The sequence below is a fragment of the Thauera propionica genome, assembly GCF_002245655.1.
In the GTDB taxonomy this organism is placed as follows: domain Bacteria; phylum Pseudomonadota; class Gammaproteobacteria; order Burkholderiales; family Rhodocyclaceae; genus Thauera; species Thauera propionica.
In genome coordinates this window covers 111,488-226,830 of the sequence record NZ_NOIH01000007.1, presented here as the reverse complement: position 1 = coordinate 226,830, position 115,343 = coordinate 111,488, and the positions used below count along the sequence as shown (strand labels likewise).

The following is a 115,343-nucleotide window of genomic DNA, read 5'->3' as shown; positions in this document are numbered from 1 at the left end:
GAGGTCGAGAGCATCAAGACCTTCGATCCGGACACCCAGCGCACGGTGTATCCAACCAAGGAGATCCGCCTGCTGCCGGCGCGCGAATTCCCGCTCGACGACAAGGGGCGCACGCGCTTCCGCAGCCGCTTCCGCGAGACCTTCGAGGGCGATCCGACGCGTGCGGCGATCTACAAGGACGTCTCCAACGGCATCGCCCCGGCCGGCATCGAGTACTACCTTCCGCTGTTCTTCGACGACACCGCGACGCTGCTCGACTACCTGCCCGCCGACACGGTTGTGCTGCTACACCGCGACGTGCCGGCGGCGATCGCGGAGTTCTGGAAGGACACGCGATCCCGCTACGACCTGTTGAAGGGTGACCGGACCCGGCCGGTGCTGGCGCCAGAGCAGCTGTTCCTGACGGACGAGGCGTTCTTCATCGCGCTGAAGAACCTGCCCCGCCTGGCCATCGGCACGGAGGCCGCGCCCCACACCGCGGACGCACTTGCACTGCCGCCGCCCGACGTCGCGGTCGAGCGCAAGGCCACCGACCCGCTGCACAAGTTGAAAGCCTTCCTCGATGGCTTCGACGGCCGCGTGCTGCTGCTGTCGGATTCGCCCGGCCGGCGCGAGACGATGGCGGAGTTCTTTGCCGAGTATGGCGTCAAGCCCGAGGTCAGCGCCGACTTCGGCGCTTTCCTTGACTCGGACGCGCGCCTCGTACTCGGCGTCGCCCCGCTCGCACGCGGCTTCGTGCTGCCGGCAGCGAAGCTCGCGGTGCTCACCGAGACCGAGCTCTACGCCGCTACCGTCCGCACCCGCGCCCGCCGCGACGCGCGCAAGGCGGCAACCATGGAAGGCTGGCTGCGCGACCTGTCCGAGCTCAAGGTCGGCGACCCGGTGGTGCACGTGTCTCACGGCATCGGTCGCTACCTCGGCCTCATCCACATGAACCTCGGCGAGGGCGACACCGAGTTCCTGCACCTGGAATACAACGGCGGCGATAAGCTCTACGTGCCGGTGTCGCAGCTGCACGTCATCACCCGCTACGCCGGCGCCGACCCGGAAGCCGTGGACCTTCACCGTCTGGGTTCCGGGCAGTGGGAAAAGGCCAAGAAGAAGGCCGCGATGCAGGTGCGCGACACCGCTGCCGAACTGCTCGCCCTCTACGCTCAGCGTGCCGCACGACCCGGCCACCGCTTCGACTTCAAGCAGCACGACCTAGAAGCCTTTGCCGAGGCCTTCGGTTTCGAGACCACGCCCGACCAGCAGGCCGCGATCGATGCCGTGGTGGCCGACATGAAGTCCGGCCGCCCGATGGACCGCCTGGTGTGCGGCGATGTCGGCTTCGGCAAGACCGAGGTCGCGCTGCGTGCCGCCTTTATCGCAGTCGCCGATGGCAAGCAGGTCGTGGTGCTGTGCCCGACCACGCTGCTCGCAGAACAGCATTACCAGACCTTCGCCGACCGCTTCGCCGACTGGCCGATCAGGATCGCCGAGCTGTCGCGCTTCAAGTCGGCCAAGGAGCAGGCCGAGGCGCTGCAGCTGCTCGCAGAAGGCAAGGTCGACATCATCATTGGCACCCATCGTCTGCTGCAGAAGGACGTGGTGTTCAAGCGCCTGGGGCTGGTGATCATCGACGAAGAGCACCGATTCGGCGTGCGCCAGAAGGAGTCGCTCAAGCAACTGCGCTCCGAGGTCGACATCCTGACGCTCACCGCCACACCGATCCCGCGAACGCTCGGCCTGGCGATGGAAGGCCTGCGCGAATTCTCGGTGATCGCCACCGCGCCGCAGAAGCGCCTGGCGATCAAGACCTTCGTCCAGCCGTCCAGCCGAGGCGTGATCCGCGAGGCGGTGCTGCGCGAGTTCAAGCGTGGCGGCCAGGTGTACTTCCTGCACAACGAGGTCGACACCATCGACAACATGCGCAACGACCTCGAGGAGTTGCTGCCCGAGGCGCGCATCGTCGTCGGCCACGGACAGTTGCCCGAGCGCGAGCTCGAGCGCGTGATGCGCGACTTCACCCAGCAGCGCGCCAACCTGCTGCTGTGCACCACCATCATCGAGACTGGCATCAACATTCCCACCGCCAACACCATCATCATCAACCGTGCCGACCGCTTCGGCCTGGCGCAGCTGCACCAGTTGCGCGGTCGCGTCGGCCGCAGCCACCACCAGGCCTATGCGTACCTGCTGACCATGCCGGGCGCCAAGCCCACGGCGCAGGCGCAGAAGCGGCTAGAAGCCATTGCGATGATGGAGGACCTCGGCTCGGGTTTCTACCTGGCCATGCACGACCTCGAGATCCGCGGCGCCGGCGAGGTGCTGGGCGAGAACCAGTCGGGCGAGATCCAGCAGGTCGGCTTCAGCCTGTACACCGAGATGCTCAAGCGCGCGGTCAAGGACCTGCAGGCCGGTAAGGAGCCCGACCTGTCGCAGCCGCTGGAGGTCGTGTCCGAGATCAACCTGCATACGCCTGCGTTGCTGCCCACCGACTACTGCCCCGACGTGCAGGAGCGCCTGACGCTGTACAAGCGCCTGGCCAACTGCGAGATCGAGGATGACCTGCGTGCGCTGCAGGAGGAACTCATCGACCGCTTCGGCGAGCTGCCGCCACAGACCGCAGCGCTGATCGAGACCCACCGCCTGCGCATGCTGGTGAAGGACTACGGCGTGCAGAAGCTGGATGCGTCGGACGCGCAGATCAGCGTTCAGTTCGGCAAGGACGCGCCGATCGACCCGGTGAAGGTGATCTTCCTGATCCAGAAGGACCGCAGCACCAAGATGGCCGGCCCGGAAAAGCTGGTACGCCGCGCCAGCCTGCCCAACCTGAAGGACCGGGTGAAGGCGGTGAAGGACCTGCTCGACGCGGTCAAGGCGTAGGCGACGGCAAGCATGCTCATCAACTGCACCGCTTACCAGCACGGCCGCAAGCTGGCCGATCTGCCGGTTGAGGACATCAGCGACTACCTTCAGCAGCCCGACACCTTCGTGTGGGTGGCGCTGAAGGATGCGACGGCCGACGAGCTGGCGGTGATGAAAGAGGAGTTCGGCCTGCACGAGTTGGCCGTCGAGGACGCCAACCACGGCCATCAGCGCCCCAAGGTCGAGGAATATGACGATGAACTCTTCGCCGTGATGCATCTGGTCGAGGAGCGCGAAGGTACGCTCGACGTCGGCGAGGTGCACGTCTTCGTCGGGCCCAACTACATCCTGTCGGTGCGCAACAACAGCAGCCGCGACTTTCTCGGCGTCCGCGCCCGCTGTGAGCGCGAGCCGAAGATGCTCGCGAAAGGCGCGGGCTATGTCTTCTACGCACTGATGGACGCGGTTGTGGACCGCTACTTCCCCTTGATCGAGAAGCTCGAAACCGAGGTCGAGACGCTGGAGGAACGCATCTTCACCAAGGGCGCGGCGCGGTCCAACATCCGTCGCCTGTACCGCTTGAAGCGCAAGGTCACCGTGCTCAAGCACGCTGTCCTGCCCTTGATGGAGGCCGCCGGCAAGCTGCACAGCGGGCGGGTGCCCGAGGTCTGCGCCAAGAGCCGTCATTACTTCCGCGACGTCTACGACCACCTGACGCGCATCAATGCCTCGCTCGACAGCATCCGCGACACCATCGGTACCGCGATCCAGGTGAACCTGTCGATGGTCACCATCGACCAGACCGAGATCAGCAAGCGTCTCGCCGCCTGGGCGGGGATCTTTGCGGTGGCAACGGCCTTTGCCGGCATCTGGGGCATGAATTTCAACCACATGCCTGAGCTGGAGTGGGAGTACGGCTACCTGTTCGGGCTGGGAACGATTGCAGCGTCGAGCGCGCTGCTGTGGTGGCGCTTCAGGAAAGCACGCTGGCTGTAGTCCCGGCCGGCAGCGTTCGCGCGAGCAAGGCGTCGCGCAGATCGGGCACCGGCTTACCGAGCAGGAAGCCCTGGAACGCATCGCAGCCGTGACTGAGCAGGAAGGCGTGCTGTTCGGCGGTCTCGACCCCTTCCCCCACCACCTGCAGGCCAAGACTGCGCCCAAGGCCAATCACCGTGCGGGCGATCGCGGCGTCGTTCGAGTCCGTCAGGACATCGCGGACGAAACTGCGATCGATCTTCAGCTGCGACAGCGGTAGCCGCTTCAGATAGGCGAGCGACGAGTAGCCCGTACCGAAATCGTCGATGGCAAAACTGACACCGAGCTGGCGCAGGCACCGCATGCGCGCGATCACCTCATCGGCGTCTTCGAGCAACAGGCTCTCGGTGATCTCGAGCTTGAGCAGCGACGGGGGCGCGCCGGTCTCGTGCAGCACTGCCTCGACCTCGGCGACGAAGTCGCTGTGGCGGAATTGCCGCGCACTGACATTCACTGCCATCGTCAATCCGCGCGTGGCGTCGTGAAGTTGCCATGCCTTGAGTTCGCGACAGGCGGCCCGCATCACCCAGCGGCCCAGCGGCAGGATCAGGCCGGAGCTTTCGGCAAGCGGGATGAAGTCGGCCGGCGGCACCATGCCCTTGAACGGATGACGCCAGCGCACCAGAGCCTCGGCACCGACCGCCCTGCCCTCCCGGTCGAACTGCGCCTGGTAGCGCAGCGAGAACTGGCCATCACGCAGGCCGCGCCGCAGGTCCGCCTCCAGTTCCGACTGCTCCCGTACCCTTTGCTGAATGACCGGATCGAAGAAGCGCAAGGTGTTCCGCCCCGCCTCCTTGGCCTGGTACATGGCGAGATCGGCGCGCTTGAGCAATTCGTCGACCTGCTCGCCCTGGGCGTCAAACAGCGCAATCCCGATGCTGGGGGTGCTGTGCGTCTCATCGTCTGCGAGGAGATAGGTCTGGTTCAATGCGTCGAGGATCGCGCGGGCCACGGACTCTGCCTGTCTTGCGGCTGCTTCCGGCGTCGGGCCGATGTCTTCCAGCATCACGACGAACTCGTCGCCCCCCAGGCGCGCGATCGTGGCAGCGTCGGGTACGCAATCGACCAGCCGACGCGCCACCTCCCGCAAGAGCTGGTCGCCAAAGGCGTGGCCGCGCGTTTCGTTGAGGGTCTTGAAATGGTCGAGGTCGATGAACAGCAGCGCGCCATGCAGATGCTGGCGCGCATGCACCGCCAGCGCGTGGCGCAGGCGTTCGGTCAGCGTGCGCCGGTTCGCCAGGCCTGTCAGAGGATCGAAGAACGAGAGCTGCCGCACTTCCTTCTCTGCCGCCTCCTGGCGACGGATCACTCGCCGCTGCAGGTTCAGCAGCTGCAACAGGCTCAGGCCGAAGGCGCCGAGCAGGCCGATGACCACGGTGGTGCGGCTGTAGAGCCGGCTCAATGCATCGCCTTGTTCTGCCGCCTGAGCCATCGTCGCGTCGGATGCGGAGATGCTCAGCGCGCGGAGCGCACGCCGCTGCGCCACGACGTCGTCGAAATAGGCAGGGATGGCCCTCAGGATGGCGGGCGAGCTGCCACGAAGCGTCGAGTCCAGCGCTGCGAGCGTCGTGTGGATCCGCCCGTGCAGCGACTCAAGCTCGCGTCCCAGGTCCCCTCCGAACGCACCGGGGCGATCGGACAAGCGGATGCGAACCTCGCCGACCGCGAGCCGGAGATCACGGTTGTCTATCTCGGTGTCGCCGAGTCGAACGCGGTCGAGCAGCGCCTCCAGGCGCGACACTTCATACAGCAGGTCTGCAAGCTCGCGGTCGCGATGCAGTACCTCGATCGGCAGCGACGCCCGGATCTGGGTCACATTCGTGACCAGCAACCACACACCGGCAATGCTCATCGACAGCACCAGCCCCATCAGCAGGTAGGCGGGGCTGCGGAAATATCGCGTCAGGCGGGAAAGCACGTTCGTCACGTCGCCAGCTTGCCGACAGAACAATCCGCAGGGCTCGCGGGCCAACGATCTGGCATCGAAACAGTGGCGGAGGTCTTCAAATGCAGCAGGGGCTGACCGGTCATGGCGAAATCCGGTTACCGCTCGGGGTTGTAAAGTGGCGGAGTTTAACCCGATATCAGGCCCACATGGCATGAACGCCTCCGCTGGAGCCGGTGAGGCGTGGCCCGGCGGCGCAGGCGGAGTGAGCCGTGCTTCGGGTTACAATCCGCGACCTGCCCCCATTCTTCATGCCGCACCCGGAGTACCGAATGCCCCTCGCCCAGACCGAGAACCTCAACGTCGCTGCCTTCGACCACATGCCCTCGCCCGAGGAGGTCAAGGCTCGCGTCCCGATGACCGAGCGCGCAGCCGCGTCGGTGGTGGCTGGCCGCAAGGCCATCATGGAGATCCTCGATCGCAAGGACCCGCGCGTTTTCGTCGTCGTCGGTCCGTGCTCGATCCACGACCCGGTCGCCGGCCTGGACTACGCACGCCGCCTCAAGAAGCTGGCCGACGAGGTGTCGGACACCATGCTGCTGGTGATGCGCGTCTACTTCGAAAAGCCCCGAACTTCCACCGGCTGGAAGGGTTTCATCAACGATCCGTTCATGGACGATTCGTTCCGCATCGACGTCGGCATGGAGCGCGCGCGCAAGTTCCTGCTCGACGTGAGCGAGATCGGCCTGCCCACCGGCACCGAGGCGCTCGACCCGATCGCGCCGCAGTACTACGGCGACCTCATCTCGTGGACCGCCATCGGTGCGCGCACCTCCGAGTCCCAGACGCACCGCGAGATGTCTTCCGGCCTGTCGACCCCGGTCGGCTTCAAGAATGCGACCGATGGCGACCTCGAAGTTGCCATCAACGCCATCATCTCGGCCGCGCATCCGCACAGCTTCCTCGGCATCAACAACCAGGGCCAGTCCGCCATCACTCGCACTCGCGGCAACCCCTACGGCCATGTCGTGCTGCGCGGCGGCGGTGGCCGGCCCAACTACGACTCGGTGTCGATCTCGCTGGCCGAACAGGCCCTCGCCAAGGCGAAGCTGGCGCGCAACATCGTTGTCGACTGCTCACATGCCAACTCGTGGAAGAAGCCGGAGTATCAGCCGCTGGTGATGAAGGACGTGATCCACCAGATCCGCGAAGGCAACCAGTCCGTGGTCGGTCTGATGATCGAAAGCAACATCGTCGCCGGCAATCAGCCGATCCCGGCCGACCTGTCGCAGATGAAGTACGGCTGCTCGGTCACCGATGCCTGCGTGGGCTGGGAGACGACCGAAGAGATGATCCGCAATGCGGCGGCCGTACTGCGCGAAGCGAAGGGTTCGCAGGAGCGCGCTGCATGAACCTCGTGGTGCTTGCCGAGGATGTCGACAGCATCGCGCTGAAGAACGTCGCAAAGCTCACCGGGGCGAGCGAGATCCAGCAGATCACGCCCCGCTCCTTCCGCCTCGTCGGGGCACAGGCCCATGCCGGGCTTGCCGAGACCTGCGCGGCCAGCGGACTGGACCACGCCTGGGTGCCGGAAGGGCGACGCCTCGCGGATTTCGGCCTGTTCGTCACCGACATGGATTCGACGCTGATCAACATCGAGTGCATCGACGAGATCGCCGACATGCAGGGCCTGAAGGCCGAGGTCGCTGCGATCACCGAAGCGGCGATGCAGGGCGAGATCGACTTCCGCGAGTCGTTGACCCGGCGTGTGGCACTGCTGGGTGGGCTACCCGAGCGTGCGCTGGAGGATGTCTACACCCAACGGCTGCAGCTCAATCCGGGCGCGGAGCGCCTCATGCAGGGGCTCAAGCGCGCCGGCATCCACAGCGTGCTGGTGTCCGGCGGCTTCACCTACTTCACCGAGCGGCTGAAGATGCGCCTGGGTTTCGACCATGCCTTTGCCAACGAGCTGGAAGTCATCGACGGCCACCTCACCGGCCGCGTGATCGGCGCGATCGTCGACGGTGAAGCGAAGGCGGCGCACCTGACGCGCATCCGCGACTCGCTGGGCCTCGCCCCGCACCAGGTCATCGCCGCGGGTGACGGGGCCAACGACATCCCGATGATGAACGCCGCCGGCTTCGGCATTGCCTTCCACCCCAAGCCCGTGCTGCGCGCCGTGGCCAATTGCAGCCTTGACTACAGCGGCCTGGACGGCGTGCTCGACCTCTTCGGCTGAACCCTCAGGCCTGCGACGGAGTCGCCTCCGCGGTGACCTCCTCGCGCAGCCGGCCGGCGGTCATGCGCAGCATGCGGCCGCAACGCCGCGCCAGCGACTCGTCGTGCGTCACCAGGATCAGCGTCGTGCCGACCTCACGGTTGAGCTTGAACATCAGTTCGATGACGGCTTGACCGGTTTCCGCATCCAGGTTTCCGGTGGGCTCGTCGGCCAGCAGCACCCGTGGGTTGGGGGCGAAAGCGCGTGCCAGCGCAACGCGCTGCTGCTCGCCGCCGGACAGGTGCTTGGGGTAGTGCCGCAGGCGGCTGGCGAGGCCGACCCGCTCCAGCCATTGGGTCGCCACACCGCGCGCATCGGGCAAACCTGCCAGTTCGAGCGGCAACATGACGTTCTCCAGCGCAGTCAGCGCCGGCAGCAGCTGGAAGGACTGGAACACGAAACCGATCGCCTCGCCGCGCAGCGCGGCGCGAGCGTCCTCGTCGAGGCGGAACAGGTCGGTGCCCTGCAGGCGCACCGTGCCCGTCGCGGGAACATCCAGTCCGGCCAGCAATCCCAACAGCGTCGACTTGCCCGAGCCCGAGGCGCCAACGATGGCCACCGATTCGCCGGCACCAACGGCAAAGCTGACTTCCTGCAGAATGTGCAGGTCGTCCTGCGTATCGGCCACGCGGACACGCTTGGAGAGGCGTTCGACCTCGATGACCGGAATGGAGAGTTCAATGCCGCTGCGATCCATCGCTACCTTCTTGTTCATGCTGATGTTTGCCGGCGCCGCGCAGGCGTCGACGATTCTGGTATGGGGTGACAGCCTGTCCGCCGGCTACGGCCTGAAGCCCGGCGAAGCGTGGCCCACCCTGTTGCAGACGCGGCTGAAGGACGAAGGGTTCCGTCACACCGTCGTCAATGCCAGCGTCTCGGGCGAAACCTCGGCCGGTGGCCGGTCCCGCCTGCCTGCGGCGCTGGAGCAGCACAAACCGTCCATCGTCATCCTGGAACTTGGCGCCAACGATGGCCTGCGCGGGCTGCGTCCGCAGCTCATGGCCGAAAACCTCACCGCGATGATCGACGCTGCCCGCGCTGCGGGCTCGCAGGTACTGCTCGTCGGCATGCAGATGCCGCCCAACTACGGCGTGACCTACACGCGCCGCTTTGCCGAAACCTTCACCGAGGTCGCGCAGGCACACAAGGTGCCGCTCGTTCCCTTTCTGCTCGACGGCTTCGCCCACCAGCCCGAACTCTTCCTGGCCGACGGCATACACCCGACGGCCGAGGCCCAGCCTCGCGTACTCGACACCGTCTGGCAGGGCCTCAAGCCGCTGCTGGGCCGAAAATGAGGGCAGGACTCAGGCGACGTGCAGCAGCGGACGCCCGGCCTGCATGCGGCCGACGACGGTGCCCGGCGCACCTTGGGTGGCCACGATCGCAGTCTGAACCGATTCCAGTGCTTCGGGCGCGCACGCGATCAGCAGACCACCCGAGGTCTGGGGGTCGGTAATCAGCTTGCGCTGCCATTCGGCCGCGTCAGCCGGCAACACGACGTCGCTGCCGTAGCTTGCCCAGTTGCGCGTGGAAGCGCCGGTCGCGATGCCCTCGCGCACGAGGGCCGCCGCCTCCTCGATGACGGGCAGCGCATCGAGATGCACTTCGGCGCCCAGTTTGCTGCCGCGGCACATTTCGAGCAGGTGGCCCGCGAGCCCGAAGCCGGTCACGTCGGTGACCGCATGCACGCCGTCGATGTCCGCAAGCAGTGCGCCCGCCCGGTTCAGCGTCGTCGTCCAGCGGATCATCTGCGCGTAGCCGTCGGCCGAAAGCAGGCCCTTCTTGAGGCCGGCGGACAGGATGCCGATGCCGAGCGGCTTGCTGAGCACGAGCATGTCCCCGTCCCGTGCGCCCGCATTGGTCTTGACCTTGGCCGGATCGACCACGCCGAGACCGACCAGGCCGTAGATCGGCTCCAGTACGTCGATCGAATGACCGCCGGCAACCGGGATGCCCGCATCGCGACACACGTCGGCCCCGCCCTTGAGGATCTCGCCGATCACCTCTGGGGGCAGCTTGTCGAGCGGCATGCCGACAACGGCCAGGGCGAGGATGGGTGTGGCGCCCATCGCGTAGACATCTGACAGCGCATTGGTGGCGGCAATGCGGCCGAAGTCGTGAGGGTTGTCGACGATCGGCGTGAAGAAGTCAGTGGTGGCGACGATGGCCTGGCGATCGTTCAGTCGGTACACCGCGGCGTCGTCAGCCGTGTCGGTGCCAACCAGCAGGTCAGGCGGCACGACGCCGGCGGGCATGGTGGCGAGGAGTTTGGACAGCACGCCCGGGGCGATTTTGCAGCCGCATCCGCCGCCGTGGGAGAATTGCGTCAGTTTGATTTCGTTCATGTTCGGGAAAGGAGTGGCGATCGCGCGGCAGCGCGCCCGCAAACATCATGCAGAAAGGCGTCGCGACCGTAGCACAGCTGTCAGGGTTTGACGAGATCATCGACGCCCGCACCCCGGCCGAATTCGCCGAGGACCACATCCCCGGCGCGGTGAATCTCCCCGTGCTCGACAACGAGCAACGCATCGTGGTCGGCACCATGTACAAGCAGCAGTCGGCCTTCGAGGCCCGTCGACTGGGCGGGGCGCTGGTGGCAGAGAACATCGCGCACCACCTGCAGACTTACCTGAAGGACAAGCCCAAGAGCTGGCGTCCGCTGATCTACTGCTGGCGTGGCGGGCAGCGCAGCGGCTCGTTCGCAACCTGGCTGCGGATGGTTGGCTGGGATGCGCATCAACTGCAGGGCGGCTACAAGAGCTTCCGCCACCAGGTCATCGACAACATCGCCCGCATTGCACCAGCGCTGCAATGGCAGGTCGTGTGCGGACCGACGGGTAGCGCCAAGACGCGGGTGCTCGAGGCGCTGGCGCAGGCTGGCGCGCAGACGCTGGATCTCGAGGATCTGGCCGCGCACAAGGGCTCGGTGCTCGGCGCTCTCCCCGACCGGCCGCAGCCCACGCAGAAGGGCTTCGAAACGATGCTGTGCGCGCGGCTGCAGGTGTTCGACCCTGCCCGACCTGTGTATGTCGAGGCCGAAAGCCGAAAAATCGGTCTCGTCTTCGTCCCCGAGCCCCTGATTCTGTCGATGCGGCGCTCGCCCTGCATCGCCATCGACGCAACACGCGACGCGCGGCTGGACTTCCTCGTCCGGGACTATGGCTACCTCGGCGACGATGTCACCCTTCTGCAGGCCAACATTGCCCGCCTCGCCGACCTGCAGAGCCGCGAAACGATTGCGCGCTGGCACGAACTGGCCGCGCAGCGCGAGCTGGCCACCCTGTTCGGGGAACTGATCGACCTGCACTACGACCCGCTCTACCGGCGCTCGCAGAACGGCAACTATGCAGGCTTTGCCGCTGCGCCCCGCCTGTCCTGCGACGACCTGAGCGACGCGGGCATTCACGACCTGGCCCGGCGCATCCTCGCGGCCTAAGGCAGCACCAGCGTTCCCGGCTGTCCGCGCACGGCGCAGACGCGCTGAACGACAGCCGGGCGCGGCTGCTGCACCTCCCCCTGCTCGAAGGCGACGATGGTCCAGTTGCCGGCCAGGCGTTGCAGCAACTCGTTCGGACGCAGCAGGAAGTCGGGATTGCTCGGCTTGCCGAAGCGCTCGTTGCCCAGCATGAAAGTCTCGTAGATGAGCACGCCGCCCGGCCGAAGCAGGTCAAGCAACTGCTCGAAGCGCGGACGGAACAGATAGTTGGTCACCACCAGGCCGTCGAAGCTGCGCCCGCCGTACGGCCAGCCGCCGGCTTCAAGATCGGCCTCAAGCGTATGGACCTTGGGCAGTCCGTGCAGCAACTGCAGGGCGATGCCGTCGCGGTCGACCGCTTCCACCCGATAGCCCCGTTGCGCCAGCCAGCGCGCATGCCGCCCGCTGCCGCAGGCGAAGTCAAGCACCTCGCCCCCCCCGGCGATGAGGGGTGCGAAACGGGTCACCCAGGTTGAGGGCGTCACGGCGGAGGGATGAAGCTGTTCAAGCATGGATGGGTCCGTTGGTCCGCGCCCCAGAGCTGGAGGCGCGTGTATTGTGCAGGCTTCATTCTAACGAGCCCGCCGCCGGCACGCCGCTGCGTTGCGAACTGTGCTATAGATTGGCCAACAGCAACAAGCCAATGGACGCCCGTGTCGCATCCATTGCGAAAGGACTTCGAGCTGCGCGTGACAGCGAATCCAATGCCTGCTGCACTCGCGTACGGCTGGTGCCGAAGGGGTGCGGCAGCGTTCCTGCTTCTGATCCCGCAGGCCGCGACGGCGAGTACGGGTGCCGGCACACTCGCCTTGTGGTCGATCCCCCTCGCCCTGCTCGCCGGCCTCATCGGCGGTTTCCTTCTCGGGCGTCGCCGCAGGCCAACAAAGGCGATCACCCCCGCAGACGGGATGACGGTCGCTCCCGCGGTCACGACAGTCGCGGCCGACATGTGCGTCGCACGCAAGACCGCCCGCGCCGAGCGGCCCTCGGTGCGAGTCCTGACCCATGGCGAGAACCAGCCGGACATCGACATGGTGGAGTCGGTGCGGGAAGTCATTTTCCGTACCGACGACACGCTGCGCCTGATCTTCCTCAATCAGGCCTGGGGCAAGCTCAGCGGTTATGCCGTTCGACGCTGTCTCGGTAAACCCCTGATCGATTACCTTCACCCGGATGAACGCGAGCGCGCGGGACAGGTCCTGCACGATGTACTGCATGGACTCAGCAGCGAAGCGGAGTTCGAGTTCCGGTTGCGCACGCGCGGCGGCGAGATCCGCTGGGTCGAAGTGACCTGTCGCCCCGTCGGTGGTGCCGACGGCGTGGCGGACGGGCTGGCGGGAACGATCGACGACATCTCGGTACGCAAGGTCGCCGAATTGACCCTGCGCAACCTCAATCAGGAACTCGAAGCGCGCGTGCGCCTGCGTACCGCCGAACTCGAGGCGTCCAACCGTGAGCTCGAGGCCTTCTCCTACTCGGTGTCACACGACCTCCGGAGCCCGCTGCGGGCGATCGACGGTTTTGCGCGCATTGTCGAACAGGAACTCGAAGGGCACATCGAACCGAACGTGCGGGCGTACCTCGACCGCATTCGCAAGGCCACCGAGCGCATGGCCGAGCTCATCGATGCCCTGATCCAGCTGGCGACCCTGACCCGGCAACCGCTGAAGAAGGAGACTTTCGACCTGTCCGACGTGGCGCGCCAGATCATCGATCAGCTGACGGCGGAGGAGCCTGGCCGGCAGGTCGAGTTCGAGATCACGCAGGGCCTCATCGTCACCGCCGACCGCGGCCTGATGCATGTGGTGCTGGACAACCTGTTGCGTAACGCGTGGAAGTTCACCGCGAAGCAAGCGAAGGCGCGCATCGTGTTCCGGGCCGAACGCACCGGCGGGCGCCGCGTGTTCTGCGTCGAGGACAATGGCGCCGGCTTTGACATGGAACACGCGGGAAACCTTTTCCGCCCCTTCCATCGGCTCCACGCGCCCGAGGAGTTCCCGGGCACGGGGATCGGGCTGGCCACCGTGCAGCGCATCGTGCAGCGCCATGAGGGCTCGATCCGGGCCGAGTCGCGGCCCGGCGAAGGGGCCCGCTTCCTTTTCACGCTCGGCAATTGATCATGGGCGTGACATGGTTCGCGTTAGCTCCGCACACTAGGGAAAACACGCGTACACCGAGCCGCCTACGTCATTGTGCACTGCAGTATAATCTGCGGATAAGTTCTGGCCTCCGCAGGCGACTTCGTCGCAAGACCAGATCATCTACTCATTCGGGTTGCCGCCATGAAAGACAAGCACTACCTCACTCCGCTCCTTGAACCGCGCTCGGTCGGGATCATCGGTGCCAGCGAGCGCGAGGGCTCGCTGGGCGACGTGCTCGTGCGCAACATGCTCAATGCGGGCTTCAAGGGCAAGCTGTTTGCCATCAACCCCAAGCATGAATCGGTTCATGGCGTCGCCTGCTACAAGTCGGTCGAGGATGTCCCGCAGCGCCTCGATCTGGTGGTGATCGCCGTCCGTGCCGAGAAGGCGCCGGCGATCATGGACAGCTGCGGCCGTGCCGGTGTCAAGGCAGCCATCCTGCTGTCGGCGGGGTTCTCCGAGGCGGGCCCGCGCGGCGCCCTGCTCGAACGCCAGGTGATCGACGCTGCGCACCGTCACCGCATCCGCCTGCTCGGCCCCAACTGCCTGGGCATCATGCGTCCGCAGCTCGGCCTCAACGCCACCTTTGCCCACGCAACCGCGCTCAAGGGCAGCATCGGCCTCATCTCGCAGTCGGGTGCGCTGTGCGCGGCCATTCTCGACTGGGCCAAGCCCAACAACGTCGGCTTCTCGGCCGTGGTGTCGTTGGGTTCGTCGTCCGACATCGACTTCGGCGAAGTGCTCGAGTACATGATCTCGGATCCTCGTACCGAGAGCATCTTCCTCTACGTCGAAGGCATCCGCGACGCCCGTCGTTTCATGAGCGCGTTGCGCGGCGCCGCGCGGGTCAAGCCCGTGCTGCTGATCAAGGCCGGCCGCCACCCCGAGGCCTCGAAGGCCATCCTGTCGCATTCGGCGGCACCGATCGGCGACGATGCCGTGTTCGATGCCGCGCTGCGTCGCGCGGGCGTCATCCGGCTGTACAACATGGGCCAGCTCTTCGCGGCGGCCAACGCGCTGTTCTCGCACTTCCGCCCGCGCGGCAACCGCCTCGCCATCATCACCAATGGCGGTGGGCCGGGTGTCATGGCGGCCGACCGCGCCTCCGATATCGGCATTCCGCTGGCCGACTTCTCCGAAGGCACGATGGAGAAGCTCAACGCCGCGCTGCCGGTCAGCTGGTCGCGCGGCAACCCGGTAGACATCCTTGGCGATGCCGACCCCGAACGATACGGCAAGGCGCTTAAGGCCGTGCTGGAAGGGCCGAACGTGGACGGCGTGCTGGTCATGCTGACCCCACAGGGCATGACCAACCCGAGCGCGGTCGCCGATGCCGTCATCGAACTCGAGAAGACCGCCGACAAGCCGGTCGTGGCCTGCTGGATGGGTGAGGAACTCGTCACCGAGTCGCGTCACAAGTTCAGCGCCGCAGGCATTCCGCATTTTCGTACGCCCGAGCCGGCGGTCGAGCTCTTCAGCCACATCTCGGCCTACTACCAGAACCAGAAGCTGCTGATGCAGACGCCGTCCTCGCTGTCCCACCTGTCTCCGCCCTCGATCGAGAGTGCGCGGCTGGTGATCGAGATGGCCTTGTCCGAACGGCGCAAGAAGCTCAACGAAATGGAATCGAAGGCGCTGCTGGCGGCCTTCCGCATTCCGATCGCGCAGACCGTGGTCGCACGCTCGGCCGCCGAGGCCATGGTGCTGTCCGCAGAGATCGGTCTGCCCGTGGTGATGAAGATCGACTCGCCCAACATCGCGCACAAGTCCGATGTTGGTGGGGTGCGGCTCAACATCCGCAGCCTGGCCGCGGTGCGCTCGACCTACCAGGAGATCCTGGACGAAGTGAAGCGTGTGCAGCCGGACGCCGTCATCAACGGCATCGCGATCGAGCCCATGATCCAGAAGCGCAATGGCCGCGAACTGGTCGTCGGCGTCAAGCGCGACCCGGTGTTCGGTCCGGTCATCACCTTCGGTGAAGGTGGCAACCAGGTCGCGGACAATCGTGACATCGCCGTGGCGCTGCCGCCGCTCAACAGCTTCCTGGTCAAGGACATGATCCGCTCGACGCGGATCGCCACCCGCCTGGGCGAATTCCGCAACCTGCCCGCGGTGGACATGAACGCGCTCGAGCTGGTGCTGTTGCGCGTGTCCGAAATGGTGTGCGAGCTGCCCTGGATCAACGGACTCGAGATCAACCCGCTGATCGTCGACGAGAACGGCGTGGTGGCGGTCGATGCCAGCATCGTCGTCGACAACGTGTCGCCCACGGCCGATCGCTACGACCACATGGCGATCCACCCCTACCCCTCGCACCTGACCCAGACCTGGATCGTGCCCGACGGGACTGTGGTGACGATCCGCCCGATCAAGCCGGAAGATGCCGAGCTCGAGATCGAGTTCGTGCGCGGCCTGTCGCCGGAGACCAAGTACTACCGCTTCATGAACACGATGCGCGAACTGCCGCCGGCCATGGTCGCGCGCCTGACGCAGATCGACTACGACCGCGAGATGGCCTTCGTCGCCACGCTCGAAGTCGATGGCAAGGAAAAGGAAGTCGGGGTCTGCCGTTATGCGGTAAATCCGGACGGCGAGTCCTGCGAGTTCGCGGTGGTGGTGGCCGACGACTGGCAGCATCGCGGGCTGGCACGCAAGCTGATGGGCGTACTGATCGAGACCGCGCGCAGCCGCGGCATCGCCTACATGAACGGCGTGTTCCTGTCGAACAACGAGCGCATGCTCAAATTCGTGCAGAAGCTCGGCTTCGTGCTCAGCAACGATCCCGAGGACAACACCGTCAAGCTCGGCGTGTTGCCGCTGCAGGACTGAGCGCGATGACGGCAGGCATTGAACGCATCGACTTCCGCGGTACGCCCGCGCTGCGACTGGCCACCCGGAATGGCGCTTCTGCCCTTGTGAGCCTGTTCGGCGGCCAGGTGCTGTCATGGACGCCGCCGGGCGGGGCTGAACGGCTCTACCTCAGCCCGGACGCCGTGTTCGATGGCGAGACGCCGATCCGCGGTGGCATTCCGGTGTGCTTCCCGCAGTTCGCCGACCTCGGCACCCTGCCCGCTCACGGTTTCGCGCGCACGCGCAACTGGTCGGTGGTGACCGAGCGCGGCAGCAAGGATTACGCCCTCGTCACCCTCGGCCTCACCGATGACGAGGCCACGCGGGTCTTGTGGCCGCACGCCTTCTCGGCCGAGCTCAGCATCCTGCTCGAGGAGAGCCGGCTCGACCTCGAGTTCGAGGTCACCAATACCGGCGACGGCGATCTCGAATTCACCGCGGCGCTGCACACCTATCTCTCCGTGCGCGAGGTCGAGGAATCGCGCCTCGAAGGCCTGCACGGCTTCAGCTTCCGCGACAAGACCGACGCCAACCGCATCAAGCGCGACAGTGGCGACGTGTTGCTGATCGAAGGCGAGACCGACCGCGTCTATCACGACGTGCAGCGGCCGGTGTTGCTGCGCGAGTACGACCGCAGCCTCGGCATCAATGCCGACGGTTTCCCCGACGTGGTCGTGTGGAACCCCTGGATCGAGCGCAGCGCGGCCATCGCCGACCTGCCCGACGACGCCTTCCGCCACATGCTTTGCGTCGAGGCCGCGGCCGCACGGCAGCCGGTGCGGCTTGCACCGGGCGAAAGCTGGTGGGGACGGCAGACGCTCGTCGCGCTCTGACCTCTTGCGCCGGGCATGTCCCGGCGCTGCCATTTCGTACATTTCGTATCGACGCAGCGGGCGCCGCAGGACTTGTCGCACGGGGCTGCTTGCTGCACCATCCCGCCCTTCGTTTCACCCCCTACGCACCGCCACCATGCTCCCCCCGATCGAACACCGCATCGCCGAAGAACTCGGCGTATCGCCGCGCCAGGTCATCGCTGCCGTCCAGCTGCTGGACGATGGCGCCACCGTGCCCTTCATTGCCCGTTACCGCAAGGAGGTCACCGGCGGTCTGGACGACACCCAGTTGCGCACGCTCGAGGAGCGCCTCGGCTACCTGCGCGAACTGGAGGACCGCCGTGCCACGGTGCTGGCCTCGATCGACGAACAGGGCAAGCTCACCGCCGAGTTGCGCGTCGAGATCGAGAGCGCCGACACCAAGCAGCGGCTCGAAGACCTCTATCTGCCCTACAAGCCCAAGCGCCGCACCAAGGCGCAGATCGCGCGCGAGGCGGGAATCGGGCCGCTGGCCGACGCCCTGCTTGCCGATGCAACGCTCGATCCGGAGGTCGAGGCCGGAAAGTACCTGAATGCTGACGCCGGCTTCGCCGACGTCAAGGCCGTGCTCGACGGCGCGCGCCAGATCCTGATGGAAGTCTTTGCCGAAGATGCGACCCTGCTCGGCGAACTGCGTAACTACCTGCACGAACACGGCCAGGTCCGGTCGGCGGTGATCGAAGGCAAGGAAACCGAAGGCGCCAAGTTCCGCGACTGGTTCGACTTTGCCGAGGCAATCGCCACCATGCCCTCCCACCGCGCGCTCGCGCTGCTGCGCGGGCGCAACGAAGGCGTGCTGCGACTGACGCTGGACGTCGACCGCCCCGACGCCGAGGCGCCCCACCCCTGCGAAGGCCGCATCGCGGCACGCTTCGGCATCCGCAACCAGGGCCGACCGGCCGACCGCTGGCTCGCCGACACGGTGCGCTGGGCGTGGAGCGTGAAGATCTCGATCCATCTCGAACTCGAACTGATGGGCGAACTCCGCGAGCGGGCCGAGGAAGAGGCGATCCGCGTCTTCGCGCGCAACCTCAAGGACCTGCTGCTGGCCGCGCCGGCCGGCACGCGCGCGACCATCGGCCTCGATCCCGGCATCCGCACCGGGGTCAAGGTCGCGGTGGTCGATGCCACCGGCAAGCTGGTCGATACGGCCACCGTCTATCCGTTCGAGCCGCGCCGCGACCGCGAGTCGGCCATCGCCACCATCGCCGCGCTGGCGAAGAAGCACCATGTCGAGCTGATCGCGATCGGCAACGGCACCGCCTCGCGCGAGACCGATGCGCTTGCCGCGGAGTTGATGAAGCGTCACCCGGAACTGCCGCTGACCAAGGTCGTGGTGTCCGAAGCCGGGGCTTCGGTGTATTCCGCCTCCGAGCTCGCCGCGAAGGAATTCCCGGATGTCGACGTCAGCCTGCGCGGCGCCGTGTCCATCGCTCGCCGCCTGCAGGATCCTCTGGCCGAACTGGTCAAGATCGATCCCAAGTCGATCGGTGTCGGCCAGTACCAGCACGACGTCAATCAGGGCCGTCTGGCGAAGAGCCTCGATGCGGTGGTCGAGGACTGCGTGAACGCGGTGGGCGTCGATGTAAACACCGCTTCGGTACCGCTGCTCGCACGCATCTCGGGCCTGAACACCACGCTTGCCGGAAACATCGTCGAGTACCGCAACAGCAAGGGCCCCTTCCGCAGCCGCGACGCGCTGAAGGAAGTGCCACGCCTCGGCCCCAAGACCTTCGAACAGGCCGCGGGCTTCCTTCGCATCCCCAGCGGCGACAATCCGCTCGACGCGTCCTCCGTCCACCCCGAAGCCTATCCGGTGATCGAGCGCATCCTCGCCAGGGTGCAGAAGAGCGTGCGCGAGTTGATGGGCAACGGCAGCTTCCTCAAGTCGCTGAAGCCGGCCGAATTCACCGACGAGCGCTTTGGCCTGCCGACCGTGCAGGACATCCTGTCCGAACTTGAGAAGCCCGGCCGCGATCCGCGTCCCGAATTCCGCACCGCCACCTTCCGCGAGGGTGTCGAGACGCTGAAGGACCTGCAACCCGGCATGCTGCTGGAAGGCGTGGTCACCAACGTCACCAACTTCGGCGCGTTCGTCGACATTGGCGTGCATCAGGACGGCCTGGTGCATATCTCCGCGCTGTCGAACACCTTTGTCAAGGATCCGCACAGTGTCGTCAAGGCCGGCCAGGTGGTGAAGGTCAAGGTGCTCGAGGTCGATATTCCCCGTCACCGTATCGCGCTGACAATGCGCATGTCGGACGAGCCGGCCGCCCGACGCGCCGAACCGGGCGGGCGTCCTGCGCGCGCTGGCGACAGCCAGGGTCGCGGTGCCGGCGGCGCCCCTTCGCGCTCGACCACCCAGGCGCCGCGCCGGGAACAGAACGATCGCCAGGTTTCTGGCGGCAACGCGCTGGCCGATGCCTTCGCCCGTGCGCGCGGCAACAAGTGAGCATGGGGAGCGTGGCATGAAGCGCGTGATTTACGGCATCAAGAACTGCGACACCATGAAGAAAGCCTTCGCCTGGCTCGGCGACGCCGGCGTGGCCTACGATTTCCATGACTACAAGAAGGCGGGCATCGACGCCGAAACGCTCGCGCGCTGGTGTGCCCGCAGCGGCTGGGAAGCCCTGGTCAACAAGCGCGGCACCACCTGGCGCAAGCTCGCGCCCGAGCAGCAGGCGATCGCCGACGAGGCCGGTGCCATCGCGCTGATGCAGGCCCAGCCCAGCCTCATTCGCCGTCCCGTCGTCGATTGCGGCGATGGCAACCTGCTCGTCGGCTTCGACCCCGACGCCTTTACCGCCGCGCTCAAGGGCACGGCCTCGACGGAACAGAATCCATGAGCACCTCTCCCTCCAGCTACGTCCAGCGCTTCCTGCTGGAAGACCTCGACATCCGCGGCGCAGTCGTCCGCCTGACCGACGTGTGGCAGGCCATGCAGCACGGCCGCGCCTACCCCGAAGCCGTCGCCCGCCTGCTCGGCGAGATGAGCGCCGTGTCCGCCGTCATCGCCGGAAACCTCAAGCAGCCCGGACGGCTCACCTTCCAGGTCTCCGGCCACGGCCCTGTCAGCCTGCTGGTGATCGACTGCAGCGAGGCGCTCAACCTGCGCGGCTACGCCAAGGCCGAAGGGGTGCTCGCGGGCGACACGCTCGCCGACCTCGTCGGCGACGGGCGACTGCAGCTTTCGCTCGACATCGAGGGCATGGATCAGCCCTATCAGAGTCTGGTGCCGCTCGAGGGCGACAGCATTGCCGCGTGCTTCGAGCACTACCTCGAGCAATCCGAACAGCAACCGGCCGGCCTCTGGCTTGCAGCCAACGAACACGCAGCAGCGGCACTCTTCGTGCAGAAGCTGCCGGGCGCCGACGTGAAGGATCTCGACGGCTGGTCGCGCGTGCAGCAGCTTGCGCACACGGTGCGCAAGGACGAACTGCTCGGCCTCGAGCCGCAGGAGATCCTGCGCCGCCTGTTTGCCGAGGAGAACGTTCGCCTGTTCGAACCCCGCGCCGTCACGCACGACTGGCCGGCCGATCCCGAGAAGGTCGCCACCATGCTGCGCAGTCTGGGCGAGGACGAGGTCCGCGCCATCCTTGCCGAGCACGGCGAGATCGTCGTGCACGACGACATGTCGAACCACACCTACCGCTTCGACGCCGCTGATGTCGATGCACTATTCCAACCGCGCACCCTGCACTGAGTCCGCTCGCTTGCCCCATCGCTCGCGCGTTAGTACACTCCTTCGATTTTGAAGAAGCTTCCGTCCATGTCCGCTTCCGCGCCCGTCCGTCCGATCGAGTTCCGCAACACCACGCTCGGCGCGACCGTCGCCATGCTGCAAGCCACCGAACCGCCCGCCCTGGCGGACGCGCTGCACAAGATGCTCGGCGGCATGCCCGACTTCTTCAACGGCGAAGCCGTCATCCTCGACTTTTCCGGTCTGCGCGCAGTGCCCGCGACGATCGACTGGGCCGGCCTGAATTCGCTGCTGCGCCGCTACCGCCTGCAGCCGATCGGCGTCTTCAGCCTGCCCGCCGAGCATGCCGAATCGGCACGCCGTGCCGGCCTCGCCGAACTCGACGCAGCCGCGCTGCGTGACCGGCCAGCGGCGCAGGCCCCGGCACCTCAGCCCGCAGCCCAGACGCCCGCACCGACCCCAGCCCCCGCCCCTGCACCCACGGCGCCCCTCCAGTCCGGCCAGCCGACGATGTTCGTCGATCGTCCGCTACGCTCGGGCCAGCAGGTCTACGCGCGCGGCGCCGACCTCGTGCTGATCGGTGGCGTCAGCCCCGGCGCCGAAGTCATCGCCGACGGCAGCATCCACTGCTACGGCCCCCTGCGCGGCCGGGCCATTGCCGGGGCGCAAGGCGGCGAGCGCGCGCGCATCATCGCCAGCAACTTCGGGCCGGAGCTCGTTTCCATCGCCGGTGTCTTCCGCACCTTCGAACGCGGCATTCCCGAAACCCTCGCCGGCCGGGCCGCCCAGGTGCGCCTGACCGGCGCCGAACATACACTCAACATCGAACCGCTGCCGCTCGTCTGAGCGCAGCCACACAGCACGAACAAGGGGAAACCGTGAAAGTCATCGTCGTAACGTCCGGCAAGGGCGGTGTGGGCAAGACCACCACCAGCGCGGCATTCGCCTCGGGCATCGCCCTGCGCGGCTTCAAGACCGCGGTGATCGACTTCGACGTCGGCCTGCGCAATCTCGACCTCATCATGGGCTGCGAGCGCCGCGTGGTGTATGACCTGGTCAACGTGGTTAATGGCGAAGCGCGCCTGAACCAGGCCCTCATCAAGGACAAGCACTGCGAGAATCTCTTCATCCTTCCCGCTTCGCAGACCCGCGACAAGGACGCGCTGACCGAGGAAGGCGTCGAGAAGGTGCTCGAGGAGCTGCAGCACATGGGCTTCGAGTACGTGGTGTGCGACTCGCCCGCGGGCATCGAGCGCGGCGCGGTCATGGCGCTGACCTTCGCCGACGAGGCCATCGTCACCACCAACCCCGAAGTGTCCTCGGTGCGCGACTCCGACCGCATCCTCGGCATCCTGCAGAGCAAGTCCAAGCGCGCACGTGAAGGCGGCGAGCCGGTCAAGGAACACTTGCTGATCACCCGCTATTCGCCCAAGCGCGTCGAGGACGGCGAGATGCTGTCGTACAAGGACGTGCAGGAACTGCTGCGCGTGCCGCTGATCGGCGTGATCCCCGAGTCCGAATCCGTGCTGCACGCCTCCAACCAGGGCACGCCGGCGATCCACCTCAAGGGCACGGACGTGGCCGAAGCCTACGGCGACGTCGTGTCGCGCTTCCTGGGGGAGGAACGTCCGCTGCGTTTCGTGTCGTACGAGAAGCCCGGTCTGATCAAGCGCCTGTTCGGAGGGAAGTGACATGTCCTTCCTGTCCAAACTCTTCGGCGAAAAGAAGAAGACCGCGGAGATCGCCAAGAACCGCCTGTCGCTGCTGATCGCCCATGAACGCGCCGGCGGCACGCCGACGGCAGATTTCCTGCCCGCGCTGCAGCGCGAGCTGATCGAGGTGATCTCGAAGTACGTTGCGGTCAATCCGGACGACATCAAGGTCCAGCTCGAGAAGCAGGACAACTACGAGGTGCTCGAGGTCAACATCGTGCTGCCGGAACAGCCGCGCTGAACCTCCGCTTCCCGGTCGCTGCGCCGGCGACCGGTCTTCCCTCGCGCCCCGGCGCGCACCCAGCCCGGGTGATGAAATTGGTAACCATAGCGGACTTAAAATCCGCCGGCGCAAGCCTTACGGGTTCGAGTCCCGTCCCGGGCACCATTTCCGGTCGTTCAGGTCGGAAACCCTGACCCCGCATCCCGCCGGGGCACCTGAGTCCCTTCACCCATCATCGTGATCGTCCTCGATCTCTGCTGCGACAAGGATCATCGTTTCGAAGGCTGGTTCGCCTCGGCGCAGGCCTTTGAGGATCAGTGCACCCGCGAGCTTGTGAGCTGCCCGGTGTGCGAGAGCGTGCAGATTCGCCGCCTGCCGAGCGCGCCCTATGTGCAGACGCGCCACAGCGCCCCGGACAAGCAGCCAGCCGAGCGTACGGCGCCCGCTTCAACGCCCGTAGCGCCCGCCACGCCGGGCGCCGCTGCACCGGTAACACCGGAAACCGTGGTCGCCGTGCTGCAGGTGCTGCGGCACATGGCGCGCGACGCCGAGAACGTCGGCGAGCGCTTGCCCGAGGAAGCACGTCGAATCCACTATGGCGAGGCCGAGGCGCGCAACATTCGCGGCCAGGCCTCGGCGGACGACGTCGAGGAACTGCTCGAAGAAGGCATCATGCTCGTCCCCCTGCCGCCGGGCGAGGACGAGGTCCACTGAGCGGGACGCGCCCGGCTCAGGGCGTCGCAAGCACCAGCGGGACGTGCATTTCGTCAGCCGTCAGTCCGCCGTGCACGCCGACGAGCGTAAAGGGCTCCTCGCCCTCGACCTGATCGACGATGGTCCACCCCGGCTCCATCAGCAACACGTGCGTACCGACCCGCTCCGCGAGGCGCGCGTTGTGGCGCCCCGGACCAAACACGCCCGAGGCGATGCAGTCGGCCCCTCGCATGAGGACGGCACGCCCTGCAAGCTCATGCCTGGCCCAGGCTTCAAATTCGTCCTGGGCGCCGTCATGGACTGCGCAGAAGGCCAGGCGCCGCTCACCGAACAAGGGTGCTGCCAACATGCGCGAGACGTCGGACGCGGGCGGCACATTCACCGTGCGCTCAGGTGCGCTGTCGATGAAGCCGTGGTCCGCCGTCACCAGGATACGAACCCCTCTTCCACGCAGGCGCTCGCACAGGCGTGCATACATCGCGTCGATCTTGCGGAAGCACGCAATCGCGCGCGGCGAGCGGCAGCCGTAGGCATGGCTGATCGCGTCGAAACGGGGGTAGTACGCATGGACGAAGCCACCGTGCCGCCCCATCGCATCGACCGCACTGACGATCTCGTCCTCGAGATCCTCGAGCGTGTCGTAGCCGCGGACGCAGGCACCGCGCGTGTGGTGACGGGAGAATGGCGAAAAGGCGATCTGCCGCGGCGACAGCATGAAGGCGGGTCGGCGCGCGTCGCGGAACATCGAGCGCTGCGGAAACAGGCGCGACGTCAGGCGCAGCGCGTGCAGCGGACCATTGCCGCGCGCTTCCAGTGGCAGCGGAGCAATGACACCGCCGAAGCGCCGGTCGTGGATGAACCAGCCGTTCAGCCCATGCTCCGCAGGCGAGGCGCCCGTCATCAAGGTCGTCACCGCGCTCGCAGTGGTGCTCGGGAACACCGAGGTCAGTGTCGCGCGTCGATCGGCGGCGAGTGCGGACCCGCGGCCGAAGGAATCGAGCGTATGTGCGCCTAGGCCATCGATGACGAGCAGCACGACGGTCGCCGCCTCACCCGGCGCCACGCCAGCGGCGTCGAGCCCCGCATCGGTGTCATGCAGCCAGGTTCGCAGCGCACTGGCGAGACCGTAGATGCCGCCAGGCCCGTAGTCGGGCAGCACGCAACCGGCAGGCCAGGAATGGACGGTCGCATCCATGTCGACTCCCCGAAAGCAAAAAGCCGGACAAGACTCTGATCTTGTCCGGCTTTCGAATTCTGGAGCGGGAAACGGGTTTCCCCGTCGATCCCTATCCTATTGATTCAACAGAGGTTTTTGGTACACCGCTCTGCTTGACGGACTGGATTATGTACTACCCTTGCTGTCTTGGCAAGCGCTTTCTCACGACACCGCTTCAAGTGCTTGTTTTTTGGTCATATCGTCTCTTCATCTTACCCGATCATTGCCTGCATGCCCCTGGGCAGCAGCAACCATGCGGTGACTGATGCCGAACAAGAAGCACCGCCCCAGCCTGCATCTACCACTCCGCGTCCCTGCTCCAGCCAAGAAGAGCTTGTAGGTGCTGCCTCAGGTCATGGTGCCAGGCGAAGCAACCTTCATAGTGGCAATGTTGCCTGGTTTGTCCCGCCATGGACGTTCTTTCACTGACAAGGACACTGCAATTCAGCAGAAGCCCGAGCAGCACAAAAATAACGCAATCCAACCCTAAAGAATTCTCATTTGTAGCCGTTAACCCGTAGGGAACTTATACAAAAATTTTATCAGCCTGCATTGAATAAGAATCCACGAGAAGACGTTTCAACGCAGGCAAGATAAAGCAGAATTGCCGCATGGAATCGCACAACGAAGTGCTGCAATACCGGACGGGCGAACACAAACCCTGCACGGATACATTGTTCAATACCACTGAAGGAGATCGTATATGAAGATCAAACAAACCATGCTGTCGGCTGCTCTTGCCGCTGCGACGATGTGTGCCGCTGGCGCTGCATTTGCTGGCCCGCCAGTGACCGTAACATTCAAAAACCTCAGCACTCAAGAGGCCACCTACAAGGTCGTCACCAATAATGAGGTGAGTACCAACACCAATGCAAGCCCTAAGCCAAAAACGACAGTGCAGCCTCAAGGTGCTGACACATACGTTGTGCAAAATATCATCAGCCCCGATGCCAACGCAGCAACCGTGCGCTATACCATAGGCAGTAAGACCTGCGTCTTCGGTACAACCTTCGTAAATCAAATCTCGGGCGGCGCTCTGCTACCTGGCGGCCCAACTAAAATTCCGAAATGGAACAAAACTGCAACCGCTAGCGGTGGGGCAGTCTGCACCGCCACCATCAAATCGCAGAATTTGTCAAACTACTCGTGGACGGTTGAATTCACGATGAAGTAACTGACAACGGGCGACCCGGCATATGTAACTGGTCGCCCCTCTTTCTGAAAGCGCAATGCAGATTACAATTCCTACGGGACGCTATATGAATAGCATTAATCAACTTGGCACAACCACGCCTCAACAAACTCAAGTAAGCGAACGCAGTTTTGTTAATAAAACTGGGGAAACAACATACTCTCAGACCTCTGAGATAATCAACACTCCCAACAGTGCAACAATGCAGGTTTCATCGCTATCACGCCTGCTTAATGATGCCGCCGTTCGAGCCGAAACACGAGACGCCATCACCAATCGTGACGGACTTGCAGCTATTGCCCAATCGACCGCTCATGAGCTTTATGGTGAAAGCTATACACGCAACAAAGCTATTCATGATGCAGAAGTCCCGAACTCCGACGACTCACAACGACTTGCACAAGCAAAACAGGCAACTGCCTTTACCAACGGCCAAGGCAGCAATCCATTCAAAGGTATGTCACGCGACCAACTTGCACTAATCGCTTACGACGACAGCGGCGCCTTCACTGTCAACGAGCGCCGTGCGGCTTTATCAGAAGCGGATGATCAGGAATATCAGTGGCGCGTAAAGGTTGTTGCCAAAATGATGGATGACTACAACCGTACAGGCAAAATATCTGCAGAGACCCACCAGGAAGTTCTTGACCACTATAAATCTCTACCCGCCATTGAAGAGTCCCAACTTCCCAAAGGCTATGACATGCAGTTGCAGGGCTGGATACAGGAGGCTAAAAGCACAGAGTCATCACAACATAAAGATGAACTTGAATCCTTGCTGGAACAACTAACAAAACGACTAACAAATAACCAGAAATCATAAGCCCAGAAACATCATCGTCTGCTGCGACAGCACAGGCAAGGGGACGGCAAAATCATCTGGAGAGAGGATGCAGAGAGTTCACGACACCGATTTGATTCGCCTGGAAAATATTACGCATGCTTATGCTACGGGCGCGTCCAGTCAGGCGGTTTTGTATGATGTGTCGTTTTCTGTCCCCACAGGCCAAAGTTGCGCCATCGTTGGTGCGTCTGGCTCAGGGAAAAGCACGCTGCTCAACCTCATCGGGCTGCTGGATGAACCGACTTCGGGGCGTGTTCTGCTCGCGGGCGAAGACATGACCAACGCCGATGCCGAATCACGCGCCATCGCGCGTAATCGGATCATTGGCTTCGTATTCCAGAGTTTCAACCTGCTGCCACGGCTCGATGCGCTCGACAATGTGGCACTCCCGCTGCTCTATCGCGGCATCCCCCAGCCGCAAGCCCGCCAGGCTGCCCTGACGCAACTGGAGCGCGTCGGCCTGAGCAACCGCAGCCACCATCGACCCGCCGATATGTCGGGCGGCCAGCGCCAGCGTGTCGCGATAGCCCGCGCCCTTGTCGGCGAACCCTCGCTGCTGCTGGCTGACGAACCCACCGGCAACCTCGACAGCCAGACGGCGCAGGACATCATCGGGCTGCTGCTGTCTTTGAACCGCGAACGCGGCACGACCCTGGTTGTGGTGACGCACGATACCGGGATTGCCGATCGCATGGCTCGTTGCATTCAAGTCCGCGATGGCCGGATCGAGGAAGCGGGACATGCCTAGACGTGCTGCCATCACACTGACCTCATCGCATGGCTACGGCCCCTCATGGCTGCACCTGGTGCGCGAACCCGTGGAGAATCTGCGCCAGCTCGGTCGCCGTGCCGTTCTGGCGCTGCTGGGGATCGCCGTGGGCTGCATGGCCGTCGTTGCCCTGCTGAACATCGGGCACAACGCCGAACGTGAAGCCATGAACGTCTTCAAGGGGATGGGCAGCGATCTGCTTGTGGCAAACGTGCAGATCCCCGGCAGCGGCCGCAGCGAGGCGTTACCGAACGTCGCCACACTGGATACCGCCGCGTTGCGCCAGGCCATCCCCGACATTACAGCGGCAGCTCCTCTCATCCTGACCAGTAGTGACGCCCGGCTTAAAGGCCATGCTCTGAGTACAACAATACTGGGCAGCAATGCCGACCTGCCCGGCGTGCTGGATCTCCAACTGGCGCAGGGGCGTTTCCTGAGCCAGTTCGATACGCACAGTACCCATGCGGTGCTGGGTGCGAATGTCGCAGCGGCGTGGGAAAACGCAGGCATCCATGCCCAGCCCGGCGACCGCATTCAGATCGGCGGTTATCTGTTTCAGGTGATCGGCATCCTGCAACCCGCAGGCCAGAACCCATTGCTTCCCGCCCCGCCGGACGACGCCATTTTGCTGCCACTGGAAGGCATGCGACGCATCATCCCCAGTCCGCAGATCACCAGCGTACTGGCCCGCAACCCCAACGGCGCAACGCTGGTGCAAACCTCCCCCGCCCTGCAGCAATGGGTGGAAGGCAGGATGCCCGGCTATGAGGTCAACGTGCAAATTCCCCGACTGTTGCTTGAGGGCATGGCGAAACAGTCACGCCTGTTTTCCTGGCTGCTGGCAGGACTGGGCAGTATCGCCCTGCTGGTCGGCGGCATCGGCGTCATGAATGTCATGGTGATGAACGTCGCCGAGCGCCGCCGTGAGATAGGCGTGCGTATGGCGCTCGGCGCTCGCCCCAGGGACATTGCCAGGCTCTTCCTGCTGGAAGCGGTTGTACTGGCCGCCACCGGGGCACTGGCTGGCGCGGCTGTTGGCCTGATCATGGCCTGGGCCTTCGTTCACTACTCGGGCTGGTCTGACTTCTCATTCTCGGCGGCGGCATTGCCGCTCGGTATTGGCAGCGCCATCGCAACCGGCCTGTTTTTCGGGCTGTCGCCTGCGATGGCGGCTGCGCGCCTCACCCCGGTACAGGCGTTGCGTGATGCGTAAAGTGTCTATCCTCATCGCACTCATGCTGATGGCCCCTGTCGTTGCGCAGGCGAGGACAGATGGGGCGCTGCGCCCATCCCAGGCGACCCGCCAGGGTCAGCCATCATCGACGACGGCCAGCATTTCACTCAATGCCGAGACCATCGAGTTGACCCTGAGCGACGCGATCTATCTGGGGCTGCGCGACAACCGCGCCATCCGCAGCGCCTATCTCGATCGCATTGCCCAGAAATTCGACCTGCGCGTGGCGGAAGACCGCTTCACACCCAAACTGGTGCTCAGCGGCGGCTATCTTTCCAGCCGGAATCAGGATGACCGTTACCGGGAAAGCACCGTAACCCCCACAACCACATTGCTGACGCCCTATGGCACCCGCGTAAGCCTGGGCTGGACGTACCGCCATACGCAGGCCGACCAGGCCGGGCTGTCACGCAATGACGGGGCCAACATTTCTCTGATCCAGCCGTTGTTACGCGGCGCAGGCAAGGATATTGCGACAGCACCGGTGCGCCTGGCGCGGCTATCCGAGCAGGCCAACCGGCTCAACCTGAAATCCACTGTCTCGCAGACCATCACGCAAGTGATTGCGTCCTACCGCACCCTGCTGCAGGCACAGGAGCAGTTGAAGATTTCCAGGGAATCGTTGCAACGCGCCCGTCAGTTGCTTGAAGTCAACCGCGCCATGATCGCTGCCGGACGCATGGCCGAGTTTGAAATCGTGCAGACAGAGGCCGAAGTCGCCTCACAGGAACTGGCCTATGAAGAGGCCCGCAATCAGACGGATACCGCACGGCTTGCCCTGTTGCAGCTACTCGCCCTGAATCTGAATACGCCGATAGTCGCCACCGAGGCACTGCAGGCGCGGCGCGTGGACGTCAATGCCGCTGAGGCGCTCCGGCAAGCCGAAGCCTTGCAACCCGCCTGGCTCTCTCAACTCATCTACAGCGAACAGGCCACCATCAATCTTGCCGTAGCGCGTAATGACCGCCTGTGGGACGTTTCTCTGGTGGGCGGCGCCAGCCAGATACGCGACCGCAATACCCTGAGCGGTTCCGCACGAACCTGGGAAAACTATGTCGGCATCCAGGTCGAAATCCCCATTGGCGACCTCAGCACGCGCCAGGCCGAGGTACAGGCCCAGGTCAACGTGCGCAATCAGGAAATCCAGCTGGCCGAAGCCCGCCAGCAACTGGAGCGCGACGTGGCGAATGCGGTGCGCGATATTGGCACCCGCTGGCGACAGTACGAAATCGCCCAGCGTGCGCTCGACCTTTCACGCCGCAAGCTGGAAATTGAACGGGAAAAGCTCACCGTGGGCCGCTCCAGCAACTTTCAGGTGCTGAGTTTCGAGAACGACCTGCGCAATGCCGAGAACGCCCGCCTGAACGCATTGATCAGCTACCTGAACGCGCAGGCCGAACTCGATCAGACGCTGGGCACCACACTGGAAAGCTGGGACATATCGCTGAATGATTAAAAATCGCTTGATAGACCCACTGATCGCACACGTCCGCCGCCACCCCATGCGTTCGGCGTTACTCGTGTTGCTGACAGCCGCGACTTCCGCCGCCTTCTGGCAATCCGACAACGCCAGCATCCCCCAGCAACCACAAGCGCAATGGGTGCAGGTACAGCCCCAGTTGGTGGAACAGCAGCTGGGCCTGGTGGGCCGCATCCAGGCTGCCCGGCAGGAAACCCTGTCCGCGCCGTTTGAAGGCGTCATTCGGGACGTGCTGGTGCAGGAAGGTCAAACCGTTGAGGCGGGCCAGACACTGCTGCGGCTTGACCCGGCGCAAATCGAAATCCAGTTGCGGCAGGCACAGGCCGAACTGCTCAAGGCACAACGGGAAGCCCATCAACTGCGCAACTGGGACGGCAGCCCCGAAGTGTCACGCGCCCGACGCGCCGTGCAGACCGCTCGTTCAACGTTGGAAGCCACGCAGGCCAACCTGCGAGACACGCGGGCGTTGTTCGAGCGTGGGATCGTGGCCCGCATGGAAGTTGATACGCTGGCGCAGCAGGTACGCACCCAGCAGCAAGACCTGCTTGCCGCCCGGGACGAACTGCGTACCGCCGAGTCTCGCGGCCAGGGCGAAGAACGCAAGATTGCCGAGATGGAGCTGACCAACGCACAAGCCCGCTATCAGGCCGTGACGGCGCAAAGCGAACGGCGCGTGCTTAGAGCGCCATTTCCTGGCGTGGTGGCGCGTCCATCGGTGCCCGAGGGCGGAAAAGCGCTTATCGCGCAGGCTGGCGTACAGGTCACGCAAGGCACGCCACTGCTGACCGTAATCGGGCTGGATCGCATCCAGGTACTCACCCGCGTAGAGGAAACCGACCTGCATCAGCTACGCGAGGGCATGCCCGTGCAAATCACGGGCGATGGCTTCGCCGGGATAACGCTGACAGGCCGTATTGCCGCCATCGCGGTACAGGGCAACGCGGCGGATGCCCCCGGCGCAGCCGCCCACTACGACATTGTGATTGCCGTCGATACGCCGCAGACCGAAGCCGCGCAGGTCAGGCTGGGTATGAGCGCCCGGCTGGCGGTCAGCCTCTACCGCAACGAGCAGGGCATCGTGGTGCCGCCACAGGCATTGACGACGGACAGTGACGGTTCAACTTATGTCATGTTCCGCGCCACCGCAGATACAGCGCCATCGAAGATTCCGGTTGTACCAGGACGGGCAATCACTGAGGGCATTGAAGTACAAGGGTTGCAGGCAGGGTATGTTCTGGTGCCCTGAACGTGGGCGACGGCAAAAAATCACGCAAAAATTGCAGAAAAAACAGTCAAGAAAAGCTAAAGAATTCTCATTTCCTGCCGTTATAGAAGTTACCCTTCACCAGCTTTCCGTGCCGAACGAGGGCGAAGGGGATTCAGCTATTTCATCCACAAGGAGTATCGTATGAAAAAACTGTTCTTCTCGCTATTCGCGGCATTGTTGCTGAGTACCAGCAACATGGCGGCTGCTGCATGCGCTTATATGAACATCACCAGCAGCGGGGCAAGCCTTTCTGCAGGTGATTCTCAGAACGTGTATGAGTTCAGCATCTCGTGCATTGGCTCGGTGACGTTCAAGTTTGAAGACCTTTCCGGCAACAACCCGACGAGCAGGATCGCCCATATCATTGAGCGACGTTCTGGTTCGTCGTGGTCTCTCGTGTCTTCGACCACCAGTAATGGAGCAAGAACTGTTAATCGGAGCTTCGTACCCAGTGCTACCGGCCAATACCGTTATCGCATCGAGAACGTAGGTACATCTCAAGTACGTAACTGGCGTATGGAAGGTCGTATGCCACTGTTCACAATCCCTGGCACTTGATTGATTTAATAAAGCTGAACTGGGGAGCCATCGTCTGCTCCCCAGTTCTATCAAAATCGCGTCATGGCAACTCAAAGGGAGAATCATAGACCATGCCATCAATTAACCCGTTATCAAATGCACTGGGCAATTTATCACTCAACGCGAACCGTTCACTGCTTGATCCCAAACAGTATGAGGGATTTACCGTAAAAGTAGGGAAAGAAACCAGCCAAAACGGGGTATTGGGTGGCGTTCTAAGTCAGGATGATTATGATAAATTTAAAGAGATAGTAAAAGATATCAATGTTAAAGATGCCAGCCGCAATGATATGCTCACTCTTTACAGAGGGCTTATCGACGCAAAACTTCTGACTTACGAACAAGTCAATTTCGGATATATATCTGGCTCAGTAGAATTTGGCCCTGATGGCAAGGGGATAAATCAAGACGCAAAATACAATCAATGGGATTTTCAGCAAAAACAACTTCCCACATATGCCGGAAGTGAATTTAACGGGAGTCGTGGTGGCGCAATCAATTCCATGAAGCTCATCGCTGCTGTTGCAAATGCTTCACCAGTTACCGGGGCTACTGTAGCGAAAGAAACCTATTCTCCGCAAGATCGCAACTATTCAAGCGGTAATTCATCAAGCTACCAAGTCAATTTCTCTGAGCTGGCACAGCGCCTATCTCGTGGTGAAAGCATTGAAGAACTGAATGTTCCTAAAGATGTGGACATTGCTGAACTGATCAAGCAACTTGAACAAATGGCCCAAGCGCAACGTTCGGCAAAAGCCGTAGAGCCACAGGACTCAAGGGCAGTCTCACAAGGGTGACGGACGCATGAGCATCATCACATCGTCAACCGGCATCATGTCCGTACAGCCTGCGCAGACCATCACAACGGGCAGTGCGCAGTCTCCCCTTGGAAATACTCAGCCAGATGACGCAGGCTCTGTAAAAATTTCAATGGCTGGCCTTATGATGGCTGGGCAAGCCAACAAGAAAACATCAGGGAAATACGACGACATTGAAAATAGCGGCCTCCCCGATGAAGTGCAGCGCATTCTGAAAATGATCCGCGACCTTAAAGAAAAGCTCAAGGCTGAACAGGAAAAACTCCAACAGATCATGAACGATGCCAGCCTTAGCGACGAAACGCGACAGGTGAAAGTTGCGCAGAGCCAGGCAATGATCAATGCGCTATCTGGAGCGTTGGCAGATGCAAATCAAATGCTGGCAAAAGTTACCAAAGACCTTAACTTAAGCAAAGAAGATTTAGTGAAGGTGGCAGCGCTTGCAATGAAGTAATGATGCCCATTTCGATACGCCGAAGACCGAAGCCGCGCAGGTCAGGCTGGATATGAGCGTCCGGCTGGCGGTCATCCTCTACCGCAACGAGCAGGGCATCGTGGTTCCGCCCCAGGTTTTGGCGACGGACAATAACGGTTCAACTTATGTCATGTTCCGCGCCACAGCAGGCGCAACGCCAGCGAATGTTCCTGCCGTGCCTGGACAGGCGATCACCCAGGGCGTTGAGGTGCAAGGGTTGCAGGCAGGGTATGTTCTGGCGCCATGAGCACGACGAAAACTTACGCAAAAAAATGCAGAAAAAACAGCCAGGAAAGCTAAAGAATTCTCATTTACCGCCGTTAATTTAGATGTTCTTCCGCTGCCGGGGAGACCTGGCAGGTCAGGTACTTGCCTGAATGCTGAGGGACAAGCGCTGTAGAGATTATCAACCTTAAAAGGACATTTTATGAAACTCGCTAAACTGTTCGGAGCAGCCGCTCTCTTCGCGTCGATGGTCGCAACCGCCCACGCGGCCAATACTACTGTCACCGTTAAGGTGAAAAACTCCACCACCACCGAAGCAGCATACACTTACGAGTACTTCTCAGGTAGCGTCTCGCCGACGCCAGGCTCGATCCTGCCGTCCAATACAACAACTTTCTACCTGACCAGCGTTGCAGATACGGTTTCTGGCATGCGCTTCGTCTACGCTTCCGGCAACAAGAAATGCCGTTTTGCGGCATCGCACCAGGTCAACCCAAGCACCAAAGTACCGAGCTGGACCAAGACCGGCACCAGCATTGGCACCACTCGCGCCACCTGTAATGCCAACATCACTGCGGCCCAAGCTGGGCTTCCGTACAACTATACAGTCGAATTTGAAATCAAGTAATTCGGCATTTCTCTAGGCTCTCTGGCCGGGGATAGCTATGCTGTTATCTCCGGCTTTTGGAGTATTGCTATGAATATCACGATCAAATCCTATCAGGCGAGCATTCCCGCACAAGTGCCTGCCCAGGAAATACCGCGTTCGGACAACACTACAAAGTCCATCGCTGAAAACACCAACTCGAGCACTGCCGCAACCGTCTCAATATCCAGCTCCGCACAAGCCCGCTATATCCAGAGCAGCGCAACCGAGCGCCAAGCTGCCATGTCGCAAGGTGAATTAAAGCAGCTACACTCAAGTACATGGTCTGATATATACAATTTCAGCCAACTTCTCGGCAGCAAAAATTACAATAAAGATGATTTGCTACCACAAACAGATGATCCCGCACGATTGGAACTGGGAAAAAAATCTCTGGAATACGCCATTTCCCTTCATCAATCCCCCCCGGGGAATGCTTCTAACCCTTTTGCTGGAATGGCCCGAAATGATCTGAGTGCCGTGGTCTATGATGACTCCGGAACATACACCATGGCCGAGCGATATGCTGCCTCAGCAGAACTCCGCATGCAGGACGAGGCATATTTCTCCAGCCTGTCAGCCAAACTAACAAATGGTGGCGATAATCGTGATTTTTTCAAAAGCATTCTGGACTACTTCGATGATCTGCCTCCGGTAGAAAAGGCAGCCTACCCGGATGGTTACAGGGACAGCATCGACAGTCTGTATCAAGAACAGCTGGATCAATGGGGACCGCTCGCCCTAATCAAACAAGCAACCGAGGAAGACACCGAGAAACTCTCTGAAAGCATCTTCAAAGAAGGTCAGTCATCGCAGGAAATGCTGCAAGCCGTCCTGGAGAAAGCGATTGGGCTTTCTAAGGCACAATAAACCATGAACATCTCGATCAAATCTTATCAGACGAGCATTCCCGCAAAAGCGCCTGCTCAGGAAGGCTTGCGATCGGAGAACACTACAAAGTCCACTACTGAAAACACCAACTCAAGCACTGCCGCAACCGTTTCAATATCCAGTTCCGCTCAGGCACGCTATATTCAAAGCAGTGCTATCGAGCGACAGACATCCATGTCACAAAGCGAGTTGAAGAGCCTATATGCAAAAGGACAGAAGGATATTTATAATTTCGGACACCTTATTGCAGGCGGGAGCTATAACAAAGACGACTTACTTCCAAAAACAGACGATCCCGCTCGATTGACTTTAGGCCAGAAGTCTCTGGATTGGGCCATCGGGCTATCCCAATCCCCGCCCAAGCATCTTTCCAATCCGTTCGCAGGCATGGCTCGAAATGATTTGAGCGCCATTGTCTATGATGATTCGGGAACTTACACAGAAGCAGAACGATATGCCGCTTATGGGGAACTTAGCAAGCAGGATGAAGCATATTTCTCCAGCCTGTCAGCCAAACTAACAAATGGTGGCGATAACCGTGATTTTTTTCAAAAGCATTCTGGACTACTTCGATGATCTGCCTCCGGTAGAAAAGGCGGCCTACCCGGATGGTCACAGGGACAGCATCGATAGCCTGTACCAAGAACAACTAGACCAATGGGGACCGCTCGCCCTAATCAAACAAGCAACCGAGGAAGACACCGAGAAACTCTCTGAAAGCATCTTCAAAGAAGGTCAGTCATCGCAGGAAATGCTGCAAGCCGTCCTGGAGAAAGCGATTGGACTTTCTAAGGCACAATGATAACCGGATAAGCAAAACAGGCTTTTATCGTCCAACCGAGCAACGTGCGCATCCATAACGCTTGTCCCTCTGCTTGGAAGCCGGAGAACGTTATCCCCATGCACAATCCACCTCACCCAGGCGAAGCACTACGCCTTGACGTACTTCCAGCGCTGGGCATCAACGCCGATGCCCTGGCTACCCACCTGGGATTCAGCCCCCGCCATCTGCGTGCCGTACTGAATGGCCGCTTGCCTGTCCGTGCCGAACTCGCGCACCGACTGGAACTGGCTGGACTGGGCAGCGCTCGCCAGTATCTTGCCGAGCAACAAGCCTGGTCGTTGTGGCAAGCCAGGCAACGGCCTCACCCTCCCATTATCCGACTGTACCCCTGACTTTTGTTATTGGCCTGAATGTGTGAGTCAAGCGGTTGTAACCGCGTGAATGCTGCTTTGCCTGTTCATGCCCGAGTGCATCGGAAAGGCCCCGCCGTCGCGCACCGAACGTCAGCGGCCACAGTCTGACGGCGGTATGAAATAGGGTTGTGCCGCAGAACCTATTGTTGCCTGACATGAAAACAGAACTCCAGTGAGATGCAGGGCATCGGGCGAACCCGCCTGCCATTCTGGAGAACTGACATGACGCACCCTCACAGCAACGCCTCTGCAGGCGAGACCTTACTTGGCACTCCTACCGCCCTGATGCTCGACACCCGCCTGACGCCCCTTGAACGCAATGGCTGGCAGGTGCTTCGGATGCTGCGTGCCGCTGACGGCCTCAGTCCGCTGGCGAATCTTGGACAACTGCGCCGCTACCTCACCTCGATCCCGCTGGGCCAGCGTGCTGGCTACGAGACCGCCTGGCGCGTACTGGTGGTGCTGCGCTTGACCGGCTGGATCAGCCTGATCGGCCAACACCGCGACCCACTGACCGGCCATGTATTGAGTGAGCTGTACCAGGTACACGACCACCCTCTCAGGTTTGCCCAGGCCTGCGAACTTGATGCCAGCCTGCCGGATTTGCTACACGAATCAGAACGCCACGAAAACAATCAGGTATCACGGGTAGCCAGCCACATCCAGGCCACGATGACGGATGAAAAGCCCGGCCCTGTCGCTGACGACGATCATAACGATCCGCCGCCACCGGCATCGACGGCGACCGGGCAGCCTCAACCTGCGGATACCGACGCCCCGGAAGAACCAGCCAACGCATCCGCCAATCCAATGGCCGTTCTGCCACAGAACCATCGCGCCCGGCAGACCATTCAGGATTCTGCGCCTACGTATAGTTTGTATAAGTATAAAAAAAGTACGTACTGCGCGGGCGAAAACGAAAAATCCAGTTCCGTGCAGTTGCCACCCTGCCTGATCGGCGTCAAGCCCAGGCAGCAACAGGATATTCAGGCGGCGCTGCGTCAGTTGCCTGAGCAACAGCGTCAGGATGTCCTCGATGAATTGCAGGCCCGCAGTCAGAGCGGCGTGGTACGCAATGCCATCGCCTATTTCTTCGGGTTGATCAAGCGGGTACTGGCCGGAGAATTCCGTTTTTGGGCGGGTCGCAGGCTGCGTCAGCCTGCCAGCCCTCCCGCCCCGGCAAAGCCCGCCGTGGTCGCCACTCAGCCGACTGCACCACCGTCCCCCGCGTTCAAGCCCGCAGCCCCGGAAGTCGTCAGGGCACACCTCGCCAACATTCGCAGCATGCTGGGCAAGCCCACGGATGCCAGTGAGCTTGCCGCCCGGCTCATGCAGGACAAAGGGTGGCAGCCTGATCCAGCATGAGCAGGCGCAAACCCTGGCGCTGCCTGACCAGGCAGGGCGGCCTGATGGCCTGACGGGTCGGGCAGCCGACAAGGCCGCAGGCCGCGTCAGTGGCACAGCCATCGGGAACAGGCCCCGCGCCGCGACTAACCGAGCAAGACGGCGGTCACATGAACGCTCATTGCCTGCGCCAGATCGGGCAACGTACGGCTGCCGGGTCGTCACTGCACACCGCAGTGACGACACGGCGAACTGCAGCAACAATACGGGCTGGCGCAGCATCGCATTGTCTCTGTCGCACATGATGATGGCCGGGCGATACTGTCCCGGCAGTGACCTACCGGCAGGTACAACGCCGGACATGCTGGCGCAGTTTCCATGCGCCGTCATTGCGCGGGCCGTACCCATCCGGCCACCCCAAAGGCACCGGCTTCTGCAAGTGCCTGTCCGCAAGGATGAAGCCACCCCAGGTGCGCCAGGCTCGTTCGCGCGCCGCCCTGCAACAGGGTGAGCCACCGTTCTCATCAAGCCATCCGGCGTCGTCCCATCCGCCGCAGCGTCCTGCTGCCTGTTTGTCCCATGCCCGCTGTCGTCATCAGCCGGGAGCTGTCCCTTATCCCATCCACAGGAGGTTTATCCATGCACTACGCACCATGACTGGCTGCCCGGTCTTCCCACAGGAAGCAAGGCGGACGCCTCATACCGAGGCAACGGGTGTGCTGAGCACCCAGACCCTTCGCCCTTCGGGGATCTCGCCATAGCGAGTTGGCAATAACACTAACCGATCAAGTTCTCAGCATGACGCTACACCCAGGACACAGGAGGCAGGCGGTGGATGATTTGACCTGGACGCTGAAACAGCTGTGCCGACGCAACCGTGACGGCAGCTTCGCCACACAGGCCGACCGGCAGCGCTCCCTGACGCTGATGGCCCGCCAGTTGCGTGACGCGGGGTTCAACCAGATGCAGGCTCGCTCGCTCAAGGGCAAGCACGTCGATGCGCTGCTCAACCAGTGGCAGGCACAGGGGCTGTCGACCGGCACCCTGAAAAACCGCCTGAGCCATCTGCGCTGGTGGGCCGAGAAGATCGGCAAAGGGGGGCTTCTGCCTGCCGACAACCGCCAGCTCGGCATTCCTGAGCGCCAGTACAGCACCAACCAGAGTAAGGCACAGACCCTGGACGAGCGCCTGGAGGCCATCCGCGATGCGCATGTGCAGATGAGCCTGCGCCTACAGGCCGCCTTCGGGCTGCGCCGCCAGGAGTGCATCAAGTTCCAGCCGGCCTGGGCAGACCGGGGCGACCACATAGCGCTAAAAGGATCATGGACGAAGGGCGGTAAACCACGCAGTGTGCCCATCACCACGCCGCAGCAACGGACGGTGCTCGATGCGGCCCGGACGCTGGCGGGCGCCGGTTCGCTGATCCCGGCGCACAAGTCCTATATCCAGCAGCAGCACGTGTATGACGGCCAGTGCAAGGCGGCAGGACTGAGCAATATGCACGGCCTACGTCATCAGTATGCCCAGGCAAGATATGAGGCACTGACCGGCTGGCAGGCGCCGGCTGCGGGCGGGCCGACGGCGCGCGACCTGACCCCGGCCCAGCGCCAGGTCGATGCGCAGGCTCGCCAGATTATCAGCCATGAACTCGGCCATGAACGGCCCCAGATCGTCACGCTGTATGTGGGGCGCTAGTCGCCGGCTAGCCTCGTCGCATCCACAGTTCATACGCCTGGCCCGAGAGCATGAAGTAGGCCGCACCGAGCAGCATGATCAGCAGCACGACACCGCTGATACGAGCGGAAAACCGGGTGTACCGGGCCAGGGCAAACCAGAGCGAGGACAGCGTGCCGCTGGCCCGCTGGTTCATCAGGGCGAGGTAATGTAGCGATCGGAGTGCCGCAGCAAGCGTTGCGCCGATCCCCATCACGACCCCGAAGAGCTGAGACAGTATCCAGATCCGGTGCTCGTCCTCCAGTACATCAAAATAGTAATCAATGATCCCGTAGCGGAAAGCCGCCTCACGGGCGCCGGCAATAATGCCTGCTTGCGCCAGTTCGGTCAGGTAGATGGAGGCGCCCACGGCAACCAGGGGCGTGAAGATGTACCAGCCCCATTCCGCGCTGTTGTATTGCCCCCGGATGGCAGAGGCCAAACCAGCTGCCAGGATAAACGCCGTGCAGGAAAACACCCCACTCAGCCAATAGTGCAGGATGTCACTGGCGTAACGGCTATATCCCCAGATGACAACGGCCACGACCAGAAATAGTGCGCCAAGGTAAGCCCACACGTCGTCCGAAGAAGAGGATGTTCCCCGGCCTTGATTCACCACGACCGTTTGCCTGAAGGTGATAACGGTCTGCTGCACTGTGACAGGTGCCGCAGGCGAAGGGGTGTTGTTGAATCCGCCAAATAGCAGCCCCAATATGGCGCCCACAAGTGGGGAAATAACGGCACTTTGTACAAGTGGGTTATTGACCCAGGTAACAAACGCGTCCAATCAATGCTCCTTTACATGTTATACCGACCCGAAAGAAAAGCCGCCTGAAGAGCAACGCTGCCATTAAATGACAACTCACTCCGAAGACGGCTTGCTTATCGGGCCTGCTGCAATTCTCTGTATTTTTATACAGATTAAATCGCAAAGCGAGCATTACACCTTGAACTGCGCCACCATGCCATTGAGTTTCACCGCAAGGCATGACAGATCCTGGGCGGCAATGCGGTGAGGGTGAATGCCGCATTGTTTGTCGAAGAACACGGCGGTTTGTCATGAACTGCCCGGAGCGTTCCTTTGCTCCGGAGAAACTGTCATGCCCTCGCCGTTCTCACCCACCAAGCCTGATCGGCCATTGCGTCGCTTGCTCATCATCATGGCGCTGCTGGTCGCCAGCCTGTTCGTCCTGGCCTTCGTGGTCGCCTTTGCCGGCATCCATTTACTGGGCGGTATCGAGAACTGGCAACAGTGGCTCGACGATCACGCCGGGCACTTCTTTGTCTGGCGCCTGTGCCTGTACGCCGCCGTCCTTGCCGTCTGGCCCTGGGTACGTCGGCGCCGCCTGGCGCGCGATCCGCAATCACACCGGCAATTGCGCCGGGTCGAGGTGCTGGGCGTGCTCGCCATCGTCCTGTCCGAAGCCAGCAACTGGCTGCGACTGCACTAAGGCTGGTGACGAGCCATGACATTGCTGACAACCGATTATCTGGAGTATTACCTGACGCTCGTCGCCTGGATCGTGCACAACGGCATCTGGGCCATCGTGGTGACCAGCGGAGTGATCGCGCTGCCGTTCCTGGCCATCATCCTCGGCGAGTGGCTGAACGTGCGAACCGAGGGTGCCGACGAGGGCAACAAGGGCATCCTGTCGTCTCAACGCATCGAGAACCGTATCTGGGTCGCCATCGTCGTGGTGATGTTCGCCTGCGTGCCGACCATCGACGTAGATCTGGCGACTATCAAGTTCGATACCAGTCGTTCGGCCCAGTGCCAGGTGAACGTGCCGCTGCCCACCGATACCGGCTGGAGCCAGTCCTTCACGACCCTCAACAACCAGAGCGCGAAGGTTCCGGTGTGGTGGGTATTCATGCACGCATTGTCGCGGGCGGTGACCGGCGCCTCAGTGGCCGCAATTCCCTGTGGTACTGACCTGCGGCAAATGCGCATGGAGATCAACGCCACCCGCATCGCCGACCCGGTTCTCGCGCAGGAAGTGGCCGACTTCACCCACGACTGCTACGGCCCGGCACGCGCCAAACTGTTCATGAGCCGCCCCGATCTCGACGACAACCAGATGCACGACGTGACCTGGATTGGCTCGCGCTTCTTCACCGACACTGCAGGCTATTACGACACCTATCGCGCCCAGACCCCACGCGACGGCTGGACCTACGACAGTGACCGGGACGCTGGCCTGGCCCAGGTGCCAAGCGGTGCCGGCTACCCCACCTGCAGCCAGTGGTGGAACGATGCCGGCAACGGCCTGCGAGCCCGCCTGCTGCAGCAGGTTGAGCCCGGCCTGCTCAGCCGGATTGCGGGCTGGGCCGGTTTTCTGAGCCGCACCGAAGTAGATGACTCGGTGGTGCGTGCCATTGCCGCCCCGGGTCGACAGAAAATGAATCTGGGCAACGTCTACGCCGATTACGGCGGACAAATTGAGAAGACGCTGCCGAACATCGTCACCCGCGCCGCCGGCGATGTGGGGATGGCGGTGGGCAGCCTGGCCTATTTCCCGGCGATGGACGTGGTGCGCCAGGCGTTGCCGATGGTGATGTCGCTGCTCAAGCTGGCGCTGATCATCAGCACGCCACTGCTGTTCACCCTGGCCACCTACGATATCCGCGCCTTCGTCACGATCAGTTGCGTCTACTTCGCGCTGTACTTCGTCGATTTCTGGTTCGAGCTGGCCCGCTGGGTCGACTCGACCATCCTCGATGCCCTGTATGGCTGGGGCATGGGATTCAACCGGCCGCACATGAACTTCAACATCATGATGGGGCTGGATAACACCTTCGGCGACATGCTGCTGAATTTCGTCATGGGCACCATGTTCATTGTGCTGCCGACGTTTTGGGTTGCCGCATTGGGCTGGGTGGGCGTACGCGCAGGTGGAGCCTTGAAAGGACTGAATGACGGAACCAGCGGTGCCGGGCAGGCCGGCGCGAAGGGGGCCTCAGCAATGTCTGGCGGTACGCTGAAATAGCCCGCATCTAGTCCTTGTCGTATCGGGGATCGTAGTAGCTGGGATCTGGCGGGTCGTTGTAGAGATTCGGGTCGTAGCCCGGATTCTTCATGTGCTCGTCAGGGTCTGGAATTACCCAGTCCTGATCATGATCGGCACCAGTGCTACGGCCTGCATGCGCCAACAACGCAGCGCCCAGGAACACCAGGGCCACCCAGAACGCAAGGTACAGCAGCACCAGCACGGCGACGATCCTGAATGCCCAGGGCAGGATACGAGCAAGCGTCCGCGGCACGCCATGCCCGGTCAGCCAGGCCACAAAACGGGCCTCCTGGCGCAGGAACGCCCGGTAGCCGCTCCCCAGCCACTGGCCCAGTTTCCAGGCAGTGCGCGGCCTCTGTGTGTCGTGCTGCGGCATGATGGATACCTCGCTGGCTCAGCAACCTTGCCCTGGGCCTTTGCTGCCTCTGCCTTCAAAGGGAAACGGCAAAGGGCCTCAAGGGGTTGCGACAAGGGAAGAGGCTCAAGGGTCAAAGGCCCTATCCGAAAAGGCCAAAAGGCACAAAAGCCTTCCTCCCGCATGGAGCCGGCACAACCGGTGCAGCTCCTTCACCGGGCCGGCTGTCTCCGGCCATCAATAGTGATAACGGCAGGCGGCAATCAGCAGCGCCTCGTCCGTCACCGAATACACAAACCGGTGCTCGGCGGTGATCCGCCTCGACCAGAAGCCCGCCAGGTTGTGGCGAAGCGGCTCCGGCTTGCCCTTGCCCTCGAAAGGGGTGCGGCGGGTCTCCTTGATCAGCTCGTTGAGCTTCTTGACCATACGCTTATCCGCCTCTTGCCAGTACAGATAATCGTCCCAGGCTTGCTCAGACCAGATCAGCTTCACTCGGCGATATCCCGCTCGACACCCTGGCCACGCTTGAGGCTGTCAATCGAATCCATCAGGCGGCGCGCGTTGGCCGGCGAGCGCAGCAGGTAAGCCGTTTCCTCCAGCGCGTTGTACTCCTCCAGCGACATCAGCACGCACGCCTCGCCGTTCTGGCGGGTAATGAGGGTAGGCACGCGATCCTCGACGGTCTGCACCATGGTGGCCGACAGGTTCTGCCGGGCTTCGGTATAGCTGATAGTGCGCATGGCAACCTCTCTTTCATATGTACAGCTCATTGTACATCAAGCGAAATCCGATTACCAGATTTCCATGCCACTGGCAAGCCACCCCGAAGCCCCTGCATCAGCCCACGATATGACGCTGCAGCACGCCGTCCACCGGCTGCGGCAAACGCCCCTGCGCCAGCAGACGCAGATAGCTTTCGATCCCCGCCATGCTGTGCGGCGCCGCCTGCGGGAGCACAGGCTGAGCGATCGGCTCGCCACGCTCGCAGGCATCGAGCCGGTCGGCCCAGTCCTGCATCATCATCCGGCGCTGCTCCACATAGTCCGCATGGTTGTAGGCCGCGCGGATCTTGTTGGGGTCGGCATGTGACAACTGCACCTCGATCCATTCCTTCGGGTAGCCCAGTTCATTGAGCGCCGTGGAGATCGTCGCACGGATACCATGCCCGGTCAGCAGGTCGGCATAACCCATGCGATGCAGTGCGCCATTGAGCGTGTTTTCACTGATGCGTTCCTTGAGGCGGCTGCGATGCGACAGCAGGTAGTGCTGCGCGGGGCGACGGGCGTGCTCGTCGAGCAGCACACGCACGATGTCGATGGCCTGCTGGGGCAGCGGCACGATGTAGGGCGGAATGGTTTTGCCTTCTCGGCGCAGCTTGACCTGTAACTGCTTGACGATAACGGGCGGGATGATCCACAGCCCACGCTCCAGGTCGAACTGCTCGGGCACCGCCTGGCGCAGCTCCCCAGTACGCACGCCGGTCAGCAGCAACAGGCGCAGGCCCATCCTGGTGACTTCCTGGCCGCCATAATTGCGCAAGGTCTGCAGGAAGGCCGGCAGCTCGTCCATGCGCAGAAACGGGTTGTGCGATACGGGCGGTTTGGGTGCGGCCACGATATCGAGGTCGCTGGCCGGGTTGTAGCGCAGACCCTTTTCGACCATCGCATAGCGGAACAACTGATTGAACCAGATGCGCACCTTCTCGGCGGTAGTGAACGCCTTGCGCCGCTCAATGCGACGCAGTACATCCAGCAGGTGCGGATTGTCGATATCGAAGATGGACAGCTTGCCCAGCCAGGGCAGCACGTCCTTGGCAAAAATGCGGTCGATCTGCGACAAGGTGCTCTGGCGGCCGGTTTTCAGGCTCAGCGCCTTGAAGTCGCGCCAGGCCTTGAAGACAGATGCAAAGGTGTTCAGGGGGGCGGCCAGCTCCGCCGCTTTGACCTGCAGACGGTGAACACGCGGATCAACGCCACGGGCAACCTGCGCTCGCAGGTCGTCGCGCTGCTCGCGCGCCTCCTTGAGGGACATTTCCGGGTAACTGCCAACGGCAACGCGCTGTTGCTTGCCCAGCCAAGTGAAGCGGAAGTGCCACTTCTTGGCCCCTCGGGCGGTGACGAACAGCACCAGGCCGTCCGTATCGTTGAGGGTGTAGTCTTTGCCGGTGGTCTTGGCCTGCCGGACGACGGCATCGGTTAACGCCATGGGTACGCCTCCTTCTCGGGTTGAGGAGAGGTGTACCGTGCTCAGGGGCAGTGACTCAGCAAACAATCCGCACCAGCAACCGCCCGGATTTCATGTACTGTTTCGTGTACTGATCGGGCGTGGTTGACAGTGGAATTGAGTAGCTTTCGCTAGACATTCCCCAGGGCTGAAACCCTGTTGAATCAAGAACCTATAGACTTTGGTGGACGTCTATAGATGAAGAATTGGAGCGGGAAACGAGTCTCGAACTCGCGACCTCAACCTTGGCAAGGTTGCGCTCTACCAACTGAGCTATTCCCGCATTTGGACTAATCCGGCAGGTCTGATGTGGCTTTCCAGAACCGTTCAAACCACGCAGCCATGCGGGCTGCGGCCGTTTTGTCCGTTTCGTCGAAGGCGGTGTTCTGCGCTCGACGGGGGCGAACTATACCGGGCTTCGCCCCCGCGTGCAACACCCCGGAAACACAATTTCGACGCCGGGGTGCGCTCTGCCGTGGCGCTCAGCGCGCCGCGTGGATGGGGTCGGTGACCCCCAACACGTACATCGCGATCAGGCCGATGGTGCCGGCCGCCACGAGGTAGTACAGCGTCGGCAGGATGGTCTTGCGCAGCGTCGTGCCTTCGCGGCCGAGCAGGCCCACGGTGGCCGAGGCGGCAACGACGTTGTGGATGGCGATCATGTTGCCGGCGGCTGCGCCGACCGACTGCAGCGCCACCATCATCGCGCCCGATACGCCGAGCAGACCGGCGGTGTTGAACTGGAACTGCGACAGCATCAGGTTCGACACGGTGTTGGAACCGGCGATGTACGCCCCCAGCGCACCGACCCACGGCGCGAAGAAGGGATACACGCCCCCAACGCTGTCGGCCACGAACTGCGCCATCGCCACCGGCATCGACACCAGACCCGAGGCGTTGACGCCCGAATTGATCAGGATACGCACCATCGGGATGGTGAAGATCAGCACGAAGCCGGCGCCCAGCAGCGTACGGCTGGACTCATTCACGGCCTTCACCAGTTCACGTCCGGTCATGCGATGCAGGAAGAAGGTGATCAGCACGACGAACACCAGGATGCCACCCGGCAGGTACAGGGGCTCCAGATTACCGCTGACGCCCTTCTCGCCCAGGATGTCGACCCAGCCGAACTTGATGCTCAGCAGGAAGGCCTTCAGCTCCGGGATGATGCGGGTGGCGACCAGCACCGCGGCCAGCAGCAGGTACGGCGCCCAGGCCATCGGCGTGGAAATCGGCGTCTTGCCGGCGACCTGGTCGAGCTTCATCTCGATCTTGCCCATCCACTCGGCAGGCCACTCGCTCGGGGGCGCGAAGTCCCAGTTCGTCTTGGGCAGCAGGAAGCCCTTCTTGGCGGCCGGCACCACGATGGCCAGGCCAACCAGCGCGCCGATCATCGACGGGAACTCGGGGCCGAGGAACACGCCAGCCAGCATGTAGGGCACGCCGAAAGCGACGGCCGTCAACAGCGCGAACGGCGCCACGGCGAGTCCTTCCGCCCACGACTTGTTTCGGCCGAAGAAGCGGGTCATGACCATCACCATGATCAGCGGCATCAGCACGCCGACGATGGCGTGGGTGATGGCCACGCGGCCGGTGATCATCATGAAGAAAGCGTCCCAGTTGCTGCCCAGGCTTGCCAGCTGCGTGGTCAGGCCGCTCTTGTCAAGGCCGGCACCGACGCCGACCAGGATGGGCGTGCCAACCGCGCCGAACGACACCGGCGTCGACTGCACCATCATGCCCAGCACCACCGCGGCCAGCGCCGGAAAGCCGAGCGCGACCAGCAGCGGCGCGGCCACCGCGGCCGGCGTGCCGAAACCCGAGGCGCCCTCGATGAAGCAGCCGAACAGCCAGGCCACGATCAGCGCCTGCACGCGGCGGTCGGGGCTGATGTTGGCAAAGCCACGGCGGATCGCGGCGATGCCGCCCGAATGCTTCAGGGTGTTGAGCAGCAGGATCGCGCCGAAGATGATCCACAGGATGCCGACCGTGAGGATCAGGCCCTGCAGGCTGGACGCGAGGACACGGTTGAAGCTCATGTCCCAGGCCCACAGGCCGATCGCGGCGGTGATCACATACACCATCGGCATCGCGTAGCGCGCGGGCCAGCGGAAGCCGATCAGCAGCACGCCGGCCAGCACGAGCGGCAGGAAGGCGAGCAGTGAAAGCGTTGTCTGGTTCATTGGGGGTCCGTCTCCGTATAGTCGTTTTGGTCGCGCCGGGCCATCAGGCCAGGGCGGCGATACCCGCACGCGCGATCTGCGCATCCTGGTCGGATTTGACGCCCGACACGCCGACCGCGCCGATCACCTGGCCGTCGGCGATGACGGGAACGCCACCTTCGAGCATGCCGCTGATCTCGGGTGCGGACAGGAAGGACACGCGACCGCCGTTGATCATGTCCTCGTAGAGCTTGGATTCGCGACGGCCGAGGGCTGCGGTGCGCGCCTTCTGCGGGGCGATGTAGGCGCCGATCGGCGCGCAACCGTCCAGACGCTCGAGCGCCAGCGGATGGCCCCCGTCATCGACGACGGCGATGGTGACCGCCCACTGGTTCTTGACCGCTTCTTCGCGCGCTGCGGCAACGATGCGGACAACATCTGCATGGGTCAAAACATATTTGGTCTGCATGAGCAGGCTTCCTCTTGTGGGAATGGAGGTAAAGGGACGCCGGGCGAGGCACGCCCGGCGACGTGGGGTCAGCCGAGGGCTTCCTCGACGATCTCGATCCAGTGACGCACAGGCGTGCGACCGGCGCCGTCGAGGTGGGTCTGACAGCCGATGTTGGCGGTCACGATCAGTTCGGGTTTGCCGCTCTCGAGCGCATCGAGCTTGTTGTCGCGCAGCTTGCGCGACAGCTCGGGCTGGGTCAGCGAATAGGTGCCGGCCGAGCCGCAGCACAGGTGGCTGTCGGGCACGGGCGTAAGGTCGAAGCCGAGACGGGACAGCACCCCTTCGACCGCCCCGCCGAGCTTCTGCGCATGCTGCAGCGTGCAGGGGCAATGGAAGGCGAGGCGCTTGTCACCGCGGATGCCGAGCTTCTCCAGCGGCTCCGCGCGCAGCACCTCGACGAGGTCCTTCGCCAGCGCGCTCACGCGTGCCGCCTTGGCCGCGTAGGCAGGGTCGTCGCGCAGCACGAAGCCGTATTCCTTGACGAAGGCACCGCAGCCACTGGCCGTCTGCACGATGGCTTCGGCGCCCGCCTCGATGGCGGGCCACCAGGCGTCGATGTTGCGTCGTGCGCGGTCGAGGCCGGTGTCCTGCGCATTCAGGTGGAAATCCACCGCGCCACAGCAACCGGCCTCGCGCGCCGGCACCACGGTGATGCCAAGCCGGTCGAGCACGCGGGCCGCAGCCGCATTGGTGTTGGGCGCAAAGCCGGGTTGCACGCAACCTTCGAGCATCAGCACCTTGCGCGCATGCTGGCTTGTCGGCCGGGGCTTCGCCGGTGACTTGTGACGCGGCAGCTTGCCCGCGAGCGACTCGGGCAGCACCGGGCGCACGGCTTCGCCCATCTGCACCAGCGTCTTGAACAGCGTCGGACGCGGCACAACAGTGCGGAGCGCGGCGCGCTGGACAACCTCGCCCAGCGGGCGCGGCGCCCACTGCTCGATCGCGGCGCGGCCGAAGTCGAGCAGCTTGTGGTACTGCACGCCCGACGGGCAGGTCGTTTCGCAGTTGCGGCAGGTCAGGCAGCGGTCGAGGTGCATGCGCGTGCTGGCGGAGACCTCACCGCCCTCCAGCATCTGCTTCATCAGGTAGATGCGGCCGCGCGGGCCATCAAGTTCGTCGCCCAGCAACTGGTAGGTCGGGCACGTGGCATTGCAGAAACCGCAATGCACGCAGGTGCGCAGCACGCTCTCGGCAACGTCGGCGCCGGGCAATTTGCGCGCGGCTTCGCTCAGGTTGGTTTGCATGGATCGTTCTCTGGCGGATTCGGTGCGGGGTCGGCGGCGTGCATCAAAGCCCGTCGTACATGCGGACGGGGTTGAAGATGCCCTGCGGGTCGAGCTGCTCCTTGAGCCGTCGGTGATAGCGCATCAGCACCTCCGGCAGCGGATGCAGCGGGCTTTCCGCGGCGCCGGGCGTGAAGCAGCAGGCATGGCCACCGGCGGCAGCTGCCGCAGCGCGCACGGTCGCGGCAGGGGCGTCGGTCTTGAGCCAGCGCTGCGCACCACCCCAGTCAATCAATTGCGCGCCCTTGGGCAGTCGCGGACGGCTGTCGTTGGCAACCGAAACCCGCCACAGCGGCGCGGGGGTCGAGAAGAAATCGAGCTTCTGTTCGCGCAGCGCCATCCAGAAAGCGGCAGATGCCTCTTCGCCACCGAGATGCTCGCGCGCAGCTTTGACCGAGCCCTCCCCGCCCTCGAGCCGCAGCATCAGGCCCTCGCCGTCGTGGCAGGCCGCGGTGATCGGCAGTGGCTGCTGCCCCCACTCTGCAAAGCGCACAAGCGCGGTGTCGACGTCCATTTCCAGTCGCAGCGTGAGGCTGCTGCGCGGCTTGGGCAGGACCTTGAACGACACCTCGGTCAGCAGCCCCAGGCAACCCAGGCTGCCCGCCATCAGGCGCGACACGTCGTAGCCGGCGACGTTCTTCATGACCTCGCCGCCGAAACGCAGGTGCTTGCCGTGGCCGGTGATGACGCGGCAGCCGAGCACGAAGTCGCGCACGGAGCCTACCCACGGCCGGCGCGGACCGGACAAGCCTGCCGCCACCATGCCACCCACCGTCGCGCCCTCGCCGAAGTACGGCGGCTCGAAGGCCAGCATCTGGCCCGACTGGTCCAGTACGGCTTCAAGTTCGGACAGCGGCGTGCCGGCGCGCGCGGTTACCACCAGCTCGGTCGGATCGTAGCTGACGATGCCTCGGTGCGCGCGCGTGTCGAGCAGCGCCCCGCTCGTCGCGCGGCCGTAGAAGGACTTCGTTCCCCCGCCCTGGATCAGGACCGGCGTGTTGGTTGCCAGCGCGGTGCAGACCTGCGCCAGCAGATCCTCGCTGCGGTCGGCGTCTCGTACTTCCATGTTCATCAGAAACGCTCCAGTTCCGGGAAGGGCATGTTGCCCTGATGCACGCGCATGGCGCCGTTCTCGGCGCAGCGACGCAGCGTCGGGATGTTCTTGCCCGGGTTCAGCAGGGCGTGCTCGTCGAACGCCGCCTTCACCGCGTGGAAGAAACTGAGTTCATCGACGTTGAACTGCACGCACATCTGGTTGATCTTCTCGCGGCCCACGCCATGCTCGCCGGTGATCGTGCCGCCCACGGCGACGCACAGTTCCAGGATCTTGCCGCCGAGTTCCTCGGCGCGCTCCAGCGCGCCCGGCTCGTTGGCATCGAACAGGATAAGCGGGTGCATGTTGCCGTCGCCGGCGTGGAACACGTTGGCCACGCGCAGCCCGTATTTTTCGGAGAGCTCGGCCGTGCCGCGCAGCACCTTGGGCAGATGGCGCCGGGGGATGGTGCCGTCCATGCAGTAGTAGTCGGGCGACATGCGCCCCACCGCCGGGAAGGCATTCTTGCGCCCGGCCCAGAACAGAGCGCGCTCGGCTTCGTCGCGCGCCAGGCTCACCGCCGTGGCGCCCGCCTCGTCCAGCACCGCCCGCACGCGCTCGATGTCTTCGGCCACGTCGAGCTCGACGCCATCGAGTTCGCACAGCAGGATCGCCTCGGCCTCGACCGGGTAACCCGCGTGGATGAAGTCCTCCGCGGCCTGGATCGCAAGCTTGTCCATCATCTCCAGGCCGCCCGGGATGATGCCGGCGCCGATGATGTCGGCCACCGCCTTGCCCGCCGCCTCCACCGAGTCGAAGCTCGCCATCAGCACCCGCGCCACGCGCGGCTTGGGCAGCAGCTTCACCGTCACTTCGGTGACGATGCCGAGCATGCCTTCCGAGCCGGTGAACAGCGCCAGCAGGTCGAAGCCCGGCGCGTCGAGCGCATCCGCACCCAGCGTGATGCGTTCGCCCTCCATCGTGAGCACCTCGATCTTCATCACGTTGTGCACCGTGAGGCCGTACTTGAGGCAGTGCACACCGCCGGCGTTCTCGGCGACGTTGCCACCGATCGAACAGGCGATCTGCGACGAGGGGTCGGGGGCGTAGTACAGCTCATACGGGGCCGCCGCCTGCGAGATCGCCAGGTTGCGCACGCCGGGCTGCACCCGCGCGTAGCGCCCCTTGGGGTTCAGTTCGAGGATGCGGTTGAAGCGCGCCATCACCAGCAGCACGCCCTGGGCCAGCGGCAGCGCCCCGCCCGACAGCCCCGTGCCCGCGCCGCGCGCCACCACCGGCACGCGCCGCGCGTGGCAGATACGAAGGATGGACTCGACCTGCTCCACCCGCTCGGGCAGCACCGCCAGCAGCGGCATCGTGCGGTAGGCGGCAAGGCCGTCGCACTCGTAGGGGCGCAGGTCTTCCTCGCGGTGGAGGATCAGCAGGTCGGGAATGGCCTGGCGCAGCTCGGCAAAGAGATCGGCACGATCCACCTTGCTCAGCGGGCCATCGATTTCCTCGTTGTACAGAATGTTCATCGCGGATCCGTCCGGACGTCGTTTCGGGGGCACCATCCGGCTTCGCACGTGCGAGCCGGTGGTACTGCCGCGAAATCCTAAGTCCATTACCCGGACGATCCAAGCATTCTTCTACTGGTCGTACCAGTTTTTTTGGCCTATCGTTTCACCCTCGTTACAAAAGAGCCCGTAGGCTCCGCGCCATACGGACTTATCGGGGCATCAGCCGCCCCTCTCTGCGCAACTGGTCCGACCACTATGGAAAATACCCCCGAACGGCGCGCCGGCGTCACTGAACGCCAGCAGGTCGCCGATATCGTCGCCGAACGCATCGAACGCCTCATCACCGACGGCGTGCTCAAGGTGGGCCAGGCCCTGCCCTCCGAGCGCCGCCTGTGCGAAAAGCTGGGCACATCGCGCTCTGCGCTGCGTGAAGGGCTGCGGGTACTGCGGGGACTGGGCATCATCGAGACGCGGCACGGCAGCGGCTCGTTCGTCGCACGCCTCTCGGCCGAGCGCGACAACAGCCCGCTGATGCACCTGTTCAGCACGCAACCACGCACGGTCTACGACCTGCTGGAGGTGCGCGCCCTGCTCGAGAGCGAAGCGGCGCGCCTGGCCGCGCTGCGCGCCACGGTGGCCGACCTTGTCTCGATCCGTCGCCGCTACGAGGACATGGTGGCCCGCGAGCAGGACACCCGTTCCACCTCGCCCGAAGACCACGCCCGCCTCGACCACGACTTCCATCGCGCCATTAGCGAGGCATCGCACAACGCCGTGCTGGTGCACACCCTGCAGTCGCTGTCGGACCTGATGCTGAGCAGCGTCTTCGCTTCAGTGAACAACCTCTACCACCGCCCTGCCCACAAGCGCCTCATCGACCGCCAGCACCACCGCCTCTACCAGGCGATCATGGACCGCCAGCCCGAACGCGCGGAGCGCATCGCGCGCGAGCACATCAACAGCGTGCGCGAGAGCTTCATGGAAATCGAGCAGGAAGAGCAGCGCCTGGTACGGGCAACGATGCGGCTCGAGGGATGGCACTGAACCCGTAGGGCTTACGCCGCCCTGCGGGCGCGGGCCACGTGCAGCTTCCTGTAGCTGTCGATCAGGCGCTGGTGCCGGTCGAGCCCTTCCAGCTTCATGCTCGTTGGCGTCAGGCCGTAGAAGCGCACGCTGCCGTCCACCGACCCGATCACCGCGTCCATCCGCGCGTTGCCGAACATCCGGCGGAAGTTGAGCTCGTAGTCGTCGAGTTCCAGATCGTCGTCCAGCAGCACCTCGAGCACCGCGTTCATGGCCTGGTAGAACAGCACGCGCTCGACCGTGTTCTCGTTGTACTGCAGGAAGGCTTCGACCCGCTCCTTCGCCGCCTCGAACTGCCGCAAGGCGAGGTTGATCAGCAGCTTCAGCTCCAGAATCGTCAGCTGGCCCCAGACCGTATTCTCGTCAAACTCGATACCGATCAAGGTAATGATGTCGGTGTAGTCATCGAGTTCGCTGTCTTCCAGGCGATCAAGCAGCGCCTCGAGGCCAGCATCATCGAGGCGATGCAGGTTCAGGATATCCGCGCGGAAGGCAAGTGCCTTGTTGGTGTTGTCCCAGATCAGATCCTCGACCGGATAGATCTCCGAATAGCCGGGCACCAGAATGCGGCAGGCCGTTGCGCCGAGCTGGTCATACACCGCCATGTAAACTTCCTTGCCCATCTCCTCGAGAATGCCGAACAAGGTTTCGGCCTCGTCGGCATTGGAGTTTTCGCCCTGGCCCGAGAAGTCCCATTCGACGAACGCGTAATCGGCCTTGGCACTGAAGAAGCGCCACGACACCACGCCGCTGGAATCGATGAAGTGCTCGACGAAATTGTTCGGCTCGGTGACGGCACTGGTCTCGAAAGTGGGTGGAGGCAGATCGTTCAGCCCTTCGAAACTGCGCCCTTGCAGCAGCTCGGTAAGACTGCGCTCCAGCGCCACCTCCAGGCTCGGATGCGCCCCAAACGAGGCAAACACACCACCCGTCCGCGGATTCATCAGGGTCACGCACATCACCGGAAACACGCCGCCCAGCGACGCATCCTTCACCAGCACCGGAAAACCCTGCTTCTCCAGCGCTTCGATGCCGGCCAGAATGCCCGGATACTTCGCCAGCACCTCTTGCGGCACATCGGGCAGCGCTATTTCGCCTTCAATGATTTCGCGCTTTACCGCCCGCTCGAAGATCTCCGACAGGCATTGCACCTGCGCTTCGGCCAGCGTATTGCCGGCGCTCATGCCATTGCTGAGATAGAGATTGTCGATCAGATTGGACGGGAAATACACCACCGCGCCGTCCGACTGACGCACAAAGGGCAGCGAGCAGATGCCGCGCTTCGTGTTGCCGGAGTTGGTGTCGTACAGATGCGAGCCACGCAGCTCGCCGTCGGGGTTGTAGATCTTCAGGCAGTACGCGTCGAGAATGCCAGCCGGCAGCGCATCCTTGGGGCCGGGCTTGAACCAGCGCTCATTCGGGTAATGCACGAATTCCGCATTGGCAATGTCCTCCCCCCAGAACTGGTCATTGTAGAAATGATTGCAGTTCAGTCGCTCGATATACTCCCCCAGAGCCGATGCCAGCGCGCTTTCCTTGCTCGCACCCTTGCCATTGGTGAAACACATCGGCGAGTGCGCATCGCGGATATGCAGTGACCACACATTGGGAACCAGATTGCGCCACGAAGCAATTTCAATCTTGATGCCCAGGTCCGCCAGAACCTCCGACATATTCGCGATGGTCCGCTCCAGCGGCAGATCCTTGCCCAGAATGTAGGTGCATGCGTCCGAATCCGGATTCAGCGTCAGCAAGGCCTGGGCGTCGGCATCCAGACTCTCCACTTCCTCGATCACGAACTCGGGCCCCGTCTGCACCACCTTCTTGACCGTGCACCGTTCGACGGAACGCAAGATGCCCTGCCGGTCTGCGGCGGAGATATCCTCCGGCAATTCGATCTGGATCTTGAAGATCTGCTTGTAGCGGTTCTCCGGATCGACAATGTTGTTCTGCGAAAGGCGGATGTTGTCCGTAGGAATATTGCGCGTTTCGCAGTACAGCTTCACGAAGTAAGCCGCACACAGAGCCGACGAAGCCAGGAAGTAATCGAACGGACCCGGCGCCGAGCCATCGCCCTTGTAGCGGATGGGCTGGTCCGCGATAACGGTGAAGTCATCGAACTTGGCCTCGAGGCGGAGCTTGTCGAGAAAATTGACCTTGATTTCCATGGGGGAATCCTGAACCGGCGCAATAACGAAATGGCCGCCATTATCGCCGTTTTCCCAGCGGGAGAACGGCAAACTGGAAAATTCAGGAGTCCCTTTGCTGGCGCGGTCACCACCATGCGCGGCCAAGCCTGTCGGCCAGATCGTCAGGGGGCGTCGGCAGCCTGGCGACCGCCGGCGCCTAGGTCGCCAGGCCCGATCGAACGGACGGTCATGCCTTGGTCGAACTGTTGCTATCGACCCGATGGTGGCTGTCGGCACTTGAAAAAGCGGACTTCCGCAGGCATGACTTCACGCTGAGACCTATCAGCTGCATCGTGTATGCAGCGAATCAGCTGTGCGCTATAGCACTAGGATTTCCCACGATTTACTCGCAGGCTTTCGCCAGCACATCTTCGTAGATGACTGTATCGGCGAGCGCGAATAACAACATTTCCACTTCATGAATATGCGTTTCGTCGCCCCATAACTCCTTGCTGACAGTGACCATCAGGTCCAGATAGTCAAGGTATGCATCTCGTTCATTAATGAAGTGTGCCTTTTTTATATCTTTCGGGTTGCTGCCGCCGCCCTTCTTGAGCTTCTGCTTCAGAAGGAGTGTAGAAATGTCCATAATATTCAGGCGCGTATTTCTTCCCTCTGGAACAGGAAATATTTTTTGTTCACCGCCGTCCAAATAGTTAATAGCATTAATGGAATAGGCCACGCGCGAATCATAGATGCACGCCCACGAGGGGTACATCAGCGATAACCATTTTGACCAGCTACTCACTGATGCGTACTTTGGCTTGAAGTCCGCCGGCCGCGTTTGGGAGCCTTGCCACTTCGAGAAGTCCTCGACCGTCTCCTTAGACTTGGAAAATCGCTTTATTCCACCCCATTCTGTGATGAAGTAATGAGCAACGTCCACCTGCGCTTCTGGGTTATTTGAAAGGTATTCACGCAGTCCACGCTTAAGTGAGATAGTTTTCTCCAGCCAGTTCGTTCCATCAGCGACAACGCCAAATTTCTTTTGAGGTACAGTTTCATCGAAGCCCCACGTGTAAAGGGCGGAAATATTTTCTTTCTTGCCTCGCAGGTAGTTAGCAATTTTATTATTCATAGTGTTCGCGCTATTTGTTGTTATGACGAAGAAACGCTAGCGTTTCTGACAATCGCTCAGGTACGACAGGTGGAGAGAATCGGGGGCGGCTGTGCCTTCAGCCCGTCACGAACACCGGCGCGAAACCGCCACCCGGCGTGCGGAAGTTGGTCGTCTGCCCCCGGTACAGCCGGGCTGCGGCCAGCTGAAGGTGGCCGTCGTACGCATACACGCGGATATCGAGCTTCAGATCGCTGTCCTGTCCGTCGAGCGCGACACGTCGCTCGGATGGCGGGACGGTACGCTGGGCGACGTAGTCGCCGGTGAGGATGTGCTCCCACACGCTGCGGGTGAGCTTGTCGCCACGATAGGCCGCGCGGCTGCCGAAGCCGGTCGCCGGCTTGAAGAACAGCTTGCGGCGGTCCGCCCACAGCGCCTCGGCCCGCTCGGGCGTGACTTCAACGGTGCGTGGAATGCCGGCCAGCAGGCAGTCGATGAGTTCGGGCGCGATGCCAAGCGCGGCGAGGCGTTCTCGATCGCTGAAGACTGCGAGGTTCCGCTTGTCGGCGTAGAGGGCGTGGGCAGCCGGATGGGGTGTCAGCACGACGGCGCCGGCCTCGTAGGCCGCGCGCAGCGCTGAGACGCCGGGCGACTCGAGGTAGAAATCCGTGAGCCGGTTGTACACGAGATCGATGCGGCCGGCCTGATGCATGAGTTCGCCGCCGATCCAGGACAACTCGGCCGGATCGGCGATCACGGCATCGATGCCGGCGGCGGCGAAGAGCTGACGGAACAGCAGGAACTCGGGATGGAGAAACTGCTGCTCGGGTGCCTCGTCGACGATGGCGATGCGTGCGGGCCGTCCGCTGCGCCCCTGCAGCGCCCATTCGTGCATGAAGGCATCGAGCCAGACGGTGGGCAAGGCCTCCAGGTCGGCCGTGGGGTGCAGGTGACGCACGATCTGCGCGCAACAGGCCTCCTGCGCTCGCGCCAGTGCAAGGTTCAGTATCGCCCCGCCGGCGTTGGTGTTGATCTCGATCAGCTGCGGACCCTGGGCGCCCAGATGGAAGTCGTAGCCCATGAACACTCCGCGCGGCCCCGGGGACCGTTGAGCGATGGCGGGCGCGCTCGCGAGCACTGCGTCGCGATAGCCGGGCATTGCGACGACCTGCTCGATGGCGGCAACGATCCGGCTCATTGCCTGGAGGGTCTCGGCCGAGATGAACACCGCCGTGGCCGAGAACAGGTGCGGCCGCGTCTGGCCGATTTCTGTCGACAGACCGTGCAGCGCGGGTTCGACTTCGAGCTGACGGCGCAGTCGCGCGGGGTCCAGGCTGCGGCACGTACAGAAACGGTTCAGCGATGCGGCAACGGCCGCCGCAGCGGTCTCATCCTCGAAGGGGTAGCGTTCCTGCGTTGGTTCGCCCCTCTCTGCCCGCTGCCCTGCCCCGGCGTCTGCGCCCATGTCACGCTCTCCTGTGCTGCCCCGCGTAGCATAACGGCTGCCGCATGCGGCCGCTGCAGGGCCGAACGGGCAGACGGTAGACAAGAAAAAGCCCGCACGCGGCGGGCTGTTCTCTTTGCTGCTGTTTGGAGGCGCGACTCGGAATCGAACCGGGGTACACGGCTTTGCAGGCCGCTGCATAACCACTCTGCCATCGCGCCGTGAAGCTTTGCAGTGCAGGCCATTTCGACCTGCGTGGCACATGAGGCTTGCTGCCCTGCACCTGCCACCTGAATGCTTGGAGCGGGAAACGAGTCTCGAACTCGCGACCTCAACCTTGGCAAGGTTGCGCTCTACCAACTGAGCTATTCCCGCTCGGGAAAGACCGCCATTATAGGCAGCGTTTTTCGGCTGTCAAGCTGAAGTTGCCTTACCGCGCGTCAGCTCTTCTGGTCGGCCATCAACAGGGGAATGGCCCGATGCAGGTAATACCCCATCGACCACAAGGTCAGTGCAGCAGCCACATAGATCAGCACGCTGCCAAGCTTCGTCAGGTCAATGGACAGCAGCGGCGCGTTGTACAGCAGCAGGGGGATGGCGGCCATCTGCGCGGCGGTCTTGAGCTTGCCGACATGGGCGACCGCCACGCTGGCCGACTTGCCGACGCGGGCCATCCATTCGCGCAGCGCCGAAATCGTGATTTCGCGCCCGATGATGATGACGGCGATGATGGCGTCGACCCGTGCGAGCTGGACGAGCAGGATCAGCGCCGCGGCCACCATGAGCTTGTCGGCGACGGGGTCGAGGAAGGCACCGAAGGCGGACGTCTGGCCGAGCGCACGTGCCAGATAGCCGTCGAACCAGTCGGTGACGGCTGCGGCGGCGAACAGTGCGGTGGCGATCAGGTTCTTGTGCGGTACGGACAGCCAGGCGTCGGGCAGGTAGAAGACGCCCACGAAAATCGGGATCAGCGCAATGCGGGCCCAGGTGAGGGTGTTGGGGATATTGAATGGCATGCCGCGCGGGCCGGGTCGCTAATGGGATGGCGCGAGTATATCAGCGCCTCGGGCCGACTCAGGCGTCGCGACCTCCGCCTGCGGCAGCCGGCCGTAAAGGGCGGCCAGTTCGGCCAGGCGATCGGCGTGCCAGCCGTCGACCTGGCCCCAGTGGAAGCGCCAGCACCAAACCCCTTCGACGCTGCCTGGCAGGTTCATGCGGGCAGTACTGTCGAGGCCAAGCACGTCCTGCATCGGGACGACGGCGAACCGGGCGACCGACGCGGATGCGGCGCGGATGAAATCCCAATTAATGGCATCGCCGCTGACCGCGAGGTAGCGCCGCACCTGATCCTGCGTTGCGGCCGGCAGAGCCTGCCACCAGCCGAGCGTCGTGTCGTTGTCGTGGGTGCCGGTATACACGACCGTGTCCGGCGTGAAGTTGTGTGGCAGGTAGGCGTTGCCGGCATCGCCGTCGAAGGCGAACTGCAGGACCCGCATGCCGGGTAGCCCGGCCGCTGCCCGCAGCGCGTCAACGGCGGGCGTGATGATGCCGAGGTCCTCGGCGATGATCCGGCGGCCCGCGCTCTGCGGTGTGGCCTGCAGGCCGAGCGCCGCGTACAGGGCGGAGAACAGCGCCCTCCCCGGCCCCGGTTGCCAGGCGCCCTCGACCGCGCTGTCCGCCGCAGCCGGGATGGCCCAGTAGGCTTCGAAGCCGCGGAAATGGTCGATCCTCACGAGGTCGAACAGCGTCAGCGCGTTGCGCATGCGCTCGATCCACCAGCGGTAGCCCTCGCGCGCATGGGCGGCCCAGTCGTACAGCGGATTGCCCCAGTGCTGCCCCTTCTCGCTGAAGTAATCGGGCGGCACGCCGGCCACCACCCGCAAGCGGCCATCGGCCTCGAGGTCGAAAAGTTGCGGATGCGCCCACACATCTGCGCTGTGCGGGGAAACGAAGATCGGCATGTCGCCGACGATGCGGACGCCACGCCCGTTGGCGTAGGCCTTCAGCCGCTGCCATTGCTCGCGGAAGCACCACTGCCAGAATTTCCAGCTCGCGCACTCCTCCGCGAGTTCGGCTGCCGCAGCCGCCAGCGCGGCGGGCTCGCGGCGCGCGAGGGCGGCCGGCCAGTCCTGCCAGGTGGCATCCGGCGCGTCGCTCTCGCGCTGCCGTGCATCGAGCGCCATGAACAGGGCGTAGTCGTCGAGCCAGCCCTGCTCTGCATGACAGAAGACCTCGAATCGCTGGCGGTCAGCCGCGCGCCCCTCGGCGTGGAATCGCCTTGCCGCCTGCTTGAGGCGTGACATGCGGAACGCGATCACCTGCGGGAAACCCACCCGCTCGTCGCGGAAGCCCGGGTCCGGCACCAGGGCGTCGGCATCGAGCCAGCCGTGGTCAACGAGCTGTGCGAGATCGATCAGCAGTTCGTTGCCGGCAGAGGCCGACGGACTCATGTAGGGCGAGTTGCCCGGCCCGATGCCGCCCAGCGGCAGCACCTGCCACAGCGACTGCCTGCCCGCCACCAGCCAGTCCACGAAGTGGTAGGCGGACGGCCCCAGGTCGCCCGATCCATGCGGCCCCGGCAGCGAGGTAAGGTGCAGAAGGATGCCGCTATGTCTTGACAGATGCATGGAAAGTCCCGGATGGGTTCAGCACAGGGAAAGGCCGATCGACGATGGCAGACATCCGCAGCGACTTCGGCGCCGCGCGTTTCCGTGTCGTTGGACAGAATCGGTGCGCGGTTTCATGATTGCACCCATCTCTCAAATCACCCTTTCGCCATCATTGAGCACTTTCACGCAAACACAGCAGGCCGCGCAAGCGCGGCTCGTGGGTGACATCGGCGGTACGAACGCGCGCTTCGCCATCGTGGATGAACGCGACCGCCTCAGCCATGTGCGCGTACTGCACTGTGCGGACTTCGCCGGTCCCGAGGAGGCCCTTCGCTCCTACGTCGAACTCGAGGCCATTGCGCTGCCGGCCGTGGCCGCTTTCGGCATCGCCAATCCGGTGACGGGCGACGAAGTGGCGATGACCAACCATCGCTGGCGCTTTTCGGTCGAGCACCTGCGGCAGCGAATGGGCCTCGACCGCCTGCTGCTGGTGAATGACTTCACCGCGCTCGCCCTGTCCCTGCCGCAGCTGGCGCAGGACGAGCGGCACGCTGTGGGCGGCGGTACGCCGGTGGCCGGACAGGCGATCGGGTTGATCGGGCCCGGCACCGGCCTCGGCGTATCCGGCCTCCTGCCCGCTGCGGACGGCTACCTGCCGCTTCAGGGCGAAGGGGGGCATGTCACGCTCGCTGCGCGCGATGCGCGCGAGGTACGCATCATCGAATGGATGTGGCGGCACCACGACCACGTGTCGGCAGAACGGGTACTGTCTGGCCCCGGCCTCGTCATGCTGCACGATGCGGTGCGCGATCTCGCCGCTGCCCCGCCGCGGAAGCTGGGCAGCGCGGACATCACCGGACAGGCCCTCGCAGGCACCTGCCCGTATTGTGCCGAAGCACTGGACCTCTTCTGCGCCCTGCTCGGCACCGTCGCGGGCGACCTGGCGCTGACGCTCGGCGCGAGCGGCGGCGTATACCTCGGTGGCGGCATCCTGCCGCGGCTCGGCCCGCTTTTTGCGCAGTCGCGCTTCCGTTCGCGCTTCGAGGACAAGGGGCGTTTCTCGTCCTACCTTGCGCGCATTCCCACTTTCGTGATCGATGCGCCGTATGCCGCGCTGCGCGGTGCCGCGGCCGCGCTGAAATGCCCTGTCCGCGTGGGTTACGACACGACAAAACAGGCACAATAGGCGCAGTGGGTCCAGCGCATTGCCGGGCCCTGATCCGACATCTCGATCATGAGCACTACCAACCCGGAATCCGTCTGGCAGCGCCTTGCTGCCCATCGTGCCGAACTCGGCGAACAGCACCTCAACGAACTGTTCGCGGCCGACCCCACGCGCGCCGGGCGCATGCAGGCGGAGGCGTGCGGCCTGTTCCTCGACTACTCGAAGAACCGCGTCACCGATCAGACCCTGCAGCTTCTGCTGGAACTGGCGAAGGCCTCCGGCCTCGCACAGCGCCGGACGGCCATGTTCGACGGCGAACGCATCAACACGACCGAACAGCGCGCCGTGCTGCATACCGCGCTGCGACGGCCGCCCAGCGAGATCGTGATGCTGGATGGACGCAACGTCGTGGCGGATGTCGTGGCCGTGCGTGAGCGCATCGCCCGCTTCGCCGAGACCGTTCGCTGCGGTGACTGGCTCGGTTACGACGGGCGCCCGATCACCGACATCGTCAACATCGGCATCGGCGGCTCGGACCTGGGCCCGCTGATGGCGTGCGAAGCACTGAAGCCCTTCGCCCATTCCCGCCTGCGCATGCACTTCGTCTCCAATGTCGACGGCGTGCAGATCGACGACGTGTTGCGCAGCGCTGACCCCGGCACGACGCTGTTCATCGTCGCCTCCAAGACCTTCACCACCCAGGAAACACTGACCAACGCCCACACCGCGCGCACCTGGCTGGTCCGGCATGCCGGCGACGAAGCGGCCATCGCCCGCCACTTTGTCGCCGTGTCGACCAATGCCGAGGCGGTGTCCCGCTTCGGTATCGACACCGCCAACATGTTCGGCTTCTGGGACTGGGTGGGCGGCCGCTATTCGCTGTGGAGCGCCATTGGCCTGCCCATCGTGCTGCAGATCGGCGCGCAGGGCTTCGACGCGCTGCTCGCCGGCGCGCACGCGATGGACGCGCATTTCCGTGAAGCGCCACTCGAGCGGAACCTGCCGGTGCTCATGGCACTGCTCGGCATCTGGAACATCGATTTCCTCGACGCGCGCAGCCACGTGATCGCCCCCTACCACCAGCGCCTGCACCGCCTGCCCGCCTTCCTGCAGCAGCTCGACATGGAATCGAACGGCAAGTCGGTGCGTCTCGACGGCACGCCGGTGGCGCGCCACACCAGCCCGGTGATCTGGGGCGAGCCCGGCATCAACGGTCAGCACGCCTACTTCCAGATGCTGCACCAGGGAACGGGTTTTGCGCCGGTCGACTTCATCGGCGTGCTCGAACGCCCGGATGGCGCCGAGCACCACCACCGCATCGCCTTCGCCAACATGGTCGCCCAGGCCGAGGCGCTGATGCGCGGCAAGTCGGCCGACGAGGCCGCAGCCGAGATGCGTGCCGCGGGCCTTGGCGAGGAACGAATCGGGGCGCTGGTTCCGCATCGCGTCTTCCCCGGCAACCGGCCGAGCAACACGCTGCTGCTGGAACGGCTCGATCCCCGCACCCTTGGCGCATTGCTGGCGCTGTACGAGCACCGCACCTTCGTCCAGGGCGTCGTGTGGGGCGTGAACTCCTTCGACCAGTGGGGCGTGGAACTGGGCAAGCAACTGGCGGCCCGCGTGCTCGACGACCTGGCTGCCGACCAGGACCGCCACCCGCACGATGCGAGCACCGCCGCACTGATCGCCCGCTATCGCCATCCTCCTGCCTGACTCACTGGCGAGGTGCGCCCGGATTTGCCGTGGATCAAGCCTGCGTTCATCGTGCACCGCAGCAGGCGTCGTTTGTGTCAGCATTTGAACTGATGACGACAGCGAAACGGCCACATGCCGTACGGGAAGGCACATGAAAGAAAGACCGGCCCCGCAGCCTGACGCGCAACCCGGCAAAACCGCTGCGCGATCCGACGCCGCGCTGCTTTCCTCGGATGAAACAGCCCGCCTGATGCAGGCACGCCATGGCGATCCTTTCGCTTGCCTCGGCATGCACGAGATCGACGGCCGGATCGTCGTCCGCGCGTTGCTGCCCACAGCGCTGGTGGTGGAGGTGGTCGATCTCCGCGGACGGCGCGTGGCGGCCCTGCAGCGTCTGCCGCACAGCGACGTCTTCGCGGCAACCATGCCGCGGCGGCGCCAGCGCTTTCCCTACCGCCTGCGGGTGCAGTGGCAGGATGGCAACGGCGGCCCCGGCATCTCCAGCGAGATCGAGGACGCCTATCGCTTCGGCCCGCAACTCACCGACCTCGACGTCTGGCTGCTGGCCGAGGGCACCCATCACCGCCCTTATGAGTGGCTCGGTGCGCATCCGGTCGTTGTCGATGGCATTGCCGGCACGCGCTTCGCCGTGTGGGCGCCGAACGCCCGCCGCGTATCGGTCGTGGGCGGTTTCAACAACTGGGACGGACGCCGCCACATGATGCGGCTGCGCCGCGAATGTGGCGTGTGGGAAATCTTCCTGCCGCACGTCGGCGATGGCGACCTGTACAAGTACGAAGTCCTGGGCTGCGATGGCATCATCCGCGTCAAGGCCGACCCCTTCGCCTTCCGCGCCGAGGTCAGGCCACAGACGGCCTCGGTCGTGCAGCGCCTGCTTCCTGGCGTTGCCATCGATGACGAGCGCCGCCGTGCGAACGCGCTCGATGCGCCGATCAGCATCTACGAGGTTCATCTCGGCTCATGGCAGCGCAAGGCGGATGGCAACTGGCTCAGCTACCGGGAACTGGCCGAGCGCCTGATTCCCTACGTGATCGAACAGGGCTTCACCCACATCGAGCTGATGCCGATCCAGGAGCACCCTTTCGACGGCTCGTGGGGTTACCAGCCGACCGGGCCGTACGCGCCCACTTCGCGCTTCGGCACGCCGGAAGACTTCCGCGCCTTCACCACCGCGGCGCGTGCGGCGGGGATCGGCGTCATCCTCGACTGGGTGCCGGCGCATTTCCCCACCGACCACCACGGCCTGGCCCGCTTCGACGGCAGCCACCTGTACGAGCACGCCGACCCGCGTGAAGGCTTCCACCAGGACTGGAACACCCTCATCTACAACTATGGCCGGGGCGAGGTCCGCAACTACCTGACGAGCAACGCGCTGTACTGGATCGAGCGCTTCGGCATCGACGGCCTGCGTGTCGACGCGGTGGCCTCGATGCTCTATCGCGACTACAGCCGTAAGGAAGGCGAATGGGTTCCCAACCGCTTCGGCGGGCGCGAGAACCTCGAAGCCATCGACTTCCTGCGCCGGATGAACCATCTGGTCGGCACGCAACGGCCCGAAGCCATTACGCTGGCCGAAGAATCGACTGCCTTCCCGCAGGTCAGCCGTCCGCCCTCGGCCGATCTGCAGTCCGGCGGCCTGGGCTTCCACTTCAAGTGGAACATGGGCTGGATGAACGACGTGCTGTCCTACATGGCGAAGGAGCCGGTGCACCGCCGTTACCATCACGACCAGATCCGCTTCTCGCTGGTCTATGCCTTTACCGAGAACTTCGTGCTGCCGCTGTCGCACGACGAAGTGGTGCACGGCAAGGGCTCGCTGCTCGCCAAGATGCCGGGCGACGACTGGCAGAAATTCGCCAATCTGCGCCTGCTCTACGGCTTCATGTGGGGGCATCCGGGCAAGAAGCTGCTGTTCATGGGCTGCGAGTTCGCGCCGTGGCAGGAATGGAATGCCGACGAATCCCTGCCCTGGCACCTCACCGAGCACGCGCCGCACGCGGGCATGCAGCGCCTGGTGCGCGACCTCAACCTCGTGCTGCGCAGCCATCCCGCGCTGTACGAGCAGGACGTGGCGCCCGAAGGCTTCGGCTGGATCAGCCACGACGACGCCGACCACTCGGTGCTGGTGTTCGAGCGACGCGCGCGCGACGGACAGCGCATCGTCGTGGTCTGCAACTTCACCCCGGTGGTGCGCGAACACTGGCGCATCGGCGTGCCGGTCGCCGGCACCTGGCACGAGCTGATCAACACCGACTCGGTGGTGTACTGGGGCTCGGGCGTGGGCAATCCGCCGCGCGCCAGCGAGCCGCTTCCATGGCAAGGCCAGGCGCAGTCGCTGACACTGACGCTGCCGCCGCTGGCCACCCTGATGCTGGTGTGCCGTGACTGACCTGTCCCACGCGCCCGCGAGGACGATCACGCTCGCATCCGGACAGCCCGGTCCGCTCGGGGCCCACTGCGTGGTCGACGGAGAGCAGGCGGGCGTGAATTTTACCGTGTGGGCGCCGGACGCGACGCGGCTCGAGCTGTGCCTCTTCGACGACCGCGGCGAGCACGAGATCGGGCGCCACGACCTCCCCTGCTGCAGCGAGGGCGTGTGGCACGGCCTGCTGCCGGGAGCCGGAGCAGGACTCGTCTATGGGCTGCGTGCGCATGGGCCGTGGGCACCGCACCAGGGACACCGCTTCAATCCGGCGAAGCTGCTGCTCGACCCGTGGGCGCAGGAGGTCGTCGGCAGCTATGGGCGGCAGGGACCGGGCCCCGCGGACGATGCCGCGCTTGCCGCCGAGCTCGCGCTTCACCCCGGCCACACGCCGCAGGCCCCCGAGCAGCCGGACCCGCGCGACAACGCAAGGCATGCCCTCAAGGCGCGCGTTCCTGCGCCGGCCCTGTATGCCGCGCGCCCGCCCCGCCCCCGCATCGCGCGCGACCGCATGGTGCTCTACGAAGCCCATATCCGCAGCCTGACGATGCGTCATCCGGCCATCGAGCCGGCACTGCGCGGCAGCTATGCCGCCCTCGCCCATCCGGCGATGCTTGCGCACTACCGCGAGTTGGGGATCACCACGCTGAACCTGTTGCCGGTGCACTTCCGCGCCGACGAGGCGGCCCTGCAATTGCGCGGCCTGTCGAATCACTGGGGCTACAGCCCCATCGCCTGGCTGGCGCCGGAGACGCGCTACTGGAGCGGCCGGCCCGGCACGAGCGCGGCGGGCGAATTCCGCGACATGGTCGACACCCTGCACGCCGCGGGGATCGAGGTGGTGCTCGATGTGGTGTTCAACCACACCGCCGAGACCGATGCATCCGGACCGACGCTGTCGCTGCGCGGGCTGGCCAATGCGCGCTACTACCACCTCATGCCCGGGAATCCCGCGCACGATCAGAACTGGACCGGCTGCGGCAACAGCGTGAAGCTGGCCGAGCCGCGGGTGCTGGAGCTGGTCGTCGGCGCCTTGCGCCACTGGGCCACGCACTACGGCATCGACGGCTTTCGCTTCGACCTTGCGAGCACGCTGGGGCGCGACCGCCACGGCAACTTCAACCGCGACGCGGGCTTCTTCGCCGCGCTGCAGGCCGACCCAGTGCTTTCGGACTTGAAGTGGATTGCAGAGCCCTGGGATCTTGGCGCCGGCGGCTACCAGCTCGGCGCCTTTCCGGCCGGCTGGATGGAGTGGAACGATCAGTACCGCGACACGATGCGCGCCTGGTGGCTGCGCGGCATTGGCGATCGCGGTGTCTTTGCCCACCGGTTGGCAGGTTCGAACACGCAGTTTCACCATGACTCCCGGGCGCCCACAGCCAGCGTCAATTATCTCGCCGCACACGACGGCTTCACCCTGCGCGACCTCGTCAGCTACGACCACAAGCACAACCAAGCCAATGGCGAGAACAACCGCGACGGCCATCACCACAACGCCTCATGGAACTGCGGCGTAGAGGGCGAAACCGACAGTGTCGAGGTCAATGAGCTCCGCCATCGCCTGCAGCGGGCGCTGATGGCGACGCTGCTGTGCTCGCAGGGCACACCAATGCTGCTTGCGGGCGACGAGATCGGCCACAGCCAGGGCGGCAACAACAACGCCTATTGCCAGGACAACGCCACGACCTGGCTCGACTGGGCCGCTGCGGACCGCGATCTGCTCGCCTGCACCCGGCGACTGCTGCAACTGCGCCATCGCTGGGCGGCCTTGCGCATCGGGCGCTGGTTGTCGCCGGCGGCGGAAGCCGATGCCGACAGCGCTTCGGCCTTGTGGCTGCGTGCGGACGGCAGGGCGCTCACGGGCACCGATTGGGCAGGCACCGCTGACCGCGCGCTCGCGGTGCGCCTCGACCCCGGGGCTGGCAAGGGCTCACCCGCCATCGTGCTGGTCAATCCCGAAGCATCACCGCGTCGCTTCGTCCTGCCCGCCGGCACCTGGACCTCCGTGTTCGACAGCGATCGTCGCGATGGCGCTCCGGCGCCGGACACCGATTCACCCCTTACCGGCCCCATCGCCGTTGCGGGCCGCAGCCTCTGCATCCTGATCGACTCGGCCACGGCGGCCGAGCCGCACCCATCACCCTCTGAAAACACCTCGTCATGAATATCGAGACCGTCAGCACCCGCCCCTTCCCCGGCCAGCGTCCCGGCACCTCCGGCCTGCGCAAAAAAGTCAGCGTGTTCCAGCAGCCGCACTACCTGGAAAACTTCGTCCAGGCGCTGTTCGACATCCTTCCGGACCGCGCAGGCCAGACCCTGGTGGTCGGCGGCGACGGCCGCTTCCACAACCGCGTGGCGGTCCAGACCATCCTGCGCATGGCGGCGGCGAACGGCTTCGGCAAGGTGCTGGTCGGCCGCGGCGGGCTGCTGTCGACGCCGGCCGTGAGCGCGGTGATCCGCAAGCACGCCTGCTTCGGCGGCATCATCCTGTCGGCCAGCCACAACCCCGGCGGCCCGGAGGGCGATTTCGGCATCAAGTACAACATCGCCAACGGCGGCCCGGCGCCCGAGCGCATCACCGAGGCGATCTACGCGCGCAGCGGCATCCTGTCCGAATACCGCATCGCCGCTGGCACGGCCGACGTCGACCTCGAGACGCTCGGGACGCAGCGCATCGGCGACATGCAGATCGAGGTCATCGACCCTGTGGCCGATTATGCGGAGCTGATGCAGCGGCTGTTCGACTTCGACGCCATGCGTGCCTGGTTCGCCAGGGGCGGACGCATGCGCTTCGACGCGATGAGCGCCGTCAGCGGGCCCTACGCCCGCGCCATCCTCGAGGGCATGCTCGGTGCGCCGGCGGGCACCGTGGTGAACGGCGAGCCGCTGGAGGACTTCGGCGGTCATCACCCCGATCCCAACCCCGTGCACGCCACCGAACTGATCGCGGCCATGAGCGGCCCGCAGGCGCCCGACCTCGGTGCCGCCTCCGACGGCGACGCCGACCGCAACATGATCCTCGGCCGCGATTTCGTCGTCACCCCGTCGGACAGCCTCGCCGTCCTGGCCGCCAACGCGACGTGCGTGCCCGGCTACCGTGACGGGCTGGCGGGCATCGCGCGCTCGATGCCGACCTCGTGCGCTGCCGACGCGGTCGCCGCGGCGCTCGGCATCCCCTGCTACGAAACGCCCACCGGCTGGAAGTTCTTCGGCAACCTGCTCGACGCCGGCCGCGCGACGCTGTGCGGCGAGGAAAGCTACGGCACCGGCTCGAACCATGTGCGCGAGAAGGACGGCCTGTGGGCGGTGCTGTTCTGGCTCAACCTGCTCGCGGTGACGGGACAGTCGGTCGATACGCTGGTTCGTGCGCATTGGGCGCGCTTTGGCCGCCATTACTACTCGCGCCACGACTGGGAGGGCATCGCCACCGAGCGCGCCGATGCGCTGATGACCACGCTGCGGGCGAAGCTGCCCGAACTCGCGGGTCGGGACTGCGGCGCCGGGCTGCGGATCGCCCAGGCCGACGATTTCGCCTATACCGACCCGGTCGATGGCTCGGTCAGCACACGCCAGGGCGTGCGCCTGATTTTCGATGGCGGCAGCCGCGTGGTCTTCCGGCTGTCCGGCACTGGCACCGAGGGCGCAACGCTGCGGGTCTATCTCGAACGCTTCGAACCCGACGCGAGCCGGCACGACCTGCCCGCGCAGGCGGCGCTCGCCGAGCTGATCCGCATCGCCGACGAGATTGCCGGGATCCGCAGCCACAGCGGCATGGCGGCGCCGACCGTCATCACCTGATCCGATCCGACACGCACGGCGGCGCAAGACGATCACATAACGAGGGAGCGAAACATGGACATCAACCGCAGTGCCGAATCACGCATGCTTGCGCGACGAACGCTGGCTCTTGTGCTGGCGGGCGGACGCGGCTCACGCCTGCGCGACCTGACCAACATGCGGGCGAAGCCGGCGGTCCATTTCGGCGGCAAGTTCCGCATCATCGACTTCGCCCTGTCCAACTGCATGAACTCGGGACTGCGGCGCATCGGCGTGATCACGCAGTACAAGTCGCACTCGCTGCTGCGCCACATCCAGCGCGGCTGGAGTTTCCTGCGCAACGAGATGCACGAGTTCGTGGACCTGCTGCCCGCCCAGCAACGGGTCGACGGGGAGCACTGGTACAGGGGCACCGCCGACGCGATCTACCAGAATCTCGACATCATCCGCAATTCGCGCCCGCAGGAGTACATCGTCATTCTTGCCGGCGACCACGTCTACAAGATGGACTACTCCATCATGCTGGCCGACCATGCGGCGAGCGGGCGAGGCGTCACCGTCGGCTGCATCGAGGTGCCGCGCTCCGAGGCGAGCGCCTTCGGCGTCATGGCGATCAATACGCAGCGCCACATCACCGCCTTCGTCGAGAAGCCGTGCGATCCACCGACCATGCCGGACAACCCGGACATGGCGCTGGCGAGCATGGGCATCTATGTGTTCACTGCCGATTACCTCTTCCGCCTGCTCGAGGAGGACGCCGGCAACCCGGATTCCAGCCACGATTTCGGCAAGGACATCATTCCGCGCGCCGTGTCCGAGGGCCAGGCGTTGGCCCATCCCTTCAACATGTCGGCGATCGCCACCCCGCCCTATTCGGGTCCCTACTGGCGCGACGTCGGCACGGTGGACGCCTACTGGGCGGCCAACCTCGACCTCGCTTCCACCACGCCGGCGTTGAACATGTACGATCGCGACTGGCCGATCTGGACCTACCAGGAGCAACTGCCGCCCGCGAAGTTCGTGCACGACGTCGACGGTCGCCGCGGCGAGGCGCTGAATTCGCTGGTATCGGGTGGCTGCATCGTGTCGGGCTCGGTCGTTCGCAACTCGGTATTGTTCTCGAACGTGCTGGTGCGCTCGTATTGCGACATCAGCGATGCGGTCGTCCTACCCGACGTGCAGATCAACCGCCATTGCCGGCTGAGCAAGGTCGTCATCGACCGCCGCTGCAAGCTGCCCGAGGGACTGGTGATCGGCGAGGACCCGGAACTGGACGCCAAGCGCTTCCACCGCACCGAGAACGGCGTGGTCCTGGTGACCCGGGACATGCTTGCCGCACTCTGAGGAGACCACGATGCGCATCCTGCAGGTCTGCGCCGAAATCTATCCCCTGCTGAAGACTGGTGGCCTCGCCGACGTGGCAGGCGCCCTGCCCGCTGCGCTGCGTGCCTGCGGTGCCGAGCCCCGCGTGCTGCTGCCGGGTTTCGCACCGATCCTGGCCGATCTGCAGGGCGCGGTCGAGCTGGCCCGGCTTGCCCCGCCCGCCGGCCTCGAAGCCGCCGATGCGCGCCTCTTGCGCGGCACGCTGCCCGCCTGCGGGGTCGACGCCTACGTGATCGACGCCCCCGCCTTCTACCTGCGGGCCGGCGGCCCCTACGCGGACGCGCAGCAGCACGCCTACCCCGACAACCATCGGCGTTTCGGCCTGCTCGGTTGGGCGGCGGGCCAGCTTGCCCAGGGGCTGGACGAGGGCTGGCGGCCACAGGTCGTCCACGCGCACGACTGGCACGCCGCACTGGCGCCGGCCTACCTGCGCGCAGCCCGGGACGCAGGGGGCCGCGGCCTGCCGGCGTCCGTCTACACGGTGCATAACCTTGCGTACCAGGGGCTGTTCGACAGCCACCATTACGCCGAACTCGGCCTGCCGGCGCCGTTCTTCAGCATGCACGGGCTCGAATTCCACGGCCGCATCAACTTCATGAAGGCCGGCCTGTACTTCGCTGACCGCATCACGACCGTCAGCCCGAGCTACGCACGCGAGATCCAGACCCCGGAGCAAGGCTGCGGGCTGGATGGTGTGCTCCGGCAGCGCGCGCACGACCTCACGGGCATCCTCAACGGCGTGGATGAGGCAGTGTGGGACGCGGCGCTCGACCCCTTGCTGCCGACGCATTTCTCGGCCGAGCGCCTCAAGGGCAAGGCGCGCTGCAAGTCGGCCCTGCAGCAGGAACTTGGCTTGGCCGAGATGCCGACCTCCCCCCTGTTCTGCGTGGTCAGCCGCCTGACCGAACAGAAGGGCCTGCATCTGGTGCTGCAGGCTCTGCCACCGTTGATCGCCCGCGGCGCGCAGTTCGCGCTGCTCGGCAGTGGCGACGCGGCGCTCGAAGCGGCCTTCCGCGCGGCGGCGGAAGCAGACCCGGCGAACGTCGCCGTGCGAATTGGCTATGATGAAGCCTTCGCCCACCGCCTGATCGCAGGCAGCGATGTCATCCTCGTTCCTTCGCGTTTCGAGCCCTGCGGGCTGACGCAACTCTACGGCCTCAAGTACGGCACACTGCCGCTGGTGCGCCGCGTCGGCGGGCTGGGCGACACGGTTTCGGACAGCCGTCTCGAGACGCTGGACGAGGATGCGACGGGCTTCGTCTTCGACGATTTTTCCACCGCGGGCCTGATTGGCGCCGCCCGGCGCGCATTTGCCCTGTACCGCCGCCCGGCGGACTGGAAGACCGTGCAGCAGCGCGGGATGCGCTACCCTTCGGGCTGGCGCGGTGCCGCGGAGCAGTACCTGGCCCTGTACCGCCAGGTCGCAACCTGATCGGTCGCCACCAGCCCGCCCACGCCTCAACCGCAACGACTGGAACACCATCTTGAACCCGCCCATGGACCTTTCCCAGTTCTCCCATCAGTACGACCACCTGTCGCGCGACATCGCGGCCTTCCGGCGGGCGATCTCGAACAAGCTGATGTATCAGGTGGGCAAGAACCCGGAATCCGCCCGGCCCGAGGACTGGCTCCATGCGGTGTCCTATGCGGTGCGCGACCATCTGGTCGAGCGCTGGATGAAGACGATCCGCGCGAGCTACGCGCAGGACGTCAAACGCGTCTATTACCTGTCAATGGAATTCCTCATCGGCCGCAGTTTCAGCAACGCCCTGCTCGCGCTCGACCTGATGCCCATGGTGCGTCAGGCGCTGACCGAGCTCGAGGTCGATCCGGACATCGTGATCGACCTCGAGCCGGATGCGGCGCTGGGCAATGGGGGGCTCGGACGGCTCGCAGCCTGTTTCCTCGATTCGATGGCGACGCTGGGCGTGCCCGGCTTCGGTTATGGGATCCGTTACGACTACGGCATGTTCCGCCAGCAGATCATCGAAGGACAACAGGTCGAGGTCCCCGACTACTGGCTGGCGCATGGCAACCCGTGGGAATTCCACCGCCCCGAGATCTGCTTCCGCGTGCGCTACGGCGGCCACCTGGAGCAGGAAGGCGACGTGGTCCGCTGGGTCGGCACCGACGACGTACTGGCGAACGCCTACGACACGATCATCCCGGGCTACGGCACCGAGGTGACCAACACGCTGCGCTTGTGGTCGGCGAAAGCCACTGAAGAAATCGACCTGTCGGCCTTCAACCAGGGCAACTACTTCGGCGCGGTCGAGAGCAAGAACCACTCGGAAAACGTCAGCCGCGTGCTGTATCCGGACGACTCCACGCTGTCGGGCCGCGAACTGCGACTGCGTCAGGAGTACTTCTTCGTCTCGGCCAGCCTGCAGGACATCCTGCGCCGCTATCTGGTGAACCACCGCGATTTCGAGGCCCTGCCGGACAAGGTCAGCATCCATCTCAACGACACCCACCCGGTGCTGGCCGTACCGGAACTCATGCGCCTGCTCGTCGACGAGCACGCCGTGCCGTGGAAGCAGGCGTGGGCTCTTTGCCGGCGTGTGTTCTCCTACACCAACCACACGTTGATGCACGAGGCGCTGGAGACCTGGCCGGTGGACATGCTCGGCCGCGTCCTGCCCCGCCACCTGCGCATGATCTTCGACATCAACGCCGATTTCCTCGCCGACCTCACCGCGGCACACGGGCACGATGTCGAGCTGATGCGGCGCGTGTCACTGATCGACGAGCATGGCGAGCGCCGGGTGCGCATGGCCTATCTCGCGGTCGTTGCGTCGCATTCGGTCAATGGCGTGTCGGTGCTGCATTCCGAGCTGATGAGGCAGTCGATCTTCGCCGACTTCGCCCGACTGTGGCCGGAGCGTTTCAATAACAAGACCAACGGCGTCACGCCCAGGCGCTGGCTCGCCCAGGCCAATCCAGGCCTCGCCGCCCTGCTCGACGCCCGCCTCGGTACCGGCTGGCGGCGCAATCTGCAGGAACTGGCTGCCTTGCGCGAGTATCAGCACGAGCACGACTTCCTCGACGCCTTCCGCGCGGCCAAGCGCGCGAACAAACAGCGTCTGGCGGACTACGTCAGCACGCGCCTCGGCATCGACATCGACCCCGCGGCGCTGTTCGACGTACAGGTCAAGCGCATGCACGAGTACAAGCGCCAGCTGCTCAACCTGCTGCACGTCATCGCGCGTTACCAGGCGATCCTCGCCAATCCGGATGCGGACTGGGTGCCGCGGGTGGTGATTTTCTCTGGCAAGGCCGCGTCCGCCTACGTGATGGCGAAGCTGGTGATCCGCCTCATCAACGATGTGGCGGCGGTGGTCAACGCCGATCCCCGGCTACGCGGCCGGCTCAAGGTCGTCTTCATCCCCAACTACAGCGTGAGCCTGGCCGAGCTGATCATTCCGGCAGCCGACCTGTCGGAACAGATCTCGACCGCGGGCACCGAGGCCTCGGGCACCGGCAACATGAAGCTCGCGCTGAACGGCGCCATCACGATCGGTACGCTCGACGGCGCCAACGTGGAGATCCGTGAGCAGGTCGGCGAGGACAACATCTTCATCTTCGGCCACACCACCGAAGAGGTCGCCGACATCCGCGCCCGTGGCTATCAACCGCGCAGCCATTACACGGCCAATCCGCAATTGGCGGCGGCCCTGGATGCGATCCGGGACGGCCTGTTCAGCCCGACCGAGCGCGGACGCTACCAGGCCGTGTTCGACGCGCTGATGAACTGGGGCGACCACTATCTGCTGCTGGCGGACTTCGCCAGCTATGTCGAGGCGCAGCAGCGCGCGGACGCACTGTTCCGACAACCCGGGGCCTGGACCCGATCCGCACTGCTGAATGTCGCCGGCATGGGCATCTTCTCGTCCGACCGCACGATCGACGAGTACGCGCGCGACATCTGGAAGACGACGCCCATCCAGCTCGACGCCTGACCGACCTGTTTGCTAACGATGCGCCCGCAACCCCAGATCCAGACCCCAAATCCGGCGGCGGTCCGCCATACGCCGTCCGAAGACCTGCAGGCCTTGTTCGTCGGCTGTCTCTTCGTAGCACTTTCGCTGTGCTTCTTCCGTGAAACCCGCCTGCTCACCGGCGGAATCACCGGTCTGTCCTTCCTCGTGCATTACCTCGGACATTGGCCGCTGGGTGCCGTGCTGTTCGTCATCAACCTGCCCTTCTATGTCTTCGCGTGGCTGGCGATGGGCAAGGTATTCACGCTGAAGTCCTTCGCCGCGGTCGGATTGCTTTCGCTGCTCGCGGAGTTCGTGCCGACACTGGTGCGTTTCGAGCAGGTCGATCCGGTCTTCTCCGCCGTCATCGCCGGGCTGCTCGCGGGCATCGGCATCCTGATCCTGATCCGCCACGGCGCCAGCCTCGGCGGCCTTGGCGTGATGGCGCTCTACCTGCAGAAGACGCGCGGATGGCGCGCCGGCACCGTGCAGATGATCGCCGACGTGCTGATCCTGGGCCTCGCGCTGCTGGTGCTGGCCCCGGACAAGGTGCTGCTGTCCGTGCTCAGTGCGGTTGCGCTGAACTTCGTGATCGCGGTGAATCACCGGCCGGACCGGTATTTCGGGTTCTGAACGAGGAGTGGTTTGGGCAGCAGGAGCACCAAAAACGGCGCTCCGCCCGCTCAGCTCTCGAACGAGGCCACGCTCACCGGAAGTTGCGGATTGGTCCAGCGGTAGGCGCCATCCAATACGTCGCGGCCCGGATCGTAGCCCTGCCAGCGAATGTCGAGGAGGTGCGCAAGCGTCCATCCGGTCCAGTCAACGCGGAAAGGACGGCGGGTTACATCCACCGGCAAGGTGCTGCGGACCTGGTTCTGCCAGACAATCGCCGGAATGCGAAAACCGGCAACGGTGTGCGAGCTGTGCCCCGCATGGTTGGCGTCATGTCCGACCTCTTGCCCGTGATCGGACAGATAGAGCCAGGCGCGGTAGTCGTCCGAGCCGGGCGCCTCTCGCAACAACTCCAGGGACTCAGCCAGAACCGTATCGTGATGCAGGAGCGCGGCGTCGTACTCGTCCCGCAGCATCTGCAGCCAGAACGGTCTTCCCTCCTGTTCGAGCTCGCGCTCGACCACGTCGAATCCATCGTCGAACGGATTGCCCCCCTTCGGATAGCGAAAGCTGTAGTGCGGATGCGCGCCCATCAGATGAACGATGATGAGTTTGCGCGGCTGCGGATCGGCAAGCGCGATCTGCAGTGGCTTCAGCGTGTCGATGTCGGCCGAACGGTTGGCGCGGCCACGCGTGCGGCTCAACCTCTCGATGCGGTCTGCGAAGGCGGCGTGTGACTGATCAATGGCGATGTCGTCGTGATTGCTGATCCAGGTGATGTGGTAGCCAGCAGCGCGGGCCAGGGCAAGCACGTGCATCGGTTCCGGCGCGCTGGGGGCGCCGAACCAGAACAGGTTCCGCAAGGATGCGAGGGTGCCGGCATCCACCGACCACGCATGCCTCAGAACCAGAAAGCTGTCGCCTAGCTCGTCGCGCAGTCGCTCGAGCCGCGGCGTGGTCGCCCGCGCGTAGCCATAAAGCCCGAGGTTGTCGCGATTGACGCTGTCCGAGATCACGACAACGACGGTCGACGGTCCCTCCGACAGGAGCGTGGGTCGGAGGCTCTCCGCGCGCTCAAACGTACGGAGCCGGAGTTCGTCCTGATCCGCCCATTCGTTACGCAGTTCCTGCACTGAAGCCAGCCAGTCGGGCCAGAAGATCAGCGGATGCAGCCGCCGCCATGGCTTGAGCGCATAGGCAATTGCACCGATGAAAAGAACCGCACAGAGCAGCAGGACCGACCATCGGCGCAGGCGGGGCCTCGTCGCTTCAATCGCGCGCGGCTCCTCTGTCCGAACGGGGACGACAATCGTGCGCCGAAGCACCCAGGCCAGAGCAAGACAGCCCGCCAGCAGGACTGCGGCCCACGGCAGCATCGCTGGCCAGTACATCGAAAGATATTCGATGCTCTCGCCCGCGCCCGTATTGGCGACTGCGCTCAGCACGAGCGCACTGTCGGCTGAAGCCTGGTAGGTGCGCGTGAGATAGGCCCTGACAGCGCCGTCGACCATGAAGATCCCGGCCCACAACCCGACGAACAGTGCGCGCAGCCGGCGCATGCGCTGTGCCTCGATACGCCATAGCAGGAGGCACATTGGCGGCAGTGCCAACACCATTATCTGGGTGAGGCGGCGCAAGTCATGCGCGGGGATCAGCGTGCAGAGGACGATGGTGAACACCATCGCGAAAGCAAGCAGATCAGAGGAGCGAAACGGTGATTGGCGATCGCGGATTGCGCGCATGATCTTGTCGATTGTCGGGGCTGGGGAAAGGATCTTTTTGGTGTATGGACGACACGATTCCGGCGCCTATTGACAGGAAGTCCTGTCTGTCCGTTCCCGAGCTCTCCGCCCCTGAGTGCGATGGACGCAAAAAAATCGCTGCCCGGCGCCGATGAAGGCGCACAGAGCAGCGATTCGTGGATTGAAGCGACGACGGTGATCAAATGACCCGGGTGAAGATCACTCCCACTCGATCGTTGCGGGCGGCTTGCCCGAGATGTCGTACACCACGCGGTTGATGCCGCGGACCTCGTTGATGATGCGGTTGCTGACCTTACCGAGCAGACTGTGCGGCAGCTCGGCCCAGTGCGCGGTCATGAAGTCCTGGGTCTGCACCGCACGCAGCGCCACCACGTACTCGTAGGTGCGGCCGTCGCCCATCACGCCCACGCTCTTGACCGGCAGGAAGACGGCGAAGGCCTGGCTGGTCTTGTCGTACCAGTCCGCGGCGCGCAGTTCATCAATGAAGATCGCGTCGGCACGGCGCAGCAGGTCAGCGAAATCCTGCCGGACCTCGCCGAGGATGCGCACGCCCAGGCCCGGGCCCGGGAAGGGGTGGCGATACACCATGTCGTGCGGCAGGCCCAGCGCAACGCCGAGTTCGCGCACCTCGTCCTTGAACAGGTCGCGCAGCGGCTCAAGCAACTTCAGGCCCAGCGTCTCGGGCAGGCCGCCGACGTTGTGGTGGCTCTTGATGGTGTGCGCCTTCTTGCTCTTGGCGCCGCCGGACTCGATTACGTCCGGGTAGATCGTGCCCTGGGCCAGCCACTTCGCGTTCGGCAGCTTCTTCGCCTCGGCCTGGAAGACCTCGACGAACTCGCGGCCGATGATCTTGCGCTTCTGCTCGGGGTCGGTGACCCCCTTGAGGTGGCCCATGAACTGCTCGGTCGCGTCGACATGAACGACCTTGGCGTGCAGGCGGCCGGCGAACATCTCCATCACCAGCTTGCCCTCATTCAAGCGCAGCAGACCGTGGTCGACGAACACGCAGGTGAGCTGGTCGCCGATTGCGCGATGAATCAGCGCCGCCGCCACCGAGGAATCTACGCCGCCCGACAGACCGAGGATGACCTCCTCGTCGCCGACCTGCTCGCGGATCTTCTGCACCGCCTCCTCGATATAGTCGGGCATGTTCCAGTCATGGCCACAGCCGCAGATATCGTGCACGAAGCGCGCGATCATCTCCTTGCCCTTGATCGTGTGCGTGACCTCGGGATGAAACTGCACGCCGTAGAAACCACGCGCCTCGTCCGCCATGGCGGCGATAGGGGTGGATTCGTTGCTGCCGATGACCTTGAAGCCCGGCGGCAGCTCGGTAACCTTGTCGCCGTGGCTCATCCAGACGTCGAGCAGCCCGTGGCCCTCGGCGTTGGTCCGGTCCTCGATGCCGGTGAACAGCTTCGAATGACCGCGCGCACGCATCTCGGCATAGCCGAACTCGCGCTTGGCGGAACTCTCGACCTTGCCGCCAAGCTGGCTGGCCATGGTCTGCATGCCGTAGCAGATGCCCAGCACCGGCACGCCGAGCTCGAACACCGCCTGCGGTGCCCGCCAGTCTTCCGCTTCATAGACCGAGTTCGGGCCGCCGGACAGGATCACGCCCTGCGCACCGAAGCTTCGGACGAACTCGTCCGACACGTCGAAGGGATGCAGTTCGCAGTAGACCTGCTGCTCACGCACGCGGCGCGCGATCAGCTGGGAGACCTGGGAACCGAAGTCGAGGATGAGAATTTTCTGATGAGCCATGGCGCGAGTGTCTCGAGCGTCAAAAAAAGGAAAGGCGGCTTCTCAGCCGCCTGCGGATGCCGGAACGGTTCGATCAGCTGATCTGGTAGTTCGGCGCTTCCTTGGTGATCTGCACGTCGTGGACGTGCGATTCACGCATGCCGGCCGAACTGATCTGAACGAACTCGGCTCGTTCGTGCATCGTCGGAATGTCGGGGCATCCGAGGTATCCCATCGAGGCACGCAGGCCGCCGATCAGCTGGTGGATGACCGCGCCGACCGAGCCCTTGTAGGGTACGCGGCCTTCGATACCTTCCGGTACGAGCTTGTCGATGTTGCCGGTGTTCTCGTCCTGGAAGTAACGGTCCGCCGCGCCTTTCTCCATGGCACCAAGCGAACCCATGCCACGGTAGGACTTGTAAGAACGGCCCTGGAACAGCACCGTTTCGCCAGGCGCCTCTTCGGTGCCTGCGAACAGCCCGCCCAGCATCACGACGTTGGCACCGGCAGCGATCGCCTTGGCGATGTCGCCCGAGAAACGGATACCGCCGTCGGCGATCATCGGCACGCCTGATCCGGCCAGGGCGTTGGCGACGTTGTCGATCGCGGAGATCTGCGGCACGCCAACACCGGCGACGATACGTGTGGTGCAGATCGAACCGGGGCCGATGCCGACCTTGACGCCGTCGGCACCGGCGTCGACCAGTGCGCGCGCTGCGTCGGCGGTGGCGATGTTGCCGCCGACCACTTCGATCTGCGGGAAGTTCTTCTTGACCCAGTTGACGCGGTCGAGCACACCCTGCGAGTGACCGTGGGCGGTGTCCACCACGATCATGTCCACGCCGGCTTCCGCCAGACGCTCGGCACGTTCCTCGGTGCCGGCACCAACGCCGATCGCAGCCGCGACACGCAAGCGGCCCTGCTCGTCCTTGGCGGCAAACGGGTGCTCGGTGGACTTCATCATGTCCTTGACCGTGATGAGGCCGGACAGCTCGCCCGATTCGTTGAGCACCAGCACCCGCTCGAGACGATGCACGCGCAGCAGTTCGCGCGCCTCGTCCAGGCTGGCGCCTTCGCGCACCGTGACCAGGCGATCCTGCGGGGTCATGATCTCGGACACCAGTTGATCGAGATTGGTCTCGAAACGCGTGTCGCGGTTCGTGACGATACCGACGACCTTGCCCCCGTCGACCACCGGCACGCCCGAGAAGCGGTGCTGGCGCTGCAGCGCGATGACCTGACCGACGGTCATCGTCGGCGGAATCGTGATCGGGTCCTTGAGAATGCCCGACTCGTGGCGCTTGACCTTATGCACTTCGGCAGCCTGCTCGGCAGGCGACAGGTTCTTGTGCACCACGCCGATGCCGCCTTCCTGCGCCAGGGCGATGGCAAGACGGCTTTCGGTGACGGTGTCCATTGCAGCGGACACGAGCGGGATATTCAGACGGATGCGCCGGGTGACCTGGCTCTGCAGGCTCACATCGCGCGGGAGGACCGTGGAGTGGGCGGGAACAAGAAGGACGTCATCGAACGTCAGCGCCTTCTGAATCACTCGCATGGCTTTTATCCTTTCGACCAAATCCGTATTATACAGACGCCTTCCGCGCCGTGTAAGCGGTGCCTTTCGGAGACCCCCGATGATTCGCCCTGCAGTCCTGCTTCTTGCCCTGCTTACGGCCCTGCCGGTTGCTGCCCAGATCTACAGCTGGAAGGACAAGGACGGGAAAACGCATTACTCCGACATACCGCCGCCGAGCGGCCCGGTCAAGACGCTGCGTGGGACTCCCGTGGCGGCACCGGTCGCGGCCCCGAGCGGCGAACAGGGCGAAGCGGAGGCCGCTGGGGGCCAGCCGGCCGCCGACGAAGGCAAACCCAAGACACTCGCCGAGCGCGAGGAAGAGTTCCGAAAGCGCCGTGCGGCGGAGGCCGAAGCTCAGGCCAAGGCGCAAGAGGAGCAGCAGCGGGAGGCGGATCGCCAACGCTTCTGTGAAGATGCGCGCAATCAACTGGCGGCGCTCAGTTCGGGGCAACGCATGGCGCGGATGAACGCCGCGGGCGAGCGCGAGTTCGTCAGCGACGAGGCGCGTGCCGCCGACATCGAGCGCCTGCAGCGCCAGATCGACGAGAACTGCTTGAACTGATCGTCAGCGATGCACCGACGGGCGGCCCCGCCTCAAACGCGAGGGCCCGCCTGCAGCGACCGACCCAGGCAGCAGACTCTCAGGCAGCCGACTCTTCAGCCGGCCCTCCGCCCTTCTTCATGACCTTGCCCTCGTCAGCGCGCTTCTTGCGGACGGCCTTCGGGTCGGCAATCAGCGGCCGATAAATCTCCACCCGGTCACGATCGCGCAGCGTCGCGTCGCCCTTGGTGAGCTTGGCGAAGATGCCGAGCTTGTTGCGCCCATCCAGTTCGATGTCAGGATACTTCTGTAGCAGGCCCGAAGCCTCGATCGCCTGACGGACGGTCGCTCCCTCCGGCAAGCTCACCTGCACAAGCTCCTGACGCTGCGGCAGCGCATAGACTACTTCCACCCTGATCGACTCAGCCATCTTCAGCCCTTTGCGTAGACCTGCCCGGCACGCTTCACGAAGGAATCGACGAAGGTGTTGGCGATGTGATTGAACACCGGCCCCAGCACCTTCTCCAGCAACTTGCTCGAAAACTGGTAGTGCAGGCTGAACTCGACCTTGCATGCCGTTTCGCCAAGCGCGGTGAACAGCCAGTGACCATCCAGATGCGTGAACGGCCCGTCGGTCAGTCGCAGCTTCATCTCGTTGGGCCGGCGCTTTTCGTTCTCGGTGCTGAAGTGCGCCTTGATGCCGTGGTAGTTGATGTGGATCGTGGCCGCGGTGACCGTGTCGGTACGCGTATGAACCTCGCTGCCGCCGCACCACGGCAGGAACTGGGGGTAGTCCTCGCAGCGATCGACCAACTCGAACATCTGCTCGGGGGTGAACTCGATCAGAACCAGCTTTTTGACGTCGGCCATGAAAAAAACGGAGGCGGTGCGCGACCCGGAACGACGCCGGTGCCGTGCTGTTAAAATGCGCGATTCTACCGCATGCGGGCACCCCCGTTTGCCGCGCGGCGACCTCGCCCTGCAGCGCCGAAGGATCTTCAAGACATGAGCATCATCGAAAACCGCAAAGCCCTCCACGACTTCTTCATCGAGGAAAAGCACGAAGCCGGCATGGTCCTCGAGGGCTGGGAGGTGAAGGCGATCCGGGCCGGGCGCGCGAACATCAAGGAATCCTACGTGATCATCCGCAACGAGGAGATCTTCCTCTTCGGCATGCACATCACGCCGCTCACCACCGCATCCAGTCACGTCCGCCATGATCCTGTGCGCACGCGCAAGCTGTTGTTGCACAAGAAGGAAATCGCCCGCCTGATCGGCAAGGTGGAACGCGCCGGCTACACTCTGGTTCCGCTCGACCTGCATTTCGTGAAGGGCCGGATCAAGCTCGAGATCGGCCTCGCCAAGGGCAAGAAGCTGCACGACAAGCGCGAGGACGAGAAGAAGAAGGACTGGGAGCGCGAGAAGCAGCGCCTGATGCGCGTGAAGGTATGAGCGCTCAGGAACTGCAGGACAGCATCGAACAGCCCGCCTTGTGGCGGGCCCAGTCCGGCCTCCGCGCGGCGTAGGCTTCGCGTCCGCCCTGTTCGACGTAGGGCTTGCGCAGCACCTCGAGCAGTTCGCTCACGCCCGTTGGGTCGCCCTGCTCCGCCCGATCGATCGCCTGTTGCGCCAGGTAGTTGCGGGGCACGTAGAGCGGATTCACCGCATTCATGCGTTCACGCCGCACAGGATCGGGGCCCCCGTCCTGCCGAATACGCGCGGCGTAGTCCTTCAGCCAGGCTTCAAACCCGGAGGACACATCGCGACGACGGGCTTCATCATAGAAGGCGGCGTCGAAATGCGAGATCGTCGGCCGCGCCGGATCGAGATCCGCGAGCCGACGAAAGAAGAGCGTCATGTCCACCTCGCCCGCTTGCATCAGCGTGTGCAGCTTCGCCACCAGCGCAGCATCACTTCCTTCCTCGTCCTCACCACCCGCGCGCCACGTCTCCAGACCCAGCTTCTGCTGCATCATGCGCCGATCCTCGGCCTCGAAGACCTCGGCGTACGCCGCCAGCGCCCGCTCAAGCGGCTCGACCTGCTGAATCACCGGATAGATGGCGTTGGCCAGTTGCCACAGGTTCCACTGCGCGATACGCGCCTGATGCCCGAAGCGGTAGCGGCGCCCGCCGGCATCGGTCGTGTTGGGCGTCCACTCGGGGTCGAAGTTGTCGACCCAGCCGTAGGGGCCATAGTCGATCGTGAGACCGAGGATGGACATGTTGTCGGTGTTCATGACGCCATGCACGAAACCCACCCGCATCCAGTGCGCGATCAGCACGGCGGTACGCCGACACACCTCCTCGAACCATTTCACCCGTCGCTGCGCGGGATCGGGCTCGGCCGCGACCAGCTCCGGGAAGTCGCGGTCGATCGTGAAGTCGATCAGCTGCTGCAGCAGTGGCTCCTCGCCACGCGAGGCGAAGATCTCGAAGTTGCCGAAGCGGATGAAGGACGGCGCCACGCGGCACACGATAGCACCCGGCTCGGGCCGCGCATTGCCGTCGTAGAACATGTCGCGGACCACCTGCTCGCCCGTGGCCACCAGGCTCAACGCACGCGTGGTCGGCACGCCCAGATGGTGCATGGCCTCACTGCAGACAAACTCGCGGATCGACGAGCGCAGCACCGCGCGCCCATCGGCGCGGCGCGAATACGGCGTCGGCCCGGCGCCCTTCAACTGCAGCTCCCAGCGCTGGCCTTGCGGGTTGATCGTCTCGCCGAGCGTGATCGCCCGCCCATCGCCGAGCTGCCCCGCCCAGGAGCCGAACTGGTGGCCGCCGTAGCAGGCGGCGTAAGGCGCCATGCCGGGGAGCAGCGCATTGCCGCCAAAGACCTCGGCAAATCGCCGATCACGCAGGTCGGTCTCGTCGAGCCCGAGCAAGTCCGCCACCTCGCGCGACCACGCCAGCAGCTTCGGCGCCCTCACCGGCGTCGGCTCGACACGCGAATAGCACGCGCCGTGCACCTGACGCACATGCCGCCCGTCCTCGGGATCTCCGGGCAGCTCGCGCACGAAACGGTTATCGAATCGAAGGTCTCTCATGGGGTCTATCTTCTGGGATCGAACGCGTCGCGCACTACGTCCGCGAACAGATTGGCGGCGAGCACCAGCACGAACATGAATGCGAACGCTGCCGCCAACGACCACCAGACCATCGGTTCCCGCGCAAGTTCGGCGCGCGCCATGTTGATCATCGTGCCGAAGCTGATCGTGGTCGGGTCCACACCGATGCCGACGTAGGACAACACCGCCTCGGCCAGCACCAGGCCGGAAAAGTCCATCACCAGCGCGATCATCACGATGTGCATCACGTTGGGCAGGATGTGGCGACGCAGGATCGCAGGCGTCCTCACGCCGAAGGCACGCGCCGCCTGAACGTACTCCAGTTCGCGCAGCTTCAGCGTTTCACCGCGCAGCAGCCGCGCGAGCCCCGTCCAGCTCGTGATGCCGAGGATGAAACACAGCGCCAGCAGACGCGCATCCGAGCGCTCGGCAGCAGTGTCGAACCACTGCGGATGGGTATCGATCACTACCTGCATCATCAGTACCGCAGCCGCGATCAGCAGGACGCCGGGAATCGCATTCAGCACGGTGTAGAGGTACTGCACGGCGTCATCCACCCAGCCGCCGAGATAGCCCGCGGCAATGCCCAGCGCGATGGCGAACGGCATCATCACCAGGGTCGTGATCGTGCCGATGACGAGCGCGGTGCGAACACTCTTCAGCGCCAGGTAGAGCACATCCTGCCCAACCTTGTCGGTGCCGAGCACGTGGTAGAGCGGCGCAAGCTCGATGCAGATGGCGACGATCACCAAGATGATGCCAAGCGTGACGAGCGCCGCCCGCCAGGCCAGCACCGTACGTCCGGCCAGCATTGCCGCTGCAATCTCGCCCCAGCCCAGACCGCTGCCGCGCCAGACGAGCGTGGCGAGCACGACAAAGGCCGCAAGCCAGGCGAGCACGGCCTGTCCGACGCTGGCGAGCGCGCGGCGCGCCACGTCGGCGCCCTTCTCCGCAACCGGGTCGCCAAGATGGGAGGCGCCGTGCAAGAGGCGCGGATAGCCTCTTACCTGCCCACCCTCGGGCAGTTCCATCGTCTCGCGCTGGTAGAGCTGCCAGGCGAAGGGGGCGGAATAGGTCTTCTCCGTCTGAAGCCGCAGCGGCTCAAGCGCTGCATCGAGCACTGACAGGACTTCGGTCGAGTATCGCGGCTGTCCCTGGTCCGCCACGCTCCCCGAAGGCGCCTCGACCGGGGGCAACAAGGGCCGGTAGTGCAGACTGTCGAGCACGCCGACAGCGACGAAGGCGAGCAGGATCGTCGCAGCCGCCATGCCTGTCGGACGCCGGCCAACCTTGCGCCAGGCCTCGCGCAAGGGCTCGTTGGCGCGCACGTAGAACACCGCCGCCAGCGCCGTCGCAAGCAGCGCGAACAGCAGCAGGTCGGTCCACAACAGCACCGGCTGGAAACCCATCGGCGCGCTCATTCCAGCCTCACCCGCGGGTCAACCAGCGTGTAGGAGATGTCGGTCAGGATCAGGCCGATGATGTAGAGGAGCGAACCAATGAAGACCATCGCCCGCACGACGGAAAAATCCTGCGCATTGATCGCGTCGATCGTGTAGCTGCCGAGCCCCGGAATGGCGAAGAAGGACTCGACCAGCAGGCTGCCCATGAAGAGCAGCGGGATCACCACCACCACCCCGGTCAGGATCGGGATCAGCGCGTTGCGCAGCACGTGGCGGAACAGCACCGCAAGCTCGGACAGTCCCTTGGCGCGTGCGGTGCGCACGTAGTCCTTCGAGATCTCCTCGAGGAAGATGGTGCGATACCAGCGCGCGCTCGAACCGATGCCGGCGACCACGCTGATCAGCACCGGCAACATCAGGAAGCGTGTTGCATCCAGGCCCGGCGCGTAGCCCGAGATCGGCACCAGCGCCCACATCTTGGAGACCAGCCACTGCCCGCCGATGATGTAGAACAGGCTTGATATCGACATCATCGCCACGCACAGCACCACGCCCCAGAAGTCGAGGTACGTGGCGCGGAAGAACACCAGCAGCAGCGCGAAGCTTATCGAGACGAACAGGCTGAGGATGAAGGTCGGCAGCGCAATGGCAAGGGACGGCCCCATTCGGTCGCGGATCTCCTGGCCGATGTCGCGGCCGTCGTCGGCGCGGCCGAACTCGAGCGCGAACATGCGCAGCGACTTGTCGAAGAAGATGGTGTCGGTGAATCGCGCACCGCCTTCGGCCGCGGTATTGACGAACATCGGCTTGTCGTAGCCGCGCTCGGCCTTCCAGCGCTCGATCGCCTCGGGGGTGGCACGCTTGACGCCAATCTGCATGCGCGCCATGTCGTCGGGTGAGTTGACGACGAAGAACAGCACGAAAGTCAGCAGGTTCACGCCGATCAGGATCGGGATCGCGTACAGCGCGCGGCGAACGAGATACGCCAGCATCAGCGCCCGCCCCCGGCATTGCCCGGCGTCGCCGTGGCGACTTCGCGCCGGCGCCAATGAACAATCGCCGGCGCCACCAAGGCCGTCAGGAGGAGCGCGACGAGTGCGATCGGCCACAGCACGGGCTCGTTCCAGGCCGCACGTGCGGCGCTGCGGCGCTCGACGTCAATGCGCTGGTACTTCATGTTGTTGCGGACCATCGAGCCCGGCTTGCGGTTCAGCACCCAGCCGTGCTGCAGCGAATAGGCCTTGGGGTGGAAGGCGAAGATCCAAGGCGCATCCTGCTGCAGGATCGCCACCATGCGGTCGATGATTTCCTGGCGCGCGACACCATCGGGCATGGCTTTCATCTTCTCGAACAGCGCGTCGTACTCCGGGTTCTCGTAGTTGGCGGCGTTCTGGCCGTTGAACTTCACCTTGCCCTGCGGACCGTGCAGCAGGAACAACAGGTTCTCCGGATCCGGATAGTCCGCGTTCCAGCCGAAGAAGAAGAGCTGGGCGTTGCCCTTCCGGACCTTGTCCTGGAAACGGTTGAAGTCCGTCGGGCGCACGACGAACTGCACGCCCAGTTCGCGGAACTGCTTCGCCAACCAGTCCGAGCGCGCCTTGTCGCCAAGCCCGCCCGGGGTGGTGTCGAGGTTGATGATGAGCGGCTCGCCCGTCTGTGCATGACGCCCGTTCGGCCAGCCGGCCTCGGCCAGCAGACGGCGAGCCTCGTCGACCTTTCGCCGCACCGCTCGGCCGTCCGCCTCGCCACCACGCCATTCATAGACGACGGGATTGATGCCGTCCCGCCCTTCGCGCGCACCGAAGATGCCGGGCGGAATGGGGCTCATGCCCGGCAATCCGCGCCCGTTCAGGAAGATCGAGACGAACTCCTCCATGTCCAGCGCAACGGAGATGGCCTGTCGCAGCTTGCGCGCGCGCTCCTTCTCCGCCCTGGATTGGCCGCCCCCCACCAGCGGATCAAGCATGTTGAAGCCGAGGTAGAAGATCGACGGCGAGACCGAGGTCAGCAAGCGGATGCCCTTCGCCTCCATGTCCTCGGACAGTGAAACCTCGCCCTGGCTGGTCAGCGTCACGGCCTGGTCGAAGTTGTCCGAGGACACGCCGGAAGCGTCGTAATAGCCCTGCAGGAACTTGTTCCAGTAAGGGATCCCCTCGCGCTCGCGCGAAAACACCACGCGGTCGATGAAGGGCATGGTCCTGCCACAATCATCCAGCCGTCCGGCACCTTCATCCCCCGCTTCGCCCTCGCACGGGTAGGCTTCGCCACGAAAATTGGGGTTGCGCGCGAGCACCATGCGCGAATTCGGATTGTTCTCAACCAGCATGTAGGGCCCGGTCCCGATCGGCCACCAATCCAGCGTCAGGTTGCGCTCGGCCATGCCCGGCTGCCCGAAGAAGCGATCGGCCTCAGGCGGGACGGGGCTGAAGAATGGCATCGACAGCCAGTACAGGAACTGGGGATACGTGCCTTTCAGCGTAATGCGGTAACTGTGGCGATCGATGATCTCGACGCCGGGCAACTCGAAGGCCTCCAGGTCGAGGAACGCATTGCCGTCCACACCGACGCGCGCCTGGGCCGCCAGCAGTTCGCCCTGCAGCGCCTTCAGGCCCGGCAGGTACTCCGCCATCAGCTCGAAGATCGGCGAGTGCAGGCGCGGATGCGCGAGCCGCTTGATCTGGTGCACATAGTCCGCCGCCACGAGTTCCCGCGCATCTGCATGCGCGAAGTCCCCGATGCCCCGCACGTCGCGCAGGTCGTCGGGTGAGAGTGGCACGTAACGCGGAGTGCCGTCTTCCTTGCGGGCGAAGGCCGGATGTGGCTGATAGAGGATGCCGGGCTTGATGCGGATCTCGACAACGGTCTTGTCCACACGGGACGCGTCCGCCGACTCGGGCAACTCGCGCCCGCTGCGGTCGTAGCGGCGCAGTCTCGGCAACGCCACTGCCGTGGCGGGTTCGAGAACGTAGGGCCGTTTCAGGTAGTGGTACTGCAGCGGCGGCTCGACGATCTGGTAGAGGAAGCTCGCCTCATCCTCGCTGTAGGACTGGACCGGGTCCAGGTGTTTTGGCCGTTCGGTGAACGCGGTGTAAAAGATGTTCTGCCCGCGCTCGGCCGCCGGATAGGGGTCGTTCAGGCCGGATGAGCATCCCGCCAGCCATAGCGTCGTCAGGACCGCCCCGGCCATGGAGACATGTCGCGACAGTCGACGCAACGATGCGCGGCAGGAAGACGGGAAACGGTGCACAGGCAAGTGGACAGATCAAGGACAGCCCCGATTCTGGCAGGTTTTCCCCCACCTCGCAGCGTCTGTCGACACTCCTGCGACGACGCGAATCGCTGGCTGTCAGGCCGTGCTCGCCGTCATCGAACCCCCTCACAGGCTTGACTGCCGAGTCGTCGGGCAACGCCGCCCGCATCGAACACCACTGTCTTCATCGGGGTTATGGCTATAATTGGCGGCTTGTCATTCGGAGTTGGATCCATGGGCTTTCTCGCCGGCAAACGTATTCTGATCACCGGTCTGCTGAGCAACCGTTCCATTGCATACGGCATCGCCAAGGCCATGCACCGTGAAGGTGCCGAACTGGCCTTCACGTACCAGAACGAACGCTTCCAGGAACGGGTTGCCAAGATGGCCGCCGATTTCGGCAGCTCGCTGCTCTTCCCGCTCGACGTCCAGGATGACGCGCAGATCACCGGCCTGTTCGAGCAGCTCGGTCAACACTGGGACGGCCTCGACGGTCTCGTCCACTCCATCGCCTTCGCCCCGGGCGAGGCCCTGGAAGGCGACTTCCTCGACGGCCTCACGCGCGAAGCCTTTCGCATCTCGCAGGAGGTCAGCGCCTACAGCTTCCCGGCACTGGCCAAGGCCGCGCGACCGATGATGAAGGGCCGCAACGGCGCCCTGCTGACCCTGTCCTACCTGGGCGCGGTGCGCACCATGCCCAACTACAACATCATGGGCCTGGCCAAGGCCAGCCTCGAAGCCTCCGTACGCTACCTGGCGGTAACGCTGGGTCCCGAAGGCACGCGCGCCAACGCCATCTCGGCCGGTCCGATCAAGACCCTGGCCGCCTCGGGCATTGGCAGCTTCGGCAAGCTGCTGTCCTTCAACGAGCACAACGCCCCGCTGCGTCGCAACGTCACGATCGAGGAAGTGGGCAACGCCGCCGCCTTCATGTGCTCGGATCTCGCCAGCGGCATCACCGGCGAAGTCATGTATGTCGATGGCGGTTTCAACACCACTGCGCTCGGCAACGCCTCGCCGATGGCGTGACAGACCCGAGGTTCAGGTGCCGGGCCGCAAAAGCGGCTTTGGCAAAGCAAAAGGCCCGAGTCGATCGGGCCTTTTTGTTGTGCCTGCACAGGCGCGTTGACGGCCCCGCGGGCCGTCAATCCTGCGTCACTGCCGCGGCTGCAGCTTGACCTGCACCTCGTAACGCTTGCGCAGCTCGGACAGAAAGGCGCCAAAATCTCGCTCGGCCAGCACCTGCGCATACTGCTCGGCAACGGCGAGCACGCGCGGGTCGTCATCCGCGATCTCGGGACGATTCACCGACTCGATGCGATAGAGCACGTAGTCGCCCTCGGGCAAGGCCAGACCCACATGCGCAGGCAGTTGCTTGGACTGCGCCGAGAACACGGCCTGCATCGCCATGCCCGGCAAGCCGGGCGCCGAACGCTGCAGCACACGCGCCTCACCCCATTTCGCGTCGATCTGCTCCCCCTTGTCGAGCGCAGCCAGCATGGCAGCGCCCTGCTCGGCGGCACGCCGCGCCGCGGCCTCACGCCGCAGATCGGCCACGATACGCGCCTTGACCTCGTCCAGCGGTAGCAGCACCGCAGCCTCGTAGGCCTTGACGCGCGCGGCCACCAGCGTGTTGGTCGCGACCTCGACGGCCTCGGTGTTACGCGCGTTCCTGACCGCATCGTCACCGAACAAGGCGTTCAGCAGACGTTCGTTGCTGTGCCCACCAATGCTGCCGCCCTCGCGCGAAACCCAGTCGGTGCTGCGGATCTCGAGCTTGAGTGCCTCTGCTACAGGCGCGAGGCTATCGGCCTGCTCATAGACCATGTTGGCGAACTGCTCGGCCTGCTCGGCGTAAAGCCGGCTGGCCGCCTGGGTGCGCAACTCGCGGGCGATTTCGTCGCGAACTTCCTCGAGCGAGCGCGTGCTCGCGGCCTTGATGTCGGTCACCTGGATGATGTGCACCCCGAAATCGCTGCGCACCGGGTCGCCGATCTCGTCCTTCTGCTGCGCAAACGCCGCATCCTCGAAAGCACCCACCATCACGCCACGCCCGAAGAAGCCGAGGTCGCCACCGCGCGAGGCCGAACCCGAATCCTTCGATTTCTCCTTCGCCAGTGCCGCGAAGCGGGACGGATCCTTGCGGAGTGCCTCCACCAGCGTCTTTGCCTCGTCCATGACGCGACCGACGTCGTCCGCGCCCGCATCTGCGGGCAGTTCGAGCAGGATGTGACGGGCCTGGCGTTCCTCGGGTACGCCAAAACGCGCGGGGTTGCCTTCGTAGAAGGCGCGGATCTCCTCGTCGCTGACGCTTACCTGCTTCTCGACCGCCTCGCGGTCAAACACCACGTATTCGGCCTGCAGGCGCGCGGGGCGCTGGAAACGGTCCTGATTGGCGGCGTAGTAGGTCTTGACCTCATCGTCGCTCACCGTGATCTCGGCCTCCAGCTTCGACACTGGCAGACGCAGCTCGCGAATGCTGCGCTCCTCGAGCTGTGCGGCCAGGAAGCGGCGGGCCGACGCAGCAGGCGCAAACCCGGCCTCGCCAACGGCGAGTGAGAGTTGCTGGACGCGAATGTCCTGCGCCAGACGCGCCTCGAACATCGCCGGGCTCATCCCTTGGGCGCGCAACAGCATTTCGTATCGTTGCAGCGAGAAACGCCCGTCTTCCTGGAAGGAGTCCACGTTGGCGATCGTCGTCTGCAGTTCCTGCGGGGTAACGACGAAACGGTTCTCGGCGGCGTAGAGGGCGAGCACGCGGCGATTGATCAGGTTCTCGAGCACCGAGCGGCGCAGCTCCTCGGACTCGAGCAGGGCACGATCCGCCGTCCCGCCTGCGGCGGCACGCAACCGGTCCTGCTGGTCGCGCAAGGCCTGCTCGAACTCGACAGTGCCGATCGGCGAGCCGGCGACCGTCGCGACTTCGTTGCCACCCGGGGCATCACTGAAATAGGCGTCCATGCCGAAGAAGGCAAACGGGACGATAAGAATGGCCAGGATCACCTGGGCAACGCGCTTGTTGCTGCGAACAGCTTCGAACATCTCGATATCCGTGGGAAGCCTTGGGAATGGGGTACGGACAGCACGAGAACGAACGGCGTTCATTCGTTCATCAGCCAGCCCGCATTTGCAAGGGCCGGAGTTTAGCGCATCCACGGGTGCTTCAGGCCGGTCGGCAAGCAGAACGTGCGCTATGCCTCGAAATGGGCGACAGGGCGCCGATATACTGCGCGGAATGCAGATTCACAAACTGGCCGAAAGCGTCGGCCTCGCCCTTCTCGTCGGACTCGGCTACGCGATCAGCGGATGGCTGTCGATCAAGCTCGCCGTACCGCCTGGCTACACCACGCCGGCGTTCCCCCCAGCCGGGATCGCCCTGTCGGCCATGCTGATCTATGGCGCGCGGGTCTGGCCGGGCATCCTCGCCGGTGCACTGGCCGTCCAGTTTCTTGCTCATGGCGCGGTTGGAATGAGCCAAGCGCCAATCGTGAGCGTCACCGTGCCCGCGCTGGGCGCCGTGTTGCAGGCGGCCGCAGGCACGTGGCTGGCGCAGTGGCTGATCGGATTTCCCAACCGGCTCGACTCGCCGCGCACGATCGTGCGCTTTCTCGTTGTCGTCGCACCGGTCGGCTCGCTGATCAATGCCTCGCTCTCCGTACCGATCCTGCACTCGGAAGGAGTCATCACCGCGCAGCAGGTCGCGTTCAACTGGTGGACCTGGTGGCTGGGTGACACGCTGGGCGTGATCGTCATGGCACCGCTGATGTTCGTGCTGTTCGGACGGCCCTCCGCCGATTGGCAGGGACGCCGGCTGGGTGTTGCCATTCCCCTCGGCCTGGCGCTTGCGATCCTGGCCTTCGCGTTCCGTCAGGTGCTCGTCTGGGAGGAACTGCGCGTTCAGGCGCAATTCACCCGCGACACCGAGCATCTTGCCAGCCAGGTGCGCCAACGCCTCGATGCACAGATCGACATGATGCTGGCCATTCGCGGGCTGATGAGCGTGAGCGAAAGTGTTTCACGCGAGGAGTTCCAGGATTTCGTCCGCCCCTGGCTCGACCGCTATCCCGGCACGCAGAACTTCGGCTGGAACCCTCGTGTGCTGCAAGGGCAGCGCGCGCGCTTCGAGACCATGGTCCGCGCCTCTGGCCATCCGGGCTTTCAGGTCCTCGACCGGGATTCGCAGGGGAACGTGTATCCCGCCGCCGATGCGCCGGAGTACCTGCCGCTGGTCTACGTCGAGCCGTTCGAGCGCAACGCCAGTGCGCTTGGCGTCAATCCGATGTCGCTTCCGGCCGCTGCGCAGGCCATCCTCGAGAGCCGCCAGACCGGAAACCCGGTCGCCGCGGAGGCGTTCCGGCTCGTCCAGGAGACCGGAACGCAGAAGGGGGTCGTCCTTTACCTGGCAACGCGCCGCCACACGCCCCTGGCGCCCGGGGAGACCCTTAGCATCCATGCCGAGGAAGGCGTGGTGTCGTCCGCCTTCCGCATGGACGACGCGCTGGCTGCGGTCCGGGCGCAGGCGGAAGAGATCGCGGTCGAGCTCTGCCTCAAGGATCTCGCCGCCCCGCCCGGGCGCCAGCGCTTGACCGGACCGGACGGGTGCGATTCGCCCGCATGGCAGGAACACGCGGTAGGCCGCCACGTTCCCCTGCACTTCGCCGGACGCACGTGGGAACTGCGCCTGCGCACCACCGAACCCTATGTCGCTGCACAACGCACCTGGGCGGCCTGGGGAGCGCTGGCCACCGGCCTGCTGGGTACGGGGCTGCTGGGCGCCTTCCTGCTGATCAGCACCGGCAACACCCGACGCATCGCCAGCCTTGTCGACCGCCGCACGCGGGAGCTGGAGGCGACCACCGCAACACTGCGCGAAAACCAGGCCGCACTGGCCGAAGCGATGCGCATCGCACGCATGGGCAGTTGGGAAACCCGCGTCGGGCGCAGAGGACTGCGCTGCTCGGATGAACTCCATCAGCTGCTCGACGTGGAGGCCCACCGGCTGGTGTCGGTGCACGACCTCGTCGCCGCACTTGCGCCCGAGGATCAACCCCTCATCCAGGCAAAACTCGAAGAGCTCGCGCAGGCGCCGGGCCAGGTCACGATCGACGCGCGAACCGACCGCGAACCCGCTCGCGTGCTGCAGTTCCAGATCGAGAGCGAATGGCACGAGGGCGCCCTTGCCCATATCCGCGGCACGGTGCAGGACGTTACCGAGGCGCGCGAGGCCGAAGCCCACATCCAGTACCTCGCACACTTCGACACCCTCACCGGCCTCCCCAACCGCAGCGCCTGGGTGGGCCACGCGCAGGAGACGCTGCGCAGTGCCGAACGCCATGGCGACCGCCTTGCCGTGCTCTTTCTCGACCTCGACAACTTCAAGACCATCAACGACTCGCTGGGGCACCCCATCGGCGACCGCCTGCTGGCAGCCGTGGCGCGTCGCTTGTCGGGCTGCCTGCGTGGGGAAGACCGCCTGGCGCGGCTCGGCGGCGATGAGTTCGTCGCCCTGCTACCCCGCCTCGAACGCCCCGAGGACGCGGCAACCGTGGCGCGCAAGATGCTCGAGGTGCTTGACGACACCCTGCGTATCGAGGACCACGACCTGCGTCCCTCGGTGAGCATAGGCATCGCCCTCTATCCCGATGACGGGCAATCGGTCGACGTCCTGCTAAAGCATGCGGATACCGCCATGTACGGGGCAAAGGCAGCAGGGCGCAACAACTACCAGTTCTTCGTCGCGGCCATGAACGAACGTGCCAACGAGCGCCTCAAGCTCGAGAGCGCGCTGCGGCGGGCCGTCGCCGAGAGGCAGCTGTTGCTGCACTACCAGCCCCAGATCGACACCCGCAGCGGGCGCCCGATCGGCTGCGAGGCCCTGGTGCGCTGGCAGCACCCCGAACGCGGACTGGTCCCCCCTGCCCAGTTCATCCCGATCGCGGAGGATTCCGGGATGATCGTGCCAATCGGCGAATGGGTGCTGCGCGAAGCCTGTCGCCAGCAGGCTGAATGGAATGCGGCCGGCCTGCGAGACCTGACCGTGGCGATCAACATCTCCGCGCTGCAGTTCCAGCGTGCGGACTTTCCCGACGTCGTCGCCCGTATTCTCGACGAGACCGGTGCTGACCCGTCCATGATCGAACTCGAGATCACCGAGAGCGCGCTGATGAACCCCGGCAGCGAACAGCTCGAGCGGCTCAACCGCCTGATCGAACGCGGCCTCACGCTCGCACTCGATGACTTCGGCACGGGCTACTCCTGCCTTGCCTACCTCAAGCGCCTGCCTTTGAGCCGCATCAAGATCGACCGCTCCTTCGTCGCCGACCTGCCGGGCGACACCGAGGACGCCGCCGTCGTAGCCGCCGCGCTGTCCCTCGCCCGCGACCTCGGCATGGATGTGGTCGCAGAGGGCGTGGAGACGCCCGGTCAGCGCGCCTTCCTCGTCGAACGCAACTGCACGCTCATGCAGGGCTACCTGTTTTCGAGGCCGCTCGACGCGGGCAGCTTCGAGGCCTGGATCCGGGGCTTGGGTCACCACTGAGCCAGCCCAGTCCAAGGGCCGGCCCGGTAGCTACCCGCAATCAGGCACGCTCGAATACCAGCTTGCCATCGCGCGCATCCACGCGCACCCGGTCCTTGGCTGCGAACTGGCCTTCGAGGATCGCCTTGGCGAGCGGATTCTCGATGTGTTCCTGGATCGCGCGCTTGAGGGGGCGAGCGCCGAACACCGGGTCGAAACCGGCAGTCGCCAGCTCGGCCAGCGCCGCATCGGTAACGTCGAGTCCCATCTCCAGCCGCGCCAGACGCTTCTCGAGGTACTGAAGCTGGATCTTCGCGATCCCGGCGATGTGCTTCTCGTCGAGCGCGTGGAACACCACGACCTCGTCGATCCGATTGATGAACTCCGGACGGAAGTAGGTCTTGACCTCGGCCATCACCGCCAGCTTGATCACGCCATAGTCGTCGCCGGCCATGGCCTGGATCATCTGGCTGCCCAGGTTGGAGGTCATCACGATCACGGTGTTCTTGAAGTCCACCGTACGACCCTGGCCGTCTGTCATGCGGCCGTCGTCGAGCACCTGCAGCAGCACATTGAACACGTCCGGGTGCGCCTTCTCGACCTCGTCGAACAGAATCACGCTGTAGGGCTTGCGCCGCACCTGCTCGGTAAGGTAGCCGCCCTCCTCGTAACCGACGTAGCCCGGAGGGGCGCCGATGAGGCGGGCGACCGAGTGCTTCTCCATGAACTCGCTCATGTCGATGCGGATAAGGTGCTCCTCGGAGTCGAACAGGAAGCTCGCCAGCGTCTTGCACAGTTCGGTCTTGCCCACGCCAGTGGGACCGAGGAAGAGGAAGGAGCCGTAGGGCCGGTTCTCGTCCGAAAGGCCGGCGCGCGAACGCCGGATGGCATCGGCCACCAGGCGCACGGCCTCGTCCTGGCCGACCACGCGCTCGTGCAGCTTGTCCTCCATCTTCAACAGCTTCTCGCGCTCGCCCTGCATCATCTTGCTGACCGGAATGCCGGTGGCGCGCGACACCACCTCGGCGATTTCCTCGGCGCCGACCTGGGTGCGCAGCAGCTTGTTGGGCGCGGCGTTCTCGCCCGCCTGCTCAGCCATCTTCAGCTGGCCTTCGAGTTGCGGCAGCTTGCCGTACTGCAGCTCGGCCACCTTGTCGAGCTGCCCCTTGCGCTGGTACTCGGCCATCTGCGCGCGCAGCGCGTCGATCTCTTCCTTGATGTGGGCTGAGCCCGCGACCTTGGCCTTCTCCGCCTTCCAGATTTCCTCGAGGTCGTTGTACTCGCGCTGCAGCTTGGCAAGCTCGTCCTCGATCAGCTGCAGGCGCTTCAGCGAAGCCTCGTCCTTCTCCTTCTTCACCGCCTCGCGCTCGATCTTGAGCTGGATCATGCGACGGTCGAGCTTGTCCATGACCTCGGGCTTGGAGTCGATCTCCATCTTGATGCGCGCGGCAGCCTCGTCGATCAGGTCGATCGCCTTGTCGGGCAGGAAGCGGTCGGTGATGTAGCGGTGCGACAGCTCGGCTGCGGCAACGATCGCCGGGTCGGTGATGTCGACGCCGTGGTGGATCTCGTACTTCTCCTGCAGACCACGCAGGATGGCGATGGTCGCCTCCACGGTCGGCTCGTCGACCAGCACCTTCTGGAAGCGGCGCTCGAGCGCGGCATCCTTCTCGATGTACTTGCGGTACTCGTCCAGCGTGGTCGCGCCGATGCAGTGCAGCTCGCCGCGGGCAAGCGCGGGCTTGAGCATGTTGCCCGCGTCCATCGCGCCTTCGGCCTTGCCCGCGCCGACCATGGTGTGGATCTCGTCGATGAAGAGGATGATGCGCCCCTCGTCCTGCGCGATCTCCTTCAGCACCGCCTTCAGGCGCTCCTCGAACTCGCCGCGGTACTTGGCGCCGGCCAGCAGCGCGGCCATGTCGAGCGACAGCACCTTCTTGCCCTTCAGGGTCTCGGGCACCTCGTCATTGACGATGCGCTGCGCCAGGCCCTCGACGATGGCAGTCTTGCCCACGCCGGGCTCGCCGATCAGCACCGGGTTGTTCTTGGTACGGCGCTGCAGGATCTGGATCGCGCGGCGGATCTCGTCGTCGCGGCCGATCACCGGGTCGAGCTTGCCGCTGCGGGCGCGCTCGGTGAGGTCCATGCAGTACTTCTTCAGCGATTCGCGCTGGCCCTCGGCGTCCTGGCTGCCGACGCTGGCACCGCCCCGCACCGCCTCGATCGCAGCCTCCAGCGCCTTGCGTGCCAGACCGTTCTCCTTCAGCAGCCGGCCGGCCTCGCCCTTGTCGTCGGCGAGCGCGAGCAGGAACATCTCGCTGGCGATGAACTGGTCGCCGCGCTTCTGCGATTCACGGTCGGTCACATTGAGCAGGCTGTTGAGGTCGCGGCCAATGCTGACCTCGCCGCCGTGGCCTTCGACCTTCGGCAGGCGGCCAATGGCTTTCGCGACGGCGGCCTTGAGCGGCGGCACATTGACGCCGGCGCGCTGCAGCAGCGAGACGCTGCCGCCGTCATCCTGATCGAGCAGCGCCTGCAGCACGTGCAGCGGCTCGATGAACTGCTGGTCGTTGCCCACGGCGATGCTCTGCGCATCGGCCAGGGCTTGCTGGAACTTGGTGGTGAGCTTGTCGAAGCGCATCGTGGGCATCCTCGGGATTCGTTGAACTGCACCTTATGTGGGGCGCATTCGCGCCGCTTCAAGAGGCCAGGTCGCCCCGACCTCCAACGGGTGCTTCGCGGCTTCAGCCCGGCAGGTCGCGCAGGTCGGCGGTCGGCGCCGAGCCGAACACATCTCCGAGCAGGTAGTCGGTCAGGCGCCGTGCGCAATCTTCCGGTGCGACGAGTCCGCCGGCCCGCTGCATCTCGGCAAAGCGGTCACGCAGCGGAAAACGCTCGAGGCTGGTCGCACGGATTGCGGCCTGCATCTCGGTATCGAGCACGCCTGGCGCAAGGCTGCAGATGCGCAGCCCCGCAACCTTGTCCTCCGCCACCGAACGGGCATGATGGTCCAGCGCCGCCTTGCTGGCGCAGTAGATGCTCCAGCCCGAATAGGGCTTGCGCGCCGCGCCACTCGACACATGCAGGATGCGGCGGTCCGCAACCCCGGCTCCAGCGGCAGCGAAGGCCGCCGCGAGCATGAGGGGGGCGGTCACGTTCAGCGTCAATGCGCGCGCCACTTCGCCTGGGTCCTGCAGTGCGGGTGGCCCCATCGGCGCGATCGTGCCGGCGTTGTTGATCAGCAGCGCCTGCTCCGCCCCCGAAAGCCAGGCGCCGACTGCGCCCGTCTGAAGCCAACGCTGAATCGCCGCCGCGTCGGCCAGGTCGAGTGTCACTTGAGCAAAGCGGTCCGGGAAGCGTGCGGCGAGCCGTTCGTTGCCGTTGCGGGCGATCCCGAGCACGCTGGCGCCGCGTGCCAGCAATGCCTCGGCAACCGCCTCGCCGAGACCCCGACTGTGACCGCTCACGATGACCTTGATCATTCCTCGTCCTCCTGCATGCGTGACTGTTCGGTGGCCGCCTCCTCCGCAGGCGAGGCCACCCGCGATGGCGTCGATCATACAACCCTGTCGACGCAGCGCGCGCCGCGCGCGAAGCATGCAAAAACGCCACTAGTGCACACTTTCGACAGAACAGCGACGATATGATGCGACCAATGGTTCGGCCCATGTTGACGGGCCGGCGCCAACCCTCACACCGGACACTCGATGGACAAGCTTCAGACCTTCGTCAGTCTGTTCGACTACGCGCCGCTGCCGATGTCGTACTCACCGCTCGACGGCGACGGCAGGCTGCTGGCCTCGTTCTGGAATCAATCGTGGTTCGAATGCTTCGGCTATCAGCCCGACGCGGTGCAAGGCAGGACGGGCGATGCTTTCGGCCTGTGGCCGGACATGGCGTTCCGCGCGGATTTCCTGCAGGCGGTCGGGGCCGACGGCATCAGCAAGACCGAAACGACACTGCGCAGCGCCGATGGGAGCCTGCGCACGGTCATCGTCTCCGCACGCAAGATGTTCGCCGACGACACGACGCTGATGGTGGTCAGCTACGAGGATGTCACCGAACAGCGTGAGCTGGAATCCGCCCGCCGGCAGGCCGAGCGCACGCTGCGTCTGTTCCAGGAGATGGTCGAGAGCTCGGCGGATGCGATCATGATCATAGAGGACCATCGCGTGATCGCCTGCAACACCGCCGCGACCCGGCTCTACGGCATGCCGCGCGAGCGGCTGATCGGCAGCCATCCGGCAGAGCTGTCCCCCGAATACCAGGACGATGGCGAATCGTCGTATTCGGCTGCTGTCCGACTGATGGAGCGCGCACTCGCGGGCAGCACCGAACATTTCCTGTGGCGCCACCGTCGCGGCGATGGCAGCACTTTCATGGCCGACGTCGTACTGAACCCCGCGATCGACCTTGGCACCGACCATGGCGAACGCGGGCGGCGCTACGTGACGGTGGTGCGCGACGTAACCGAAGAACAACAAGCGGCGCGCGCGCTGCAGGACAGCGAGCAGCGCTTTCGCAAGCTGTTCCGTCTGGCACCCGTCGGGCTTGCGCTCACCGAGGCCGAAGGCAAGGTCTTCGCGATCAACCGTCATTGGACCCAGTTGTTCGGCTATACCCTCGACGACATCCCCGACACCGAGGCGTGGTGGAAGCAGGCCTACCCCGACCCCGCGTACCGCGACGCCGTGCGCGCGAAGTGGGCTCAGGCTACGGCCCGGATCACTGAAAACGATGGTGAACTCGAGTCGGCCGAGTACCTCGTCACCTGCAAGGACGGGCAGCAGCGGCACGTACTGATTGGCGGCGCCCTGATCGGCAACGAGGTCCTGACCAGCTATATCGACGTCACCGCCCAGCGCGAGGCGCGCGCCCAGCTGCAGGCACTCAACCAGAGCCTGGAGACGAGGGAGCTGGAGCGCACGCGCGATCTCGAGCAGGCCATCGAAGACCTGCGGCTGACGCAGCACGAACTGGTGCGTTCGGAGAAACTCGCTGGTCTGGGCGCACTGGTCGCCGGCGTGGCGCATGAGCTCAACACCCCGATCGGCAACGCGGTGATGGTGGCCAGCACGCTCGGCGACCTGCGCAAGCGCTTCGAAACCGCCGTGTCGGAAGGACTGCGGCGCTCGGTGCTGGACAGCTTCCTGGGCGAGCTGCGCGAAGCGAGCGACATGATCGAGCACAACCTGCGCCGTGCCGCGGAGCTGATCACCAGCTTCAAGCAGGTGGCGGTCGATCAGTCGAGTTACCAGCGACGCAGCTTCGGCATCGCCGAGACCCTGCACGAGTTGCGCATGACCCTGAATCCGACGCTCCGGCGCGCCGGTGTCACCCTGGTCGAGGACATCCCGCCCGACCTGCGCATGGACAGCTACCCCGGCCCGCTGTCGCAGGTGCTGATGAACATCGTCAATAACGCCGTCGTGCACGCGTTCGATGGCCGTCCTGGCGGCACGGTCCGTATTTCGGGCACGGCCCTGCCCGGCGATCGTGTGCGCATCCAGATCAGCGACGACGGCTGCGGCATCGATCCCGACAAGCTCCCGCGCATCTTCGACCCGTTTTTCACGACCAAGCTGGGGCGCGGCGGGTCCGGACTGGGCTTGCACATCGTCTATACGCTGGTCACGGAACTGCTGGGCGGCAGCGTGCGCATCGAAAGCGAGCCCGGAACGGGCAGCCACGCCATCATCGAGCTACCGTTGAGTGCTCCTCCGCCCCGCGCCGCACCCGGCGACGGCGACCTGCCGCAGCATCCCTGAACCCGAAGCTGGGCATACGCCCGGAGGCTACGCATGCAACGCGATGAACCGACCTTCAGTGCCGACGACGAGCTGATCGCGATCGACGAGGACATCGCCCCGTCGCCAACCGGGACCGAAGCTCCAGACCCTTGGAAAGTGCTGATCGTCGACGACGACGAGGACGTCCATCGCGCCACCGAGCTCGCATTGCGCGGGATGCTCGTCGAGGACCGCCCCGTGCAGTTACTGCACGCGCACTCCGGCGAGGCGGCCTTGCAGCAGGTTGCCCAGCACGAGGATCTGGCCGTGATGCTGCTCGACGTGGTGATGGAGTCCGACAACGCCGGCCTGAAGGTCGTGCGCGAAGTGCGCGAAGCGCTCAAGCGCAGCGCGCTGCGCGTCATCCTGCGCACCGGCCAGCCGGGCTATGCACCCGAACTCGAGACCGTTCGCAACTACGACATCAACGACTACAAGACCAAGTCCGAGCTGACCCGTGTGCGGCTATTCACCAGCCTCACCGCGTCGATTCGCGTGTATCGCCAGATGCGGACCCACGAGCGCATGCGTCAGGGCCTCGAAGGCATCGTCCGTGCCAGCACCGAACTGACCAAGCTGCACGGCATGCAGCGCTTTGCCGAAGGCGTCGTGAATCAGTTGTGCGCGCTGCTGGGCGTGCGGACCGAAGGGCTTGTCTGCGCCCAGGGCGGCCTGGCGAGCGTCGGCGAACCCGCGCGCGTCATTGCTGCCGCCGGGCGTTTCAGCCAGTACGTGCTGCAGCCGCTGGCCGCGCTCGACACAGAGACGATCCGCGACACCCTCATGCGTTGCCTGAACGAGCAGTGCAGCCTGTTCGCGCCCGCGCTGGCGATCTACTTTCCCACCTCGGCGGGACGCGGCCTCGCCGCATATGTCGAGCTGTCCCATCCCCTGCGGGAAGGCGACCGCCACCTGCTCGAGGTGTTCTGCTCGAGCATGGCGGTCGGTTTCGAGAACGTGCTGCTTTACGACCGTCTCATCGACCAGGCCTATCTCGATCCCTTGCTTCGCATCCCCAACCTCAACCGCCTGCTCGAGCTCCTTGCCGCCCCCGAACTCGAGCCCGCCAACTCGACGCTCGCCCTGCTCGACATCGACGACTTCTCGGCGATCAACGACGCGCTCGGGCATGAGTTCGGCGACGCAGCGCTCAAGGCCATCGTCGCCCGTGCGCACGCTGCCCTGCCCGAATGCCATCTGGCGCGGCTCGGCAGCGACCTTTTCGCCGTGCTCGGCCATTCCGGCACGGTCAAGCCCGACACGCTGCAGCACCTTTTCGGCGAGGCATTCGAGGTCGCGGGACAGCGCGTGCGACTATCGGCGACGATCGGGCTGGTGCAGTTGGGTACGCGTGATTGCTACGGTCCCGAGTTGCTGAAGGATGCCCATGTCGCACTCAAGCAGGCCAAGCTGCATCACCGCGGCACGGCAGTCTATTTCTCCGCAGCGCTCGGGCAGGACGCCCGCGAACGCATGCATTTGCTGCGCGACCTGCGCGAGGCCTTCGACGCCCACAATCACTTCTTCGTGGTGTACCAGCCCAAGGTGCGGCTGGAGGATGGACGTCCGAGCGGGGTCGAGGCGTTGCTGCGCTGGCGCACCGCGAGCGGCGAGCTCATTCCGCCCGACCGCTTCATTCCGCTCGCCGAACAGTCGGGGCTGATGACCGCGCTGGGCGCCTTCGTGATGCGCAGCGCCTGCCAGCAGCTACGCCGGCTCCGGGATGCCGGTCACGACACGCTCGGCATGGCGATCAACGTGTCGCACGCCCAACTGCGCGACCCGGATTTCATGACGATACTCAAGACCAGCCTGGACGATGCAGGCATACCGGGGTCGCAGGTGGAGTTGGAGATCACCGAATCCATGGCCGCCGACGATCTCGACCTGGTCCGCCGACTGCTCGCTGAGCTGCAGACGCTGGGCGTTCGCGTGGCGATCGACGACTTCGGCACCGGCTTCTCGTCGCTCAGCGTGCTGCGCCACCTCGACGCGCAACGGCTCAAGATCGACCGCAGTTTCGTCAACGAAATGCTTCAGGACGACAGCATCGCGCGGATGGTGATCAGTCTTGGTCATACCCAGCGCATGCAGGTCACGGCCGAAGGCATCGAGACCGAGGCCCAGCGCGATGCCCTGCTGGCCCTGGGCTGCGACGAAGGACAGGGCTGGCTGTACGCGAAGGCACTCGAAGAGGCGGCCTTGCTCGACTGGCTTGCCGCCGCTCAAGCCTGAGTCTCCGTCCGCCGCGGCCATGAGCCCGGTTGTCGAGCGCCCTGCCCCCATGCGCTTTCTCAGCTGCCGGGCGAGCGGCCGTGATCCGGGGGCAGTTGCGGATAGCGCACGTAATCGACCAGGTCCTGGATTTCCTGCGGGGGTGGCCGCGTCACCAGGCTGACCAGGACAATCGTCACGAAACCGAGCGGCACGCCGAACACCCCCGCGGAGATCGGGTTGATGTCGAACCAGGCGTGACTCATCGAACCGCCGAAGAAGCTGTGCGTGCGAACGACGTAGTACAGGGTGACGGCCAGCCCCACCACCATGCCGGCCACCGCACCCGGACGGTTCGCGCGTTTCCAGAAGATGCCGAGCACGAGCGCAGGGAAGAAGGCCGACGCCCCGATCGAGAACGCCAGCCCCACCATGAACAGGATGTTGTCCGGGCGCAGCGAGGCCACCCACGCCGCCACCATGGCCACGACCAGCAACTGCGATTTCGAGATCACGAGCCGGCGGTGCGTCGTCGCCGCTGGGTTGATCACCTTGTAGTACAGGTCGTGTGACAGCGCGTTCGAGATCGTCAACAGCAGGCCGTCGGCCGTGGACAGCGCTGCGGCGAGGCCGCCGGCCGCCACCAGCCCGGACACCACATAGGGCAAGCCGGCGATCTCGGGCGTGGCCAGCACGATCACGTCGGTATTCAGGCGCAGTTCGGCCAACTGCAGGATGCCGTCGGCGTTAAGGTCCTCGATGCGCACCAGCCCCACCTTGCCCCATGACGCCACCCAGTCGGGCAGGATGCTGAGGCTCGATCCGACGACGTTGTGATACACCTCCCACTTGGCAAACACCGCATAGGCCGGCGCCGTGACGTAGAGCAGGAAGATGAAGAACAGCGACCACAGCACCGACTTGCGCGCGTCGGTGACGCCGGGCGTGGTGTAGTAGCGCATCAGGATGTGCGGCAGCGCGGCCGTGCCGACCATCAGCACGAACATCAGCGCCAGGAAGTTGTTGCGCGCCACCGTCGATTCGGCAGGCGTGGCGCCCGGATGCGCCTGCGCGTGGCGCGGCGGTGGTCGTGCGCGCTCGAGAGCATCGATCCGCGCCTTCTCCCACTGCACACGTGCCTCGTCAGCCGTGCGCGGCAGGTCGCGCAGCGTGCGTTCGGTGAGGGCGATGTCGCGCGCGGACGCGTTTCCGAGCCTCAGCGCATTGAGGCGATCGATCAAGGCACGTCGCTCGACCTCGAGCGAGTCGGGCAGCGCGTCAATCTTGGCGGCGTAGCCGTCGGCGCGAAGACGGTACAAGGAGCGAACTTCGATCTCGTCAGGCGCCTCGAACAGGTGCTGCTCCCGCTCGGTGATCTGCTGGAGCACGGTGCCATAGACTGCCTGCGGAATCGGGATGCCAGTGAGCTTGTAGGACAGGATCACCACCGGCACCAGGTAGGCGATGATCAGGATCACGTACTGCGCCACCTGGGTCCAGGTCACGGCGCGCATGCCGCCGAGGAAGGAGCACACCAGGATGCCCGCTAGCCCGACGAACAGGCCGATCTCGAACTCGACGCTGACGAAACGGCTGGTCACGAGACCCACGCCGTAGATCTGCGCGACGAGATAGACGAAGCTCGCGAGGATCGTCGCCCCCAGTCCGACCAGGCGAGCCACATTGCCCTCGTAGCGCGCACCCAGGAAATCCGGAATCGTGTATTGCCCGAACTTGCGCAGGTAAGGCGCAAGCAGCAAGGCCACCAGCACGAAGCCGCCGGTCCAGCCAGTAACGAAGGCCAGCCCTTCGAAGCCCGAGAAATACAGCGTACCCGCCAGGCCGATGAACGAGGCCGCGCTCATCCAGTCCGCCGCGGTCGCCATGCCGTTGAACATGGCCGGCACACGACGCCCCGCGACGTAGTACTCGGACACGTCCGAGGTGCGGCTCATCACCCCGATACCGGCGTAGATGGCGATGGTGACGAACAGAAATACGTGGCCGATCAGGTGCGGCGACAGGCCAAGGTACTCGCCGATCGCCAGGCCAACCACGAACAGCAGGAAGGTGCCGGTGTACCAGACGTAGTAGCGCCGCAGGCGGCGCGCGAAGGAGGACGGACCGCTCATGCGCCGTCCCCGCTTCGACTTCGCCGCACTGCGCTGAACGACATCAATACTTGATCCGGGCGTAGTAGGTCTTCTCCGCCGCCTCGCGCGCCTCACGCAGGGTGCGAATGCCCTTCTCGGCCAGCAGCGGCAAGAGCTTGAGGAAAACCTCCGCGGTGACGATCGCGTCGCCCAGCGCCGTGTGGCGGCCGACGATGGTCAGGCCGAGCCGCTCGGCAATGGCCTCGAGGCGATGCGACTCCTGGTTCGGATGCACCACAGCCGACAGCAGCAAGGTGTCGATGACCGGTTGGTCGAAGCGCAGCCCGGTCTGCTCCTCCTTCAACTGCAGGAATCGCATGTCGAACGCGGCGTTGTGCGCGATCAGCACGGTATCTGCGGCAAACGCGTGGAAAGCCGGCAGAACCGACTCGATGGTGGGCTGTCCGCGCAACATCTCGGCCGTGATGCCGTGGATCTTCGCCGACTCGGCGGCGAGCGGGCGGCATGGGTCGATCAGCTGCTCGAAGGACTCGTTGCGCAAGAGCTTGCCGTTGAGCACCCGCGTTGCGCCGATCTGGATGATTTCATCGCCCTGCGACGGGTTGAGGCCCGTCGTTTCGGTGTCGAACACGGTGAACGCCAGTTCCGTGAGCGGGCGGTCCTCGATGCCATGCGACTTTTCCGACCACGCGAACAGGTCGAAGTCGTAGTACTCCGGCCGGCTCTCGCCACGCAGGAAGAGTTCGGCCTCCGACTGTTCCTGCGGCACGGCCGCCGGCAGCAGTATGCGGAAGAAGGCGCGATGGCGCACCTTCTCGCGCTCCAGCCACATCTCGCCGTCATGGCGGTCGATCACGTCGCGCACCGTCAGCGGGCTGCTCTCGTCATCGATCTTCATCGGCTCGAGTTCCCAGCTCATGACCGTCTCGGTGCTCATTGCCTGACCGGACCAGATAAGATCGAGGTGGACCAGTCGTCCCGCCGCGCTCAGGCGGAAACGCACCTCGCGCACTTCGAACTCGTCGGACAGGCGGTTGGCCAGGTAGGTCAGGGCCTGCATCAGCGAGAAGCTGTCGACCTTCACCCACAGACGCTCATCCACCTCCTCGAGCTTGCTCGGCAAGCCAATGCGTTCCTCGATGCGACGCTGCACAGCAGCGATGAGGTCGGCACCCAGCATCTCCTCGAGCGGCCAGCGCACCTTCAGCGAATCGGCGAACTCGTTGGCGGTGTCGTTCAGGCGCTGGCTCATCGCCTGAACCTCGTCGCGGATGACGCTGCGGAAGCGGTCACGCATCTCGTCGGGCAAGTCGCCGTATTCGAGCATCTCCGCCGCCGCCCGCACGTTTGCCAGCGAGGCGCGATTGCCTTCCGTGAGGTTGTGCAGCATCTGGTCGCGGCGCGACTCGGTCTCGAAGTTGCGGGTGATGTTGTCGAGCATCAGGATGAAGCCCGTCTGCGTCCGCTCCGGCGCGCCCTCCCCGCCCTCGGGCTCGGCCTCGGCCTTGGCGTCGCTGCGGGCGACCGACAGCACCGGCGCCATCTGTACGCGCAGCAGCTGGCCGGCGCGCGTGGTCGTCACGAAATTGGCCTGTGGCTGGGCTACGCCACGCTTGAGGCGCTGCTGGATGGTTTCCAGTGCGTGTGCAATGAGGTTGCGCTCGAACACGGCATAGATCGAGCGCCCGAGGCCGATCAGCTCGCCGCCACCCGCCACGCCCGGCGCATCGGACAGCGCGCGAAACTGCATCCGCGCACGGTTGTTGTAGAGCAGGATGCGGCCGTCGAGGTTGCAGACCACGACGCTCTGGGTCAGCTCGGACATCAGGGCCGCCAGGCGGTTCTTTTCCTGCTCGACCGAATCCTTGGCCCGGGCGATCTGGGCCTCTACGTCGCCGAAGATCTCGTCGCGCTGGCTCGCGAGTTCGTTGGCGGCGACGGCGAGCATCTGCACCTCGGGCGGGCCGTCCGGCTGGACACGGAAGCCGCGGTTCGCGCCGAGCATCAGGCGCAGGTTCTCCGCCATGCGCAACAGGCCCTGCACGTACTGCCGGAACAGGGTCCGCAGCACGCCCACACCGGCGGCAAAGCCCAGTACGGTCAACATCGTGCCCACGCCCAGATGCGGAGTGAGGACATCCACAAGCTGCTGACGGTTCTCTCCCTGCGTCTCGAACCAGACGATCAGCGCCGTAAGGATGAACGGCCCCGTCATCAGCAAGCCCAGCACGATCACCGCAAGCGCAAACCTGAGCTTGGCTGACATGATCATGCTCCCAGCAGGCTGCGGACTTTTTCGACGAGCTCCTTGGTCGAGAAGGGCTTGGTCATGTAGGCGTCCGCGCCCAGCGCGAGCCCCTTGGCGACCTCCGTGTCCCGCCCCTTCGCGGTCAGCATCAGGATGCGGACCGCACTCAGCGCCGGATCGGCCTTGATCTCCTGGCAGACTTCAAAGCCGCTTTTCTTGGGCATCATGACGTCGAGCAGGACCAGGTCAGGACAGTCCTTGCGGATTCGCGCCACGGCCTCTTCACCGTCGGTCGCGACGAGCACGTCGAAGCCCTCGCGCTTCATGAGGAATTCCAGGGAAATGACGATGTTTTGCTCGTCGTCTGCTATAAGAATTTTCTTGCTCATGCGCTTCTCCTCCCTCCTGCGCCATTCTATGTCATTCGCCGCCTGCAGCCGACGGCAGCGGCAGCTCGAATGAAAAGGTCGCCCCCTCCCCGGGCACCGATTCCAGCCACAGCCGTCCACCAAAATGCTCCACGATCTGCCGGCTGATCGGCAAGCCCAGTCCGGTGCCCTGCGGGCGCGAGCGCTCATCACCGCCCTGCCTGAACTTCTGGAAGATCACCGGCTCGAGCGCGGGCTCGATCCCGGGCCCGTTGTCGCACACATCGACCCGCAGCCGCTGTCCTTCACGGCGCAGCCTCACCAGCACATGGCCACTGCCGACCGGCACGAACTTGGCCGCGTTCGACAGCAGGTTGAGCATCACCTGCAGCAGGCGGTCGTGGTCGGCGCGCAGCAGCGGCACTCGCTCCGGCAGATCGAGCTCGACCTGCGACCGGCGGTCGCGGAACAGCTGTTGTGTCGCGTCCACCGCGTGGCTCACCAGTTCGCACATGTCGATGTCGGTGTTGTGCCACTCGGCATGACCCGACTCGATCTTCGCCATGTCCAGCACCTGGTTGACGAGCCTCGTCAGCCGCACGGTCTCGGACACGATGATGCCGAGGAAGCGCTGGCGGTCGGCGACATCGATGTCGGGATCGTCCTTCATCATTTCGGACAACGCCCTGATCGAGGTCAGCGGCGTGCGCAGCTCGTGCGTGACTGATGACATGAAGTCGTCCTTGAGGCGGTCGAGCTCCTTCAGCTTCTCGTTGGCGGCCCGCAGTTCGGCCGTCGCGGCCTCGAGCGCCCGCGACTTTTCCTCGAGCTGGTGCGAGTAGGCACGCACCTGGGAGGCCTCGTCGAGGATGTCCATCACCTCGCCCAGCCCAAGGGGCTCTTCCTGAACCACTGTTGCCACCATCACACGCGCCGACGCACTGCCGATCGCACCGGCCAGCAGGGACTCGGCAAAGTGTGCGAGTTCGGGATCGGCCTTGAGCTGATCGACGCGGTCCAGGCCGTGCGCGCGTGCGTATGCGCCGAAAGCCTCCTCCGCCCGACGCTGTCCCAGGAAGCGTGCAACCAGCGGCACGAGGTCGGCCACCTCGGCCCCCGCACGCCAGAATCCGGCCGGACGCGTATCGCCACGACGACCGACATCGACGAACAGCGCCGCCTGGCTCGCCTCGACGCCGGTAGGCACGCGCAGCAGCGAAACGAACACGTAGCAGCCAATGTTGGCCAGCATGCTCCAGAAGAGTGCGTGACTGATGTTGTCGAGTCCGGTCAGGCCGAACAACTGCTCGGGCCGCAGCCAGTTCAACCCGAACAGTCCATGCTGGAGGAAGTGCGGATCGAGCCAGCCCGATTTGGCGAACGAAGGCAGCAGCAGCGTGTAGCCCCACACGACGAAACCTGCCAGCAGCCCGGCGAAAGCGCCCTCCCGGGTGCCGCCCCGCCAGTACATGCCGCCCAGCACGGCGGGGGCAAACTGCGACACGGCCGCAAAGCTGATCAGCCCGATGCTGACCAGCGCATAGGCCTCGCCCGCCAGCCTGAAATAGACATAACCCAGCAACAGCACGCCGACGATGGCGCCACGGCGGATGCCGAGCAGAAGCCGGGTGAGGTCGCGCTGCTCGGACAACGCAAGACGGCGGCTGCGCAAGAGCAGCGGCATCACGAGGTCGTTGCAGACCATGGTCGACAGCGCGATGGCCTCGACGATCACCATCCCGGTCGCCGCCGAGAGACCGCCGATGAATGCAAACAGCGCCAATGCGGCATTGTCGTGGGCGAGCGGCAAGGTGAGCACGAAGGTATCGGGGTCGACCGTGCCCTGCCCGAAATGCAGCAGGCCCCCTAGCGCAATCGGGATCACGAAGATGTTGATGGCCAACAGATAGGCCGGAAACAGCCAGGTCGCGCGCCGCAGATGCTGTTCGTTGACGTTCTCGACCACCGCGATCTGGAACTGGCGTGGCAGGAAGATCACCGACAGCATCGCCAGCAGGACGTAAGCGAACCAGCCGCCATAGCCGCTCTGCCCGCTGCCATCGAACGTCAGCAACGCCGCAAGCCCGGGTTCGGCCCGCGCACGGGCGTAGAGGTCGGCGAAACCGTCGTAGAGAACGTACGTGACGTAAAAACCCACGGCAAGGAAAGCCATCAGCTTGACGACCGACTCGAACGCAATCGCGGCCACCATACCCTCATGCCGCTCGGTCGTATCCAGGTGGCGCGTGCCGAACAGGACGGTAAAGGCCGCCAGTGTCAGGGCGACGTAGAGGGTGCTGTCCAGCCACCAGCCGCCGGTATCCCCAAGATGCAGTAAAGTGTCCGCATCCTCGATCAGCAGTGTGTAGGCGCTTGAGATGGCCTTGAGCTGAAGCGCGATGTAGGGAACGATGCCGACCACCGCGATGACGGTGACCAGGCCACCGAGCAGGTGACTCTTGCCATAGCGCGAGGCAATGAAGTCCGCGATCGAGGTGATGCGGTGGCTGCGGGCGATGCGGATCATCTTGAGCACGACCAGCCAGGCCAGTGCCATCCCCAGGGTTGGCCCCAGGTAGGTCGGCAGGAACCAGATTCCGCCAGACGCCGCGCGCCCGACGCTGCCAAAATAGGTCCACGCGGTGCAATACACGGCCAGGGACAGGCCGTAGGTCCAGGGGTTGGCGATGATGGAGCGCCCCTGATCCGCGCGACGGTCGCCGAAATAGGCGATTGCGAACAGCGTCAGCAGGTAGGCGAACGAGACGCCGACGATCAACCAGCCAGGCACCATCGCACGTCCCTCAGCGTACCCCGCGCTCGACGATCCAGGCCACGACCGCGATCAGCGCAGACCACACGCCGAACAGATAGACGTGGAGCAAGGGCCAGCCGAACAGCGTCGAAGCCCCGTCGAACAACGAGAGCAAGGGAAAATTGAGCAGCAGAACGCCAGCGATGAACACCGCGACCAGGCGTTGTCCCGCGAGTGCCTTGCGCATCATGTCCCTCCCATGATGATCGCCCCGACCAAAAGACGAATGCGCCCCCTGCTCTGCGTGGCAGGTTGGGCGCACCGTACGAACAGGTGGCGCGCTGTGCGCGCCTGTCTCCTCTTCCCGTCCGGCCTTGCGCCGGACCTTCCCCTGTCGATCATTACGGGCCGGGCGCGAGCCCGGCCCGAAGGCGGTCAGCCCTTGAGCTGCTCGAGGATGTGCGGGTTCTCGAGCGTCGAGGTGTCCTGCGTGACGTCCTCACCCTTGGCAAGCTGGCGCAGCAGACGGCGCATGATCTTGCCCGAGCGGGTCTTCGGCAGGTTCTCGCCAAAGCGGATGTCCTTCGGCTTGGCGATCGGCCCGATCTCGTGGCCCACCCAGTTCTGCAGTTCCTTGATGGTCTTGGCGGCTTCTTCGCCGGTCGGGCGCGGCCCCTTCAGCACCACGAAGGCAACGATGGCTTCGCCGGTGACGTCGTCAGGACGGCCAACAACGGCAGCCTCGGCAACCTTCTCGTGCGCCACCAGCGCCGATTCGATTTCCATGGTGCCCATGCGGTGACCGGACACGTTCAGCACATCGTCGATACGGCCGGTGATGGTGAAGTAACCGGTTTCGACATCACGGATCGCGCCGTCGCCCGCCAGGTAGAGCTTGCCCTGGAAGTCCGCCGGATAGTAGGACTTCACGAAGCGGTCCGGATCGCCCCAGATGGTGCGGATCATTGACGGCCACGGCTTCTTGACGACCAGGATGCCGCCCTGGCCCCAGGGCACTTCGGTACCGGTCTCGTCGACCACTGCCGCCTGAATGCCGGGGAACGGCAGCGTGCACGAACCCGGCACCATCGGCGTGGCACCCGGCATCGGCGTGATCATGTGGGCGCCGGTCTCGGTCTGCCAGAAGGTGTCGACGATCGGGCAGCGGCTGCCACCGACGTTCTGGTAGTACCACTCCCAGGCAGCCGGGTTGATCGGCTCGCCGACCGAACCCAGCAGGCGCAGGCTGGAGAGGTCGTACTTGGTCGGATGCACGGCCGGGTTATTGTCGGCGGCCTTGATCAGCGAGCGGATCGCGGTCGGCGCCGTGTAGAAGATGCTGACCTTATGGTCCTGGATCATCTTCCAGAAACGGCCGGCATCCGGATAGGTCGGCACGCCTTCGAACACGATCTCGGTCGCGCCGCAGGCGAGCGGGCCATAGGTGATGTAGGTGTGACCGGTGACCCAGCCGATGTCGGCGGTGCACCAGAAGACGTCGTTCGGCTTGATGTCGAAGGTGTACTTCATCGACAGCACGGCCTGCAGCAGGTAGCCGCCCGACGAGTGCTGGACGCCCTTCGGCTTGCCGGTCGAACCCGAGGTGTAGAGGATGAACAGCGGGTGCTCGGCTTCGACCCATTCCGGCTCGCAGGTCTCGGACTGGCTGGCGCAGGCCTCGTGGAACCAGACGTCGCGGCCGGCAACCATGTTGCAGTCGCCGCCCGTGCGCTTGACGACGACGACGTTCTTGATCGTATCGCAGCCGCCCAGCGACAGCGCCTCGTCGGCGATCGGCTTGAGCGGCAGCGCCTTGCCGCCACGGTGCTGGCCGTCGGAGGTGATCAGGGCGACGGCACCGGCATCCTCGATACGGTCGCGCAGCGCGTGAGCCGAGAAGCCGCCGAACACGATGGAGTGGGTCGCTCCGATACGGGCGCAGGCCTGCATGGCGACAACGCCTTCGATCGACATCGGCAGGTAGATGACGACGCGGTCGCCCTTCTTGACGCCCATGCCACGCAGGGCATTGGCGAACTTGCTGACGCGAGCGAGCAGATCCTTGTAGGTGACGCGGGTGACGTCGCCGTTGTCGCCTTCGAAGATCAGCGCAACCTTGTCGCCGAGGCCGTTATTGACGTTGCGGTCGAGGCAGTTGTACGAGACGTTGAGCTTGCCGTCGGCAAACCACTTGAAGAACGGTGCGTTGCTTTCGTCGAGCACCTGGGTGAAGGGCACCTTCCAGTCGATCAGCTCCTTGGCGCGGCGACCCCAGAAGCCTTCGTAGTCGTCCTCTGCTTCCTTGCACAGCGCACGGTATCCGTCCATGCCGGAAACCGCGGCGTTTTTCACCATCTCTTCCGAGGGGTTGTAAATGCGGACTTGCTGCTCGTTGGACATGCTCACCTCTCCTCAACTGATCAAATGGTTGAAGCCGACCCCTTGCGGGTCCTCGACTGGTTGGTTCCAGTCTTGAAATCCGTTTCGGCAACCGATCACCAGGCTGCCGCCGAATGGCACGCATTTAAGAACATGTATCTTACACAGGACTTACACACCCGCTATTGGCCCCATGAACGACGCGATCCGGAGCGGGGTGCTAAAATTCCAAGGTTGATCCACCAGCGATCCACCTACGGCATTCTGCCCCCTAGTCATCCGGAGACCAAGCGTCATGACGATTATTCGCGAAGAAGACCTCATTCAGTCGATTGCGGATGCGTTCCAGTACATCAGCTACTACCACCCGCTCGATTACATCCAGGCACTCGGCGAAGCCTACGAACGCGAAGAGAGCCCGGCCGCGAAGGACGCCATCGCGCAGATCCTGACCAACTCGCGCATGGCCGCCGAAGGCCACCGTCCGATCTGCCAGGACACGGGCATTGCCGTGGTCTTCCTCAAGGTGGGCATGAATGTGCAGTGGGACGCGAAACGCAGCGTCCAGGAGATGATCAACGAGGGCGTGCGCCGCGCCTACAACAGCCCGGACAACAAGTTGCGCGCCTCGGTGCTGCTCGATCCGGCCGGAACGCGCCGGAACAGCAAGGACAACACCCCCGCGGTGGTCCACTATGAAATCGTCGAAGGCGACGAGGTCGAAGTGATCTGTGCGGCCAAGGGCGGCGGCTCCGAGAACAAGTCGAAGATGGTCATGCTCAACCCGTCCGACTCGATCGTGGACTGGGTCATCAAGACCGTGCCGACCATGGGCGCGGGCTGGTGTCCGCCGGGCATCCTCGGCATCGGCATCGGCGGCACGCCCGAAAAGGCGATGCTGCTGGCCAAGGAATCGCTGATGGAGCCGGTCAACATCCACGAGTTGCGCGAGAAGGCCGCCTCCGGCGCCAAGCTGACCCGCGTCGAGGAACTGCGCCTGGAGCTGATGGACAAGGTCAACGCGCTCGGCATCGGCGCGCAGGGCCTGGGCGGACTCACCACCGTGCTCGACGTCAAGATCATGGACTACCCGACGCATGCCGCTTCTCTGCCGGTCGCGATGATCCCGAACTGTGCCGCCACGCGCCACGTGCACTTCCACCTCGACGGCTCCGGCCCGGCCCAGCTGCCGACGCCCAAGCTGGAGGACTGGCCGCAGGTCACCTGGAAGGCCGACACCAACGTCGCCACCCGCGTGAACCTCGACACGCTGACAAAGGAAGAAGTCGCGTCGTGGAAGCCAGGCCAGATCCTGCTGCTCAACGGCAAGATGCTCACCGGTCGCGACGCCGCGCACAAGCGCATTGCCGACATGCTGGAAAAGGGCGAGAAGTTGCCGGTCGACTTCACCAACCGCGTCATTTACTACGTCGGCCCGGTCGACCCGGTGCGTGACGAAGTCGTCGGCCCGGCGGGCCCAACCACTGCCACCCGCATGGACAAGTTCACCCGCATGATGCTCGAGAAGACCGGCCTGATCTCGATGATCGGCAAGTCCGAGCGCGGCCCGGTCGCCATCGAGGCGATCAAGGACAACAAGTCGGCCTACCTGATGGCGGTTGGCGGCGCGGCCTACCTGGTGTCGAAGGCGATCAAGGAAGCCAAGGTCGTCGGCTTCGAGGATCTGGGCATGGAGGCGATCTACGAATTCACCGTGCAGGACATGCCGGTGACGGTCGCGGTCGACGCCAACGGCACCAGCGTCCACAACACCGGCCCGAAGGAGTGGCAGGCGAAGATCGGCAAGATTCCGGTCGTCGTCGCCTAAGCAACACTGCCTGCGCCGCCCTGCGCGGCGCTGCACCGCAGCCCGGCCAATGGAAGTCCTCTTCGGCCGGGCTTTTTCATGGGCGGAACAAGAACGGGGGAGCGGGCATCACGCCCCTCCCCCGTTCTTCACTTCAGCACCGGCTCACCGCCGGCACCCACTTCACTGCGCGCGATGCGCGGCCAGCTTCAGCCAGGTATCGACCACGGTATCCGGGTTCAGCGAAATGGTCTGAATGCCTTCATCCATCAGCCACTCGGCGAAGTCGGCGTGATCGGACGGCCCCTGGCCGCAGATACCGACATACTTGTCGAGCTTGTTGGCCGCCTGGATCGACATCGACAGCAGTTGCTTGACCGCCGGATCGCGCTCGTCGAAGGCGTGCGCCACCAGACCGGAGTCGCGATCCAGGCCCAGCGTCAGCTGGGTAAGGTCGTTGGAGCCGATCGAGAAGCCGTCGAAGTACTGCAGGAACTGCTCGGCCAGGATCGCGTTGGACGGGATCTCGCACATCATGATCAGCTTGAGGTCGTTCACGCCGCGCTTGAGGCCGTGCTCCGCCAGCAGATCGACCACGCCCGCCGCCTCTTCAAGGTTGCGCACGAACGGGATCATGATCTGGACGTTGGTC

At 64.5% G+C, this 115,343-nt stretch carries 91 protein-coding genes and 4 tRNA genes (2 of these 95 running past the window's edge); 53 read left to right on the top strand and 42 right to left on the bottom strand.

Annotated elements, in window-relative coordinates; genetic code table 11:
• Together mfd and corA are read left to right on the top strand one after the other, a co-directional pair.
• On the top strand, positions 1-2,868 hold the 3' portion of the coding sequence (mfd, locus tag CGK74_RS06975; RefSeq protein ID WP_094267761.1) for a transcription-repair coupling factor. Its footprint begins 582 nt before the window's first position; only the last 2,868 of its 3,450 coding nucleotides appear in the window; its start codon lies beyond the left edge, outside the window; the stop codon is at positions 2,866-2,868.
• 12 nt (positions 2,869-2,880) lie between these two features.
• A complete protein-coding gene (gene corA / locus CGK74_RS06970) occupies positions 2,881-3,846 on the top strand; it encodes a magnesium/cobalt transporter CorA (RefSeq protein ID WP_094267760.1) in 966 nt (321 codons plus the stop codon).
• On the opposite strand, the gene CGK74_RS06965 is transcribed toward corA, so the two are convergent.
• Positions 3,824-5,803, bottom strand: coding sequence for a putative bifunctional diguanylate cyclase/phosphodiesterase (locus CGK74_RS06965; RefSeq protein WP_206186204.1), 1,980 nt, complete (start codon positions 5,801-5,803; stop codon positions 3,824-3,826). The two genes, corA and CGK74_RS06965, sit on opposite strands and share 23 nt — an antisense overlap.
• Positions 5,804-6,102: 299 nt before the next feature.
• Between CGK74_RS06965 and CGK74_RS06960 the strand changes: the two genes are divergently transcribed.
• Both CGK74_RS06960 and serB read left to right on the top strand, forming a co-directional pair.
• Entirely contained in the window at positions 6,103-7,182 is a 1,080-nt protein-coding gene (locus CGK74_RS06960) for a 3-deoxy-7-phosphoheptulonate synthase (protein WP_094267758.1), read from the top strand.
• The gene (gene serB / locus CGK74_RS06955; RefSeq protein ID WP_094267757.1) at positions 7,179-8,009 is read left to right on the top strand and encodes a phosphoserine phosphatase SerB; all 831 of its coding nucleotides are present in this window, start codon (positions 7,179-7,181) and stop codon (positions 8,007-8,009) included. Before CGK74_RS06960 ends, serB begins: the two co-directional genes overlap by 4 nt.
• Before the next feature lie 4 nt (positions 8,010-8,013).
• On the opposite strand, the gene CGK74_RS06950 is transcribed toward serB, so the two are convergent.
• The gene (locus CGK74_RS06950) at positions 8,014-8,745 is read right to left on the bottom strand and encodes an ABC transporter ATP-binding protein (protein ID WP_094267756.1); all 732 of its coding nucleotides are present in this window, start codon (positions 8,743-8,745) and stop codon (positions 8,014-8,016) included.
• On the opposite strand from CGK74_RS06950, the gene CGK74_RS06945 reads away from it, so the two are divergent.
• Positions 8,729-9,343: an arylesterase gene (locus CGK74_RS06945; protein ID WP_094267965.1), complete on the top strand. Its 615-nt coding sequence runs from the start codon at positions 8,729-8,731 to the stop codon at positions 9,341-9,343. The genes CGK74_RS06950 and CGK74_RS06945 overlap by 17 nt on opposite strands.
• A gap of 9 nt (positions 9,344-9,352) precedes the next feature.
• Here CGK74_RS06945 and selD read toward each other — a convergent pair whose 3' ends face one another.
• Positions 9,353-10,393 (bottom strand): selenide, water dikinase SelD, encoded by a 1,041-nt coding sequence (gene selD, locus CGK74_RS06940; RefSeq protein WP_094267755.1) that lies wholly within the window; start codon positions 10,391-10,393, stop codon positions 9,353-9,355.
• Positions 10,394-10,440: 47 nt separating this feature from the next.
• On the opposite strand from selD, the gene mnmH reads away from it, so the two are divergent.
• Positions 10,441-11,484 carry a tRNA 2-selenouridine(34) synthase MnmH gene (gene mnmH / locus CGK74_RS06935; RefSeq protein WP_094267754.1) on the top strand — a complete coding sequence of 348 codons (1,044 nt, stop codon included), beginning with the start codon at positions 10,441-10,443 and terminating at the stop codon, positions 11,482-11,484.
• Here the strand turns inward: mnmH and CGK74_RS06930 are convergent.
• Complete coding sequence (locus CGK74_RS06930; RefSeq protein ID WP_094267753.1) at positions 11,481-12,035, bottom strand: class I SAM-dependent methyltransferase; 555 nt, start codon at positions 12,033-12,035, stop codon at positions 11,481-11,483. The two genes, mnmH and CGK74_RS06930, sit on opposite strands and share 4 nt — an antisense overlap.
• Positions 12,036-12,431: 396 nt before the next feature.
• Here CGK74_RS06930 and CGK74_RS06925 point away from each other — a divergent pair, with 396 nt between their 5' ends.
• The 11 genes from CGK74_RS06925 (at position 12,432) to CGK74_RS06875 (ending at position 23,735) form a co-directional block, all read left to right on the top strand.
• Entirely contained in the window at positions 12,432-13,640 is a 1,209-nt protein-coding gene (locus tag CGK74_RS06925; protein ID WP_240498648.1) for a sensor histidine kinase, read from the top strand.
• A gap of 165 nt (positions 13,641-13,805) precedes the next feature.
• The gene (locus CGK74_RS06920) at positions 13,806-16,493 is read left to right on the top strand and encodes a bifunctional acetate--CoA ligase family protein/GNAT family N-acetyltransferase (RefSeq protein ID WP_094267752.1); all 2,688 of its coding nucleotides are present in this window, start codon (positions 13,806-13,808) and stop codon (positions 16,491-16,493) included.
• 5 nt (positions 16,494-16,498) lie between these two features.
• Positions 16,499-17,347 (top strand): D-hexose-6-phosphate mutarotase, encoded by an 849-nt coding sequence (locus CGK74_RS06915; protein ID WP_094267751.1) that lies wholly within the window; start codon positions 16,499-16,501, stop codon positions 17,345-17,347.
• 136 nt (positions 17,348-17,483) lie between these two features.
• A complete protein-coding gene (locus CGK74_RS06910; protein WP_094267750.1) occupies positions 17,484-19,838 on the top strand; it encodes a Tex family protein in 2,355 nt (784 codons plus the stop codon).
• 16 nt (positions 19,839-19,854) lie between these two features.
• Positions 19,855-20,232, top strand: coding sequence for an ArsC family reductase (locus CGK74_RS06905; RefSeq protein WP_094267749.1), 378 nt, complete (start codon positions 19,855-19,857; stop codon positions 20,230-20,232).
• A complete protein-coding gene (gene hslO, locus CGK74_RS06900) occupies positions 20,229-21,089 on the top strand; it encodes an Hsp33 family molecular chaperone HslO (RefSeq protein WP_094267748.1) in 861 nt (286 codons plus the stop codon). The genes CGK74_RS06905 and hslO overlap by 4 nt, the downstream gene beginning before the upstream one ends.
• 66 nt (positions 21,090-21,155) lie before the next feature.
• Positions 21,156-21,932: a septum site-determining protein MinC gene (gene minC / locus CGK74_RS06895; RefSeq protein WP_094267747.1), complete on the top strand. Its 777-nt coding sequence runs from the start codon at positions 21,156-21,158 to the stop codon at positions 21,930-21,932.
• Between the two features lie 32 nt (positions 21,933-21,964).
• Entirely contained in the window at positions 21,965-22,777 is an 813-nt protein-coding gene (gene minD, locus CGK74_RS06890) for a septum site-determining protein MinD (protein WP_094267746.1), read from the top strand.
• Between the two features lies 1 nt (position 22,778).
• Positions 22,779-23,039 (top strand): cell division topological specificity factor MinE, encoded by a 261-nt coding sequence (minE, locus tag CGK74_RS06885; protein ID WP_094267745.1) that lies wholly within the window; start codon positions 22,779-22,781, stop codon positions 23,037-23,039.
• 62 nt (positions 23,040-23,101) lie between these two features.
• A tRNA-Leu gene (locus CGK74_RS06880) sits at positions 23,102-23,186 on the top strand.
• Between the two features lie 72 nt (positions 23,187-23,258).
• The gene (locus CGK74_RS06875; RefSeq protein WP_094267744.1) at positions 23,259-23,735 is read left to right on the top strand and encodes a DUF1178 family protein; all 477 of its coding nucleotides are present in this window, start codon (positions 23,259-23,261) and stop codon (positions 23,733-23,735) included.
• A gap of 16 nt (positions 23,736-23,751) precedes the next feature.
• Here the strand turns inward: CGK74_RS06875 and CGK74_RS06870 are convergent, their stop codons facing one another.
• Positions 23,752-24,930: an alkaline phosphatase family protein gene (locus CGK74_RS06870; protein WP_094267743.1), complete on the bottom strand. Its 1,179-nt coding sequence runs from the start codon at positions 24,928-24,930 to the stop codon at positions 23,752-23,754.
• Between the two features lie 724 nt (positions 24,931-25,654).
• Here CGK74_RS06870 and CGK74_RS06865 point away from each other — a divergent pair.
• The 17 genes from CGK74_RS06865 to CGK74_RS06805 all read left to right on the top strand — a co-directional run bounded on the left by CGK74_RS06865 (position 25,655) and on the right by CGK74_RS06805 (position 39,607).
• Positions 25,655-26,125 (top strand): hypothetical protein, encoded by a 471-nt coding sequence (locus tag CGK74_RS06865; RefSeq protein WP_094267742.1) that lies wholly within the window; start codon positions 25,655-25,657, stop codon positions 26,123-26,125.
• A gap of 55 nt (positions 26,126-26,180) precedes the next feature.
• Positions 26,181-26,966, top strand: coding sequence for a hypothetical protein (locus CGK74_RS06860; RefSeq protein WP_206186203.1), 786 nt, complete (start codon positions 26,181-26,183; stop codon positions 26,964-26,966).
• A gap of 67 nt (positions 26,967-27,033) precedes the next feature.
• On the top strand, positions 27,034-27,735 hold the full coding sequence (locus CGK74_RS06855) for an ABC transporter ATP-binding protein (protein WP_094267740.1): 702 nt from the start codon (positions 27,034-27,036) through the stop codon (positions 27,733-27,735).
• Positions 27,728-28,969: an ABC transporter permease gene (locus tag CGK74_RS06850; RefSeq protein ID WP_094267739.1), complete on the top strand. Its 1,242-nt coding sequence runs from the start codon at positions 27,728-27,730 to the stop codon at positions 28,967-28,969. The genes CGK74_RS06855 and CGK74_RS06850 overlap by 8 nt, the downstream gene beginning before the upstream one ends.
• Positions 28,962-30,446 carry a TolC family protein gene (locus CGK74_RS06845; RefSeq protein WP_094267738.1) on the top strand — a complete coding sequence of 495 codons (1,485 nt, stop codon included), beginning with the start codon at positions 28,962-28,964 and terminating at the stop codon, positions 30,444-30,446. Before CGK74_RS06850 ends, CGK74_RS06845 begins: the two co-directional genes overlap by 8 nt.
• Positions 30,439-31,716: an efflux RND transporter periplasmic adaptor subunit gene (locus CGK74_RS06840; protein WP_094267737.1), complete on the top strand. Its 1,278-nt coding sequence runs from the start codon at positions 30,439-30,441 to the stop codon at positions 31,714-31,716. The genes CGK74_RS06845 and CGK74_RS06840 overlap by 8 nt, the downstream gene beginning before the upstream one ends.
• A 162-nt stretch (positions 31,717-31,878) precedes the next feature.
• Positions 31,879-32,295 (top strand): hypothetical protein, encoded by a 417-nt coding sequence (locus CGK74_RS18760; RefSeq protein ID WP_102053791.1) that lies wholly within the window; start codon positions 31,879-31,881, stop codon positions 32,293-32,295.
• 92 nt (positions 32,296-32,387) lie between these two features.
• Positions 32,388-33,113 (top strand): hypothetical protein, encoded by a 726-nt coding sequence (locus tag CGK74_RS18755; protein ID WP_102053792.1) that lies wholly within the window; start codon positions 32,388-32,390, stop codon positions 33,111-33,113.
• A gap of 7 nt (positions 33,114-33,120) precedes the next feature.
• The gene (locus CGK74_RS06835; protein WP_079890275.1) at positions 33,121-33,588 is read left to right on the top strand and encodes a hypothetical protein; all 468 of its coding nucleotides are present in this window, start codon (positions 33,121-33,123) and stop codon (positions 33,586-33,588) included.
• Between the two features lie 52 nt (positions 33,589-33,640).
• Positions 33,641-33,856: a hypothetical protein gene (locus tag CGK74_RS18750; RefSeq protein WP_075123232.1), complete on the top strand. Its 216-nt coding sequence runs from the start codon at positions 33,641-33,643 to the stop codon at positions 33,854-33,856.
• Between the two features lie 180 nt (positions 33,857-34,036).
• The gene (locus tag CGK74_RS06830; protein WP_075123233.1) at positions 34,037-34,462 is read left to right on the top strand and encodes a hypothetical protein; all 426 of its coding nucleotides are present in this window, start codon (positions 34,037-34,039) and stop codon (positions 34,460-34,462) included.
• Positions 34,463-34,531: 69 nt separating this feature from the next.
• Positions 34,532-35,350 (top strand): hypothetical protein, encoded by an 819-nt coding sequence (locus tag CGK74_RS06825; protein WP_197731400.1) that lies wholly within the window; start codon positions 34,532-34,534, stop codon positions 35,348-35,350.
• Between the two features lie 3 nt (positions 35,351-35,353).
• Positions 35,354-35,947, top strand: coding sequence for a hypothetical protein (locus CGK74_RS19025; protein WP_176978485.1), 594 nt, complete (start codon positions 35,354-35,356; stop codon positions 35,945-35,947).
• A complete protein-coding gene (locus tag CGK74_RS19020) occupies positions 35,910-36,173 on the top strand; it encodes a hypothetical protein (protein WP_197731401.1) in 264 nt (87 codons plus the stop codon). Before CGK74_RS19025 ends, CGK74_RS19020 begins: the two co-directional genes overlap by 38 nt.
• 98 nt (positions 36,174-36,271) lie before the next feature.
• The gene (locus tag CGK74_RS06815) at positions 36,272-36,547 is read left to right on the top strand and encodes a HigA family addiction module antitoxin (protein ID WP_206186202.1); all 276 of its coding nucleotides are present in this window, start codon (positions 36,272-36,274) and stop codon (positions 36,545-36,547) included.
• A gap of 243 nt (positions 36,548-36,790) precedes the next feature.
• A complete protein-coding gene (locus CGK74_RS06810) occupies positions 36,791-37,933 on the top strand; it encodes an STY4528 family pathogenicity island replication protein (RefSeq protein ID WP_094267735.1) in 1,143 nt (380 codons plus the stop codon).
• Positions 37,934-38,743: 810 nt separating this feature from the next.
• Positions 38,744-39,607 carry a phage integrase N-terminal domain-containing protein gene (locus tag CGK74_RS06805; protein WP_094267734.1) on the top strand — a complete coding sequence of 288 codons (864 nt, stop codon included), beginning with the start codon at positions 38,744-38,746 and terminating at the stop codon, positions 39,605-39,607.
• Between the two features lie 7 nt (positions 39,608-39,614).
• Here CGK74_RS06805 and CGK74_RS06800 read toward each other — a convergent pair whose 3' ends face one another.
• Positions 39,615-40,412 carry a hypothetical protein gene (locus CGK74_RS06800; protein ID WP_102053793.1) on the bottom strand — a complete coding sequence of 266 codons (798 nt, stop codon included), beginning with the start codon at positions 40,410-40,412 and terminating at the stop codon, positions 39,615-39,617.
• Between the two features lie 313 nt (positions 40,413-40,725).
• Here CGK74_RS06800 and CGK74_RS06795 point away from each other — a divergent pair, with 313 nt between their 5' ends.
• Complete coding sequence (locus CGK74_RS06795; protein ID WP_094267732.1) at positions 40,726-41,076, top strand: hypothetical protein; 351 nt, start codon at positions 40,726-40,728, stop codon at positions 41,074-41,076.
• Between the two features lie 15 nt (positions 41,077-41,091).
• Positions 41,092-42,612, top strand: a complete 1,521-nt coding sequence (locus CGK74_RS06790; protein WP_094267731.1) for a conjugal transfer protein TraG N-terminal domain-containing protein — start codon at positions 41,092-41,094, stop codon at positions 42,610-42,612.
• Positions 42,613-42,619: 7 nt separating this feature from the next.
• Here the strand turns inward: CGK74_RS06790 and CGK74_RS06785 are convergent, their stop codons facing one another.
• The 10 genes from CGK74_RS06785 to glcD all read right to left on the bottom strand — a co-directional run bounded on the left by CGK74_RS06785 (position 42,620) and on the right by glcD (position 51,738).
• Entirely contained in the window at positions 42,620-43,009 is a 390-nt protein-coding gene (locus CGK74_RS06785; RefSeq protein WP_094267730.1) for a DUF3742 family protein, read from the bottom strand.
• 216 nt (positions 43,010-43,225) lie between these two features.
• Positions 43,226-43,480, bottom strand: a complete 255-nt coding sequence (locus tag CGK74_RS06780; protein WP_075117074.1) for a Txe/YoeB family addiction module toxin — start codon at positions 43,478-43,480, stop codon at positions 43,226-43,228.
• Positions 43,477-43,728: a YoeB-YefM toxin-antitoxin system antitoxin YefM gene (yefM, locus tag CGK74_RS06775; protein ID WP_075117073.1), complete on the bottom strand. Its 252-nt coding sequence runs from the start codon at positions 43,726-43,728 to the stop codon at positions 43,477-43,479. Before yefM ends, CGK74_RS06780 begins: the two co-directional genes overlap by 4 nt.
• Positions 43,729-43,825: 97 nt before the next feature.
• Positions 43,826-45,259: a tyrosine-type recombinase/integrase gene (locus CGK74_RS06770; protein ID WP_476718179.1), complete on the bottom strand. Its 1,434-nt coding sequence runs from the start codon at positions 45,257-45,259 to the stop codon at positions 43,826-43,828.
• Positions 45,260-45,418: 159 nt separating this feature from the next.
• Positions 45,419-45,494: transfer RNA gene (locus tag CGK74_RS06765), tRNA-Gly, on the bottom strand.
• Between the two features lie 199 nt (positions 45,495-45,693).
• Positions 45,694-47,394: an L-lactate permease gene (locus CGK74_RS06760; protein ID WP_094267729.1), complete on the bottom strand. Its 1,701-nt coding sequence runs from the start codon at positions 47,392-47,394 to the stop codon at positions 45,694-45,696.
• A gap of 43 nt (positions 47,395-47,437) precedes the next feature.
• The gene (locus CGK74_RS06755) at positions 47,438-47,842 is read right to left on the bottom strand and encodes a GlcG/HbpS family heme-binding protein (RefSeq protein ID WP_094267728.1); all 405 of its coding nucleotides are present in this window, start codon (positions 47,840-47,842) and stop codon (positions 47,438-47,440) included.
• 68 nt (positions 47,843-47,910) lie between these two features.
• Positions 47,911-49,128: a glycolate oxidase subunit GlcF gene (glcF, locus tag CGK74_RS06750; RefSeq protein WP_094267727.1), complete on the bottom strand. Its 1,218-nt coding sequence runs from the start codon at positions 49,126-49,128 to the stop codon at positions 47,911-47,913.
• A 43-nt stretch (positions 49,129-49,171) separates the two neighbouring features.
• On the bottom strand, positions 49,172-50,239 hold the full coding sequence (gene glcE / locus CGK74_RS06745) for a glycolate oxidase subunit GlcE (RefSeq protein WP_094267726.1): 1,068 nt from the start codon (positions 50,237-50,239) through the stop codon (positions 49,172-49,174).
• A complete protein-coding gene (glcD, locus tag CGK74_RS06740; RefSeq protein WP_094267725.1) occupies positions 50,239-51,738 on the bottom strand; it encodes a glycolate oxidase subunit GlcD in 1,500 nt (499 codons plus the stop codon). Before glcD ends, glcE begins: the two co-directional genes overlap by 1 nt.
• A gap of 237 nt (positions 51,739-51,975) precedes the next feature.
• Between glcD and glcC the strand changes: the two genes are divergently transcribed.
• Positions 51,976-52,764, top strand: a complete 789-nt coding sequence (glcC, locus tag CGK74_RS06735) for a transcriptional regulator GlcC (RefSeq protein WP_094267724.1) — start codon at positions 51,976-51,978, stop codon at positions 52,762-52,764.
• A gap of 11 nt (positions 52,765-52,775) precedes the next feature.
• Here glcC and CGK74_RS06730 read toward each other — a convergent pair whose 3' ends face one another.
• From CGK74_RS06730 to malQ, 7 genes are all read right to left on the bottom strand, one after another.
• A complete protein-coding gene (locus CGK74_RS06730; protein WP_094267723.1) occupies positions 52,776-54,971 on the bottom strand; it encodes an OsmC domain/YcaO domain-containing protein in 2,196 nt (731 codons plus the stop codon).
• A 364-nt stretch (positions 54,972-55,335) separates the two neighbouring features.
• Positions 55,336-56,070, bottom strand: coding sequence for a hypothetical protein (locus tag CGK74_RS06725; protein WP_094267722.1), 735 nt, complete (start codon positions 56,068-56,070; stop codon positions 55,336-55,338).
• 97 nt (positions 56,071-56,167) lie between these two features.
• The gene (locus CGK74_RS06720) at positions 56,168-57,514 is read right to left on the bottom strand and encodes a hypothetical protein (protein WP_240498647.1); all 1,347 of its coding nucleotides are present in this window, start codon (positions 57,512-57,514) and stop codon (positions 56,168-56,170) included.
• 126 nt (positions 57,515-57,640) lie between these two features.
• Positions 57,641-57,714 (bottom strand) — tRNA-Cys (locus CGK74_RS06715).
• Between the two features lie 78 nt (positions 57,715-57,792).
• Positions 57,793-57,868, bottom strand: a tRNA-Gly gene (locus CGK74_RS06710).
• Positions 57,869-57,933: 65 nt separating this feature from the next.
• Positions 57,934-58,509 carry a CDP-diacylglycerol--glycerol-3-phosphate 3-phosphatidyltransferase gene (gene pgsA / locus CGK74_RS06705; RefSeq protein ID WP_094267721.1) on the bottom strand — a complete coding sequence of 192 codons (576 nt, stop codon included), beginning with the start codon at positions 58,507-58,509 and terminating at the stop codon, positions 57,934-57,936.
• A gap of 18 nt (positions 58,510-58,527) precedes the next feature.
• On the bottom strand, positions 58,528-60,120 hold the full coding sequence (gene malQ / locus CGK74_RS06700) for a 4-alpha-glucanotransferase (protein ID WP_094267720.1): 1,593 nt from the start codon (positions 60,118-60,120) through the stop codon (positions 58,528-58,530).
• A gap of 115 nt (positions 60,121-60,235) precedes the next feature.
• On the opposite strand from malQ, the gene CGK74_RS06695 reads away from it, so the two are divergent.
• The 9 genes from CGK74_RS06695 (at position 60,236) to CGK74_RS06655 (ending at position 75,175) form a co-directional block, all read left to right on the top strand.
• Positions 60,236-61,288: a glucokinase gene (locus CGK74_RS06695; RefSeq protein ID WP_094267719.1), complete on the top strand. Its 1,053-nt coding sequence runs from the start codon at positions 60,236-60,238 to the stop codon at positions 61,286-61,288.
• A 48-nt stretch (positions 61,289-61,336) separates the two neighbouring features.
• Positions 61,337-62,980, top strand: a complete 1,644-nt coding sequence (gene pgi / locus CGK74_RS06690) for a glucose-6-phosphate isomerase (RefSeq protein WP_094267718.1) — start codon at positions 61,337-61,339, stop codon at positions 62,978-62,980.
• 133 nt (positions 62,981-63,113) lie between these two features.
• Positions 63,114-65,372, top strand: a complete 2,259-nt coding sequence (gene glgB / locus CGK74_RS06685) for a 1,4-alpha-glucan branching protein GlgB (RefSeq protein WP_420823166.1) — start codon at positions 63,114-63,116, stop codon at positions 65,370-65,372.
• Positions 65,365-67,569: a glycogen debranching protein GlgX gene (gene glgX, locus CGK74_RS06680; protein WP_240498645.1), complete on the top strand. Its 2,205-nt coding sequence runs from the start codon at positions 65,365-65,367 to the stop codon at positions 67,567-67,569. The genes glgB and glgX overlap by 8 nt, the downstream gene beginning before the upstream one ends.
• A complete protein-coding gene (locus tag CGK74_RS06675; RefSeq protein ID WP_094267716.1) occupies positions 67,566-69,203 on the top strand; it encodes an alpha-D-glucose phosphate-specific phosphoglucomutase in 1,638 nt (545 codons plus the stop codon). The genes glgX and CGK74_RS06675 overlap by 4 nt, the downstream gene beginning before the upstream one ends.
• A gap of 54 nt (positions 69,204-69,257) precedes the next feature.
• Complete coding sequence (glgC, locus tag CGK74_RS06670) at positions 69,258-70,526, top strand: glucose-1-phosphate adenylyltransferase (protein ID WP_094267715.1); 1,269 nt, start codon at positions 69,258-69,260, stop codon at positions 70,524-70,526.
• Between the two features lie 10 nt (positions 70,527-70,536).
• Positions 70,537-71,997, top strand: a complete 1,461-nt coding sequence (gene glgA, locus CGK74_RS06665) for a glycogen synthase GlgA (protein ID WP_094267714.1) — start codon at positions 70,537-70,539, stop codon at positions 71,995-71,997.
• Between the two features lie 64 nt (positions 71,998-72,061).
• A complete protein-coding gene (locus tag CGK74_RS06660) occupies positions 72,062-74,524 on the top strand; it encodes a glycogen/starch/alpha-glucan phosphorylase (RefSeq protein ID WP_094267713.1) in 2,463 nt (820 codons plus the stop codon).
• 18 nt (positions 74,525-74,542) lie between these two features.
• Positions 74,543-75,175: a YitT family protein gene (locus CGK74_RS06655; RefSeq protein ID WP_206186201.1), complete on the top strand. Its 633-nt coding sequence runs from the start codon at positions 74,543-74,545 to the stop codon at positions 75,173-75,175.
• 50 nt (positions 75,176-75,225) lie between these two features.
• Here CGK74_RS06655 and CGK74_RS06650 read toward each other — a convergent pair whose 3' ends face one another.
• The 3 genes from CGK74_RS06650 to guaB form a co-directional block, all read right to left on the bottom strand.
• Positions 75,226-76,896 carry a sulfatase-like hydrolase/transferase gene (locus CGK74_RS06650; protein ID WP_094267712.1) on the bottom strand — a complete coding sequence of 557 codons (1,671 nt, stop codon included), beginning with the start codon at positions 76,894-76,896 and terminating at the stop codon, positions 75,226-75,228.
• Positions 76,897-77,115: 219 nt separating this feature from the next.
• Complete coding sequence (gene guaA / locus CGK74_RS06645; protein WP_094267711.1) at positions 77,116-78,681, bottom strand: glutamine-hydrolyzing GMP synthase; 1,566 nt, start codon at positions 78,679-78,681, stop codon at positions 77,116-77,118.
• 73 nt (positions 78,682-78,754) lie between these two features.
• A complete protein-coding gene (gene guaB / locus CGK74_RS06640; protein WP_094267710.1) occupies positions 78,755-80,218 on the bottom strand; it encodes an IMP dehydrogenase in 1,464 nt (487 codons plus the stop codon).
• A 79-nt stretch (positions 80,219-80,297) separates the two neighbouring features.
• Between guaB and CGK74_RS06635 the strand changes: the two genes are divergently transcribed.
• Positions 80,298-80,801, top strand: coding sequence for a DUF4124 domain-containing protein (locus tag CGK74_RS06635; protein WP_094267709.1), 504 nt, complete (start codon positions 80,298-80,300; stop codon positions 80,799-80,801).
• A gap of 79 nt (positions 80,802-80,880) precedes the next feature.
• Here CGK74_RS06635 and CGK74_RS06630 read toward each other — a convergent pair whose 3' ends face one another.
• On the bottom strand, positions 80,881-81,210 hold the full coding sequence (locus CGK74_RS06630) for an RnfH family protein (RefSeq protein ID WP_094267708.1): 330 nt from the start codon (positions 81,208-81,210) through the stop codon (positions 80,881-80,883).
• A gap of 2 nt (positions 81,211-81,212) precedes the next feature.
• Positions 81,213-81,650 carry a type II toxin-antitoxin system RatA family toxin gene (locus CGK74_RS06625; protein WP_094267707.1) on the bottom strand — a complete coding sequence of 146 codons (438 nt, stop codon included), beginning with the start codon at positions 81,648-81,650 and terminating at the stop codon, positions 81,213-81,215.
• 135 nt (positions 81,651-81,785) lie between these two features.
• Between CGK74_RS06625 and smpB the strand changes: the two genes are divergently transcribed.
• Positions 81,786-82,232 (top strand): SsrA-binding protein SmpB, encoded by a 447-nt coding sequence (smpB, locus tag CGK74_RS06620; RefSeq protein WP_094267706.1) that lies wholly within the window; start codon positions 81,786-81,788, stop codon positions 82,230-82,232.
• Positions 82,233-82,236: 4 nt separating this feature from the next.
• On the opposite strand, the gene CGK74_RS06615 is transcribed toward smpB, so the two are convergent.
• From CGK74_RS06615 to CGK74_RS06600, 4 genes are read right to left on the bottom strand one after another with little or no spacing between them, the layout of a single operon-like run.
• Positions 82,237-83,826 (bottom strand): protein adenylyltransferase SelO, encoded by a 1,590-nt coding sequence (locus tag CGK74_RS06615; RefSeq protein WP_094267705.1) that lies wholly within the window; start codon positions 83,824-83,826, stop codon positions 82,237-82,239.
• A 5-nt stretch (positions 83,827-83,831) separates the two neighbouring features.
• A complete protein-coding gene (locus tag CGK74_RS06610; protein WP_094267959.1) occupies positions 83,832-85,256 on the bottom strand; it encodes an ABC transporter permease in 1,425 nt (474 codons plus the stop codon).
• Positions 85,257-85,264: 8 nt separating this feature from the next.
• A complete protein-coding gene (locus tag CGK74_RS06605) occupies positions 85,265-86,242 on the bottom strand; it encodes an ABC transporter permease (RefSeq protein WP_094267704.1) in 978 nt (325 codons plus the stop codon).
• A complete protein-coding gene (locus CGK74_RS06600; protein WP_094267703.1) occupies positions 86,242-88,437 on the bottom strand; it encodes an ABC transporter substrate-binding protein in 2,196 nt (731 codons plus the stop codon). The genes CGK74_RS06605 and CGK74_RS06600 overlap by 1 nt, the downstream gene beginning before the upstream one ends.
• Positions 88,438-88,734: 297 nt before the next feature.
• On the opposite strand from CGK74_RS06600, the gene fabI reads away from it, so the two are divergent.
• The gene (gene fabI, locus CGK74_RS06595; protein ID WP_094267702.1) at positions 88,735-89,529 is read left to right on the top strand and encodes an enoyl-ACP reductase FabI; all 795 of its coding nucleotides are present in this window, start codon (positions 88,735-88,737) and stop codon (positions 89,527-89,529) included.
• A gap of 126 nt (positions 89,530-89,655) precedes the next feature.
• Here the strand turns inward: fabI and CGK74_RS06590 are convergent, their stop codons facing one another.
• Positions 89,656-91,542: a SurA N-terminal domain-containing protein gene (locus tag CGK74_RS06590; RefSeq protein ID WP_094267701.1), complete on the bottom strand. Its 1,887-nt coding sequence runs from the start codon at positions 91,540-91,542 to the stop codon at positions 89,656-89,658.
• A gap of 193 nt (positions 91,543-91,735) precedes the next feature.
• Here CGK74_RS06590 and CGK74_RS06585 point away from each other — a divergent pair, with 193 nt between their 5' ends.
• Complete coding sequence (locus CGK74_RS06585; RefSeq protein ID WP_094267700.1) at positions 91,736-95,038, top strand: EAL domain-containing protein; 3,303 nt, start codon at positions 91,736-91,738, stop codon at positions 95,036-95,038.
• Between the two features lie 40 nt (positions 95,039-95,078).
• On the opposite strand, the gene clpB is transcribed toward CGK74_RS06585, so the two are convergent.
• A complete protein-coding gene (gene clpB, locus CGK74_RS06580) occupies positions 95,079-97,658 on the bottom strand; it encodes an ATP-dependent chaperone ClpB (RefSeq protein WP_094267958.1) in 2,580 nt (859 codons plus the stop codon).
• Between the two features lie 103 nt (positions 97,659-97,761).
• Positions 97,762-98,499, bottom strand: coding sequence for an SDR family oxidoreductase (locus CGK74_RS06575; protein WP_094267699.1), 738 nt, complete (start codon positions 98,497-98,499; stop codon positions 97,762-97,764).
• A gap of 225 nt (positions 98,500-98,724) precedes the next feature.
• Here CGK74_RS06575 and CGK74_RS06570 point away from each other — a divergent pair, with 225 nt between their 5' ends.
• Together CGK74_RS06570 and CGK74_RS06565 are read left to right on the top strand one after the other, a co-directional pair.
• The gene (locus CGK74_RS06570; protein ID WP_094267698.1) at positions 98,725-100,785 is read left to right on the top strand and encodes a PAS domain-containing sensor histidine kinase; all 2,061 of its coding nucleotides are present in this window, start codon (positions 98,725-98,727) and stop codon (positions 100,783-100,785) included.
• A gap of 33 nt (positions 100,786-100,818) precedes the next feature.
• Positions 100,819-103,041, top strand: a complete 2,223-nt coding sequence (locus CGK74_RS06565; protein ID WP_094267697.1) for a putative bifunctional diguanylate cyclase/phosphodiesterase — start codon at positions 100,819-100,821, stop codon at positions 103,039-103,041.
• 59 nt (positions 103,042-103,100) lie between these two features.
• Here the strand turns inward: CGK74_RS06565 and CGK74_RS06560 are convergent, their stop codons facing one another.
• The 6 genes from CGK74_RS06560 to acs all read right to left on the bottom strand — a co-directional run bounded on the left by CGK74_RS06560 (position 103,101) and on the right by acs (position 112,905).
• Complete coding sequence (locus tag CGK74_RS06560) at positions 103,101-105,152, bottom strand: sodium:solute symporter family protein (RefSeq protein WP_094267696.1); 2,052 nt, start codon at positions 105,150-105,152, stop codon at positions 103,101-103,103.
• A gap of 43 nt (positions 105,153-105,195) precedes the next feature.
• Positions 105,196-107,400 carry an exonuclease domain-containing protein gene (locus CGK74_RS06555; protein ID WP_094267957.1) on the bottom strand — a complete coding sequence of 735 codons (2,205 nt, stop codon included), beginning with the start codon at positions 107,398-107,400 and terminating at the stop codon, positions 105,196-105,198.
• Positions 107,401-107,402: 2 nt separating this feature from the next.
• Positions 107,403-107,771, bottom strand: a complete 369-nt coding sequence (locus CGK74_RS06550; protein WP_094267695.1) for a response regulator transcription factor — start codon at positions 107,769-107,771, stop codon at positions 107,403-107,405.
• Positions 107,772-107,802: 31 nt separating this feature from the next.
• A complete protein-coding gene (locus CGK74_RS06545; protein WP_094267694.1) occupies positions 107,803-110,544 on the bottom strand; it encodes a sensor histidine kinase in 2,742 nt (913 codons plus the stop codon).
• A 10-nt stretch (positions 110,545-110,554) separates the two neighbouring features.
• Positions 110,555-110,752 (bottom strand): hypothetical protein, encoded by a 198-nt coding sequence (locus tag CGK74_RS06540; RefSeq protein WP_206186210.1) that lies wholly within the window; start codon positions 110,750-110,752, stop codon positions 110,555-110,557.
• A 188-nt stretch (positions 110,753-110,940) separates the two neighbouring features.
• Positions 110,941-112,905, bottom strand: coding sequence for an acetate--CoA ligase (gene acs, locus CGK74_RS06535; protein ID WP_094267692.1), 1,965 nt, complete (start codon positions 112,903-112,905; stop codon positions 110,941-110,943).
• Positions 112,906-113,179: 274 nt separating this feature from the next.
• Here acs and CGK74_RS06530 point away from each other — a divergent pair, with 274 nt between their 5' ends.
• Positions 113,180-114,712 (top strand): fumarate hydratase, encoded by a 1,533-nt coding sequence (locus tag CGK74_RS06530; RefSeq protein ID WP_094267691.1) that lies wholly within the window; start codon positions 113,180-113,182, stop codon positions 114,710-114,712.
• A 162-nt stretch (positions 114,713-114,874) separates the two neighbouring features.
• Here CGK74_RS06530 and ppsA read toward each other — a convergent pair whose 3' ends face one another.
• Positions 114,875-115,343 carry the 3' portion of a phosphoenolpyruvate synthase gene (ppsA, locus tag CGK74_RS06525; protein ID WP_094267690.1) on the bottom strand. 1,898 nt of this gene lie beyond the right edge of the window, so only the last 469 of its 2,367 coding nucleotides appear in the window; its start codon lies off the right edge, out of view; the stop codon is at positions 114,875-114,877.

Coding starts and splice junctions, on each gene's coding strand:
- CGK74_RS18760 (WP_102053791.1), top strand. CDS start 31,879: ATGAAAAAACTGTTCTTCTCGCTATTCGCGGCATTGTTGCTGAGTACC.
- glcD (WP_094267725.1), bottom strand. CDS start 51,738: ATGAACATTCTGTACAACGAGGAAATCGATGGCCCGCTGAGCAAGGTG.
- CGK74_RS06755 (WP_094267728.1), bottom strand. CDS start 47,842: ATGCAGACCAAATATGTTTTGACCCATGCAGATGTTGTCCGCATCGTT.
- selD (WP_094267755.1), bottom strand. CDS start 10,393: ATGAACGAAATCAAACTGACGCAATTCTCCCACGGCGGCGGATGCGGC.
- CGK74_RS06815 (WP_206186202.1), top strand. CDS start 36,272: ATGCACAATCCACCTCACCCAGGCGAAGCACTACGCCTTGACGTACTT.
- glgA (WP_094267714.1), top strand. CDS start 70,537: ATGCGCATCCTGCAGGTCTGCGCCGAAATCTATCCCCTGCTGAAGACT.
- CGK74_RS06600 (WP_094267703.1), bottom strand. CDS start 88,437: ATGGCCGGGGCGGTCCTGACGACGCTATGGCTGGCGGGATGCTCATCC.
- CGK74_RS06545 (WP_094267694.1), bottom strand. CDS start 110,544: ATGGTGCCTGGCTGGTTGATCGTCGGCGTCTCGTTCGCCTACCTGCTG.
- serB (WP_094267757.1), top strand. CDS start 7,179: ATGAACCTCGTGGTGCTTGCCGAGGATGTCGACAGCATCGCGCTGAAG.
- CGK74_RS06550 (WP_094267695.1), bottom strand. CDS start 107,771: ATGAGCAAGAAAATTCTTATAGCAGACGACGAGCAAAACATCGTCATT.
- glgB (WP_420823166.1), top strand. CDS start 63,114: ATGAAAGAAAGACCGGCCCCGCAGCCTGACGCGCAACCCGGCAAAACC.
- CGK74_RS06855 (WP_094267740.1), top strand. CDS start 27,034: ATGCAGAGAGTTCACGACACCGATTTGATTCGCCTGGAAAATATTACG.
- CGK74_RS06960 (WP_094267758.1), top strand. CDS start 6,103: ATGCCCCTCGCCCAGACCGAGAACCTCAACGTCGCTGCCTTCGACCAC.
- CGK74_RS06795 (WP_094267732.1), top strand. CDS start 40,726: ATGCCCTCGCCGTTCTCACCCACCAAGCCTGATCGGCCATTGCGTCGC.
- CGK74_RS06760 (WP_094267729.1), bottom strand. CDS start 47,394: ATGAACCAGACAACGCTTTCACTGCTCGCCTTCCTGCCGCTCGTGCTG.
- CGK74_RS06650 (WP_094267712.1), bottom strand. CDS start 76,896: ATGCGCGCAATCCGCGATCGCCAATCACCGTTTCGCTCCTCTGATCTG.
- CGK74_RS06565 (WP_094267697.1), top strand. CDS start 100,819: ATGCAACGCGATGAACCGACCTTCAGTGCCGACGACGAGCTGATCGCG.
- CGK74_RS06865 (WP_094267742.1), top strand. CDS start 25,655: ATGAAGATCAAACAAACCATGCTGTCGGCTGCTCTTGCCGCTGCGACG.
- CGK74_RS06860 (WP_206186203.1), top strand. CDS start 26,181: ATGCAGATTACAATTCCTACGGGACGCTATATGAATAGCATTAATCAA.
- CGK74_RS06785 (WP_094267730.1), bottom strand. CDS start 43,009: ATGCCGCAGCACGACACACAGAGGCCGCGCACTGCCTGGAAACTGGGC.
- acs (WP_094267692.1), bottom strand. CDS start 112,905: ATGTCCAACGAGCAGCAAGTCCGCATTTACAACCCCTCGGAAGAGATG.
- CGK74_RS06920 (WP_094267752.1), top strand. CDS start 13,806: ATGAAAGACAAGCACTACCTCACTCCGCTCCTTGAACCGCGCTCGGTC.
- CGK74_RS06810 (WP_094267735.1), top strand. CDS start 36,791: ATGACGCACCCTCACAGCAACGCCTCTGCAGGCGAGACCTTACTTGGC.
- malQ (WP_094267720.1), bottom strand. CDS start 60,120: ATGCATCTGTCAAGACATAGCGGCATCCTTCTGCACCTTACCTCGCTG.
- CGK74_RS06655 (WP_206186201.1), top strand. CDS start 74,543: ATGCGCCCGCAACCCCAGATCCAGACCCCAAATCCGGCGGCGGTCCGC.
- CGK74_RS06725 (WP_094267722.1), bottom strand. CDS start 56,070: ATGAATAATAAAATTGCTAACTACCTGCGAGGCAAGAAAGAAAATATT.
- CGK74_RS06845 (WP_094267738.1), top strand. CDS start 28,962: ATGCGTAAAGTGTCTATCCTCATCGCACTCATGCTGATGGCCCCTGTC.
- glcF (WP_094267727.1), bottom strand. CDS start 49,128: ATGCAAACCAACCTGAGCGAAGCCGCGCGCAAATTGCCCGGCGCCGAC.
- CGK74_RS06945 (WP_094267965.1), top strand. CDS start 8,729: ATGCCGCTGCGATCCATCGCTACCTTCTTGTTCATGCTGATGTTTGCC.
- CGK74_RS06570 (WP_094267698.1), top strand. CDS start 98,725: ATGGACAAGCTTCAGACCTTCGTCAGTCTGTTCGACTACGCGCCGCTG.
- CGK74_RS06825 (WP_197731400.1), top strand. CDS start 34,532: ATGAATATCACGATCAAATCCTATCAGGCGAGCATTCCCGCACAAGTG.
- CGK74_RS06610 (WP_094267959.1), bottom strand. CDS start 85,256: ATGGGTTTCCAGCCGGTGCTGTTGTGGACCGACCTGCTGCTGTTCGCG.
- CGK74_RS06675 (WP_094267716.1), top strand. CDS start 67,566: ATGAATATCGAGACCGTCAGCACCCGCCCCTTCCCCGGCCAGCGTCCC.
- clpB (WP_094267958.1), bottom strand. CDS start 97,658: ATGCGCTTCGACAAGCTCACCACCAAGTTCCAGCAAGCCCTGGCCGAT.
- guaB (WP_094267710.1), bottom strand. CDS start 80,218: ATGCGAGTGATTCAGAAGGCGCTGACGTTCGATGACGTCCTTCTTGTT.
- CGK74_RS06835 (WP_079890275.1), top strand. CDS start 33,121: ATGAGCATCATCACATCGTCAACCGGCATCATGTCCGTACAGCCTGCG.
- CGK74_RS06915 (WP_094267751.1), top strand. CDS start 16,499: ATGACGGCAGGCATTGAACGCATCGACTTCCGCGGTACGCCCGCGCTG.
- pgsA (WP_094267721.1), bottom strand. CDS start 58,509: ATGCCATTCAATATCCCCAACACCCTCACCTGGGCCCGCATTGCGCTG.
- guaA (WP_094267711.1), bottom strand. CDS start 78,681: ATGGCTCATCAGAAAATTCTCATCCTCGACTTCGGTTCCCAGGTCTCC.
- CGK74_RS06830 (WP_075123233.1), top strand. CDS start 34,037: ATGAAACTCGCTAAACTGTTCGGAGCAGCCGCTCTCTTCGCGTCGATG.
- CGK74_RS06790 (WP_094267731.1), top strand. CDS start 41,092: ATGACATTGCTGACAACCGATTATCTGGAGTATTACCTGACGCTCGTC.
- CGK74_RS06615 (WP_094267705.1), bottom strand. CDS start 83,826: ATGAGAGACCTTCGATTCGATAACCGTTTCGTGCGCGAGCTGCCCGGA.
- yefM (WP_075117073.1), bottom strand. CDS start 43,728: ATGCGCACTATCAGCTATACCGAAGCCCGGCAGAACCTGTCGGCCACC.
- CGK74_RS06730 (WP_094267723.1), bottom strand. CDS start 54,971: ATGGAAATCAAGGTCAATTTTCTCGACAAGCTCCGCCTCGAGGCCAAG.
- CGK74_RS06950 (WP_094267756.1), bottom strand. CDS start 8,745: ATGGATCGCAGCGGCATTGAACTCTCCATTCCGGTCATCGAGGTCGAA.
- CGK74_RS18755 (WP_102053792.1), top strand. CDS start 32,388: ATGCCATCAATTAACCCGTTATCAAATGCACTGGGCAATTTATCACTC.
- CGK74_RS06660 (WP_094267713.1), top strand. CDS start 72,062: ATGGACCTTTCCCAGTTCTCCCATCAGTACGACCACCTGTCGCGCGAC.
- CGK74_RS06530 (WP_094267691.1), top strand. CDS start 113,180: ATGACGATTATTCGCGAAGAAGACCTCATTCAGTCGATTGCGGATGCG.
- CGK74_RS06540 (WP_206186210.1), bottom strand. CDS start 110,752: ATGCGCAAGGCACTCGCGGGACAACGCCTGGTCGCGGTGTTCATCGCT.
- CGK74_RS06555 (WP_094267957.1), bottom strand. CDS start 107,400: ATGTCAGCCAAGCTCAGGTTTGCGCTTGCGGTGATCGTGCTGGGCTTG.
- pgi (WP_094267718.1), top strand. CDS start 61,337: ATGAGCACTACCAACCCGGAATCCGTCTGGCAGCGCCTTGCTGCCCAT.
- glgC (WP_094267715.1), top strand. CDS start 69,258: ATGGACATCAACCGCAGTGCCGAATCACGCATGCTTGCGCGACGAACG.
- CGK74_RS06575 (WP_094267699.1), bottom strand. CDS start 98,499: ATGATCAAGGTCATCGTGAGCGGTCACAGTCGGGGTCTCGGCGAGGCG.
- CGK74_RS18750 (WP_075123232.1), top strand. CDS start 33,641: ATGAGCGTCCGGCTGGCGGTCATCCTCTACCGCAACGAGCAGGGCATC.
- glcC (WP_094267724.1), top strand. CDS start 51,976: ATGGAAAATACCCCCGAACGGCGCGCCGGCGTCACTGAACGCCAGCAG.
- CGK74_RS06840 (WP_094267737.1), top strand. CDS start 30,439: ATGATTAAAAATCGCTTGATAGACCCACTGATCGCACACGTCCGCCGC.
- mnmH (WP_094267754.1), top strand. CDS start 10,441: ATGCAGAAAGGCGTCGCGACCGTAGCACAGCTGTCAGGGTTTGACGAG.
- CGK74_RS06910 (WP_094267750.1), top strand. CDS start 17,484: ATGCTCCCCCCGATCGAACACCGCATCGCCGAAGAACTCGGCGTATCG.
- CGK74_RS06625 (WP_094267707.1), bottom strand. CDS start 81,650: ATGGCCGACGTCAAAAAGCTGGTTCTGATCGAGTTCACCCCCGAGCAG.
- minE (WP_094267745.1), top strand. CDS start 22,779: ATGTCCTTCCTGTCCAAACTCTTCGGCGAAAAGAAGAAGACCGCGGAG.
- CGK74_RS06630 (WP_094267708.1), bottom strand. CDS start 81,210: ATGGCTGAGTCGATCAGGGTGGAAGTAGTCTATGCGCTGCCGCAGCGT.
- CGK74_RS06605 (WP_094267704.1), bottom strand. CDS start 86,242: ATGCTGGCGTATCTCGTTCGCCGCGCGCTGTACGCGATCCCGATCCTG.
- hslO (WP_094267748.1), top strand. CDS start 20,229: ATGAGCACCTCTCCCTCCAGCTACGTCCAGCGCTTCCTGCTGGAAGAC.
- CGK74_RS06930 (WP_094267753.1), bottom strand. CDS start 12,035: ATGCTTGAACAGCTTCATCCCTCCGCCGTGACGCCCTCAACCTGGGTG.
- CGK74_RS06720 (WP_240498647.1), bottom strand. CDS start 57,514: ATGGGCGCAGACGCCGGGGCAGGGCAGCGGGCAGAGAGGGGCGAACCA.
- CGK74_RS19025 (WP_176978485.1), top strand. CDS start 35,354: ATGAACATCTCGATCAAATCTTATCAGACGAGCATTCCCGCAAAAGCG.
- CGK74_RS06585 (WP_094267700.1), top strand. CDS start 91,736: ATGCAGATTCACAAACTGGCCGAAAGCGTCGGCCTCGCCCTTCTCGTC.
- CGK74_RS06850 (WP_094267739.1), top strand. CDS start 27,728: ATGCCTAGACGTGCTGCCATCACACTGACCTCATCGCATGGCTACGGC.
- glcE (WP_094267726.1), bottom strand. CDS start 50,239: ATGAACATGGAAGTACGAGACGCCGACCGCAGCGAGGATCTGCTGGCG.
- CGK74_RS06870 (WP_094267743.1), bottom strand. CDS start 24,930: ATGGATGCGACCGTCCATTCCTGGCCTGCCGGTTGCGTGCTGCCCGAC.
- CGK74_RS06590 (WP_094267701.1), bottom strand. CDS start 91,542: ATGTTCGAAGCTGTTCGCAGCAACAAGCGCGTTGCCCAGGTGATCCTG.
- CGK74_RS06905 (WP_094267749.1), top strand. CDS start 19,855: ATGAAGCGCGTGATTTACGGCATCAAGAACTGCGACACCATGAAGAAA.
- CGK74_RS06925 (WP_240498648.1), top strand. CDS start 12,432: ATGACGGTCGCTCCCGCGGTCACGACAGTCGCGGCCGACATGTGCGTC.
- CGK74_RS06635 (WP_094267709.1), top strand. CDS start 80,298: ATGATTCGCCCTGCAGTCCTGCTTCTTGCCCTGCTTACGGCCCTGCCG.
- corA (WP_094267760.1), top strand. CDS start 2,881: ATGCTCATCAACTGCACCGCTTACCAGCACGGCCGCAAGCTGGCCGAT.
- CGK74_RS06695 (WP_094267719.1), top strand. CDS start 60,236: ATGATTGCACCCATCTCTCAAATCACCCTTTCGCCATCATTGAGCACT.
- smpB (WP_094267706.1), top strand. CDS start 81,786: ATGAGCATCATCGAAAACCGCAAAGCCCTCCACGACTTCTTCATCGAG.
- fabI (WP_094267702.1), top strand. CDS start 88,735: ATGGGCTTTCTCGCCGGCAAACGTATTCTGATCACCGGTCTGCTGAGC.
- minC (WP_094267747.1), top strand. CDS start 21,156: ATGTCCGCTTCCGCGCCCGTCCGTCCGATCGAGTTCCGCAACACCACG.
- CGK74_RS06560 (WP_094267696.1), bottom strand. CDS start 105,152: ATGAGCGGTCCGTCCTCCTTCGCGCGCCGCCTGCGGCGCTACTACGTC.